101 protein-coding genes and 1 pseudogene (2 of these 102 cut by a window edge) are annotated in these 115343 nt (G+C 35.2%); 54 read left to right on the top strand and 48 right to left on the bottom strand.

Going from position 1 to position 115343, the window contains the following annotated elements:
• Positions 1 to 964 carry the 3' portion of a RagB/SusD family nutrient uptake outer membrane protein gene (locus H8R22_RS01940; protein ID WP_187009203.1) on the top strand. 650 nt of this gene lie to the left of the window's left edge, so only the last 964 of its 1614 coding nucleotides appear in the window; its start codon lies beyond the left edge, outside the window; it ends in the stop codon at positions 962 to 964.
• Between the two features lie 1012 nt (positions 965 to 1976).
• Here H8R22_RS01940 and H8R22_RS01945 read toward each other — a convergent pair.
• From H8R22_RS01945 to H8R22_RS01990, 10 genes are all read right to left on the bottom strand, one after another.
• Positions 1977 to 3338: a RagB/SusD family nutrient uptake outer membrane protein gene (locus H8R22_RS01945; RefSeq protein WP_187009202.1), complete on the bottom strand. Its 1362-nt coding sequence runs from the start codon at positions 3336 to 3338 to the stop codon at positions 1977 to 1979.
• A 10-nt stretch (positions 3339 to 3348) separates the two neighbouring features.
• Positions 3349 to 6561: a SusC/RagA family TonB-linked outer membrane protein gene (locus H8R22_RS01950; RefSeq protein ID WP_225875984.1), complete on the bottom strand. Its 3213-nt coding sequence runs from the start codon at positions 6559 to 6561 to the stop codon at positions 3349 to 3351.
• Between the two features lie 507 nt (positions 6562 to 7068).
• Positions 7069 to 7737 carry a bifunctional 4-hydroxy-2-oxoglutarate aldolase/2-dehydro-3-deoxy-phosphogluconate aldolase gene (locus H8R22_RS01955; protein WP_187009200.1) on the bottom strand — a complete coding sequence of 223 codons (669 nt, stop codon included), beginning with the start codon at positions 7735 to 7737 and terminating at the stop codon, positions 7069 to 7071.
• A gap of 14 nt (positions 7738 to 7751) precedes the next feature.
• Positions 7752 to 8774, bottom strand: a complete 1023-nt coding sequence (locus H8R22_RS01960; protein ID WP_187009199.1) for a sugar kinase — start codon at positions 8772 to 8774, stop codon at positions 7752 to 7754.
• 245 nt (positions 8775 to 9019) lie between these two features.
• Positions 9020 to 9784 (bottom strand): SDR family NAD(P)-dependent oxidoreductase, encoded by a 765-nt coding sequence (locus H8R22_RS01965; protein ID WP_187009198.1) that lies wholly within the window; start codon positions 9782 to 9784, stop codon positions 9020 to 9022.
• A 24-nt stretch (positions 9785 to 9808) separates the two neighbouring features.
• The gene (locus tag H8R22_RS01970) at positions 9809 to 11107 is read right to left on the bottom strand and encodes an MFS transporter (RefSeq protein WP_187009197.1); all 1299 of its coding nucleotides are present in this window, start codon (positions 11105 to 11107) and stop codon (positions 9809 to 9811) included.
• 175 nt (positions 11108 to 11282) lie between these two features.
• Positions 11283 to 11990, bottom strand: a complete 708-nt coding sequence (locus H8R22_RS01975; RefSeq protein ID WP_187009196.1) for a FadR/GntR family transcriptional regulator — start codon at positions 11988 to 11990, stop codon at positions 11283 to 11285.
• 112 nt (positions 11991 to 12102) lie between these two features.
• Positions 12103 to 12966: a polysaccharide lyase family 7 protein gene (locus H8R22_RS01980; protein WP_187009195.1), complete on the bottom strand. Its 864-nt coding sequence runs from the start codon at positions 12964 to 12966 to the stop codon at positions 12103 to 12105.
• A gap of 290 nt (positions 12967 to 13256) precedes the next feature.
• On the bottom strand, positions 13257 to 13607 hold the full coding sequence (locus tag H8R22_RS01985; protein WP_187009194.1) for a cupin domain-containing protein: 351 nt from the start codon (positions 13605 to 13607) through the stop codon (positions 13257 to 13259).
• A 10-nt stretch (positions 13608 to 13617) separates the two neighbouring features.
• Positions 13618 to 15879 carry a heparinase II/III domain-containing protein gene (locus H8R22_RS01990; RefSeq protein ID WP_187009193.1) on the bottom strand — a complete coding sequence of 754 codons (2262 nt, stop codon included), beginning with the start codon at positions 15877 to 15879 and terminating at the stop codon, positions 13618 to 13620.
• Positions 15880 to 16202: 323 nt separating this feature from the next.
• Here H8R22_RS01990 and H8R22_RS01995 point away from each other — a divergent pair, with 323 nt between their 5' ends.
• Complete coding sequence (locus H8R22_RS01995; protein WP_187009192.1) at positions 16203 to 17738, top strand: aldehyde dehydrogenase (NADP(+)); 1536 nt, start codon at positions 16203 to 16205, stop codon at positions 17736 to 17738.
• A 79-nt stretch (positions 17739 to 17817) separates the two neighbouring features.
• Here the strand turns inward: H8R22_RS01995 and H8R22_RS02000 are convergent, their stop codons facing one another.
• From H8R22_RS02000 to H8R22_RS02020, 5 genes are all read right to left on the bottom strand, one after another.
• On the bottom strand, positions 17818 to 18534 hold the full coding sequence (locus H8R22_RS02000; RefSeq protein ID WP_187009191.1) for a ribonuclease activity regulator RraA: 717 nt from the start codon (positions 18532 to 18534) through the stop codon (positions 17818 to 17820).
• Between the two features lie 180 nt (positions 18535 to 18714).
• Positions 18715 to 19254, bottom strand: coding sequence for a DMP19 family protein (locus H8R22_RS02005; RefSeq protein WP_187009190.1), 540 nt, complete (start codon positions 19252 to 19254; stop codon positions 18715 to 18717).
• Between the two features lie 147 nt (positions 19255 to 19401).
• A complete protein-coding gene (locus H8R22_RS02010; RefSeq protein ID WP_187009189.1) occupies positions 19402 to 19557 on the bottom strand; it encodes a hypothetical protein in 156 nt (51 codons plus the stop codon).
• A gap of 43 nt (positions 19558 to 19600) precedes the next feature.
• On the bottom strand, positions 19601 to 19972 hold the full coding sequence (locus tag H8R22_RS02015; RefSeq protein ID WP_317171726.1) for a hypothetical protein: 372 nt from the start codon (positions 19970 to 19972) through the stop codon (positions 19601 to 19603).
• Between the two features lie 63 nt (positions 19973 to 20035).
• Positions 20036 to 20353, bottom strand: coding sequence for a hypothetical protein (locus tag H8R22_RS02020; protein ID WP_187009188.1), 318 nt, complete (start codon positions 20351 to 20353; stop codon positions 20036 to 20038).
• A gap of 747 nt (positions 20354 to 21100) precedes the next feature.
• Here H8R22_RS02020 and metG point away from each other — a divergent pair.
• The 6 genes from metG (at position 21101) to H8R22_RS02050 (ending at position 28037) form a co-directional block, all read left to right on the top strand.
• Complete coding sequence (metG, locus tag H8R22_RS02025; RefSeq protein WP_187009187.1) at positions 21101 to 23173, top strand: methionine--tRNA ligase; 2073 nt, start codon at positions 21101 to 21103, stop codon at positions 23171 to 23173.
• A 95-nt stretch (positions 23174 to 23268) separates the two neighbouring features.
• On the top strand, positions 23269 to 24174 hold the full coding sequence (locus H8R22_RS02030; protein ID WP_187009186.1) for a DMT family transporter: 906 nt from the start codon (positions 23269 to 23271) through the stop codon (positions 24172 to 24174).
• A 1-nt stretch (position 24175) separates the two neighbouring features.
• Positions 24176 to 24865 carry an HAD family hydrolase gene (locus tag H8R22_RS02035; RefSeq protein WP_187009185.1) on the top strand — a complete coding sequence of 230 codons (690 nt, stop codon included), beginning with the start codon at positions 24176 to 24178 and terminating at the stop codon, positions 24863 to 24865.
• Positions 24866 to 24871: 6 nt separating this feature from the next.
• Entirely contained in the window at positions 24872 to 25504 is a 633-nt protein-coding gene (locus H8R22_RS02040; RefSeq protein ID WP_187009184.1) for a CatA-like O-acetyltransferase, read from the top strand.
• A gap of 49 nt (positions 25505 to 25553) precedes the next feature.
• The gene (locus tag H8R22_RS02045; RefSeq protein ID WP_187009183.1) at positions 25554 to 26957 is read left to right on the top strand and encodes a hypothetical protein; all 1404 of its coding nucleotides are present in this window, start codon (positions 25554 to 25556) and stop codon (positions 26955 to 26957) included.
• 180 nt (positions 26958 to 27137) lie between these two features.
• Complete coding sequence (locus H8R22_RS02050) at positions 27138 to 28037, top strand: histone deacetylase family protein (protein ID WP_187009182.1); 900 nt, start codon at positions 27138 to 27140, stop codon at positions 28035 to 28037.
• Positions 28038 to 28099: 62 nt separating this feature from the next.
• Here H8R22_RS02050 and H8R22_RS02055 read toward each other — a convergent pair whose 3' ends face one another.
• Positions 28100 to 28426 (bottom strand): single-stranded DNA-binding protein, encoded by a 327-nt coding sequence (locus H8R22_RS02055; protein WP_187009181.1) that lies wholly within the window; start codon positions 28424 to 28426, stop codon positions 28100 to 28102.
• 216 nt (positions 28427 to 28642) lie between these two features.
• Between H8R22_RS02055 and H8R22_RS02060 the strand changes: the two genes are divergently transcribed.
• The 5 genes from H8R22_RS02060 to H8R22_RS02080 all read left to right on the top strand — a co-directional run bounded on the left by H8R22_RS02060 (position 28643) and on the right by H8R22_RS02080 (position 34734).
• Positions 28643 to 30169, top strand: a complete 1527-nt coding sequence (locus tag H8R22_RS02060) for a carbon-nitrogen hydrolase family protein (RefSeq protein WP_187009180.1) — start codon at positions 28643 to 28645, stop codon at positions 30167 to 30169.
• Complete coding sequence (locus H8R22_RS02065; RefSeq protein ID WP_187009606.1) at positions 30169 to 30516, top strand: hypothetical protein; 348 nt, start codon at positions 30169 to 30171, stop codon at positions 30514 to 30516. Before H8R22_RS02060 ends, H8R22_RS02065 begins: the two co-directional genes overlap by 1 nt.
• Before the next feature lie 110 nt (positions 30517 to 30626).
• Positions 30627 to 32945 carry a M28 family peptidase gene (locus H8R22_RS02070; RefSeq protein WP_187009605.1) on the top strand — a complete coding sequence of 773 codons (2319 nt, stop codon included), beginning with the start codon at positions 30627 to 30629 and terminating at the stop codon, positions 32943 to 32945.
• 39 nt (positions 32946 to 32984) lie between these two features.
• Positions 32985 to 33788 carry an SDR family oxidoreductase gene (locus H8R22_RS02075; protein ID WP_187009179.1) on the top strand — a complete coding sequence of 268 codons (804 nt, stop codon included), beginning with the start codon at positions 32985 to 32987 and terminating at the stop codon, positions 33786 to 33788.
• Position 33789: 1 nt separating this feature from the next.
• Positions 33790 to 34734 carry a DMT family transporter gene (locus tag H8R22_RS02080; RefSeq protein WP_187009178.1) on the top strand — a complete coding sequence of 315 codons (945 nt, stop codon included), beginning with the start codon at positions 33790 to 33792 and terminating at the stop codon, positions 34732 to 34734.
• 590 nt (positions 34735 to 35324) lie between these two features.
• On the opposite strand, the gene H8R22_RS02085 is transcribed toward H8R22_RS02080, so the two are convergent.
• Together H8R22_RS02085 and H8R22_RS02090 are read right to left on the bottom strand one after the other, a co-directional pair.
• A complete protein-coding gene (locus H8R22_RS02085) occupies positions 35325 to 37388 on the bottom strand; it encodes a M13 family metallopeptidase (protein ID WP_187009177.1) in 2064 nt (687 codons plus the stop codon).
• A gap of 173 nt (positions 37389 to 37561) precedes the next feature.
• Positions 37562 to 39625 carry a M13 family metallopeptidase gene (locus tag H8R22_RS02090; RefSeq protein WP_187009176.1) on the bottom strand — a complete coding sequence of 688 codons (2064 nt, stop codon included), beginning with the start codon at positions 39623 to 39625 and terminating at the stop codon, positions 37562 to 37564.
• A gap of 134 nt (positions 39626 to 39759) precedes the next feature.
• Here H8R22_RS02090 and H8R22_RS02095 point away from each other — a divergent pair, with 134 nt between their 5' ends.
• The 5 genes from H8R22_RS02095 to H8R22_RS02115 all read left to right on the top strand — a co-directional run bounded on the left by H8R22_RS02095 (position 39760) and on the right by H8R22_RS02115 (position 45428).
• Positions 39760 to 40425: an SCO family protein gene (locus H8R22_RS02095; RefSeq protein ID WP_187009175.1), complete on the top strand. Its 666-nt coding sequence runs from the start codon at positions 39760 to 39762 to the stop codon at positions 40423 to 40425.
• Positions 40426 to 40547: 122 nt separating this feature from the next.
• A complete protein-coding gene (locus H8R22_RS02100; RefSeq protein WP_187009174.1) occupies positions 40548 to 40787 on the top strand; it encodes a FeoA family protein in 240 nt (79 codons plus the stop codon).
• Positions 40787 to 42886: a ferrous iron transport protein B gene (feoB, locus tag H8R22_RS02105; protein ID WP_187009173.1), complete on the top strand. Its 2100-nt coding sequence runs from the start codon at positions 40787 to 40789 to the stop codon at positions 42884 to 42886. The genes H8R22_RS02100 and feoB overlap by 1 nt, the downstream gene beginning before the upstream one ends.
• Before the next feature lie 120 nt (positions 42887 to 43006).
• Positions 43007 to 45235 (top strand): TonB-dependent receptor family protein, encoded by a 2229-nt coding sequence (locus tag H8R22_RS02110; protein WP_187009172.1) that lies wholly within the window; start codon positions 43007 to 43009, stop codon positions 45233 to 45235.
• Positions 45236 to 45299: 64 nt separating this feature from the next.
• Positions 45300 to 45428, top strand: coding sequence for a FeoB-associated Cys-rich membrane protein (locus H8R22_RS02115; protein ID WP_187009171.1), 129 nt, complete (start codon positions 45300 to 45302; stop codon positions 45426 to 45428).
• 1 nt (position 45429) lies between these two features.
• Here H8R22_RS02115 and H8R22_RS02120 read toward each other — a convergent pair whose 3' ends face one another.
• From H8R22_RS02120 to H8R22_RS02130, 3 genes are all read right to left on the bottom strand, one after another.
• A complete protein-coding gene (locus H8R22_RS02120; protein WP_187009170.1) occupies positions 45430 to 45837 on the bottom strand; it encodes a hypothetical protein in 408 nt (135 codons plus the stop codon).
• A gap of 38 nt (positions 45838 to 45875) precedes the next feature.
• Complete coding sequence (locus H8R22_RS02125) at positions 45876 to 46529, bottom strand: metal-dependent transcriptional regulator (protein ID WP_187009169.1); 654 nt, start codon at positions 46527 to 46529, stop codon at positions 45876 to 45878.
• 101 nt (positions 46530 to 46630) lie between these two features.
• A complete protein-coding gene (locus H8R22_RS02130) occupies positions 46631 to 48502 on the bottom strand; it encodes an Nramp family divalent metal transporter (protein WP_187009168.1) in 1872 nt (623 codons plus the stop codon).
• 110 nt (positions 48503 to 48612) lie between these two features.
• On the opposite strand from H8R22_RS02130, the gene H8R22_RS02135 reads away from it, so the two are divergent.
• The 14 genes from H8R22_RS02135 to H8R22_RS02200 all read left to right on the top strand — a co-directional run bounded on the left by H8R22_RS02135 (position 48613) and on the right by H8R22_RS02200 (position 66287).
• Positions 48613 to 50865, top strand: coding sequence for a TonB-dependent receptor (locus tag H8R22_RS02135; protein WP_187009167.1), 2253 nt, complete (start codon positions 48613 to 48615; stop codon positions 50863 to 50865).
• Between the two features lie 15 nt (positions 50866 to 50880).
• Positions 50881 to 51345: a thioredoxin family protein gene (locus H8R22_RS02140; RefSeq protein ID WP_187009166.1), complete on the top strand. Its 465-nt coding sequence runs from the start codon at positions 50881 to 50883 to the stop codon at positions 51343 to 51345.
• A 35-nt stretch (positions 51346 to 51380) separates the two neighbouring features.
• Positions 51381 to 52556, top strand: a complete 1176-nt coding sequence (locus H8R22_RS02145; protein ID WP_187009165.1) for a lycopene cyclase family protein — start codon at positions 51381 to 51383, stop codon at positions 52554 to 52556.
• Positions 52557 to 52640: 84 nt separating this feature from the next.
• Positions 52641 to 53051 carry a BrxA/BrxB family bacilliredoxin gene (locus tag H8R22_RS02150; protein WP_187009164.1) on the top strand — a complete coding sequence of 137 codons (411 nt, stop codon included), beginning with the start codon at positions 52641 to 52643 and terminating at the stop codon, positions 53049 to 53051.
• A gap of 282 nt (positions 53052 to 53333) precedes the next feature.
• Positions 53334 to 54125 carry a DUF6503 family protein gene (locus H8R22_RS02155; RefSeq protein ID WP_187009163.1) on the top strand — a complete coding sequence of 264 codons (792 nt, stop codon included), beginning with the start codon at positions 53334 to 53336 and terminating at the stop codon, positions 54123 to 54125.
• Between the two features lie 226 nt (positions 54126 to 54351).
• Positions 54352 to 55323, top strand: coding sequence for a YHYH protein (locus H8R22_RS02160; protein ID WP_187009162.1), 972 nt, complete (start codon positions 54352 to 54354; stop codon positions 55321 to 55323).
• Positions 55313 to 55948 carry a hypothetical protein gene (locus H8R22_RS02165; RefSeq protein ID WP_187009161.1) on the top strand — a complete coding sequence of 212 codons (636 nt, stop codon included), beginning with the start codon at positions 55313 to 55315 and terminating at the stop codon, positions 55946 to 55948. Before H8R22_RS02160 ends, H8R22_RS02165 begins: the two co-directional genes overlap by 11 nt.
• 499 nt (positions 55949 to 56447) lie before the next feature.
• Positions 56448 to 58841 carry a phosphoenolpyruvate synthase gene (gene ppsA, locus H8R22_RS02170; RefSeq protein WP_222616887.1) on the top strand — a complete coding sequence of 798 codons (2394 nt, stop codon included), beginning with the start codon at positions 56448 to 56450 and terminating at the stop codon, positions 58839 to 58841.
• Between the two features lie 313 nt (positions 58842 to 59154).
• Positions 59155 to 60531, top strand: a complete 1377-nt coding sequence (gene trhO, locus H8R22_RS02175; protein ID WP_187009160.1) for an oxygen-dependent tRNA uridine(34) hydroxylase TrhO — start codon at positions 59155 to 59157, stop codon at positions 60529 to 60531.
• Between the two features lie 182 nt (positions 60532 to 60713).
• Positions 60714 to 62021 (top strand): PSP1 domain-containing protein, encoded by a 1308-nt coding sequence (gene ricT / locus H8R22_RS02180; protein ID WP_187009159.1) that lies wholly within the window; start codon positions 60714 to 60716, stop codon positions 62019 to 62021.
• The gene (locus H8R22_RS02185; RefSeq protein ID WP_187009158.1) at positions 62005 to 62484 is read left to right on the top strand and encodes a gliding motility lipoprotein GldH; all 480 of its coding nucleotides are present in this window, start codon (positions 62005 to 62007) and stop codon (positions 62482 to 62484) included. Before ricT ends, H8R22_RS02185 begins: the two co-directional genes overlap by 17 nt.
• Before the next feature lie 8 nt (positions 62485 to 62492).
• Positions 62493 to 64799 carry a penicillin-binding protein 1A gene (locus H8R22_RS02190; RefSeq protein ID WP_187009157.1) on the top strand — a complete coding sequence of 769 codons (2307 nt, stop codon included), beginning with the start codon at positions 62493 to 62495 and terminating at the stop codon, positions 64797 to 64799.
• A gap of 124 nt (positions 64800 to 64923) precedes the next feature.
• Positions 64924 to 65625 (top strand): CoA transferase subunit A, encoded by a 702-nt coding sequence (locus tag H8R22_RS02195; protein WP_187009156.1) that lies wholly within the window; start codon positions 64924 to 64926, stop codon positions 65623 to 65625.
• Between the two features lie 2 nt (positions 65626 to 65627).
• Complete coding sequence (locus H8R22_RS02200) at positions 65628 to 66287, top strand: 3-oxoacid CoA-transferase subunit B (protein ID WP_187009155.1); 660 nt, start codon at positions 65628 to 65630, stop codon at positions 66285 to 66287.
• A 133-nt stretch (positions 66288 to 66420) separates the two neighbouring features.
• On the opposite strand, the gene H8R22_RS02205 is transcribed toward H8R22_RS02200, so the two are convergent.
• The 15 genes from H8R22_RS02205 to hemA form a co-directional block, all read right to left on the bottom strand.
• Positions 66421 to 68022: a fumarate hydratase gene (locus H8R22_RS02205; protein ID WP_187009154.1), complete on the bottom strand. Its 1602-nt coding sequence runs from the start codon at positions 68020 to 68022 to the stop codon at positions 66421 to 66423.
• Between the two features lie 351 nt (positions 68023 to 68373).
• Complete coding sequence (locus tag H8R22_RS02210) at positions 68374 to 69813, bottom strand: nucleoside recognition domain-containing protein (protein WP_187009153.1); 1440 nt, start codon at positions 69811 to 69813, stop codon at positions 68374 to 68376.
• A gap of 111 nt (positions 69814 to 69924) precedes the next feature.
• Positions 69925 to 70638, bottom strand: coding sequence for a 3'-5' exonuclease (locus tag H8R22_RS02215; protein WP_187009152.1), 714 nt, complete (start codon positions 70636 to 70638; stop codon positions 69925 to 69927).
• A 106-nt stretch (positions 70639 to 70744) separates the two neighbouring features.
• The gene (locus H8R22_RS02220) at positions 70745 to 71215 is read right to left on the bottom strand and encodes a methylated-DNA--[protein]-cysteine S-methyltransferase (RefSeq protein WP_187009151.1); all 471 of its coding nucleotides are present in this window, start codon (positions 71213 to 71215) and stop codon (positions 70745 to 70747) included.
• A gap of 168 nt (positions 71216 to 71383) precedes the next feature.
• Positions 71384 to 71776 (bottom strand): c-type cytochrome, encoded by a 393-nt coding sequence (locus tag H8R22_RS02225; RefSeq protein WP_187009150.1) that lies wholly within the window; start codon positions 71774 to 71776, stop codon positions 71384 to 71386.
• 89 nt (positions 71777 to 71865) lie between these two features.
• Positions 71866 to 72864 (bottom strand): porphobilinogen synthase, encoded by a 999-nt coding sequence (gene hemB / locus H8R22_RS02230; RefSeq protein ID WP_187009149.1) that lies wholly within the window; start codon positions 72862 to 72864, stop codon positions 71866 to 71868.
• A 93-nt stretch (positions 72865 to 72957) separates the two neighbouring features.
• A complete protein-coding gene (gene tnpA, locus H8R22_RS02235; RefSeq protein ID WP_187009148.1) occupies positions 72958 to 73416 on the bottom strand; it encodes an IS200/IS605 family transposase in 459 nt (152 codons plus the stop codon).
• Positions 73417 to 73589: 173 nt separating this feature from the next.
• Entirely contained in the window at positions 73590 to 74519 is a 930-nt protein-coding gene (gene hemF, locus H8R22_RS02240; protein WP_187009603.1) for an oxygen-dependent coproporphyrinogen oxidase, read from the bottom strand.
• 14 nt (positions 74520 to 74533) lie between these two features.
• Positions 74534 to 75538, bottom strand: a complete 1005-nt coding sequence (locus tag H8R22_RS02245; protein WP_187009147.1) for a carboxypeptidase-like regulatory domain-containing protein — start codon at positions 75536 to 75538, stop codon at positions 74534 to 74536.
• Positions 75539 to 75555: 17 nt separating this feature from the next.
• Positions 75556 to 76602, bottom strand: a complete 1047-nt coding sequence (locus tag H8R22_RS02250) for an OmpA family protein (protein ID WP_187009146.1) — start codon at positions 76600 to 76602, stop codon at positions 75556 to 75558.
• Positions 76603 to 76686: 84 nt separating this feature from the next.
• Positions 76687 to 77067, bottom strand: a complete 381-nt coding sequence (locus H8R22_RS02255; RefSeq protein ID WP_187009145.1) for a hypothetical protein — start codon at positions 77065 to 77067, stop codon at positions 76687 to 76689.
• A gap of 6 nt (positions 77068 to 77073) precedes the next feature.
• Positions 77074 to 78099 carry a uroporphyrinogen decarboxylase gene (gene hemE / locus H8R22_RS02260; RefSeq protein WP_187009144.1) on the bottom strand — a complete coding sequence of 342 codons (1026 nt, stop codon included), beginning with the start codon at positions 78097 to 78099 and terminating at the stop codon, positions 77074 to 77076.
• Positions 78100 to 78161: 62 nt separating this feature from the next.
• The gene (locus H8R22_RS02265) at positions 78162 to 78854 is read right to left on the bottom strand and encodes a uroporphyrinogen-III synthase (protein WP_187009143.1); all 693 of its coding nucleotides are present in this window, start codon (positions 78852 to 78854) and stop codon (positions 78162 to 78164) included.
• Positions 78854 to 79780 carry a hydroxymethylbilane synthase gene (hemC, locus tag H8R22_RS02270; protein WP_187009142.1) on the bottom strand — a complete coding sequence of 309 codons (927 nt, stop codon included), beginning with the start codon at positions 79778 to 79780 and terminating at the stop codon, positions 78854 to 78856. Before hemC ends, H8R22_RS02265 begins: the two co-directional genes overlap by 1 nt.
• Positions 79781 to 79848: 68 nt before the next feature.
• Positions 79849 to 81105: a glutamyl-tRNA reductase gene (gene hemA / locus H8R22_RS02275; protein ID WP_187009141.1), complete on the bottom strand. Its 1257-nt coding sequence runs from the start codon at positions 81103 to 81105 to the stop codon at positions 79849 to 79851.
• A 228-nt stretch (positions 81106 to 81333) separates the two neighbouring features.
• Between hemA and H8R22_RS02280 the strand changes: the two genes are divergently transcribed.
• The 7 genes from H8R22_RS02280 to H8R22_RS02310 all read left to right on the top strand — a co-directional run bounded on the left by H8R22_RS02280 (position 81334) and on the right by H8R22_RS02310 (position 88076).
• Positions 81334 to 82206 (top strand): helix-turn-helix domain-containing protein, encoded by an 873-nt coding sequence (locus H8R22_RS02280; protein ID WP_187009140.1) that lies wholly within the window; start codon positions 81334 to 81336, stop codon positions 82204 to 82206.
• 101 nt (positions 82207 to 82307) lie between these two features.
• Complete coding sequence (gene hemH, locus H8R22_RS02285) at positions 82308 to 83339, top strand: ferrochelatase (protein ID WP_187009139.1); 1032 nt, start codon at positions 82308 to 82310, stop codon at positions 83337 to 83339.
• Positions 83340 to 84674 (top strand): MATE family efflux transporter, encoded by a 1335-nt coding sequence (locus H8R22_RS02290; RefSeq protein WP_187009138.1) that lies wholly within the window; start codon positions 83340 to 83342, stop codon positions 84672 to 84674.
• A 7-nt stretch (positions 84675 to 84681) separates the two neighbouring features.
• Entirely contained in the window at positions 84682 to 85236 is a 555-nt protein-coding gene (locus H8R22_RS02295) for a CopD family protein (RefSeq protein WP_187009137.1), read from the top strand.
• 59 nt (positions 85237 to 85295) lie between these two features.
• Positions 85296 to 86711 (top strand): ATP-binding protein, encoded by a 1416-nt coding sequence (locus H8R22_RS02300; protein WP_187009602.1) that lies wholly within the window; start codon positions 85296 to 85298, stop codon positions 86709 to 86711.
• 9 nt (positions 86712 to 86720) lie between these two features.
• Positions 86721 to 87503, top strand: coding sequence for an enoyl-CoA hydratase/isomerase family protein (locus H8R22_RS02305; RefSeq protein ID WP_187009136.1), 783 nt, complete (start codon positions 86721 to 86723; stop codon positions 87501 to 87503).
• Positions 87504 to 87671: 168 nt separating this feature from the next.
• On the top strand, positions 87672 to 88076 hold the full coding sequence (locus H8R22_RS02310) for a hypothetical protein (protein WP_187009135.1): 405 nt from the start codon (positions 87672 to 87674) through the stop codon (positions 88074 to 88076).
• 52 nt (positions 88077 to 88128) lie between these two features.
• Here H8R22_RS02310 and H8R22_RS02315 read toward each other — a convergent pair whose 3' ends face one another.
• The 3 genes from H8R22_RS02315 to H8R22_RS02325 form a co-directional block, all read right to left on the bottom strand.
• Positions 88129 to 88782: an HD domain-containing protein gene (locus tag H8R22_RS02315; protein WP_187009134.1), complete on the bottom strand. Its 654-nt coding sequence runs from the start codon at positions 88780 to 88782 to the stop codon at positions 88129 to 88131.
• A gap of 83 nt (positions 88783 to 88865) precedes the next feature.
• Entirely contained in the window at positions 88866 to 89852 is a 987-nt protein-coding gene (locus tag H8R22_RS02320; protein WP_187009133.1) for an acyl-ACP desaturase, read from the bottom strand.
• A 10-nt stretch (positions 89853 to 89862) separates the two neighbouring features.
• Entirely contained in the window at positions 89863 to 90597 is a 735-nt protein-coding gene (locus H8R22_RS02325; RefSeq protein ID WP_187009132.1) for a lysophospholipid acyltransferase family protein, read from the bottom strand.
• Between the two features lie 125 nt (positions 90598 to 90722).
• Here H8R22_RS02325 and rnpA point away from each other — a divergent pair, with 125 nt between their 5' ends.
• Genes rnpA through H8R22_RS02345 form a run of 4 tightly spaced genes read left to right on the top strand, consistent with a single transcriptional unit; the run spans position 90723 to position 94399 of the window.
• Positions 90723 to 91103, top strand: a complete 381-nt coding sequence (gene rnpA / locus H8R22_RS02330) for a ribonuclease P protein component (protein WP_187009131.1) — start codon at positions 90723 to 90725, stop codon at positions 91101 to 91103.
• Positions 91104 to 91149: 46 nt separating this feature from the next.
• A complete protein-coding gene (locus tag H8R22_RS02335) occupies positions 91150 to 91956 on the top strand; it encodes a DUF4349 domain-containing protein (protein ID WP_187009130.1) in 807 nt (268 codons plus the stop codon).
• Entirely contained in the window at positions 91956 to 93593 is a 1638-nt protein-coding gene (locus H8R22_RS02340) for a S41 family peptidase (protein ID WP_187009129.1), read from the top strand. The genes H8R22_RS02335 and H8R22_RS02340 overlap by 1 nt, the downstream gene beginning before the upstream one ends.
• The gene (locus H8R22_RS02345) at positions 93593 to 94399 is read left to right on the top strand and encodes an OmpA family protein (RefSeq protein WP_187009128.1); all 807 of its coding nucleotides are present in this window, start codon (positions 93593 to 93595) and stop codon (positions 94397 to 94399) included. Before H8R22_RS02340 ends, H8R22_RS02345 begins: the two co-directional genes overlap by 1 nt.
• Here H8R22_RS02345 and H8R22_RS02350 read toward each other — a convergent pair whose 3' ends face one another.
• The 4 genes from H8R22_RS02350 to H8R22_RS02365 all read right to left on the bottom strand — a co-directional run bounded on the left by H8R22_RS02350 (position 94400) and on the right by H8R22_RS02365 (position 99385).
• Positions 94400 to 94846: a GNAT family N-acetyltransferase gene (locus tag H8R22_RS02350; RefSeq protein ID WP_187009127.1), complete on the bottom strand. Its 447-nt coding sequence runs from the start codon at positions 94844 to 94846 to the stop codon at positions 94400 to 94402. It lies immediately after the preceding gene.
• Positions 94847 to 94887: 41 nt separating this feature from the next.
• A complete protein-coding gene (locus H8R22_RS02355) occupies positions 94888 to 95868 on the bottom strand; it encodes a DUF4837 family protein (protein ID WP_187009126.1) in 981 nt (326 codons plus the stop codon).
• A gap of 200 nt (positions 95869 to 96068) precedes the next feature.
• Positions 96069 to 98090 carry a LysM peptidoglycan-binding domain-containing protein gene (locus H8R22_RS02360; protein WP_187009125.1) on the bottom strand — a complete coding sequence of 674 codons (2022 nt, stop codon included), beginning with the start codon at positions 98088 to 98090 and terminating at the stop codon, positions 96069 to 96071.
• A 107-nt stretch (positions 98091 to 98197) separates the two neighbouring features.
• Positions 98198 to 99385, bottom strand: a complete 1188-nt coding sequence (locus H8R22_RS02365) for a phosphoglycerate kinase (protein WP_187009124.1) — start codon at positions 99383 to 99385, stop codon at positions 98198 to 98200.
• A 283-nt stretch (positions 99386 to 99668) separates the two neighbouring features.
• Between H8R22_RS02365 and H8R22_RS02370 the strand changes: the two genes are divergently transcribed.
• The 4 genes from H8R22_RS02370 to recA all read left to right on the top strand — a co-directional run bounded on the left by H8R22_RS02370 (position 99669) and on the right by recA (position 102930).
• Complete coding sequence (locus tag H8R22_RS02370) at positions 99669 to 100817, top strand: DNA polymerase III subunit (protein ID WP_187009123.1); 1149 nt, start codon at positions 99669 to 99671, stop codon at positions 100815 to 100817.
• Positions 100818 to 100821: 4 nt separating this feature from the next.
• Positions 100822 to 101205 carry a DoxX family membrane protein gene (locus tag H8R22_RS02375; protein WP_187009122.1) on the top strand — a complete coding sequence of 128 codons (384 nt, stop codon included), beginning with the start codon at positions 100822 to 100824 and terminating at the stop codon, positions 101203 to 101205.
• Positions 101206 to 101240: 35 nt separating this feature from the next.
• Positions 101241 to 101750, top strand: a complete 510-nt coding sequence (locus H8R22_RS02380; protein WP_187009121.1) for an acyl-CoA thioesterase — start codon at positions 101241 to 101243, stop codon at positions 101748 to 101750.
• Between the two features lie 172 nt (positions 101751 to 101922).
• A complete protein-coding gene (gene recA / locus H8R22_RS02385; RefSeq protein WP_187009601.1) occupies positions 101923 to 102930 on the top strand; it encodes a recombinase RecA in 1008 nt (335 codons plus the stop codon).
• A gap of 23 nt (positions 102931 to 102953) precedes the next feature.
• Here recA and H8R22_RS02390 read toward each other — a convergent pair whose 3' ends face one another.
• Complete coding sequence (locus H8R22_RS02390) at positions 102954 to 103742, bottom strand: lysophospholipid acyltransferase family protein (protein WP_187009120.1); 789 nt, start codon at positions 103740 to 103742, stop codon at positions 102954 to 102956.
• A 258-nt stretch (positions 103743 to 104000) separates the two neighbouring features.
• Between H8R22_RS02390 and trpS the strand changes: the two genes are divergently transcribed.
• The 5 genes from trpS (at position 104001) to H8R22_RS02415 (ending at position 108984) form a co-directional block, all read left to right on the top strand.
• The gene (gene trpS, locus H8R22_RS02395) at positions 104001 to 104978 is read left to right on the top strand and encodes a tryptophan--tRNA ligase (RefSeq protein WP_187009119.1); all 978 of its coding nucleotides are present in this window, start codon (positions 104001 to 104003) and stop codon (positions 104976 to 104978) included.
• Positions 104979 to 105140: 162 nt separating this feature from the next.
• Positions 105141 to 105815, top strand: a complete 675-nt coding sequence (locus H8R22_RS02400; RefSeq protein WP_187009118.1) for a response regulator transcription factor — start codon at positions 105141 to 105143, stop codon at positions 105813 to 105815.
• Position 105816: 1 nt separating this feature from the next.
• Positions 105817 to 107205: a sensor histidine kinase gene (locus H8R22_RS02405; RefSeq protein WP_187009117.1), complete on the top strand. Its 1389-nt coding sequence runs from the start codon at positions 105817 to 105819 to the stop codon at positions 107203 to 107205.
• Positions 107206 to 107281: 76 nt separating this feature from the next.
• Positions 107282 to 108004 carry an adenine nucleotide alpha hydrolase family protein gene (locus H8R22_RS02410; RefSeq protein ID WP_187009116.1) on the top strand — a complete coding sequence of 241 codons (723 nt, stop codon included), beginning with the start codon at positions 107282 to 107284 and terminating at the stop codon, positions 108002 to 108004.
• Between the two features lie 56 nt (positions 108005 to 108060).
• Positions 108061 to 108984, top strand: a complete 924-nt coding sequence (locus tag H8R22_RS02415) for a bestrophin family protein (protein ID WP_225875982.1) — start codon at positions 108061 to 108063, stop codon at positions 108982 to 108984.
• An 85-nt stretch (positions 108985 to 109069) separates the two neighbouring features.
• Here the strand turns inward: H8R22_RS02415 and H8R22_RS15725 are convergent.
• Positions 109070 to 109165: pseudogene (locus tag H8R22_RS15725) on the bottom strand (DprA-like winged helix domain-containing protein); the annotation flags it as partial.
• A 775-nt stretch (positions 109166 to 109940) separates the two neighbouring features.
• Here H8R22_RS15725 and H8R22_RS02425 point away from each other — a divergent pair.
• Positions 109941 to 110483, top strand: coding sequence for a hypothetical protein (locus H8R22_RS02425; protein ID WP_187009114.1), 543 nt, complete (start codon positions 109941 to 109943; stop codon positions 110481 to 110483).
• Between the two features lie 451 nt (positions 110484 to 110934).
• Here the strand turns inward: H8R22_RS02425 and dprA are convergent, their stop codons facing one another.
• Positions 110935 to 112035: a DNA-processing protein DprA gene (dprA, locus tag H8R22_RS02430; protein ID WP_187009113.1), complete on the bottom strand. Its 1101-nt coding sequence runs from the start codon at positions 112033 to 112035 to the stop codon at positions 110935 to 110937.
• A gap of 103 nt (positions 112036 to 112138) precedes the next feature.
• Here dprA and H8R22_RS02435 point away from each other — a divergent pair, with 103 nt between their 5' ends.
• Positions 112139 to 113080: an HU domain-containing protein gene (locus H8R22_RS02435; RefSeq protein ID WP_187009112.1), complete on the top strand. Its 942-nt coding sequence runs from the start codon at positions 112139 to 112141 to the stop codon at positions 113078 to 113080.
• A 1230-nt stretch (positions 113081 to 114310) separates the two neighbouring features.
• Here H8R22_RS02435 and H8R22_RS02445 read toward each other — a convergent pair.
• Both H8R22_RS02445 and H8R22_RS02450 read right to left on the bottom strand, forming a co-directional pair.
• Entirely contained in the window at positions 114311 to 114619 is a 309-nt protein-coding gene (locus H8R22_RS02445) for an EthD family reductase (RefSeq protein ID WP_187009110.1), read from the bottom strand.
• Between the two features lie 202 nt (positions 114620 to 114821).
• Positions 114822 to 115343 carry the 3' portion of a carboxymuconolactone decarboxylase family protein gene (locus H8R22_RS02450; protein ID WP_187009109.1) on the bottom strand. Its footprint extends 30 nt past the window's final position, so only the last 522 of its 552 coding nucleotides appear in the window; its start codon lies beyond the right edge, outside the window — the gene reads right to left on this strand; its stop codon occupies positions 114822 to 114824.

Raw genomic sequence — 115343 nt, forward strand, 5'->3', positions numbered from 1 at the left:
TACTGTAAGAGGTAATGACGTAACTACAACTGCATTGCCATTAAAAGGCCAAGCAACAAAATGGGCAGCAGAGGCGCTATTAGCAAAGGTATATCTAACTCTAGGTCGTAAAACAGATGCTCTACCTCTTTTAAATGATGTTATCGCAGCAAGCGGTCACAGCTTAATTACATCAGGCACAACTCCTTACAGTGATGTGTTTTCAGCAAGTAATGAATTAAACAGTGAAATTATGTTTGCTATTCGCTTCAAATCAGGAGGACTTGGTTACGGAAGCTCTTTATCTAACTTGTTTTCAAGTACAACAAGTCAAGGAATAACTGGCCTTATATTCCCTAATGGAACAAGAGGAGGATACAACAATCCTACACCAGAACTTTATAACTCATACGCTAGTACAGATAAAAGAAGAGATTTTAATATCAAGACTAAAATAGTAACTCCTGTAACTGCTACAAGCGCAAATAGCCAACTGTTTTGGTCAGGAAAACACAATATTGCTGTTGCCGTTCAAAATGATTCAGAATTAGACTGGCCAGTATTGCGTTACAGTGATGTACTTTTAATGTATTGCGAAGCTGTAGGCACGCCTACAACGCTATCTTTGGGTTATTTAAACCAAGTTCGTTCAAGAGCAGGATTAACACCAGCAATTTCGCCAGCAGCAGGGGCCGCATATGAGTTAGCTGTTGCTAATGAGAGAAGGTGGGAGTTTGCAATGGAAAACCAAAGATGGTTTGACCTATTGCGTTTCACGACTACATTACCAACAGTCAATGCAAAAACAGTTATGAAAAACCACTTTACAGCTATGGCAGTGTACTACACACAATTTGACACACCATTTACTGTTCCGCAATTACATGCAAAAGTAGATAGTCCAAAATTTGATTTATCACCAATTCCAAACTTGGAGATAGTAACAAACACAAAAACTCCGATAACACAAAATAGTGGTTATTAAGAGATAATATTTTTTGAATAGAATTAGTTTTTAGAATTGGTTTTTTTTTATTCCCTAGTAGTACTTGTTTTCCTCGACAAGTATAGCTAGGGAATTTTATTTTAAGTAAAAACTCATAATAAATGTAACATTTGCTAAAACTTGCAACAAATCCTGCATAATGAAATAGGGAATTATAAACAAGAATATTTTGTTTTGTTGCTTACGAACTACCTTCAAAAAGTTTTGCTATCTAAAGAACGCTAGCAATTTTAAAAAGACTTGTTCCTTGATCAAATTATAGTATCGTAAACAAAACCAAGTTATATAAAATTTGAACTTTTTTCCATAGAAAACCATATTTCATAAAAAAAGTTCGACCTAGGTGCTGTACTTTAATACAAAATCATACCGTAAGATCTTTTTCGAGACACCGTTTAGATGTTCTAACTATTTTCACGATAGAACTAGTGCACTAACTAACATTAGACAACAATACAATTACAAAACAACTGTGTTTAAGCCGAAATTAAACGTTGGCTGTTATGTTTTTTGGACTCTATAATAAAAAGCTTTAAAACGCACTATTTACAGCATGAATACAAAACGCGCCATTCATTTCCTTACTAATCATCTTCTAATAGAAAAAGCTAATTTCAATGACTCAAAACTAAAGCAAATAGGAATATAGCAACAGAGCACTGCAGCAAATACCATTTAAGAACCTAATTCAATAAAAACTATAGTTACACAAAATACACATCAGCCATCATCTTGATAAAAACATCACAAAATATAAAATACACAAAGAAATAATTAGTTTCCTTATTTTCTAAAATAGAAAACTTTCGATAAATTTTTATCATAACTTTATTTTAAACATAAAAAAAGCTGCACTTACATGAACATCATGTAAGTACAGCTTATATTAACTTAGAAAAGTATTAAATCAATTTAACTCAAAAGTTTATTTTACGAAATTATCCCAAAACAAACGCATGGGCATATTTATCTCATTTTTTAAGTATTAAAATTAATAACCAGGGTTTTGAGTAATAATACCGAAACTAGCTTTTACTTCAGAATCTGGAAGTGGAAACAAATAATAATTGTTATTAAAAGCAATTCCCATAACAGCTTGCGCAGTGCCTGGTGTCACTACATTATAACGTAATAGATCAAACCATCTTTGTCCTTCAAAGGCCAACTCTAACCTTCTTTCCTTAGCAATAGCTGTTCTAACCTCAGCACGTGTCGCTGGAATTGCAGGAGCACCTACTAAACCAAAATCTTTTAATCCTGCTCTATCTCTAATCTTTTTTAATTCGACCAAAGCAGCGGTTCTAGCTAAGCTACTATCAGCCTCTTCATTAAGTGCCTCTGCATACATTAGAATAACGTCGGCTAGGCGAATCTCAATCCAATCAATATTAGCACCACCCACTTGAGGATATTTATTCCCTTTTGTACCAGTAGTATTAATTGTTACCGCTCTTCTTAAGTCATTAGTCCCTACTGCAGACGCATCACTAGCTGTAAAAGCAGCCACTAACCTTGCATCTACAGGGTTTGGTGATTTTGTATCTAGACCTCTGTACCAAGTCCAAAAATCAGAACCAACATACTCATCAGGAACAGAACCTGATATTTGGGTAGCAAACAAAATCTCTGTATTTAAATCTACCGTAAATACAGTAGCATAATTAGCACCTGTAAGCATTGTAAAAATACCGGAACTAACAACAGTCGCTAGCTCTGTTTTAGCCAAACCAAACTGACCTCTTGTCAAATAAACTTTTCCTAGTAAGGCTTGTGCAGCATATTTTGTGGCTCTACCTGTAGTTGATCTTGGAGCGGCTAATGCAGCTTTAGCATCTATTAAATCAGGAATAATGACATTGTCATATACTGTTGCAACAGACCTTCTAACTAAAATAGAAGTATCAGTAGAACTTGGCGCGGATGATAAGTTGATAGGAACATCACCAAAAACTTGAACTAATTTAAAATAAGATAACGCTCTTAAAAATTTAGCTTCACCTAACTGTGTTGCATTTGTAGATTTATCAATAACGATATTCGCACTTAAAATTGATTTATACAAAGCGGCATAAAAAGGACGCGTAAATTGTACTTCTTGACTCAATAAATTAGCGTTAAAGACATCATAATCCGTATAAGGAGATTCGAACATAAAAGCATTATCGGCTCTAAAATCTCCCATAACTGCCATAGGTGTAACAGATGCTGTTTGATAAAAATAAGCAGCATTCAGTACATTAGTAAAATTTATCAAACCGTCTGCTTGTGGGTCAACAGCAGGAATCTGATCCAAGTCGGAGGAACACGAGGTAATGAATAATAACGATCCAAATAATATAAGTAAATATTTCATTTTTTTAAATTTAAAAGTTAACATTCAAGCCTAAAGTAAAACTTCTTACCACTGGACTAGCTCCATTTTGAACACCATAAGTAGTTGGCCCTAAATAATCTGAACCCGAAGTCTGAACTCCTTCTGGATTGAAAGAAGTATAATCTTTTGCCCAAAGGTATAATAAGTTAGTAGCAGCAGCATAAAGTCGTACAGAGCTAATACCTAATTTATTTATCTTCTCCTGATTTACTGTATATCCTACTGTTAAGTTTCTTAACGCAACGAAACTAGCGCTTTGCACTGTGGCATCTAATTGATTATTAGTATCAATATAAGGCAAGCCATTATCAGCAACTCCATCAGAATTTGCATCAAGTCTTGGAACATCTAATCTTCCACCAAATTGAGACTTATAGTAAATTGGGTCAATATTAAAAACCTTTGCACCATGTGAACCTTGAAATTGCATAGACATGTCTACATTTTTATATCTGAAATTTTGCGACATACCCCAATAGAAATCAGGCGTGTTTTGACCTAACTTAACTAAATCTCCACCTTCTTCTACCGTTCTTGTTTTATCGATCACTCCAAAACCTGGTTCTCCAGGAGACTGCTGATCCTTAACATAGTAAGCTGAACTGTTACTACCAATAGCTAAAGTAGGATCTTTCATGAACTTAGCTTCTACTTCTCCTAGAGTTTGCAAACCCCACATTTCTCCAATTCCTCCACCAACATAGTTTCTAAAAACGGGACCTCTACCACTTTGTCCATAAATAACACGTGGTAATTCCGTTAAACCACCAAGACTTTTAATCTCTGTAGTAACCGTAGATAAATTCCCAGAAACATTCCATGAAAAGTTTGTACTGTTAATTATGCTAGCCGAAAGTTCAAATTCTAAACCTGAACTTCTAACGTCACCCGAATTTAGCTTTACTTGCGGAGTACCTAAAACTTCTGATACTGGTTGCTTAATTAAAATGTCTTTTATATCCGATGTATAATAATCTACACTTAATTTGAAACGGTTATTAATAAAACCAAAATCGACACCATAATTTGTCTCTGTGTTTGTTTGCCATGTTAAATCCTCATTGGCAACATTCTCAGGAATTAGGAACCCTGTCCCTAAAACCGTTGGCTGTACTTTTAATACACTTAAAGCATCATACGCACCTAAGAAAGAAGTAGTACCAAGAGATCCTCTACTAAATCTTAATTTCAATAAACTCAAATCTTCTCTATCCTTTAAAAAAGACTCTTTATGAGCATTCCATCCTACAGAGACTGCTGGAAATGTAGCATACTTACTGTTAGCTCCAAAACGAGAATCACCATCTCTTCTTACAGAAACTGATACTAAATAACGATCATCGTAAGCATAATTAACTCTTCCGAACACACTTTTTCTAACAATTTTTTGATCAATATTGACGTTTCTAATATCTGCCGGCGCAAACAAATTATAATTGATAATATCTCCAAAAGGAACATTCGTACCACTTATTGAAACTCCCTCAATGTTAGTATTTTGAAATTCAACACCTGCAACACCTGCCACATCATGCTTACCAAATTCTTTAGCATAGTTTAAAGTAGTTTCACTTAATACAGATGTTTGTTTTAAGTACGTGTTGTTTAGGTTGGTTTGAGCTGTACGTGCTCTTGAGTCAGACTCTAATCCTCTATAGTAATAATCATGCGTATCATTTAAATCAGCACCTAAAACAGTTTTCACATTTAAACCATCAATAATCTTGAAATCTAGATAGGTATTAACATTTGCAAAATAGGTTTTTTGCCACTGTTTTACATTGTCTAATTTAGTTGCTGGACCTGCATCACCAGTAGTACCAATTCCGTTTCCAGCTCTACCATAATGCCAATCTTGTGCTGTCATTCCAGGCTGTAAAGTATAAATACTTTGATTAAATGGAGCCGTTGCCCCTCCTTGATAACCTGCATTAAATGCTGGCGCCAAAACTGTTAGTGTACCACCTGGAGAACCAATACTTGAATTGTATAAAGCCTGTCTTTGAGCATCTAAATCTTGCACGAATTGAATAGAAGCTGCCGTGTGATATATAGGACTAATGCTATATGCTCTTAATAAATCTCTCATATCCCAAGCCAATATGTCTCTTTTAGCAGTAAAACCGTTGAAACTTAAACCTGTTTTTAGTCTTTCGCCAATTTTAGCATCAACATTTAAACGTGCATTTAAGCGCTCATATCCCTGTGTAAGTGCAATACCTTCCGTGTCCTGATATCCTAAAGAAGCAAAATATTTTACATCGTCTGTACCACCGGTTACACTAAAATCGTGATTCGAACTTTTAGCTGTACGAAACAACCAATCTTCCACATTTACAACATCTGGCGCGTTTTTATACGCGTTAATTCTGTAATCAACCAAACGTGGGTCTACCGCTGAAACGTTTAATGTACCATCAGCAATTTGAGACTCTAAAAGAGCGCCAAATTCATTAGCATTCAAGTTTAAGTTCTTTTTTTGGTATTTATCAGAAACACTCAAATAGCTGTTGTAACTAAAAGTAGCTTTCCCGGATTTTCCTTTTTTAGTTGTAACCAATATTACCCCATTTGCTCCTCTAGAACCATATATAGCAGAAGAAGCAGCATCTTTCAATACTTCAATACTCTCAATATCGTTTGGATTCACAGTAGCTAGATTACCTGAAATTGGAAAACCATCTACTACAATTAGAGGGTCAGAATTACCTGAAATAGAGGAAGCAGCTCTAATTTGAATTTTTGGAGCAGCACCAGGCTCACCACTTTGATTCTGAATCAAAACACCTGACAGCTTACCTGCCAATGCTTCATCTACACGTGTAGATTGTACTGCGGCAACATCATCTCCACTAATTTTAGCGATAGATCCTGTTAGGTGTGATTTTTTACGAGTACCATACCCTACAACAACTACCTCGTCTAATTGACTGTTAGTATCAACCAAAACAATAGCTAAACTTTTCTGGTTAGTTATTGTTACAGATTGTACTTTGTAACCAATATAAGAAAATTGAAGAACATCTCCGCTTTTTACATCAATTTGAAATTTCCCGTCAAAATCAGTCGAAACTCCTTTTGTAGTTCTTGTATTGATGACATTCGCGCCAGGAATAGGCATTTTGTCCGCGTCTAATATGGTACCGGATAACTTGTATCCATCTTGTGCAAATACCGATACTTGAAGTACCAGTAGCAGCATTAAAATAATTTTAGTTTTTAAATTCATGTCTTTAATATCTATGTGATTAAATTGTTAAAATAAAGAGTGACTTACCCTTTATATAATAAAGTTCTTCCTCATCAATTAGTCAAAGTTTTAGTGGTTAGCAGTGTGTTTAGTTAGTGTTTAATTGGAATATCAATTTGGTTAATCAAATTGGTTTACCAAATATATGTCTTATTTTTTTGTTAAAAAAAGGAAATTGCACTTAATTTAAAAAAAAACGGCAAAAAGTATATTTAACACATAAAAAATAACTATTTATTACTGTTCATATAATAAAAAAGATAGAACTCTAATATTTATCAGAAAAAGGATTTTAATAGTATTTATAGAATTGCTTAACAGGAGTATACTACATCAAAATAGTAAAGAAAGTTATGCCTTTTCATAAATATAGAGCACAAAAAAATCCAATTCGTGAAAATCATGAATTGGATTAAAGCTCAATTAGCTCAACTACCTACTAAGCAAGGCTTTGTAAGCCTATTTTCTTAGATTCTTAATTATAGTGACGCACTCTTGTGTTAAAGATTGAATTTTCGCAAAATCAAAATTACCTTGCGAATCGGCACTAATTAACTTCGAGCCTAAACCTACACAAGTCACTCCAGTATCAAACCAAGACTTTAGGCTTTCCAGCGTTGGAGACACACCACCAGTTGGCATAATAGAAGTCCATGGCTGTGGACCTTTAATGCCATTTACAAACTGTGGACCGTATATATCACCAGGAAATAATTTAACAATTTCACATCCTAACTCTTCAGCTCTCGCTATCTCAGTAAGTGTACCGCAACCTGGAGACCACAATACTTTACGACGATTACAAGCAATTGCAATATCTTCTCTTAACACAGGAGTTACAATAAAATTAGCACCCAATTGCATATATAAGGAAGCCGCTGCAGCATCAGTCACTGAACCAACTCCTAAAATCATTCCAGGTAACTCTGCAATAGCATACTTGTTTAAATCAGCAAAGATCTCAAAAGCAAAATCTCCTCGACTTGTAAATTCTAATAAACGTGCGCCGCCATCATAGCAAGCTTTTAAAACTTTTTTACTTACTTCGATATCTTTATGATAAAACAAAGGAACAATCCCAGTTTCTTTCATTACTTGTGCTACTTGTATTCTTGTAAATTGAGCCATATTTATACTAATTTTTATCTTGACACTTTTCCTGAAAAATCACCCGATAGTAATTTTTCGATTTCTGGTTTGGTAACTAAATTATAATCTCCTGAAATGGTATGTTTTAAGCAGCATGCAGCAACAGCAAAGTTTAATGCTCTTTGCTTATCTAATGGCTCCTCATTTAATCCATATATTAATCCACCCATAAAGGCATCTCCACTTCCTACTCTATCCACTACAGGAGTTACCTCTTGAACTGCAGCATTAAAAATAGTAGTTCCATCATACATCACGCCACCAATACGTTGATGTGATGCGCTTACAGAATACCTTAATGTAGTTGCAGCATACTTCATATCTGGACACAATTTAAAAATAGTATCATACAAAGCCGTTAAATTGTCCCCTTTTGAATAGTCGGGATCAACTTTATCTAGACCTAGCATAAAGTAGGCCGTGTCAATATCACCTAAAATCACATGACTGTATTTTAACATCGCAGGCATTATATCTTTTGGTTCTTTTCCGTAGTTCCACAGTTTCGCACGATAATTTAAATCCGTTGAAATAGTTAATCCCATTTCGTGTGCTACTTTGATAGCCTCTAGGCAAGCATCTGCTGCATTTTGTGAAAGCGCTGGAGTGATACCGCTCCAATGAAACCAAGTGGCTCCCGTAAGTACTTCTTTCCAATCAATTTCTCCCGTATGCAAGTTTGCCATCGAGCTGTTTTCACGATCATAAATAACGTTACTTGCGCGTGTACTTGTCCCTGTTTCTAAAAAGTAGATTCCTAAACGATCACCACCAAAAAGAACATGTTCACATCCTACATTTAGTTTTCGCATTTCTTTCAATGCACTAATTCCCAACTCATTATTAGGTATTTTAGTAACATATTCTGCATTCATACCATAATTGACTAGTGATACTGCAACATTAAATTCCCCTCCGCCATACGTAGCTTTAAAAGATTCTGCTTGAGAAAACCTCAAGTGTCTCTCTGTTGACAACCGGAGTAAAATTTCACCGAAAGTGATTACTTTTTTCATCTTATTTAAATATAATTTGATTTGCAATGATAAGTATTCTTACCTAATTATAAAAAAACCTTCTATCATTACAACAGAAGGTTCCAATATTACTTTATAAAATAAATAAGGGACAACCTTTTCCATTGCTACTGTTTCACTTTTTGATCCTCCATAACTTAGAGTATCCTTACTTGAAAACAGCAACAAAAGGCACTGTAACATTGCCGAATTTAATGTTTCAATGTTTATCCCTATAAATAAATTTATATACCTAAAGCTTGTCCTCCACCAATTTGGATTGTTTCTGCCGTAATGAAAGATGCATCAGTGCTAGCTAAAAAAGCAACTACATTAGCAACCTCTTCTGGCTCACCAAGTCTTCCTAACAATACACTGCTTTTCCATGAAGCAAAAACCTCTGGTTTAGTAGCTTTAATTTGTGCATGAAAAGGAGTATCAATTGTACCAGGAGATACCGCATTTACTCTAATTCCGTACTCTGCTAAATCTTTTGCTAAAGCTCTAGTGATCGATTGAACTCCACCTTTAGAAACTGCATAAATTCCAGCTCCAGGTCCTGCACCATTCCATGCTGCGTTTGAAGTATAATTGATAATTGACGCATTCTCTCCTTTTTTCAAGAAAGGAATTGCAGCTCTTGAAGCGTAAAAAACAGAATCAAGATTCAGTGCCATAACGAATTTATATTCTGCAGTAGTCATCTCTTCAAATCTAGCTCTTACTCCAATACCACCAGCATTGTTTACAAGAACATCAATTCTTCCGTATTTTTCACCAATTGCAGTGATATTACTAGTTACCTCTTCATCATTTGTCATATCGAAACCGTAATATTCTGCTTCGATTCCAGCAGCAGTAAGTTCAGCCACTTTTTCAGCACCAACAGAATCTTCAATACCATTTAAAATTACAGTATATCCGTCCTTACCTAGTCTTTTTGCTACTGTGAAACCGATACCTCCTGTAGCTCCTGTTATCACAGCTACTTTTCCATTTGAATTGCCCATTTTATCTTAATTTTAATATTACTTTTAATTATTTTTCTTTTTCAATGCTATAACTTTTGGAATAAATATCCATACACTTGCCAATGTTAATATCGCTAACGCGGCGCCTATTATGAATGCGGGAGTATAATTACCACCGCTTGTTAACCAAGGAACTAGATACGTTAGACCCGCTGCAGTAAGTTTTGCTGCCATCCCTGAAAAACCAGAAAGAGTACCAATTGTTTTACCAGAAAACAAATCACTTGGTAATGTTTGCACATTCCCAATAACCGTTTGAAAACCAAACAAAATCACAGCCATAATAATAACCGCTTGTGTAGGACCTCCTGGATTTGACATCGCTAACAAAGCAGGTAACATAATCAAACAACCTAATGTGATGACCATTTTACGAGTTTTGTTGATATCCCAACCTTTTTTAAGTCGGTTTTGTGCTAAAAGACCTCCAAACCAAGCACCAAACATTGCTCCTACATAAGGAACCCAACCATACAGTCCAATTGATTGAACATCCATTCCGTAAACTTCATTTAAATAAATCGGTATCCAAAACACGAACAACCACCATATCGGATCAATGAATGCAGACGCTAGTATAACTCCCCAACTTTCTCTATGTTGCAGTAACTCTTTAGTACTAGGATTATAATCTTGAGCCTCTACTCCATCAATGCTACTGTTTTTTTGACCCGTCAATATATATTCACGCTCTTCATCCGTAATCCAAGGATGGTTTTTCGGTGGTGATTTTACTAATATCCACCATGGTACAAGCCATAGTAATCCGGTAATACCTATTAATACGAATATCATCTTCCAACTAAAATAAACCGTTAAAAATGCAATTAGCGGTATAGAAACTATCCCTCCTATTGCTGCACCAGAGTTGAATATTCCCTGAGCGAGTGCTCTCTCCTTGGTAGGAAACCACTCTGCATTCCCTTTAGTAGCCCCTGGCCAGTTACCCGCTTCAGATACTCCAAGAATAGCTCTAAAAATTCCAAAACTTAAAACTCCTTGTGCTATTGCGTGTAATGCAGTAGCTACAGACCAAACTCCGATTGATAATACAAAACCCAACCTAGTACCAACCCAATCAAATATTTTTCCAAAAATGGCTTGTCCAAAAGCGTAAGAAAAAACAAAAATAATTGAAATCAATGCGTAAATAGACTTCGTCTCATCCGGTGAATGACCCGGATAAAGTTCTTTTGCAATATCAGGCCACAAGACACTCAATGACTGACGGTCGATATAATTTATAATGGTAGCCAAAGCGATTAACGCTACTACCCACCACCTTAAACCTTGTATTTTCATAGTCTTAGCTTTTATTTTAGAACTTTTATGCCTTAAAAAAAGGCCTAAAACATCCCTAACCTCTTTTTTTTAAAGAAGTCAATTTATAATTTAATCTATATTAAGCGAATTTTATTGCACACTGCGAGACGACTAAATATCACTTAGTCTATCATTAGCACAAGACCTATATGCCCTAGATGTTATAACAATATTCATATAGAGCTTTAAAATGCTCTTTCATCTTTTGTTTTGCTAATTGTGGGTTTTGAGCTACAATTGCATCAAAAACTTCTGTATGCTCTTTTATCACCTTCAAGCCCTCATTTTCAGATTTAGTACAAACGTGGTACTTCTCAAAATTGGTCAAAATCTCTGGTGTAATCAATAACATTAAATTATTGATGGTACTATTCCCACTGGCTTTAGCTATTGCCAAATGAAATATCAAATCTTCCTGAACCGCGTCTTCGCCTTTATAAACCTTTTCAGAATACGCATCCAGCGCTGCCTTAATTTGAGCTATATCTTCTTCGGTCCTTCTCGTTGCAGCAAGCCTTACCGTTTTCAATTCAATAAGAATTCTAGTCTCTACTAATGATTTAAAATCAGACGTTCCCAATCTTAATATGTCATCTATAATTCCGTTGATCGCTATTTTACCAATGTCAGCTACAAATGTTCCGCTTTGCGGTATGGATTTTAATATACCGTAAAACTCTAGTTTTTGGATCGCTTCTCTTACACTACTCCTACTGGCTTCAAACTTCTCTGACAACATTCGTTCAGATGGTAGTTTATCCTGTGGCTCTAAGTTTTTATAATTGATGTAATCTCTAATCTTAGCAATAATTGTATTTACAGACTCTTTATTATCCTTTCTGCTTATAACTTCTAATTTCATACTATCTTCATTAAAATTGATAACTCTGGTTTACCAGATTGGTTGGTAAATTTACAAAAAAAAATATATAGAAATTAAAAAGAATTACTCCTAAAATCTGCATAAAAACCTTTTAGTGAGTTACTTCAAGAGCATAAATTTTAACTGCCCCAAAAGAATTAGGGTTTTTTGATTGAAAGTAATTCCCTGCTTTAAAATAATTCTCAAAAACGTTCCACTTTTTAATATTAATATCATCATAAACGAATGATTCTGAATTATTTAATATCACTTCAAGGCGACCATCTGAAACTTTTACTTCTAAGGTAAAACGATTAAAATCAACTTTCTCCTTAAAATTTCTACCCTCATCATCAATCCAAGCGTCCGCAGGAAGCATTTCTATTAGAGAAGCTTTGGCATTCTTTAGCACTTTAGTTTTTACCCTAATTTTACCATTATCCCAATAAATTTTCAAAATTGGTGCCGCATTATTATCTTTTTGCCCTATCAAGTCACGTTGTTCATTTGAAAGACGACCATGAATTTGAGCGATTATCATTCGACTGTATTTTCCATCTGGCTCTTTAGAAACCTTGTCGATAGCATAGGTAGCTTTCATAGTTCCTCCTTGAGCAAAAGTCCAATTGGCATTTTTGTTACCCACTTCCATAGTTTCTCTCAATTCAGATCTAGAGAAGCTGCTATTAGCAGTCGACGTACCGGAAGGATAAGCATAAAACACTATTGATTTGTCCTTAGCATCTTCGTACATATATTTTTTTACACCCTCATTTGTAGCAAAATCTAGAATTTCAGGATAATCTAAATCAAGTGTCTTACTTGGCTTGTCAGGATCTATCGCAGGTGTAGTAACAGACCAATGCGTTAGGTCAATTTTAGGGCCTTTTTTTTTGCTCTTCGTCTCCTGGCTGTAACCAACAGTTACTAAAGCAACAGATACAAACAATACAATTTTTGAGAATTTGGCACTCATACAAATAATGAATTTTGATTTATATAAAAAACAGCAAACTAAATTTTAAAATTATACCAGTTTGGTAAACCAATTTGGAAAACCAAATATAGAAACTAATTTCTATTAAAAAAAACAAAAGGGTATTTATTTTAACAAACAGAGTTAAAAGCCAATAAAAAAGTATAACTAAAACTTTTGCTATTGCACCAATTTCATATAGAATAGAATTTAAGGAAGCAAAAAAGGTTTGTTACATATTGTTCAAATACCTAACAAACCTTAATTGCTACTAAAACATAGTGTAACTTTTAAACTTTCATGAAGTCCTCACGTATTGGGCTGAAAACATCTATTAAAACTCCATCTGCTAAGCACAATGCACCGTGTAAAACATGAGGAGCGATGTAAAAGCAATCTCCCCCTTTTAATATTTTTTTGTCATCACCAATAGTCACTTCAAATTCGCCACTAACAACATAAGTTACTTGTGCGTGATAGTGTTCGTGTAAAGGTCCTATACTTCCCTTTTTAAAATCTACATTTACTAGCATGATTGTGTCATCGTAACCCATTATTTTACGCTTTACACCATCACCTACAACTTGCCATTCTATCTCATCACCTATTAAAAATGCTGAACTTGCTCCAAAACTTTGCATATCGATATATTTATTTAATTATTGTATTGTATTTTGCTCCTGTCCAAGAATAGTTACTTCCATTAATCTTCAGATTATGTTTCTTCGATGTTGAATTATCCTTCGTTGCCATTATAAAAAAGCAAGTACTACCATTTTTATTAGTTATGGATACCGCTACATAATCTTCATCTTCATAAGTAACCGAAACATTAGTAATAGAACTAGAAGCATTTACTGCATTTTCCGTGACAGGACTATAACTTCCATGAGTCTCTATTACATTAACAAAGGTAGCTTTTTGAACCTTTTTCTTTCTGATGATAATCCCAGCATCTCTTCTTAAATTAAAGTTAGGATCATTTGCACCTAGTCGTACCAATAATACCTCATCCTCAGCTTGCGTTGCTGCTGTTAGCGTGTAAAAATTACCATCAGATAACCACGAAAACTTTGTATTTGTAGTATATGCTTTCCCAACACCTTCTTTCCACAGGTGTTCATAACCAAAACCTTTCCCTAAAGGCTCTAAAGTTTTTGGAGTTTCATATTTGAAACTCGCAGACATCATTTGGCCCATATAATAAAAAGGCAAGTCATATTGATTGGCAGTCTTTGAATTTACTTGGAAAATATCCAGCAACAATGGTTTCTCATAACCGTCCGCTTCTAAAACCACCATCGTTCTATGCATAATAGTTCCGGGATATGCATTTTCATCGATTGTACTAATTACTTGTACTTTTGGATCATTTACATCGTACAAATATTTTTTAGACGCATATAAATTACCTATTTCAAAATCACCATTGAAATGAGATTTTTCGTTTTGTACAATCGTATTGTGCGCTATCGATTGTTTAGCCCAAGTACTATTTTCTTTCAAATAATTCCCGCCACCTTTTTGCTCAATATTTACGAAGCGAGCTAAACCGTAGTCTTGCAGCACCTCAGAACTGTTATTGTAATAGGAGAAAGATAGTTTATCAAAATGACCATGACTCGATCCTTGAGCAGCATACTTCATGACTAATGTCAGTTCAGAATCATCTTTTTTATTTCTTATAATTGCGACACCACCATCCTCGCCCTTAGAACCGTCAGAAAGGTCGATCGATTTTTTAACAAATGGTTTGGCTAATTTATTTTTTACAGCAAGAGCGACAGCCATTCCTGAATTGTCAAGTTGAACTCGTCCTTGTTTCTCAGCAATTGAAAGTAATGAAGCATCTCTACCTCCGTACAAGTAAGCAATATCTACCGCAGATACTAATTCTCGTGAATAGTACGACATCCCTTTTTGACCATCATTTAAAGGAAAAAACTCACCTGCTGAATTCGTTAAATTCAATAAAGCATAAACAGATTTGACAAGGATTCCGTTTTTATATTCGAAAATCTTTAAATCCGGTTTCGTGTTTTGAAGCGCTTCGGCAAAAACCATAAAAGGGTACATGGCATACCTTTGATAATATGGCCCTTCATTATAATAGCCGTCTGGTGAAAAAGGCTCATCTACGTTAGCTAGAAAACCTGTTTTTTGCCCTTCCTTTTTTATCAAACCACCATCATTGTCTTTTAATCCAGCTGCTAAACCATCATCCTTTAATCCGTTTAAGGCACGATCTAGTAATTCGGCATCATCCAACACTAGAGCAATCATACCAACGGCAACATTTCCCCAAGTACTGTGATTGTGTACTCTGTTAAAAAACTGCGGAGAACCCACTGATATAAAATCTGCAAAAGGCTTGAAAAGGTCTTCTTCTAGCATCGCACGATCTTGGATCCCAATAAAATCGTAAACACAATCATAAGCTTGACTAATGTAAACCAACCAATTAGAATCATTAAGTGCTTGCCAAAATAATTTACCTCTTGCATAAGAGCGCTCTTGTGGGTGTAATGGCAAAGTAGGATACAATTTTGCATACGCTATCAACATATCTTTAACGTAGATTGCATACTTTTTGTCACCTAGAATTTGATATAAAACACCTGCTTTCTGAGCGATCAAAAAATTCTTCTTATGACGCTCATGCGTGTAACCTCCAGAAAAATCTTTAGGAATAGGAACTTGAATACCTACAGCTATCTCAGCGTCCACTTCCTTTTTAACTTCTGCAACAGAGGCATCAAAAAGTGGTACTTTCCCTAAACGCGATTTAATTTCTTGAACCCCTTTTTTAGTTAATACAAGACTAGGATGACCTTGCGCTAATCCGTTTTGACAAACTAAAGCTATTGCAATAGCAAGGATAATATTTGTAACACTATTTTTCTTTAAAATCATTTGTACTTTTTTATTGTAAACTAAAATCTGATTACTTTTTCATCAAAAAGACAAAAAAATCTGTCCTCTAAGCAGTTTATATCGCTATGAATTTCCACTACTTTGAATATTAAACTATCCTCCTATTGTGATCCAGTCTTCTCCTGCAATGATAGAAATAACGAGCAATTTGCTTTTTGTAAATATTAACCCTATATTTGGTTTACCAATTTGGTTTGCCAAATATATCTTTTTTTTACACAAATAAAAAACCAAAATAGATTTTTTCGTCTTTTATTTTGACAATAAGCAAAATAAAACAACTTATCTCTAACAAATACATAATGAGCACAATAAAAACATTTCAAGCAGTAAACCCAGCAAATGGAAAGCTTTTAGATGGAATTTTTGCAAATACTTCATCAGAAGAAATTGATGCAGTCTTAAAGAACGCTACAAAAGCTTTTGAGACTTATCGCAAAAAAGATTCTACTGAGATTGCTAATTTCTTAGATGCAATTGCTGATGAAATAATAAACCTAGGCGACGCTCTATTAGAAAGATGTCATCAAGAGACAGCCTTACCTCTAGCACGACTGCAAGGTGAAAGAGGAAGAACAGTAAATCAACTAAAATTGTTTGCCACAACGGTTCGCGAAGGATCATGGGTAGATGCGAGAATAGACACGGCTATAGCTGACCGCTTACCATTACCGAAACCTGATATCAGACAAATGTTAATTCCAATTGGGCCTGTCGCTGTATTTGGCGCAAGTAATTTTCCGCTAGCATTTTCTGTGGCAGGTGGTGACACGGCATCAGCACTAGCAGCCGGTTGTCCCGTGGTTGTAAAAGCACATCCTGCACATCCTGGTACTTCACAAATGATCGCATCGGCAATTGCAAAAGCAATCGAAATCACAAAAATGCCAAAAGGTGTTTTTTCACTTATACAGGGAAACACAAACGAAGTGGGTGCGGCTCTAGTACAACATCCTGATATCAAAGCAGTAGGATTTACAGGCTCATTCAAAGGAGGAAAAGCGTTATTTGATTTGGCAAATGCTAGACCTGAACCTATTCCTGTTTTTGCAGAAATGGGGAGTACAAATCCCGTTTTTATATTACCAAATATACTAGAACAAAAAGCGACAACGATAGCAACTGGTTTAGCAAATTCAATTACCCTAAACGGAGGACAGTTTTGTACCACTCCTGGTCTTACCTTTATCCAAAAATCATCAGTTGCCACGGCATTTACAGCAGATTTAGCTAAAGCTATTGAAGCGATTCCCGCAACCACAATGTTAACGGAAGGAATCAATAAAGCTTTCCATGACAAAATAAATAGTACAACTCAATCACAGAAGATACAGTTTATAGCAAAAGGCCAAGAAAGCACATCACCTAATCAGGCAACTGCTCAATTACTTAGAACAACTGCAGTAGAATTCCTAGCAGAGGTCTCTTTAGAAGAAGAAAATTTTGGGCCATCAAATATTATTATTGAAGCTACTTCTAAATTAGAAACTCTTGACGCAGCAAATAGTTTAAAAGGACACCTGACGGCGACAGTATTTGGAACAGATGCTGATTTTAAAGAATACTCGGATTTACTTGCCATTTTAGAAAAAAAAGTAGGTCGTATTATACTTAATGGCTACCCAACCGGTGTGGAAGTTTGTCCTTCAATAGTGCACGGCGGTCCTTTTCCTGCTACAACTGCATTACAATCTACATCAGTTGGAACAAATGCTATTAAGCGTTTTGCGCGACCAATCTGTTTTCAAGATTACCCAGAAAACTTACTCCCTAAAGCCTTGAAAAACAACAATCCATTAGGAATTTGGAGATTAAAAAACGGCACATTTACTAAATAGTATTATTCTAACATGCAAAAATCACCCTAAAACAGTACGCTTTAGGGTGATTTTCATTTTATAGCTTAAAAGTATTCGCTTATTCTTGCTCTTTTTTCCAAGATTCAAACAGAACAAGATTTTGTTCATCGGTAGCAGGATACAATCCTATAATTGACTTTCCTTTTGTCACTTGCTCTAAAACAAAATCTTCATACATGGTCATTTTGATACATTCATCGGCTACCTCATCAGCAATTGCAGCAGGAATCACCATTACACCATCATCATCACCTACTATGACATCTCCAGGAAAAACAGCTACGTCTCCGCAACCAATAGGAACATTAATATCTATTGCTTGATTTAAAGTTAAATTAGTTGGTGCTGAAGGTCTTTGATGATAAGCAGGCATAGCTAACTTAGCAATACCAGCCGAATCTCTAAAACCACCATCGGTTACAATCCCCGCGCCACCGCGAACCATAAGTCTCGTCACTAAAATATCTCCTGCCGAAGCAGCTCGAGCATCTTTTCGACTATCGATAACTAAAACAGCTCCTACAGGACATTGCTCAATCGCAACACGCTGCGGGTGTTTGGGGTCTCTAAAAACTTCCATAGGATTCAAATCTTCGCGAGCAGGAATGTACCGTAGAGTAAACGCTTCGCCAACCATTGTTGGTTTTCCCAACTGCAATGGTTTTACATCTTGAATGAATTGATTTTTTAGCCCTCTTTTAAAAAGACAACTTGCTATGGTGGGAGTACTAACTTTTTTTAGCTTTTCTCTGGTTGCATCTGATAATTGGCTCATGTCTGTTTTGGCATTTGATGAAATACAAAGATACTACTAAGTGGTTAACCAATTTATACTATTGCTTAATTTTGTCATACTAACGATAGTAATCACCGCTATAATATTTAGAGAGGTGTTTGAATATTCGAATTACACAACTATTCCTAACGTAGTCGCACCTAATCAGTAAAACAAGAATTATGCTCTTTTGATCTCATGGCCTACAAACTCCTCTAAAGCCGCAAACATTTCATCTACTGAAAGTACTTCAGTGTCAGGATGCGATTGTAAAAAAGAGGCATTTAGATGTACTAAATTCTCTTCAATTTCGTAAAAAGTATCATTATTCATAAGGTCTCTGACAGGATTTACACCCTCTAGCTTTCCTTTAAAGAATTTATCGCGTTTAACTGAACTCATTAGAGTCACTTTTTTACACTGCTCTTGAAATAATGCCAAATGCTTTTCGGCACCTAATAATTGCAAACCTTCTTCAATAAGTTCGTTCAGTTCTTTGTTCCACTTAGAATTGTATACAAATTGCGCAAAATTTCCTTCTGTGTATTGCGAAGTATAATAATCAAGATAATAACTCATTATAGCATCTTCGTGAATTAGATCATCGTCTATTTTTTCTTCGCGCATCAAGTTAATGACCGAAATATTAGAGTTGATAATGTCTTGCAGGTTTTCGCTAGCAGCGGCAGTTTCAGAAATAATTATTTTACCAAATTCCATGTGGATCTTATTTTATGAATTGATGACAAATTTCGCTTTTTTTACCACAGATCATGCAGATAAAAACACATTTTTTTGAGCCTACTGTCATTGAGACAAAGGAAGCAATCCCAGCATGTTGCTCTAGTAATGCGGTGATACCTACTATCAATCGCTATTCTTATGCTGATTCATTTTAGTTACTAAAGATTTTAAACGCAAGGCTTTTTCTTTTTTCTCTTCTTGCAGTTTAGCCTTTTTACGATTTAACAGCTTAGTATGTAAAGCCTTGTTTTTAGTGTTCTTTTCGGGTCCTTTTGGCATGATTCAATGATTTAAGAATGAAGTACAGCGGCTTAGATCTTGCCTATAATAGTTTCAGCGTATTTAATTTATTGCTTGTTTTTTGAAACAAGTAAAATAATAAACCTCCAGAAAAGTACAGCAAGACATCAATCCAGTCTGAGGTATATCTAGAATTATTCTTAGGTAAGTAATATTCGAAATATATTGCGTAATAACTAGATAAAACAATTACGAATCCTAGTGAAAATTCGAATTTATCATCCTTTTTAAGCCAGCGAATACTGTAAGTCAGCGCTCCCAAAACTAAAGGAATACAGAGCAAATCATTCCAATAATTATTCACCCACTGAGGTAACGGTCGCTGTGCTTTTTGAAGTATAAAAATACTACAAGCAATCACCAAGAGAATACTATAAATAATTTTAGAACGCACGTCTACTTTTTTTGGGTAATTTTCTAGAAAATTGTTAATAAAAACTATGTTACTTATACTATTTTACCCTGCGGCAGCAGCAATAATTAGTGAAATAATTGCTCCAAAAACAAAAGCAAAAAACAACCAAATGTAATAAAAACTTAGAAAAAACATTCTGATTACAAGGTTAGAATGCTGGGCTCCATTTTTTAAAAATAACTCAATTTTACTGGGCTCTTTTTCTGCCTGTTCTTTTTGCTTACTTTTTTCAAGACTTTTCTTTTCGCCTTCTAGTCTACGTTTTAAAACAAGGTCAAGTAGGGCACCACAATTACTACAAAATTCATTGTTTAAATTGGATGTACCACATTCAACACAAATAATATATGATTTATTCATAAAGATTTCCTTAAAACAAATTGGCATCTAGCTATTAAGAAATTTACTTGCGTATTATCTCTTTTTTCGTGTCTAACCTACTTTTTAGCAGCAAAATTTACTAGAAAAAATGACCCTAGAAAAATAGTATTATTTCATTTGTTATCTTCCAAAGTTATGAAAATTAATTACTGAGTCAAAAAAGTATTTATTAACTCTTTAGTCTAAAATAAATAATATAGAATCGTAATACAAACACCTCTACCTAAGTGAATCTAACCTAATTTGTCTATTAAAATTTCTGGTAACTTAAGACAATCAACCGTAAAACGAACTACTAAAGTCATTTATTCCCCCACCCATACAAATACCTGCTCATATAAAATAGTGAAGATGTTACTATGTATGATCTTGTCATTCTGATGAAGGAGGAATCGTATCAGGTTGCTCACGAAGCGGAGATTCTTCCTTCGTTAGAATGATAAGTTTGGAAAATGACAAGTAGAATTGAATCCAAATCCCCTAGCGCCGATAGTAGTGGAAATCCTTTTGTGCCTCCCGATAGCTAGCGGGAGGCACAAAAGATTAGAACGAATAGTGGGAAATAGCTCCTATTCCTTCGATTTCGCAAAGGTTGACATTAAATAATTGCTTATTTTTGCACTCAATAAAATTGAATCATGAAATGAGCCAAACAAAAAATGGTACTACATTCCTTTGTATTAGGCGAATTACATCTGACAAATAAAAAAACAATACTAGTAACAGATGATACAGAATCCAAAAAGATATACGATTACAGCGGCATTGCCTTATACGAACGGTCCTATTCACATTGGCCATTTGGCTGGTGTTTATGTGCCATCAGACATTTATTCTCGTTACTTGAGATTGCAAGGTAGAGACGTTTTGTTCGTTTGCGGAAGCGATGAGCATGGTGTAGCTATTTCGATGAAAGCAAAGAAAGAGGGAATTAGTCCGCAAGAAGTAATTGATAAATACGATGGTATTATTCGTAAATCATTCTCTGATTTTGGAATCTCTTTTGATAATTATTCGAGAACTTCGGCTAAAATTCACCATGATACAGCTTCTGAATTCTTTACAAAATTATACGAGAAAGGCGATTTTGTTGAACAAGTGACTGAACAACTGTATGATGCGAAAGCGGATCAGTTTTTAGCGGATCGTTTTGTAATTGGTACTTGTCCAAAATGTGGCAACGAAGAAGCATATGGAGATCAATGCGAAAAATGTGGATCGACGCTAAATGCTACCGATTTAATTAATCCAAAATCGACTATCACTGGCGAAACTCCTATTATGAAATCAACGAAGCACTGGTTTTTACCTTTGGATCGTTACGAAGATTTCTTGAAAGAGTGGATCTTAGTAGGGCATAAAAATGACTGGAAACCGAACGTTTACGGACAAGTAAAATCGTGGATTGATGGCGGATTAGAACCTCGTGCAGTTACGCGAGACTTAGATTGGGGAATTGATGTTCCAGTTCCTGGTGCCGAAGGAAAAAAATTATATGTGTGGTTTGATGCACCTATTGGCTACATTTCGGCTTCGAAAGAATGGGCTTTGCGCGAAGGAAAAGAGTGGGAACCCTATTGGAAAGATGAACATACTAAATTAGTTCACTTTATTGGGAAAGATAATATTGTTTTTCACTGTATCATTTTCCCTGCGATGTTAAAAGCCGAAGGAAGTTATATTTTACCAGACAACGTACCCGCAAATGAGTTCTTGAATTTAGAAGGAAATAAATTATCTACGTCTAAAAACTGGGCGGTTTGGTTGCACGAATATTTAGAAGAATTTCCAAATCAGCAAGATGTACTGCGTTACGCTTTAACTTCAAACGCTCCCGAAACTAAAGACAATGACTTTACTTGGAAAGATTTTCAAGCAAGAAACAATAATGAATTGGTTGCTATATACGGGAACTTCATTAACCGTGTGGTGGTTTTAACTAATAAATATTATGAAGGAGTTGTGCCAAGCGCAAACACGCTTTCAGAAGTAGATGAAGCAACTTTAACCGAATTAAAAGCCTACCCTGCTGTAATTTCTAGCTCTATTGAGAGATACCGTTTTAGAGAAGCACTTGGCGAATTAATGAATGTAGCACGTTTAGGAAATAAATATTTGGCAGATGAAGAGCCTTGGAAAATGATAAAGACAGATCCAGGTCGTGTGCAAACGCAAATGTACGTCGCTTTACAAATTTCAGCCGCTTTAAGTGCGCTCTGCGAGCCATTCTTGCCTTTTACAGCCGCTAAATTATCTAGAATATTAAAAATAGAGTCTCCGTTATCTTGGAATACGATTTCAGAAACTTCAGAATTATTGGCAGCTGGTCACCAAATAGGTGAAGCTGAATTATTATTTGCCAAAATTGAAGATGAAGAAATTCAGAAACAAATCGACAAATTAGAAGCTACAAAAACCGCTAATAAAGAAGAGATTGCTTCGTCCCTCGCAATGACTGAACCGCAAAAAGAAGCAATTCAATTTGATGATTTTTCTAAGATGGATATCCGCGTAGGAACCATTCTTGAAGCAGAGAAAATGCCAAAAGCCAACAAACTTTTGATTCTGAAAGTGGATACCGGAATTGATGTTCGCACCATTGTTTCAGGCATTGCAGAGAGTTTTAAACCTGAAGATATTATTGGAAAAAAAGTAACCGTTTTAGTCAACCTTGCGCCAAGAAACCTTCGTGGTGTAGAAAGTCAAGGAATGATTTTAATGTCTACAAATACCGATGGAAAATTAGTTTTTGTAAATCCAGACACGGATGGTGTTGCTAATGGTGAGACTATAAATTAATAAAGAAAAACAGTAATATGAGTTTCACTAATTTGCATCAATTTATTTGTGTACTTTAGTGAAATTCGTGTTTATAATAGATAGCAGCAAAAGTTATGACTAATACCAAACCTAGATTAGCACTTGCTTTTGGAATACTTTGTATTTCGATTTTTCCCATATTGGTTAAGCTGCAACTCACTCCAGGATTGATTTCGGCATTTTACCGAATGGCATTTGCATTTTCACTACTATTGCCATACATGCTTTTCTCTAAAAGATTTAAGATGCCAGAGAAAAAACACCTCCTATTAGCTGTCGTTTGTGGTGTATTATTTGCCTCCGACGTGGCGGTTTGGAACATTGCCATACAAGAGTCAAGTGCCACGCAAGCTTCTTTATTGACTAATTTATCTCCTCTTTGGCTGGGAATTATATCTTATCTTTTTTTAAATATAAAACCAGCTACGAATTTCTGGATAGGAACAACAGTTGCCTTATTTGGGATGGCAATGTTAGTAGGGTTCCAATTTTTCTTAGAGCTCGATTTTGATAACGCCTTTATCTTAGCCGTCTTATCTGGAATCTTCTACTCTATCTACTTATTAGTGAGTAAAAAAGCACTTACTCATATCGATGTACTTTCGTTCATGACCATCAGCCTGCTGGCTTCGTCAATTTTTCTAGCAATAGCTTGTGTTATACTGAATGAACCATTCACAGGGTTTTCTGAAATGGGTTGGTTTGTATTGGTAATTCAAGCTGTAGTTTGTCAATTGATGGCTTGGTTGTCGATCAGTTACGCAACCCAGCACATGCGCGCCACACGAGTATCCTTAAGTTTATTGAGTCAAGCCGTTTTAACTTCTATTCTAGCATGGTTCTTTTTGGATGAAAAAATTACAATTAACATGATTATTGGTGGTTTGATTCTCCTTTTAGGAATCCGAATCACATTTTATACTAATACGCTTGGATTTAAAACACCTAAAGAATCGCCTTCTTTAGATTTAATTAAATAAGATGAAGAATATTAAAGTTATTGCATTTGATGCAGATGATACGCTATTTATCAATGAAACCTACTTTGACGAAACAGAAAAGAAATTTTGTGGTTTAATGCAAGATTACCTTTCCAAACAAGGCATCTCGCAGGAATTATTTAAGGTAGAAATTGACAATTTAAAACTATACGGCTACGGTATTAAAGGATATATCTTGTCGATGATTGAAGCCGCTATGACGATTTCTAACAATACGATTCCGATTGAAATTGTAGAAAAAATAATTCAATTTGGAAAAGAGCTGCTTCAAAAACCTATCGTTTTACTAGACGGTGTCGAAGAAACCTTAGATGGTTTGTTTGGAAAATACAAATTAGTAGTTGCTACTAAAGGAGATTTATTGGACCAAAGACGTAAACTACATAATTCTGGCTTAGGACATTATTTTCACCATATTGAAGTGATGTCAGACAAACAGGAGAAGGATTATGTCGATTTGATTAAAAGGCTAGAAATTAAACCTTCAGAATTTTTCATGATCGGAAATTCTCTAAAATCAGATGTTTTACCTGTTTTAGCCATTGGCGGACACGCCGTTCATATTCCGTTTCACACCACTTGGGCACATGAAAAAATTGATCACAAAGTCGTACATGAGAATTTTAGCACTCACGAAAACATAATCGAAGTATTGAAAAAATTAGTCTAAAAAAGAATGAAACAAAAGTTAGATGTAGCGAATTGGAATCGAAAAGAACATTTTTTATTCTTTAAACAGTTTGAAGAACCGTTTTTTGGTGCAACAGTCACCATCGATTGCACTAAAGCTTATGCTATTGCAAAAGAAAAAAAGACATCATTTTTTATGTATTACTTACACAAAACATTAGTAGCTATCAATCAGATTGAATGTTTTAAATACCGCATTGCAAAAGACAACGTATATATTTACGACCAAATTAATGCCTCAGCCACCATCGGAAGAGCAGATGGCACTTTTGGTTTTTCCTTAATCGAATACGAACTTGATTATGCAGTTTTTGAAAAAAATGCAACATCAGAAACGAAAAGAATTCAAACAACAACAACAGGACTTTTTACACGTACTTTTGAGCACGACAATGTTATTCTTTTCTCGGCAATACCTTGGTTAAATTTTACGTCACTTTCGCACGCAAGAAGTTACACTTTCCCTGATAGTTGTCCTAAAATCTCATTTGGAAAAATGATAACTGCCTCAGACGGAACCAAAACAATGGCGATGTCAATTCATGTACATCATGGATTAATTGACGGATTACAGCTAGGTCAATTTGTTGATTATTTTCAAGAAATTATGAATCAGTAAGTTAAATTTACATTCATTTTTTTGGCTTAATTTTTGTAACTTCTTCCTTATGAAAAAAACAATACTATTTTTACTTTTAATTTATCAATCTGCATCGTTCAGTCAGGTTTTACTAACTTCTTATGACTTTGATTTTAATAATAAGGGTGAGAATGTTCAAATATTTAATGCCGAAAATACTGAAACTCATGATGTTTTCGTGTTCGCAGTAAATGGACAAAACATCACAATTTTAAAATACAACAATGCTTTGTTCTTAATGGATCAATTTACTGTATCATTTGCAAATCCTGAAAATAAAAGAATAATTGGATATAGTTTTAACAACGACGGAAACCCAACCCTATATTGGTCATCTAGCGTTCTGGACGAAATTATAATTACTAAGTATTATTTTGAAAGCAAAACCCTTAAAAATTTAAAGTTTAGAGTGCCTTCTCCAAGCGATTATGTAGTTGCTACTTTTCAGAAAAACAATTCATTCTGTTTGCTTTCAAAGAATGTTTCCGAAGAAATCTTAACATCTTACATCTTTAACGAGGGAATAGCAGAGCAAACAATTTTTGATTTTTCTCCCTATAAATTTCTAAATAAAAGGCTGCAAATCATCCCTTTTTATGATCTAATAAATGAGAATCCTTTGGAGAAAATGGAGTTAAAAAATTATAATCCTCTATACAAAAGTTCCAGTCCAAGTAAATTTTATATTGTAGATGATAAAATTATTTTAACGTTAGATCAAAATTCAAAGCAAACGCAAGTATTTGAACTCAATTTGAAGAATCACACACTGATAGAGAAACTTTTTTCTAAGCCAAAACCTCAAAAAACATCTTACGGATCTAATTCTTTTTTTTCTGACAATAAATTATTCCAAGTTAAAGCCAACACAGAGGAACTCCTATTGGAAGTAAAAAACTATGATTCTGAAGAACTTATTAAAAGTATATCCATTCCAAAAAAAGAAAATATATATTTCAAAAACTCACCATTAACAATAAAAAAAGAGTCTCAAAAATTAAAAACCATTAAAAACACCTCACTGTTTTTAAAATATTTAAACAATTTAAATATTGGAATATCGGTCTACCATAACAATAATAATAACTTTGTCACCATTGGTGGAAGTCCAAATATCCAATACTATGAGGAGCCTACCTTCCATAATATTAATGATGATGAATACACCTTAAAAGAAAATTATCAAAATAATAATGTAGTGCCTATTCATACTGAAACTGTTTTTTTTGAGAGCAGTTGGGACAAAAAACTTGAATTCATTTCTTCTAGACAAGAACCATTTGCTATAGACAATATTTCATATTTTATAAGTCAACAAAAGGAAATTACTTTAGAAAATATTATAAAATTTAAAGACTATTATATTTTAGGCTATTACGACTCAAACAAAAAAAGCTATATTATGCGAAAGTTCACAGATGGTTATAATTAAAAAACAATCACACTAACTAGATATTGTTGATTAAACAGGGAAGTTTACTAAAATATATTACTGCTGATAAAACACTACTCTGATTATTTTTTAATATGTAAAAAAAGTAACTATTTTAAAATTTAAATAATCTCATTCCTTTGTGAACCGCCTAAAGCCTAAAAATTTTCTAAAAAATATATGTTCCCAATAGCTTTTCATCCCATATATCAGCATCCACTACCTGAAGGACATCGTTTTCCTATGTTGAAATACGAATTGCTTCCGCAGCAATTACTGCACGAGGGAACAGCTACTCAAACTGATTTTTTTGAGCCTGAATTATGTGATCTAACTCCGGTTTTGGCCATTCACAACAAGGGGTATGTGAATGATTTATTGCAACTGACCTTAAATGCAAAAGCAGCACGAAAAATTGGTTTTCCTTTATCCAATGAATTAGTGCAACGCGAGTTAATAATTGCACAAGGAACTATCACTGGGGCTCAAAAATCGTTCGATACAAAAGTATCTTTTAATATTGCAGGGGGAACACATCACGCGTACTCAACTCACGGAGAAGCATTTTGTTTACTTAATGACCAAGCCATTGCAGCTCGGTTTCTACTGGATCAAAAATTAGCCAAAAAAATTTTAATTATTGATCTCGACGTACATCAAGGAAATGGAACCGCTCAAATTTTCCAGAATAATAAAGACGTATTTACTTTTTCTACGCATGGAAAAACCAATTACCCTTTCAAGAAAGAAACCTCTGATTTAGACATTGCTTTCGATGACGGCACAACCGATTCTCAATTCCTAAGCACTATTGCAAGTGTAATTCCGCAATTGATTGAAACCCAAAAACCAAATTTTATATTTTATTTAGCCGGAGTCGATATTCTAGCCTCTGATAAATTAGGAAAGTTAGGTTGCACATTAGACGGCTGTAAAAAGAGAGACGAACTAGTCTTTGAACTCTGCTCAAAACACCAAATTCCAGTACAAGTTTCAATGGGCGGCGGGTATTCTCCTAATATTAAAACCATTATCGAAGCCCACGCTAATACCTTTCGAGCAGCTAAAGATATATTCTAAAAAAAAAATGCACGAACTACTGTAATAGTAATTCGTGCAATGATATCCTTTTTAATTGTTCACTACTGTTTGCCTAATAAAAGTAACTCGTTTGCAACGACTTCGGTTATAAATCGTTTCACTCCGTCTTTATCATCGTAGCTGCGATGTGTAAGTTTACCTTCTATGGCGACTTCTTTTCCCTTAGTCACATATTTTTCGATAATTTCGGCTGTTTTACCCCAAGCTGTAACACGATGCCATTCAGTTTTCTCTACCTTATCTCCGTTTTCTTTATAATAAACTTCATTAGTAGCTATTGAAAGATTGGCTAATTTTTTTCCTCCTTCTAATGTTTTTACTTCTGGATCTTGTCCTACATGTCCGATTAATTGTACTGTGTTTTTCATGGCGTATAAATTTAATTGTTATCATCTGAATTCGTATCAGACTTTGTTATGGTATATAATGATGTCGATTTCTAGTTGTTTGATTTCGACATTGCAAAGATTAGACAGAAGCAAGAACTTATTCGGTTAACGTTCAATTACTTTCGGTTGTAAATAATTGTAAACGTTTGTAAACGGCTACTATTTTTTGTATATTGCTGAAAATTAAAATGATTTATGCCAGCAAATATTAAAACAATTGAATTACGCAACTTACAAATTGAAGATTATAAAGAGTTAAAAAAATCCATGGTGGAATCGTATCCAGAAATGGCTGATTCCTTTTGGAAAGAAGATCAAATAGAAGTTTTATTGAAAAAATTCCCTGAAGGACAATTAGTAATTGTCGTTGACGGCATTGTTGTTGGCTCTGCCATGTCCTTATTGGTGACTGAAGATTTTGCTTTCAAAACTAGAACCTATAAAGCGATTACTGGTAATTTTACATTTTCTACTCACAACCCTAATGGAGAGGTGTTATACGGAATTGACGTTTTTATAAACCCGCAATACCGCGGCTTACGTTTAGGGCGTCGTTTGTACGATGTTCGAAAAGAACTGTGTGAGCAGTTAAATTTAAAGTCCATTATTTTTGCTGGGAGAATTCCGAATTACGCAAAATTCAAAGACGAAATTACTCCTAAGGTTTATATTGAAAAAGTAAAGAAGAAGGAAATCTACGATCCTGTTTTATCTTTTCAATTGAGTAATGATTTCCATGAACTGCGTGTATTGAAAAATTATTTACTTGGTGATACGGAGTCTTTAGAATTTGCTGTTTTATTAGAATGGAACAATATTTACTACGATGACAGTCCAAAACTAATCAACACAACTAAAAGTGTTGTGAGGCTAGGATTAATCCAATGGCAAATGCGTTCTTTAGGAAATCTGGATGCTCTTTTTGAACAAGCCGAATTTTTTATCGATGCAGTATCAGGATACGGAAGTGATTTTGCTTTGTTTCCAGAATTTTTCACTGCTCCTTTAATGGCTGATTACAATCATTTATCAGAAGCCGAAGCCATAAGGGAATTAGCACGACATACAGAGGCAGTAAAAATGCGCTTTCAAGAATTTGCTATATCGTACAACATCAATATTATCACTGGTAGTATGCCGTTTATTGAAAATGAGCACGTTTACAATGTAGGGTTTCTATGCAAGCGAGACGGTACGAACGAAATGTATCGCAAAATTCATATTACTCCAAACGAAGTTTTCCATTGGGGAATCACCGGCGGAGATACAATTCAAACTTTTGATACCGACTGTGGGAAAATTGGAATTGTGATTTGTTACGATGTGGAATTCCCAGAACTTTCTAGACTGATGGCTGACGAAGGAATGAATATATTGTTTGTCCCTTTCCTAACCGATACTCAAAACGGGTATACTAGAGTACGCCACTGTGCACAAGCTAGAGCTATCGAAAACGAGTGCTATGTAGCTATTGCTGGTTGTGTAGGTAACTTACCGAAAGTGAACAACATGGATATCCAATATGCACAAGCGGCAGTTTTTACACCATCTGATTTTGCCTTCCCAAGTAACGGAATTAAAGCAGAAGCAACTCCAAACACAGAGATGACACTTATTGTTGACGTCGATATGAACTTACTGAAAGAATTGCACGAGCACGGAAGTGTAAATACAATGAAAGACAGAAGACACGATTTGTATAACTTGACAAGACTAAAATGATAAAAGGCTGTTTAGAATGCGGAGAGAAAATTATAGGTCGCGAGGACAAAAAGTTTTGTAGCGACGGCTGCCGTAATGCCTATAATAACAAAATCAACAAAGACAGTACTAACTTTATGCGCAACGTTAATAATAAGTTGCGCAAAAACTATCGAATACTATCCTCCATAAATACCGAAGGCAAATCAAAAACCACCCGAGCTAAACTATTAAGTAAGGGGTTTGACTTTGAGTTTTTTACAAATATTTTACAAACAAAAACAGGAAACACCTATTACTTTTTATATGATCAAGGTTACCTGCTCTTGGACAACGACTTTTATATGCTTGTAAAAAAGGACATTTAACGATACCATCAACTACCCAAAAAACCATTTATCCCCGAATGAAAAAAGACTACTCTTCCATTTTTGCAGTTTTATTCTTCCTATTAACCACAGGAACTATTTATTTCACAATGATGCCACAGATGACATCAGAAGAAGAAGGACCATTAGCTGAATTCTCTACAGCAAGAGCTTTCAAGCAAGTAGAAAATATTGCTCGACAGCCCCACTATGTTGGATCTGCAAACCATGACCAAGTAGCCAACTATCTGCAAGCTGAACTACAAAAATTGGGATTAGAAACGAGTACGCAAGAAGGGTATACACTTACTGATTGGGGCAACTTGGTTAAATCTAAAAACATTTTGGCCCGGATAAAAGGGACATCAAATTCTAAAGCCTTACTACTACTGTCGCACTATGACAGCGCACCACACTCGTTCTCCCGTGGGGCAAGCGATGCTGGATCAGGAGTTGCGACGATACTAGAAAGTGTTCGTGCTTTTATTTACGACAAGAAGAAGAATAAAAATGATATAATTATCCTTTTCTCGGATGCAGAAGAATTAGGTTTAAACGGTGCCGCCTTATTTGTAACCCAACACCAATGGGCAAAAGATATTGGATTAGTTCTTAATTTTGAAGCCAGAGGTTCCTCGGGACCAAGCTATATGCTGATGGAAACGAACAATGGAAATCAGGCGTTAGTAAGAGAGTTCGCTGCGGCAAAAGCGACTTTCCCTGTTTCCAACTCGTTGATGTATAGTATTTATAAAATGCTTCCTAACGACACTGATTTAACTGTATTTAGAGAAAAAGGAGCTATTCAAGGTTATAACTTTGCTTTCATTGATAGTCATTACAACTACCACACTGCACAAGATGATCCTGCTCACTTAGCAAAAAACACTTTGGAACATCAAGGAAGCTATTTAATACCACTATTAAGTTATTTCTGTAATGCTGATTTAAATAATACCGAAGCAACAGAAGATGATGTTTATTTCACAGCTCCATTTACTTTCATCAACTACCCTTTTAGTTGGGTTATTCCTATGGTAATTATAGCAAGTTTATTGTTTTTACTTATCGTTTTTATCGGGATTGGAAAACGTATTTTAATCTTACCCGAAATCATGAAAGGCTTTGTTCCTTTTCTAGCATCATTGATCACAACTGGATTAGTAAGTTTTCTAGGTTGGAAACTATTGTTACTAATTTATCCACAATACAATGATTTGCTTAATGGATTTACCTATAATGGTCATGCCTACATCGCTGCCTTTGTACTTTTAGGTATTGCTATTAGTTTTGGTTTTTATCAGCTGTTTTCCATCAAAAAGTTAACTATGAACCATTATGTTGCGCCGTTATTTTCATGGATTATCATCAATGCCGTTATAGCAATAAGCTTACCTGGAGCAGGATTTTTAATCCTTCCCGTTTATTGTGGTTTACTCTCATTGGGTGTTTTTGTAATTACTCAAAAATCATTTAAATTCCTCAACCTTTTATTGAGTATTCCTGCCTTTGTAATCATAGCACCTTTCATACAAATGTTTCCTATTGGTTTGGGATTAAAAATACTTTATGGTAGCGCCATACTAACTGTACTAACTTTTGGATTGTTATTACCCACTTTTGGTAGTTTTGCTAAAAAAGGGAAATGGGGATTAGTATTTCTAATAGTTTCGATTGGATTTTTTGCGCTAGCCCATTATGAGTCGGGTTACGAAAAAGGAAAAGCAAAATCTAATAGCCTTCTCTACATTTATGATGCAGAAACCAAGCTAGCCCATTGGGTTACCTATGACAAAAATCTAGACTCGTGGACCAAAACCTATCTGGGTGAAAATCCAGCAGCACCGCAAACCTTAAATGCAACTCCGCTGTTTAGTAAATACAATTCTAAATTTACTTACGCCACACCTACTATTCCGAAGGAAATTGCTTTACCTACTATTCAGTTTTTGCGTGATAGCATCGCTGGAAACCAGCGCTACTTGACAATAAAAATTAGCCCCAACCGAAAAGTGAATCGCTACGACATTTTTGCAAACGAAAAGATGGACATTGCAAATTTTAAAGCAAATGGCGCCATACCTTTAGAACAAAAGGTAGCTGCTTTAAACCGTCATGGTTTAAAAATCTTAAGTTATTATGTTGTAGCTAATGAACCTTTATTGATGGAGTTTAGTATCGATCGCTCGAATGTTTTTGATATGCAACTGCTAGAAAGTTCCTTTGATTTGATGCAAAATCCGTTATTTTCGATGCAAAAAAGAGAAGATTGGATGATGCCAACTCCGTTTATCTTGAACGATGCCGTGGTTATCAAGCAACGAATTAAACCAACACCACCAATCGTTTTGGAGCAACAAGTTATCCCGACTCTACAACCAAAAAAAGCAAGCAGAATTATTAAAATAGATAGCTTAAAAGTCGAATAATTATACCGAAATTTGCAAGCAAATAATTCGATCATTGCAATGACAAAAATAAGCATTCTCGGCTGCGGTTGGCTAGGTTTTCCTTTGGCGAAAGCCTTACTTAAGGACGGCTTTACAGTAAAAGGTTCTACCACTTCAACAGAAAAACTGGCTGTTTTAGAACATGCTGGAATACAAGCTTTACAAGTTATGCTTGACAGCGAAAGTGTTGCGGGACCAATAGAGGAGTTATTAGCAGAAAGCACTATCCTAATTATTGATATTCCACCTAAACTAAGGGGAGATCAATCAGGAAATTTTGTGGGAAAGATAACAACGATACTTCCTTTTATAGAAAAATCGACTGTAGAAAATGTGATTTTTATTAGCTCCACTTCGGTTTATGGAGACGAAAATGATCAGGTTACAGAGGAAACACCGCTCAATCCCGATTCAGAAGGCGGGCGACAACTCCAAATTGTAGAAGCCCTTTTCCAAAATAATACGCAGTTCAAAACTACCATTTTGCGATTTGGTGGCTTGATTGGCGAAGACCGTAATCCGGTGCGTTTCCTAGCTGGAAAAGAAAACCTAGATAATCCTGATGCTCCAATTAACTTGATTCATCAAGCCGATTGTATTGGTGTAATCAAGCAAATAATTGCCAAAAATGCTTGGAATACTGCCTTTAATGCAGCAACACCTTATCACCCATCAAGAGAAACCTATTATACTCAGAAAGCAATCGATTTTGGCTTAACTCCGCCTACTTTTGATCATAGTAAACCCTCAATCGGTAAAACAATACTTGCTGATAAAATAGAAAAAACGCTCGATTATACCTTTCAAATACAATCCTTATAACGTGAAATCAAAAATAGTAGGCGCATTATCTGCTCCAAAGAACGCCAATGGCTTAGCAATAGTAGCGTTATGTTTCGTTTGTTTTTTTTGGGGAACTACTTGGATCGCCTCTAAGGAAGGAGTAAAACACATGCCAGCACTGCAATTAGCAGGTATCCGCCAATTAATAGGCGGACTATTATATGTAGCTTACTTTCTGATGAAAAAAGAACCTCTACCCAAAGGGAAACAGTGGAAAACGATTATTATTTTAAGCATTTTAAATTTTGCCTTGAGCAATGGTCTAAGTACTTGGGGCGTCAAATATATCAGTAGTGGTTTGGGTGCTATTATCAATGCCATTTTCCCAATTTGGATTGTGATTATCACTTTTTTTAGAGGGGAAAAATTAGCCAAGCTAGCCATAGCAGGGTTAGTAATCGCTTTCTCAGGAGTGTGCGTCATTTTTTATGAGCATTTAAATGATTTATTAATTCCTGATTTCCGATTTGGTATCATATTACTTACTCTTTCTACTATCAGCTGGGCTTTTGGTAGTTTATATACTAAGAAAAAGGCGGCAACCTTCAATCCTTATTTTAGTTTAGGAATTCAAATGTTGTTTTCCAGTATTTTATTATTAACTATTACCGAAACCACTGGAATGGCGGTGCCAATAAATACTGTGCCGGCAGCCTCTTGGTGGTCTATTGCATATTTAGTCATTATAGGTTCAATAATCTCTTTTATTGCTTATATCTACATGTTGCAAAAATTACCACCAGAAATTAATAGTATTTATGCTTATGTCAACCCTATCATAGCGGTTTTATTGGGTGCTATTATTTTTGGCGAATCACTCACAGTAGCCATAGGAATTGGCGGACTAATAACATTGAGTGGTTTGTATATGGTCAATCATTCAATCAAGAAAAACAAGCGTATTCTTGCTGGGAATAAAGTGTAGTTTAAATATCCGCACAAAAATAATCCCTTGCCTTAGAGCGTCATGCTGAGGAACGAAGAATCACTATCTATTAAGTAACTTGTTTAGATTTTTCCTGCGTTAGAAGGACAATTTCGAGGCCAATGTTTTGAAAATATTTGTCATTCTGAGGAACGAAGAATCTTTGTTTATTGAGCAACTTATAGAGGTCCTTCCTGCGTCAGAATGACACAGTTAAGGGTAATGTTATATAGCTAGTTTGTCTTCAAGAAAAACAAAAAGTCTTTGTTTATGGAGCAAATTGTTTGGATTCTTCCTTCGTCAGAATGACAGATTTACGGTTAATGATATGTAGCTACTTGGTCTTCAATTAACTAGAATTTTTTAAGGGACCAACTTATGGAGATTCTTCCTGCGTCAGAATGACAAATTTACGGTTAATGTTATTTAGCTACTTTGTCTTTAAGAAAAACAAATAGTCTTTTCTAATTGAGCAACTTATGGAGATTTTTCCTGCGTCAGAATGACAAATCAAGAAACTAGTATTTCTTAATCATAAAAAAATCCCAAGCTTTCACTTGGGATTTTTTATACTATTAATGTTTAATCTACTACCAAATTTTAACTCTGTTTTCTGGCGCGATGTACATTCCGTCTCCTTTTTTAATATCAAACGCTTGGTAGAACGTATCCACATTTTGCAAAGGCACATACGCACGGTACATTCCTGGAGAGTGTGGATCTGTTTTTACTTGGTTCTTGATTGCTGCATCTCTTGCTTTAGACCTCCAAATGGTTGCCCAAGACATAAAAAAGCGTTGCTCTGGCGTATAACCATCAATTAGACCTGGATTACCGTTTTCTTTCAAATACAGTTGCAATCCGTCATAAGCAGCGTTAATACCACCTAAATCACCTATGTTTTCTCCTAAAGTAAATTTACCATCTACAAATGTTCCTGGTAATGGCTCTAATGCACTGTACTGTGCTGCTAAAGCACCTGTAAGAGCTGAGAATTGTTTTAAATCATCAGCAGTCCACCAGTCTACTAAGTTACCATCTGCATTGTAACGTGAACCAGAATCATCAAAACCATGAGAGATTTCGTGACCAATAACTCCACCAATTCCACCATAATTTACGGCTTCATCTGCTTGGTAGTTGTAAAATGGCGGCTGTAAAATAGCAGCTGGGAACACAATCTCATTATAAGATGGGTTGTAATACGCATTTACGGTTTGTGGAGACATTCCCCATCTTGTTTTATCTACTGGTTTTTTCAAATCAGCTAAATCGTCTTGAAAACGCCATTTGGCCATATTCAAGGTGTTCTCAAAATAAGTACCTCCTTCTTCTGGACTCTTAATCACTAAAGCAGAATAGTCTTTCCATTTGTCAGGATATCCAATTTTAATTTGAGATTTATGTAATTTCTCTACTGCACTCACTTTCGTTTCTGCAGACATCCATGGTAAATTATTGATTCTGTTTTCGAAAGCAATAAAGATGTTCTTGATCATTTTCTCCGCTTTCACTTTTGCTTCAGCTGGGAATTTTTTCTCTACATACAATTTGCCTAAAGCTTCTCCGATACGACCATTGATTACTTGCAAAGCACGCTCATCACTTGGACGTTGTTTGATTGCTCCTGTTAATGTTTTTCCGTAGAAATCAAAGTTAGCATTTTCAATATCTGTTGATAATTGACCTGAAGCTCTGTTCAATAAAGACCAACGCATGTATGCTTTCCAATCATCTACTTTATTCTCTTTTAGCATAGTTTCTAAATACGTCATGTATTTAGGCTGCGATACGATCAAAGAATCTACATTAGTGAAACCTACTTTTGTAAAGTAATTTTTCCAGTCAACCGAAGGTGTTAATTTTTGCAAATCAGCCACTGTCATCGGGTTGTATGATTTTCTTCTGTCTCTTCTTTCTACACGGTCAAATCTTGGTTTTGACATTTCGATTTCAAGCGCTAAAATCTTTTCGGCATGCATTTTAGCTTCAGCTGGTTTTTCACCAATAAAACCTAACATTTTTGCTACGTGTGCTACGTACTTCTCTCTTTTTTCCTTAGAATCGGCATCATCAGAAACATAGTAGTCTCTATCCGGCAAACCTACTCCACCTGGACCTACGCTCAACACGTTTCTATTACTGTTCTTAGCATCTGGACCTACATTCGCTCCAAAAAAACCAATTCCGCCTAAAGGCTCCATCTCGATTAACAAGGCCTGTAAGTCTTTCGAAGTTTTTACAGCATCAATTTTTTTCAAGTACGGCTTGATAGGTGCAATTCCTAATTTATTACGACCCACAGTGTCTAAAATAGACTTGTACATATTGATCGCTTTCCCTTGATCCGTATTCGACTTGTACTTAGGATTGTTTACTGCCTCTTTTAAGATAGCCAAAGCATCTGCATCTGTTCTTTGTCTTAATTCATCAAAACTTCCCCAACGGGTTCTGTCTCCAGGAATTTCAGTTGTGTTTAACCATGTTCCGTTTACATAGCGAAAAAAGTCATCGCTAGGTTTTACCGACTTATCCAAATATTGGATATTAATACCTGGCTCTTTGGCCGGTTTAGCGTCTTGCGCCTGAGTTGCTGTCACTGCAAAAAGTGCAGGAAGCACAAAAAGAAGTGGTTTCTTTAAATTCATATTCATTTTTATTTCGGGTTAGTTATTGTTCGAATCTACTTTTGCTCTTACTGTACTTTTTCTAAAAAATAGCAGTGAAAGTAGCAGGTCTAGATTAGTAATTTAATTTTACAATCTGTTACATAATTTAACAACAAAATAGCCCAAGAATTACTTCTTGAACTATTTGTACTACTCTTTTACCAGATTTTTACTCTTTTAGAAGGTTCGATGTACATTCCGTCACCTTTTTTAATCGCAAAGGCATCGTAAAACGCATCTACATTCTGAATTGGCACATAAGCTCTGTACATTCCTGGTGAATGCGGATCGGTTTTTACTTGATTTTTGATAGCTTCATCACGAGATTTAGTTCTCCAAACAGTTGTCCAAGAAATGAAAAAACGTTGCTCAGGGGTAAAACCATCAATTAATGCTGGTCTTGGATTATTTTTTAAATACAATTGTAATCCTTCGTAAGCTGCATTCACCCCACCTAAATCTCCTATGTTTTCACCAAGTGTAAATTTACCGTCGACATGTACTCCAGGCAATGGCTCTAACGCACTGTACTGGTCAGCAAGTGCTGTACCTAAAGTCGAAAATTTTGATAAATCATCAGCTGTCCACCAATCAATTAAATTTCCATCGGCATTGTATCGTGCACCAGAATCATCAAAACCATGTGATATTTCGTGACCTATTACAGCTCCAATTCCACCATAATTCACTGCTTCGTCGGCTTGATAATTGTAAAAAGGCGGTTGCAAGATCGCTGCTGGAAAAACAATCTCGTTGTAAGACGGGTTGTAATACGCATTTACGGTTTGTGGAGACATATACCATTCGGTTTTATCTACTGGTTTCTCTAGCTTATTTATGTCTTTTTGAAAACTCCATCTTGATAGATTTTTTACATTTTCAAAGTAGCTTCCGCCTTCGGCTACACTTTTAATTTCTAGCTTAGAATAATCTTTCCATTGGTCAGGATAGCCAATCTTTATGGTAATTTTATTTAACTTCTCGATGGCTTTCGTTTTTGTCTCTGCCGACATCCAAGTTAAATTTGAAATACGATTTTGGTAAGCCAAAATAATATTATGAATCATCTTCTCTGCTTTTGCTTTTGCTTCAGCAGGGAATTTTTTCTCTACATATAATCTCCCCAAAGCTTCACCGATAGCACCATTGATCGTTTGCAAAGCTCTATCTTCTCTTGGTCTTTGCTTGATTGCACCAGTCAACGTTTTACCATAAAAATCAAAACTTGCCGCCTCGATAGGGGTAGAAAGTAAACTAGTTGCGCTATTTAACAAGTTCCATTTTAGATATTCTTTCCATGCATCGACATCATTTTTGCCAAATATCGTTTGCAAAGCTATCATGTATTTCGGTTGCGAAACAATTACTTCATTTACTTTCGTATAGCCTAAGCCGTCGAAATATGCTCTCCAATTTATTGCTGGTGTGATTTTTTGTAACTCGGCTATTGTCATTGGATTGTATTGCAGCCTTCCATCGCGTTGGTCTACTCTATTCAATCTCGGTTTTGACATCTCGATTTCTAAAGCTACAATTTTACTTGCACTTAGTTTAGCTTGCGCTGGAGCTTCTCCAATAAATTGCAGCATTCTAGCGATATGTTTTTCGTATTGATTTCTTTTTTCTTTAGTATCTTTCTCTTCAGAAATATAGTAATCTTGATCTGGCAATCCTAAACGACCTACTCCCAGGTTTAATGAGTTTTTGGCACTATTTTTATCATCAGCTCCTACACCTACGCCTATAAAACCGACTCCGCCAATTGGCTCCATCTCAATTAATAACTGTTGTAAGTCTTTAACTGATTTTACTTTATCAATTTTAGCCAAGTAAGGAAGCAAAGGTTTGATTCCCATTTTATCCCTAGCGACAGTGTCTAAAATAGTTTTGTACAAGTTAACAGCCTTACCTTGATCAGTGTTTGATTTATAAATAGGGTTTCTAGCCGCTTCTTTTAAAATATCTAAAGCATCCTTGTCGGTTTTCTTAAGTAATTCATTAAAACTCCCCCATGAGGTGCGGTCTGTTGGAATTTGCGTTTGGTCTAACCAAGTTCCGTTTACAAATCTAAAAAAGTCGTCTTGCGGTTTTGTTTTGGTATCAAAAAAAGTAACATTTATTCCAGGTTCTTTTACTTCCGTTGTAGTTTGCGCCTGCATTGCTGTCAAACCCATTATTGCAGGAACTGCAAATAAAATGCGTTTGTTTAGGTTTAATTTCATTATTCTGAGATTTTTGTTAGCTACACAAATTTATCGATAAATTTAATACCATTCACATTTCTAGTTTCCAATAGATTGTTAAAGTTTTTAAGTCTAAATCTTCTTTTTTGTATTTTTGCAAAAATATTTTTCTTATGAAAGCTGTACTATACAAATACCGTGTTTTTATTGGTATTTTTTTACTCTTCTCGAGCATCACTTTGTATCTTTTTTACAACGCACTCAAGCCTACGAAATCACTCCCTATATATAACCCATCTGACGTAAATCCAGAATTAGTGGATAGTACGGTTCAATACATTAGCAAGTACCACACTATTGCTGATTTTTCATTTACCAATCAAAACGGGAAAACGATTACTCAAAAAGATTATGAAGGAAAAATTTATGTAGCCGATTTCTTTTTTACCACTTGTACCTCCATTTGCCCTAAAATGACTAGTAATTTAGTTGAAGTACAAAAAGCAATAAGCAACAACCCTGACGTCATGTTACTTTCTCACACTGTTTTCCCAGAAGTTGATAACGTAGCTGCGCTAAAAGCCTATGCTCTAGAAAAGGGAGTAGATGACAAAAAATGGAACCTGGTTACGGGTGACAAAAAAGAGATTTATGCCATGGCTCGAAAATCGTACCTAGCTGTAAAAATGGGTAAACCCGAAGAATTATATGATATGGTTCACACCGAAAATTTTGTTTTAGTTGATGCTAAAAAAAGAGTGCGCGGTTTTTATGATGGAACAAAGAAAGAAGACATTGCCCGCCTTATCGAGGATATCAATTTTTTGACTAACGAATAATTGATTACAGTTTAAAAAATTGGCGTTCAACTTTCTCTAAAAAACTCATAAAATTGACAATTATCATTCTATTTACTATTTAAATCTGTATTTTTGCAATCTTAATTCAATCTAAATAAGACTTGCGAACCACTATAAATTCACTTAAAAAAGGCGAAAAAGCGATTATCAAAGACTTTGATATCGATATTGTTCCGTTGAAATTGTTGGAAATGGGATGCTTGCCAGGAAACACGGTTGAACTACTGCAAATCGCTCCTTTTGGAGATCCTTTGTATTTAAATGTTAATGGTTCTCACCTCGCAATTCGTGTGGAAACAGCGAAAGAAATTGAAGTGGAATTAATTAAAATTACACTTTAATGATTAATCAAAACATCAACGTCGCTTTAATTGGCAATCCTAATACCGGGAAAACTTCGGTATTCAACCAGTTAACAGGTTTAAACCAGCAGGTTGGGAATTACCCTGGAATCACTGTAGAAAAGAAAATAGGATTTTGTAAACTTCCTAATAATGTGAAAGCTAATATTCTTGATCTTCCTGGAACGTATAGTTTAAACGCGAGCTCGATTGATGAAAATGTAGTTATCGAATTATTACTGAACAAAAACGATAAATTATACCCTGATGTAGCATTAGTTGTAACTGATGTGGAGAACTTGAAAAGAAATTTACTGCTTTTTACACAAATAAAAGATTTAGAAATTCCGACCATTTTAGTCATTAATATGGCCGACAGAATGGAGCACAAAGGAATCTCATTAGATATACCCTACTTAGAAGAACACTTAAAAACAAAAATCGCTTTAATTAGTTCAAGAAAAGGTTTTGGAATCGAAGAGTTGAAAAAACTAATTGTTACCTACAAAACTATTTCGGCTGAACCATGCTTAAATGCATCGAGCATTGATCCAGATTATTTTAATAGTTTGCGAAAAGCATTTCCTAACCAATTGCTTTATAAGTTATGGTTAGTAATAACGCAAGATGTTAATTTTTTGAATCTAGAACGAAATGAAATCTACGGTTCTTTTACAAAATCACATTCTGATTTAAAGCGCTTACAGCAAAAAGAAACCATCAAGCGTTACCAATTTATTAATGACGTTTTAAAAGTAGGATTAAAGGTTGACTCTACTATTGCGAAAGATTTTAGAAGTAAGTTAGATCGTGTATTAACACACAAATTTTGGGGTTACGTTATCTTCTTTGCTATTCTATTTATTATTTTTCAATCGATTTTTAACTGGTCTGAGGTACCTATGGATTTTATCGATAGTAGTTTTGCCTCTTTAAGTTCATTTGCTAGCGAAAATCTTCCTGCTGGGGTTTTAACAGATTTAATATCTCAAGGAATTATTCCTGGAATTGGCGGAATATTAATCTTTATACCTCAAATTGCCTTCTTGTTTCTATTCATTTCTATTTTAGAAGAAAGTGGTTATATGAGTCGTGTGGTTTTCCTAATGGATAAAATCATGCGCAAATTTGGACTATCAGGAAAAAGCGTGGTGCCTTTAATTTCAGGAACGGCTTGTGCTATCCCAGCTATCATGGCAACCCGAAATATAGAAAACTGGAAAGAACGCATTATCACGATTTTAGTAACACCTTTTACCACTTGCTCTGCGCGGTTACCCGTTTATGCGATTATCATTGCGCTTGTTATCCCTGATACTCGAGTGCTGGGAATACTTAATTTACAAGGTCTTACCTTAATGTTATTGTACTTATTAGGATTTGGAATGGCTATATTTTCAGCTTATGTTTTAAACAAAATTTTGAAAATAAAAGGCAAAACATTTTTTGTGGTTGAAATGCCTAACTACAAATTACCGATGTTCAAGAACGTAGCAATTAATGTAATCGAAAAAACAAAAGCCTTCGTGGCTGGCGCAGGAAAAGTAATCCTAGCCATATCTATCGTTTTATGGTTTTTAGCTTCGTATGGTCCAGGAAAGAAATTTAAAAATGCTGACACTATTGTGCGTACAGAAGTAGTTGACACCAATATAACAGAGGCCGAACTAGACTTTAAAATAGCATCGTTTAAGCTAGAGAATTCTTATATCGGGATTATGGGTAAAGCAATCGAACCTGCCATTTCACCACTTGGCTACGATTGGAAAATAGGTATTGCAATTATCAGCTCATTTGCTGCAAGAGAAGTTTTCGTAGGAACACTTGCGACAATTTATAGTGTAGGCGGAAGCGATAACGATAACACCATCAAAAACAAAATGGCTGCCGAAATCAATCCACAAACAGGCGAAAAAGTATTTAATTTTGCCTCAGGAATTTCCTTGCTTCTATTTTATGCATTCGCATTACAATGTGCAAGCACACTCGCCATTACGCGTAAAGAAACGAACACCTGGAAATGGCCCATAGGACAACTAATATTCATGAGTGGCTTTGCTTACATAGTGGCCTTACTTGCCTACCAAATTCTGAAATAATATCCTTTTTGCAATACAATAAACAGTAAACAAGCGTTAAATTCTATAATTTACTATTTTTAATTTGTCTAAATAAGATTTGTGTTTTACTTTTGCAGCGTAGAATCAATCTAAATAAAAATGAAAAATAGTTTTATTGCAGTAACAATTTTAATTACAGCAGCAGTATCAGCACAAAATAAACCACTTACTCAAACAGAGAAAGACAGCCTTAATAATCTTAATGAAATCGTAATTACTACTGACGCCATTGTGGGTAGTAAATTCAAGGCTAAAAACAAAGCAGGCTCTACTTATTTCATTTCTCCAAAAGAATTAAAAGCATTCAACTATGATGACGTTTCTAGAATACTAAGAACCGTTCCAGGTATTACTATTCAAGAAGAAGACGGTTTTGGACTACGACCAAATATTGGAATGCGAGGAACAAGCCCTAACAGAAGTGAAAAAATCACTTTAATGGAAGATGGAGTACTTATCGCTCCAGCTCCTTATTCAGCACCTGCAGCATATTACTTTCCTACAGTAAATCGCATGCAATCATTTGAAATTTTAAAAGGTGGAAGTCAAATACAATATGGTCCTTATACTACAGGAGGAGCTATTAATATGGTATCTACACAAATTCCCAATACATTTTCAGGACGAGTTATTGCAAGCATTGGTAGCTTTAACACTAAAAAAACCTACGTAAATCTTGGAGATGATCATGAAAACTTTGGTTATGTTTTAGAATACAACAATCGAAATTCAGATGGGTTTAAAAAAATAGACAATAGTTCTAAAAATACGGGTTTTGAAGGGAACGATTATGTAGCTAAGTTCAGAGTAAACACAAATGCTGATGCCAAAGTATTTCAATCGCTTATGGCTAAAGTACAATATAGCGAGGATTTAGCTAACGAAACTTATCTTGGTTTAACTGATGCAGATTATGCCAACAATGCGTACAGAAGATACGTGGGTTCAAATGAGGACTACATTGAAAGTGAGCACAAACAAATCATGTTAACGCATTTAATTAAGCCGAGTACTAATTTTAGCATTACCACCAAAGCATACAAAAACGATTTTAGTAGAAACTGGTACAAACTTGACGCTTTAAAATTAGGCGCATCTAAAGTGAGTATAAATAACATCCTTACTAATCCTAGCACATTTAATGCAGAGTACCGTGCTGTAACAGGCCAAGATGACACAGCAGATAATGCTTTATTAGTAAAAGCAAATAATCGTGTATACGAAGCCAAAGGAATACAATCAGTGGCTAATTATCGCTTTGAAACAGGTAATCTAAAACATGACATTGATTTTGGTATTCGCTACCATGAAGATTTTGAAGATCGTTTCCAATGGGTTGACGGCTATAAAATACAAAATGGTGTAATGAACAGAACTAGCAATGGAACTCCGGGCACAGACGCTAATGCTATTGTAAAAGCTCAGGCAGTGGCAGCACATATTTTGTACAACTTACAACTAAACAATTTTACTTTCTCACCAGGGCTTCGTTATGAAGATATAAAGGTATCTTCTTTAAACTACGGTACAAGCGACCTTAATAGATCTGGTGTTAACTTAGTCCAAGCAGTTAATAAAACAAATGTATGGATTCCTGGTATGGGAATATTATATAAGATAAACGACGACTACAACCTATTTACAAGCGTGCATAAAGGATTTTCGCCTCCAGGTGCAAAAGTAGGCGAAGACGCAGAGAATAGTTTGAACACAGAATTAGGTTTCCGTTTTCGTAAAAATGCACTACAAGGAGAAATTATTGGATATTACAATGACTTCTCAAACTTACAAGGTTCGGATTCTATGTCAGGTGGAGGAGCAGGTACGGGAGACTTATTCAATGCCGGAGCAGCTATTGTAAAAGGTATTGAATTACTAGCTACTTATGATGTAATCGACAATAGAGAGAAAGGATTTAAACTACCAGTAACTTTATCTTATACATTAACTGATACCGAATTGAAAAACAACTTCAATAGTAGTATTTGGGGAACGGTAACTAGCGGTGATGAAATACCTTATATCGCAAAAAATCAGTTTGCCATTACTACTGCCTTCGAAACAGAAAAGTTTAGCATGGCGTTAAGCGGAAAATATGTAGATGCATTTAGAACATTAGCTGGAACCGGCACAATCGCTGCAAGCAATAAAGTAAACTCTAATTTTATTGTAGATTTCTCAGCAAGATACCACTTGAACCAACACATTAGCTTAATGGGAAATATTGTTAACCTATTAGATAAGGAATATGCTGTATCTAGAGTTCCAGCGGGTTTAAGACCAGGACAACCTTTTGGGATTAACTTTGGAATAATGGCTCAACTATAAAAATTGTAATTAGATTAACTATAAAAAGCAACCACTAACGGTTGCTTTTTCTTATTTTTACATTATGGACATTCAAGAAATTATTGCCTTCGTAATTCTCGCATTAGCAGTAGCATATCTCCTTAGAAAATACTTTTTTAAGAAGAAAAAATCAGCTGGTAATTGCGGCACAGATGACTGTGGCTGCCATTAATTTATTTCAAATATTCTATTTTTAAATAATAATCAGTTGGCTTGATGATCACGTCCTTTTTAGGATATGGAACTAGGCTTACATTTTGAATATTTTTATATTTCTCTTTCACATATTTAGCAAACCACTCTTTGTTCTCAGCAATCGTCTTTGATGAAAGAGTAATCACAACATCCTCCATTAATTTTCTATTTTTGTACAAGGAAATTATAACTTGCGCCTCTCCCATCCACACGCATGTAAGACCCTGGGGACAGCGAGAATCAGTAGTTACTTCTTTTAAAACCAACGTAATTCCCGATCGCTTTAAACACTCTTTTTGAGTAATCTTAAAAGATCGCAACGCTCTGTTTTGTGAAAAAACGGTAATACTAAAAAGCAAAGCCATTACAACTGTAACTGTTTTCATCTTTCTGTTCTTAAAGGTTAGTATTGAAATGAAGATATTTATGCTAATTTAACAAATAAATTACTTGCAATTTTATTGGAGATCGTCAATTCAAGATCGTTAACCCTAATCTTTAATGACAAATCAAAGCTTTCTTTACTAACAACACTAATGGCTGAACCAAGCGAAATGCCTTGTTTGTCTAAATACTTTAAAAAATCCGAAGAGGTGTCCTTGACGCCTACACATATACCTTGTTGCTTAATTGCTAATTCAGAAAGCAGTTGCTTGTCGATTTTAAATATTTCACCCTTCGCATTTGGTATTGGGTCTCCATGCGGATCTTCGGTTGGGTTTCCTAAAAAATCATCTAGTTTATTAATTAATTTCTCTGATTTAATATGTTCTAGCTGCTCTGCAATATCGTGCACCTCATCCCATGAAAAATCTAATTTTTCGACTAAAAAAACTTCCCATAGTCGGTGTTTTCTAACTATCATTTTAGCCGCAAGCTTTCCTTGGTCCGTTAATGAAACACCTTGGTACTTGATATAATTAACTAAATCCTTTTCAGCCAATTTTCTAAGCATGTCTGTGACTGATGAGGCTTTGGTTTCCATCATTTCGGCGATGGCATTAGTGCTTACATCTGCGTTAGATACTACAGTGAGATGGTAAATGGCTTTTAAATAATTTTCTTCTGAAAGTGTCATTTTCTTATTTTTTTTAGCCCCGATAGTAGCGGCATCCTTTTTATCCTAATTTTTATTAGGATAAAAAGATATAGCAAATAGCGGGAAATAGCTCCTAATTATTATTCTTTAACGATTAATAATGGAATGGAAATTTTGTGTCTTAATTTATCTACTGTAGTACCAAAAATCAAATCTTTGAAACCAGTATGCCCATGTGTACCCATCACTAGGATATCAAAATTTCCTTCGTTAACGAGTTTAGGTATTACTTTATCCGGTGTGCCAAAACCAAGTTGAATGGCGACATGGAAGCCTTTCTCGGTTAGCATTACTTGGTATTCCTTTAATAATTTTTCATCAACCAAGGTTTCGTGATCGTCCACATTCTCCCCATACAGCATCGCTCCTACTGTTTCTACTATGTGGATTAAAGTGTATTTTGCATCAGTCCCTCCAAGTTCAAAAGCACTGTTTAACGCGACCTCATCGGCATTAGAGAAATCGACAGAAACGGCTATGTTTTTCTTAGAATAACTTTCGGCTTGTGAAAAGCGAAGCTTTAAATTATGAGGTGAATGATTGTGAAATGCGTCTCTAGATTTGGTTATAAATGGCTTTACCACGATATAAACTAGCAATATCAAAAAACTAAATGCAAGTGGCACTACAGTCAACCACAGTACTGTAGGGTTGGCTGAATTTTCTAACCAACCTTGAATTTCGTCATAAACTAGTTTTCCATTAAGAATTACAATAACTAAAGCCACAATCCACGAAGCTGTTTGGGTGATTTTACCAATATGAAAACCATTCATTTTAGTCTTGTCACTCACAAAGTGAATCAGTGGAATAATGGCAAACCCCAATTGCAAACTCAAAATTACTTGACTAAATATGAGCAGCTTTCCAGTCACACCTTCACCAAAAATAGTAATCACAATAACCGCTGGTACAATAGCAATTAATCTCGTAATGATGCGACGTACCCATGGCTGAATTCTAAGATTTAAATAGCCTTCCATGATGATTTGTCCTGCTAACGTTCCCGTTATTGTGGAACTTTGCCCAGCAGCAATTAAGGCAACGGCGAATAGTATAGGTGCCCATTTAGTACCTAGCAATGGTTGTAAAAACTTATGGGCATCTTGTATCTCAGCGACCTCGTGCATTCCCACTTTATAAAATGTGGCTGCGGCCAAAATAAGAATCGCGGCATTCACAAAAAAAGCAAGGTTTAAAGCAATTGTAGAGTCGATGAAGTTGTATTTCAAGGCTTGTTTAATTCCTTCTTTGGATCTATCGAATTTTCTGGTTTGTACCAAGGAAGAGTGTAGGTATAAATTGTGTGGCATCACAGTAGCTCCAATGATACCAATGGCTATATAAAGTGCTGATTCACTTGGCATAGTTGGAATCAGTCCTTGCATTACATCCTCTAGCACTGGCTGGGCAAATATCATTTCGAAAATAAAGGAAACACCAATCACCAAGACCAAAGCAATAATGAATGCTTCCATTTTACGGATTCCTTTGTTAATCAAAAACAGCAACAAAAATGTATCCAAAACGGTTATTATAACACCGTCTATTAATGATATACCAAAAAGCAAATTAAGTCCTATTGCCATACCTAATACTTCTGCTAAGTCACAAGCGGCGATAGCAATCTCGGCCAGAAAATATAAAATGTAATTGATAAATGGTGAATACGTCTCTCGTGATGCTTGTGCAAGATCACGTTGCGTTACAATACCCAATCGCGCGCTTAAACTTTGTAAAAGCAACGCCATTAGATTACTCATCAATAATACCCATAAAAGGGAATATCCAAATTGACTACCTCCTGCTAAATCAGTAGCCCAATTTCCTGGATCCATATAACCCACACTAATTAAATAGGCTGGTCCAAAAAAGGCTAATATTTTTTTAAATATCGATTTTTTATTCTCTGTCGAAACCGACTCATGCACTTCTTCTAGTGATTTTCCCATTACGATAAGCTAACTATTTGAGCCAAATATAATTATATTTTTTTGTTATCTAAAATATAATTTTTAGGTTTGTCTAAATTTATGTTTTAATACAATCTAAAATTAGCGCTTTGAAAAAAACAATAATCATTATACTACTATTCATCAATACTTTTTGTGTAGCGCAAGCAACCTTAAAAGGAAACGTATCTGCTGATGGAATGCCCTTAGTTCAAGCAAATGTTTTACTAAAGAAAGCCAATAAATCAATCGTTACCGATACCGATGGAAATTATATCATAAAAGATTTAGCTGCTGGAGATTATGAAATTGCTGTTTCCTACACCGGTTTTCGAACCGAAAAAAGGAACGTCACACTTCTTGACAGCACTACAACTACTATTGATTTCGTATTAAGAGAAAATAACACACTAGACGAAGTGGTGATAACCGGAACCTTGAAACCGGTAAGTCGATTAGAAAGCCCTGTTCCCGTCGAAGTGTACAAACCCTCTTTTTTCAAAAAAAACCCAACGACCAATATATTTGAGGCGCTACAAAATGTCAATGGAGTGCGTCCTCAATTAAATTGTAATGTTTGTAATACCGGAGATATTCACATCAATGGACTCGAAGGTCCTTATACCTTAGTACTTATTGACGGAATGCCAATTGTTAGCGGATTGTCTACCGTTTATGGATTGTCTGGAATACCCAATTCACTCTTAGAACGAATCGAAATTGTCAAAGGACCAGCCTCCTCCTTGTATGGAAGTGAAGCAGTAGGTGGTTTAATAAATATAATTACGAAAAACCCCACTAATGCAGCTCGTTTTTCAGCTGATGCATTTACCACCGATTGGGGGGAACTCAACGTGGATTTAGGTTTTAAAGGAAATGTGGGTAAAGCAGCTTCAGTTTTAACGGGTGTAAACTACTTTAATTACAGCAATCCAATTGACAACAATAACGATAATTTTACTGATGTAACTTTACAAGAACGCATCTCTGTTTTTCAAAAATGGAATTTCAATCGAAAAAGCAATAAGCAATTATCTCTGGCAGGTCGGTTTTTTTACGAAGATCGCTGGGGAGGTGAAATGCAATGGGAGAAAAAATTCCGCGGCGGCGATCAAGTGTATGGCGAAAGTATATACACCAAACGATGGGAATTACTTGGAGCCTATGAATTGCCTACTATAGAAAAAATGCTTTTCTCCTTTTCCTATACAGACCATGACCAAAACTCTGTTTACGGAGACATTCCTTATCTAGCACAACAGCGCATCGGTTTTGGACAATTGACTTGGGATAAAAAAATAAACAACCACGACCTTCTTTTTGGAACTGCCTTGCGCTATCAGTATTACAATGATAATACACCCGCAACACTAAAAGAAGATATAAACTGGATTCCGAGTTTATTTGCTCAAGATGAAATCGCTTTTAATGAGGAACATAAAATTCTTTTAGGTGCTAGATACGATTACAATGACAATCACGGTACTATATTTACTCCTAGATTTGCCTACAAATGGAAAATCAACGACAATAACATCTTGCGCTTCAATACTGGAACAGGATTTAGAATTGTGAATTTATTTACGGAGGAGCACGCAGCACTAACGGGCTCAAGAGATGTAATAGTTCTAGAAGAATTAAAACCAGAGCGCTCTATTAATGCTAATATTAATTACCTGAAAAAGTTTTATACCAACAACGGAAACTTCATCGGCTTCGAAACCTCAGTATGGTACACTCGTTTTAGTAATTCAATTATCCCGGATTATGACACTAATCCTAACCAAATTATCTATCGGAACTTAGATGGCAAAGCAGTAACTAAAGGAATAAGCACCAATCTTGATTTTGTTTTTAATAATGGACTTAAAATGGTATTAGGCGCGACTTATATGGATGTTTCCAAAACAGAAAACAACATTACTACACCCCAAATACTGACAGAGAAATTCTCTGCAACTTGGGCGATTTCATACCGAATCAATAAATTATTTCTTGATATAGATTACACTGGAAACGTGTATGGACCAATGCGCTTGCCATTGTTGGGAGATTTAGATCCAAGGCGAGAATATTCCCCAACTTGGAGTATTCAAAACATTCAATTTACGTTCAATAAATTCAAGAATATTGAAATCTATGGCGGTGTCAAAAATTTATTAAATTGGACACCAAACAAAGGAAATCCTTTTATTATTGCTCGGGCTAATGATCCTTATGATCGAAATGTACAATTTGAAGCTAACGGTAATGTACAACCCACAGCAGACAACCCCTATGCATTAACTTTCGACCCGTCTTATGTGTACGGACCTAATCAAGGAATTCGCAGCTTTTTTGGATTGCGATATACGTTAAAGTAATACCTATTACTAAAAATGAAAAATAAAATACTCTTGTTACTTACTTTATTTTGCGTAATTCCTTCTAATTTTGCACAAATGAAAACACATACTTTTCAGGAAGTAGAGCAGTTGTCAAAAGAAAACCGAAAGCCTATTGTGGTATTTATTCATACTTCTTGGTGTAATTATTGCAAATTAATGGAAAACACGACTTTCAAAAATAAAGCAGTAATAGACCAACTAAATACTAATTTTTACTTTATATCCTTTGATGCAGAGACCAAGGAAACCATTACATACAACAACCACACTTTTTACTTTAAACCCAACGGAACAAATACAGGAATTCATGAATTAGCGACTGCGCTTGCTACTATAGACAATCAGGTTGTGTACCCGACGTTAACAATTTTAGGGACTGATGATTCGATTATTTTTCAGCAACATTCGGTTATTACCGCTAAAGCGATGTTAACCATGCTTCAAAAGGTAAAATAAATGCTTATTTTTGAAATAAATTTCTATTCCCCTTTATGAAACATTACGATTACATTTTTACCGGTTCGGGTTTAGCAGCATTGATGACCGTTTACAAAATGATTACATCTGGTAAATTTGCCGATAAATCCATTTTATTAATCGATTCAGACAGTAAGAAAAAGAATGATCGCACCTGGTGTTTTTGGCAAGACGGACCTTCGACTTGGGAACAATCCGTTACTAAAAAATGGGATTTGGCTTTGTTTGCCAATAGCGATTTTCGTCGGGATTTAGAATTGAAACCTTATACTTACAACCGAATCATAGCTTCTGATTTTTACAGTCAAGTATTTGATTTGATTTCGAAACAAGAAAACATTCGTTTCCTAAATGAGAAAGTTACGGATATCAACGAATTAAAAACGCATGTTTATGTAGCCACCGAAACCCAAAGTTTCACCGGCGACAAATTATTCAATAGTATTTATCGAAAGGGAGAAGCCGAAAGCCAAAATCAATATCCGGTTTTGCAACAGCATTTTATTGGTTGGTTCATTAAGAGCAAACAAGCCGTTTTCAATCCAGAGCAAGCGACTTTTATGGATTTCTCGGTTGCCCAAAAAGGCAATACCCGTTTCATGTACGTTCTACCCACATCAACCAGCGAAGCTTTACTGGAATACACTTTGTTTTCGCATGATTTATTAACAAAAAGCGAGTACGAAAATGAGATTCAGAAATACATTTTAAAACTAGGCATCACTGATTACGAAATCACCGAAAAAGAACAAGGAAGCATCCCAATGACTTGTTATCCTTTTTGGAAAAAAAACACCCAACGCGTCCTTAACATAGGAACAGCTGGCGGATGGACCAAAGCCAGTACGGGTTACACCTTTAAAGGTTCTGATAAAAAATCAACTGCATTAATCGCTTTTTTACAAAAGGAAAATGATTTAACTAAATTTCACAGGAGCACTAAATTTTGGTTTTACGATTTGCTTCTATTGGATATTTTAGATCGAAAAAACGAAGAGGGTTCAGGGATATTTTCTTCGATGTTCAAAAAAGGAAGTCCTGCATTGATTTTTAAGTTTCTGGATGAAGAAACTTCCTTATATGAAGATATCAAAGTCATCTTAAAATGTCCTAAAATGCCTTTCATCTGGTCTTTAATACGATCCGTTCGTTATTTATTCTATAGAAGTAAGACATCTATCAAACAATAACAAAACTTTATAAAGCAAATAATGGAGTTCTTTTTAATCTTCGTAACTTTGCACATTCAAAATTAATATTTAAAATATAACGATATGTATCCACAAGACATGGTAATCCCAATGCAGGCTGAACTAACAACTGCAGGGTTTCAAGATTTACATACTGCTCAAGAAGTAGAAAACGCAATCAAAGCAGAAGGAACAACATTAGTAGTTGTGAATTCAGTTTGTGGCTGTGCAGCTAGAAATGCGCGTCCAGGAGCAAAAATGAGTTTAGACGGAGCAAAAAAGCCAGATCATTTAATCACGGTTTTTGCAGGAGTTGACAAAGAAGCGGTTGATGCAGCTAGACAACAAATGTTTCCTTTTCCTCCATCATCGCCATCTATGGCGTTGTTCAAAAACGGAGAATTGGTTCATATGTTAGAGCGTCACCACATTGAAGGACGTCCAGCTGAAATGATTGCTGAGAACCTACAAGATGCTTACAACGAGCACTGTTAAGACTTTTGATTTAAAGCAAAGAAAGTAAGATTTATTTACCGCAAATTCGCAGATTATTCCTGTGAGTTTGCGGTTTTTATTTTGAGCTATTTTGAACCCTAATTGTCATTCTGACGAAGGAAGAATCCAAACAGCATGAGCAGCACATAGCGGTTCTTCGTTCCTCATAAAGACAAAGTTTTACTATTTAGCTTCTTCTAAAACAAACTTAATCAAAGTTAAAATTTATACAAAAACCACTTTTGTTTTTTAAATGCTTCCAAAAAGTAATAATTTTATAAGATGAAAAAATCGATACTTACGCTTTGTATTCTAGCTTTAACCGTAGTGTCTTGTAACTCTAAAAGAGAAAATCAAGTCGATGCTTTGAAAAATGACTCAACCGAAGTGGCTAAACCGTTATCAAAAGCGGATTCTATTGTCAATGCCGCCATTGAGGCTCACGGTGGAAAACGATATAATACTGCCGACTATTCGTTTGAGTTTAGAGGGAAAAAATATCGTTTTCAAAATAATGAAAATATCTATACGTATACTTCAGAGATCCAAACAGGTGATTCGCTAGTTAAGGATATCCTAACTTCTGATAAATTTGAAAGAGCAATCAACGGTCAAAAGCAAACATTAAGTAAAGAAGATATTGCTAAATACTCTGAAGCTTTAAATTCAGTTATTTACTTCGCTACGCTTCCTTACAAACTCCAAGATGCTTCTGTAAATAAAATGTATATCGAAGAAAAAACCATCAAGGAAAAGAAATACGAGGTCATAAAAATAACTTTTGGCGAAGCCGGAGGTGGAAAAGATTTCGATGATGAATATATGTATTGGATCAATAAAGAAACTCGAAAAATAGACTACTTAGCTTACAGCTATAAAGTTAATGATGGAGGTGTCCGCTTTAGAGCTGCCTTTAATAGCAGAGTTATTGACGGTATTACTTTTCAGGATTATATAAATTATGAAGCACCAGTTACAACCGAATTAAAAAATCTACCCCAATTATACGAACAAGGAAAACTGAAAGAACTGTCTCAAATTCTCACCGAGGGCGTCATGAAAAATAACAAGTAGAAGATTTCTATGTAAAATTAAATTGCCAACTATTTAGCCCGCACTTTTAATTACATACTACTTTCGAAAATTAAAACGGAATAGTTGATTCCCATATATAATTAATTAAAACACAAAACTATAGCAATTCGCTGAATATTAGGGGCAATTCACCGATTAGTATAAAAACCATCTTTATTTACTCATACTTTTGAATATTCAATTTAACGAGTAAATCAAAAATAGTATGAACAAGCCCTTCTTTATTTTATTTTCTACAGTGCTACTTACACTTGTGAACTCCTGTAGTAAAGATGATACAACTACTGAAACGACTACTGAAGAAGCTGTTGTAATTAATGTTGCTTCATCTAACTTTTTGACTGGTGGTTTAGTAGAGCCTATTACAATAGTGTCAAAAACCCTTTCAGATGGATCAACTGCGAATTGTTTTAAAATAGTAGTCAATAGTCTTGCGTCAGATCACACAATGGGACCATGGTGTCCATCTAATATTTCTGATGATGCTACAAAGGGTGGAATCTGGTTAGAAGGAGGTAAAGTATATGATGTAGATGGTGCATTTGTAAAAAACATGGCAACTTTTTATAAAGACAATACTTGGATGATGTATAATGCTACCACTGGAGAAATCACTAAAGCAAGTACTAAAACGGAATGTGAAGAAGCTGCTAATCCCAATGTAGGTGCTCAATATAGAAATTACTGTGTAGAGTGTTTACCCTCTTATGTGGCTAATTTATCTCATACCTACTATATTCCTATAACCCCAAAAGCAGCAAGCTCTGCAACTGCATTTGGAGGTGGACCTATGTCAAGCGGACCTAGCGTAAGAGGTTTGGCTTTCAACGGCGTTGTTTTTGACGCACCTGCACCTACAAGTGTGATATTAGCCGCATATACACTAGCACCATTCGACGACGCTGGAGGCCACATCAATTTGGCAGCAGGATACCATTACCATGCTGCAACAGGGTTAACTACACAAATAGCTCAAGCTGATGGTCATGCTGCTATGATAGGATATGCACTCGACGGATATGGAATGTATCAACACCTTAGCACTAGCGGAACTGAATATACGGATCTTGATGCATCTCTAGGACATTATGATACCACTAGAGGCTATCATTACCATGTAGATGCCGCAGGAAAAAACAACTTTATAAACAGTTTACATGGTGTATATGTCAAATAATAAAATAGTAAAGCAATGCTTATTCTTTATGGCATTGTTCGTGTCTTTTGCTAGCTATGCCCACCAACCAGATTTATCTACGGCTGTGCTTTCAAAAACAGATGACGGTAAATATATATTACAGATAACAAGTTCATTATCGGCATTTGAGGGCGAAATAGATTATCTGTATTCGAAAGGCGCTTACAAAACACCTGAAGATTTCATAAAATTAGTTGTTGATCATTTTAATAAAAATGTCTTTTTTATCGTAAACGAAAAAGACACTTTAAAATTTGGAAAACCATTAGTGCTTTTAGGTCACGAATCCAAATTAGTAGTCGAAGTACTTAATTTTCCTAAGAATACAAATTCGTTTTATTTTCGTAATACCATGTTTAAGGACATGCCACATAATCAAATGGCTGTTATGATGCTTATCGAGGGTTTTCCTAAAGAACAATATATTTTGGCAAACGAAAACGAGCAAACGATTCAGTTAGAATTAAAAGAAGGTGCTTGGGTTACTAATGATAGTGATGAATTAAAGATGAAAAACGTACTGTACATTTCTTTCTTCTTAATTTTGGCCATGCTTCCACTAGTTTACATAAGGTATAGACACCGTAAAAATTACAGAAAATAACAAATAGCTCAGAAACATTTTCTGGGCTTTTTGCATTTAATAAGTGATTAACTACTACTAACTTTATGGACCAATGTTTTTTACTTAACAATCACTTCATACTATTTGTCAGGTAAAATGTTTCAAGAAAGTTGTTCACGTATGTTTAGATACGTTCAGCAGGACAAAGCAAGTGAAATAGTTTGAAAAATAATTAAACGCTATTCCTATTGATTCAAACTATATTCAATATTGGTATAAATAATATAAACCTGAGTTTGTTTTATTATTTGCATGACAACACGCTTTGATCGCTTCTATGCTAAAACTCAATTATTGTTCTAGCTCATAATAAGCAAAAATAAAAGCTTTTCATTTGATAATGAAACAATTAAATCATTTACAACCAACTTCAAATAGATAAATTTGATTAACTTTATGATTCAATAAAAGCACTTAGCCACATAAAAGACAATATGGTAGTTGCGATTATTAAATGGTTATAAAAAATTATTTAATTATGGACTTTATCAAACATTTTTCGGAGGTATCAAATAAGGATGTGCCAACAGTTGGAGGTAAAAACGCTTCATTAGGTGAAATGTACCGATCCCTTTTATCGAAAGGAGTAGTTGTACCAGAAGGCTTTGCGATTACATCAGAAGGATATTGGTTGTTTTTGAATGAAAATGAATTTATTCCACAATTGACCACCATACTATCCAAACTAGATACCACCCATTTTAATAATTTATCTGAGATAGGACTACAGTCTAGAAATTTAATTCTTTCAGGACAAATTCCCGAATTACTTAAAAAAAATATCCTTCAAGCCTATCATAAATTATCCGCCTCTGTAGGTGCCGAAAAAACATTTGCCGTTCGAAGCAGCGCCACAGCCGAAGATCTTCCCACTGCAAGTTTTGCAGGTCAGCAAGAATCCTATTTGAACGTAAAAGGAGAACAAAATCTAATTAAAGCTTGTCAGCGATGCTATGCTTCTTTGTTTACAGACAGAGCTATAAAATATAGAGTAGACAATGGTTTTGACCACATGAAAGTAGCTTTGTCTATTGGTGTTCAAACTATGATACGATCAGACATTGCGAGTTCGGGTGTGATGTTTACCCTTGATCCCGATTCAGGTTTTGAAAATACAGTACTTGTTTCAGGAGCATGGGGATTGGGAGAAAATGTGGTGCAAGGAACGGTAAACACCGATGAATTTCTTGTTTTTAAACCTCTGTTAGATAAAGTTTCTCAACCTATCATTTCTCGAAAATTAGGTAGCAAAATAAAAACAATGGTATATTCTTCAATGGACACTGACGCTATCGTAAAACCAGAAGAAGCAATCATCAACCTAGATACTACCGTTGAAAAAAGAGAGCAATATATATTGAGTGACCAAGAAGTGGTTCAACTTGCAAAGTGGGCCTGCATCATTGAGAAACATTACAATTGCCATATGGATATTGAATGGGCAAAAGATGGAGGTGATGGAAAAATGTATATCGTACAAGCACGACCCGAAACAGTGTACCGTAATAAAAAACAACATGAATTCAAGCAGTATACCTTGCTTGAAAAAGGGAACATAATATGCAGCGGTGCAGGCTTAGGGAACAAAATTGTTTCGGGCAAGGCAAGAATACTCCATTCTCCATCTGAAATATCAAAATTGAGTGCTGGAGAAATTCTAGTAACGGAACGAACCGATCCTGATTGGGATCCTATAATGAAAAAAGCAGTAGCAATCATTACAGATCAAGGAGGGCGCACATCACATGCAGCCATTGTTGCTCGGGAATTGGGTGCTGTTGCAGTAGTGGGTACTGGAAATGGATCAAAGAGTATCGAGGATGGCCAGATAATCACTGTATCTACTGCCAGAGGAAATCTAGGTGTGGTCTATGATGGGATATTAAAATGGGAGGAAAAAACAATAGATATTTCAGCTATTCCAAAAACCAAAACAAAGGTGATGCTTATTTTGGCGCAACCAGATGAAGCTTTTGGATTTTCACTTCTACCAAATGATGGCGTGGGCTTAATGCGCATGGAGTTCATCATTAGCAACACCATCGGCATTCATCCCATGGCGCTAAAACATTTTGACACTATTACAGATTCCGCAATAAAAGAAAAAATTGAAAAAACTACACGGTTGTATAAAAGCAAAGAGGACTTTTTCATACAATCATTGGCGGAAGCAACTGCAAAAATGGCTGCCGCTTTTTACCCAAAAGAAGTCATTGTGAGAATGAGTGATTTTAAGTCGAATGAATATGCCAATTTACTAGGAGGAAAACAATTTGAACCCAATGAAGAGAACCCGATGATTGGTTTTAGAGGTGCTTCACGATATTACCATCCTTTGTACAAAGATGCTTTTGAGATGGAATGCAAAGCGATGAAAATAGTACGTGATGACATGGGTTTAACTAACATAAAATTGATGATTCCTTTTTGTCGTTCTATCACTGAAGCCGAAAAGGTTATCGCTGTAATGGATGGTTGTGGATTGAAAAGAAACGAAAACGGATTAGAGTTGTACGTGATGATTGAAATCCCAAGCAATGCATTACTTGCTGAAGAATTCGCAAAATATTTTGACGGATTCTCTATTGGGTCTAACGACCTAACTCAATTGACATTAGGCGCGGATAGGGATTCGGAATTATTAAGCGAAGTTTTTAATCCTTTTGATCCCGCGGTGATGCAATTAATCGAAATGACATTGACTAAGGCAAAGAAAACAAACACACACACAGGACTATGCGGACAAGCACCAAGCGATTATCCAGAGTATGCGCAGTTTCTAGTTAAAAACGGTATTGATAGCATTTCCTTTAATCCTGATGCTTTGATAAAGGGAATCGAAAATATTGCAGTAGCAGAGAAACAAAAATAAACCCCGTAATTATAATTTAATTAGCGGACGGTTATATTGACAAGAGTAAGAAGAATAGATTATAAAACAAAATTAGCTCAGAAGTACATTCTGGGCTTTTTTCGTCTTATAATGAAATCAGATCTTCAATAACCCCGAATACCCTAGCCCAGATTGCAGCGGCATCCTCTTTTAGTAGCGATAGCGGAGACAAGAGATATAGCGGAAAGCTGGAAATAGCTCCTAGAAACGTAGAACATCTTAACCTTTGCTCCTCTGAACCTTTTTTCATACTTTTGCAAAAATAATTTTTCACACTTAAACCGTTTATAGCATGCAACTGTATAACACTTTAAGCGCAGAAGAAAGAGCCATCATGATTGATGATGCCGGAAAACAAAGACTTACTTTGTCGTTCTATGCTTATGCGCAAATCTCAGATCCAACACAATTTCGTAACGATTTATTCCGTGCTTGGGACCCATTAGTGGTTCTTGGTCGAATATATGTAGCCAAAGAAGGAATAAATGCTCAGTTATCACTTCCTGCAGATAATTTCTATGCTTTTAAAGATTCTATCGAAGCCTACGATTTCATGAAAGGGATGCGATTGAATATTGCCGTAGAGCATGATGATCACTCGTTCTTGAAACTGACGATTAAAGTGCGTGACAAAATTGTTGCCGATGGTTTGAATGATGAAACTTTTGATGTGACAAACATTGGAGTGCATTTGAAAGCCAAGGAATTCAACGAAATTTTGGATGATCCCAATACAATTGTAGTTGATTTTCGAAATCATTACGAAAGTGAAATCGGCTATTTTAAAGGAGCGATTACGCCAGATGTAGATACTTTTCGCGAATCTTTACCGATTATCAACGAGCAACTACAAGATTTTAAAGAAGATAAAAACTTAGTGATGTATTGCACTGGAGGAATTCGTTGTGAGAAAGCTTCGGCTTACTTCAAGCACCAAGGTTTCAAAAATGTATTCCAATTAGAGGGTGGTATTATTAACTACGCAAAACAAATTAAGGAAGAGGAATTAGAGAGTAAATTCATTGGTAAAAACTTTGTATTTGACCACCGCTTAGGCGAAAGAATCACTGACGATATTGTATCTCAATGCCACCAATGCGGAAAACCTTGTGATGTACACACCAATTGTATTAATGAAGGTTGCCATTTGTTGTTTATTCAATGTGAGGAATGTGCACAAGCGATGCAAGGTTGTTGTTCAGCCGAATGTGTAGAGGTAATTCATTTACCAGAAGAAGAGCAAAAAGCGATTCGTCGCGGAGTGAAAAACGGAAATAAGATTTTCAAAAAAGGAAAATCGGATGTATTGACTTTCAAGAATAGAGAAGCAAGTCTCGATCCTTTGGATGTAATTCCAAATCTTGCTGATTTAATAAAATCGAAAGCGTTGGCTAAAAAACAACCAAAAATCAAGAAACAGTACATTGGTAATGGAACGCATTTTTATCCAAAACCGAGTATTGGTCAATTTTCTATCGAAGAAAACGAAATCAATGTTGGCGATACCATCATGATCAAAGGAATGACGACTGGCGAACAACAATTAGTCATTACCGAAATGCAAGTGAATGATGTAAAGGCGGATAAAGCCGTTGCTGGCGATGTTTGTACGATTCAATTGCCATTTCGAATTCGACTATCCGATAAATTATATAAAGTTTTAGCATAAATATAAAAGCTTATAGCACTAAAAATGCCTATTTCAATTGTTTGGAATAGGCATTTTTTACTTAAAAGTCTAATTGTAAGACAATGCTAAGTTTTGCAACTTTCGCTTAAAAAATACTATCTTTACGGATTAAACGTTTTAAGAACATAAGTTGTGCTAGTCACAACACTATATATAAAATTATGGCATGTACAAGTTGTTCAACTTCTGATGGTGGCGCACCTAAGGGTTGTAAAAATAATGGGACTTGCGGCACCGATAGCTGCAATAAATTAACAGTTTTTGATTGGCTTTCTAATATGAGTTTACCTAACGGCGAAGCTCCATTTGATTGCGTCGAGGTGCGTTTTAAAAACGGACGAAAGGAATTTTACCGCAATACGGAAAAGCTTACTTTATCAATGGGAGATATTGTTGCGACTGTAGCTTCACCGGGACATGATATTGGTATTGTGACACTAACGGGAGAGTTGGTTCGCATCCAAATGAAGAAAAAAGGAGTTAGCCCTAGCAGCAATGAGGTAGCAAAAATTTACAGAAAAGCATCTCAAAAAGATATCGATATTTGGTCTACTGCTAGAGAGAAAGAAGAGCCAATGAAAGTTCGTGCTCGTGAACTAGCAATTGCACATAAGCTCGAAATGAAAATATCTGATATTGAATTTCAAGGAGATGGATCAAAAGCAACGTTCTATTACACGGCAAACGATCGTGTCGATTTTAGAATGTTAATTAAAGATTTTGCTAAAGAATTCAGCACTAGAGTAGAAATGAAACAAGTAGGTTTTCGTCAGGAAGCAGCTCGTCTAGGCGGAATTGGATCTTGTGGAAGAGAATTATGTTGTTCAACGTGGTTGACCGATTTTAGAAGTGTCAATACTTCTGCAGCTCGCTACCAACAATTATCTTTAAATCCACAAAAATTAGCAGGACAATGCGGAAAATTAAAGTGTTGCTTGAACTATGAATTAGATACGTATCTAGACGCTTTAAAAGGCTTTCCTGATTTTGAAACTAAATTAGTAACTGAAAAAGGAGATGCTATTTGTCAGAAACAAGATATTTTTAAGGGATTAATGTGGTTTGCTTACACCAATAATTTTGCAAACTGGCATATATTAAAAATTGAAAAGGTTAAAGAGATTATTGCTGAAAATAAGTTAAAAAACAAAGTGTCTTCACTTGAAGATTATGCAATAGAAATCATTCAAGAAGTAGAGAAAGACTTTAACAATGCAATGGGACAAGAGAGCTTAACTCGATTTGACCAACCAAAGAAAAGCAAGAGATCTAATAAGAAACCGAAGAAAGCTGGAGAAAATGCGGTAGCATCAACACCTAAAAAACCGTCAGACAATAAAATTATTGCTAATAATAAAAAACCGGCTCACAAAAAAACAGGAAATCCAAACGAGAAAAAACCGGCTTCGACAGAACCAGCAGCAGTAAGAAAACCAATAATTATTAAAAAAAATGAGACTAAAAAATAGTGTTTTAGTTTTTTTGATAGCGGTTGCTCTTTTTTCATGTGATAAAAAAAGAGTTTTTGACGACTACAAATCGGTTGGCGCTGCTTGGCATAAAGACAGTGTCGTTAGCTTTAATCTACCTGATTTAGATTCGACAAAAAGATACGATCTTTTTCTAAACATTAGAGACAATAATAACTATCCATACAACAATATTTTCTTGATTGTTTCATTAGAAATGCCAAACGGCTATACCAAGGTAGATACCTTAGAGTACCAAATGGCTGATGCTGACGGAACACTTTTAGGAGATGGATTCTCTGACATAAAAGAAAGTAAATTATTTTACAAAGAGAATGTTAGGTTTAGAGGGAAGTACAAAATGAATATCAAACAGGCCGTTAGAGAAAACGGTAAAGTTCCCGGAGTTACTAGCTTAGAAGGAATTACTGATGTGGGTTTACGAATTGAAAAAAAAGACTAGAATAAGTTATGGCTGCTAAAAAAAATAACAATCAGAACAAAACAATCCAAAAAGATTTTAAATATTATACTAAAACCTTTTGGAGATTTTTCTTTTATGGAATTGGAGGTATCATTGTTTTTTTCCTATTTGCTTCTTGGGGAATATTTGGCTCTATGCCCTCCTTTGAAGATTTAGAAAATCCAGATTCTAACTTAGCAACTGAAGTCCTATCTTCTGATCAAGTTGTTATTGGTAAGTTTTTCAGAGAAAATAGATCACAACTTAAATATTCTGACCTTCCTAAAAACTTAGTAGATGCCTTAGTTGCCACTGAAGATGAACGTTTTTACGAGCATTCAGGAATAGATGGTAGAGGAACTTTGAGGGCTATCGCAAGCTTAGGATCTAGTGGGGGAGCGAGTACCTTAACACAACAATTGGCTAAGCAACTTTTTCATGGTGAAGGTTCAAAATTTTTGCCTTTTAGAATTGTTCAAAAAGCAAAAGAATGGATAATCGCTATTCGACTAGAAAGACAATATACTAAAAATGAAATACTTGCCATGTACTGCAATGTATACGATTTTGGAAATTATTCAGTGGGTGTAAGTTCTGCAGCACAAACCTATTTCTCTAAAACTCCTAAGGAATTAACCATTGATGAATCGGCTATATTAGTAGGAATGTTTAAGAACTCGGGCTTATACAATCCAGTAAGAAACCCACAAGGAGTAAAAAACCGTCGAAATGTGGTTTTAGCTCAAATGCAAAAATCTAAAATGATCAGCGAGGAGCAAAAAGTAAAACTTCAAGCTTTACCAATCACCTTAAAATTTAAACTAGAGAGTCATCGTGAGGGAACTGCTACTTACTTTAGAGAGTACTTGCGTGACTATATGAAAAAATGGGTAGAAGAGAACAAAAAACCAGATGGGTCTGATTACGATATTTACAAAGACGGATTAAAGATATATACCACAATTGACTCAAGAATGCAAATGCATGCCGAGGAAGCGGTGAAAGCACATATTGCTAATTTGCAAGAGGAGTTTTTTATACAAGCTAAAACTAATAAAAACGCACCTTTTGTGAACATCTCCGATGTCGAGACGCAACGCATCTTGAAACAAGCCATGAAGTCCTCTAATAGATGGGCAGTAATGAAAGGAATGGACAAAAGCGATGACGAAATAATTGCATCTTTTAACCAAAAAGTCAAAATGACTGTTTTTACTTGGAAAGGCGAAAAAGACACAACAATGACTCCAATTGATTCTATTCGTTACTACAAACACTTTTTGCAGTCTGGATTAATGGCTATGGAGCCGCAAACCGGACATATCAAAGCGTGGGTTGGGGGAATTAACTACAAATACTTTCAATACGATCACGTAGGCCAAGGGGCAAGACAAGTGGGATCTACTTTCAAACCTTTCGTGTATGCTACTGCAATAGAGCAACTAAACATGTCTCCATGTGATTCAATCATTGACGCACCCTTTACAATGCCAGCAGGGCGCCATCATGCAACTGAAGCATGGACACCAAGAAACTCTGACAACCAATACCGCGGAATGGTAACTTTGAAAAAAGCATTAGCTAATTCGATTAATACCGTATCAGCAAAATTAATGGACAAAGTGGGTCCTGAGGCTGTCGTAAAACTTACTAATAAGTTAGGAATCAAGTCTGATATTCCGCTTCAAGCCTCTATTGCTTTAGGAGCCGTAGACATCACTGTCGAAGATATGGTTGCCGCTTACAGCACCTTTGCTAATCAAGGGGTCTATAACAAACCCCAATTTTTAAGTAGAATAGAAGATAAAAGTGGTGTAGTAATATACGAACCTATTCCTGAGTCTCATGACGTGCTTAATAAAGACATTGCTTTTGCTGTAATTAAACTACTTGAAGGAGTTACAGAAGGCGGTTCTGGATCAAGGCTACGAACAGAATATGGCGGAAGTGGTGATAACAGATGGACAGGTTATCCTTACATGTTCAAAAATCCAATAGCGGGTAAAACAGGAACAACGCAAAACCAATCTGATGGATGGTTTATGGGAATGGTTCCTAATCTAGTTACCGGTGTTTGGGTAGGTTGTGAGGATCGTTCAGCACGATTTAAAACCATCACTTACGGACAAGGAGCAACCGCTGCATTACCTATCTGGGGTTATTTTATGAAACTCTGTTATGCTGATTCTGAACTAAAAGTCTCTAAGGAAAATTTCGAGAGGCCCGCAAATTTATCGATAAAAGTCGACTGCTATACAGCACCAAAAGTGAAAGATACAACAGAAGTTCAAAATACAGACGAGTTTGAATTCTAAATAATTTTAGGAGCTTTTTCCAGCACTACGCTATATCTTCATGGCTGAACACCAGCCATAAAGGATGCCGCTTCGGTCTGGGCTAGAACACAACTATTCATCACATCATTTTAGATATAAAATTATGATTAATAAAAAAGTAAATACCGTACAAGAAGCTTTACAGGGAGTTGAAGACAACATGACTATTATGTTAGGTGGCTTTGGCTTATGTGGAATTCCTGAAAATGCAATAGCCGAATTAGTGATTAAAGCAACTACCAATCTTACTTGTATTTCAAATAATGCAGGTGTAGATGATTTTGGATTAGGCTTGCTATTACAAAAACGCCAAATCAAAAAAATGATTTCATCCTACGTAGGAGAAAATGCCGAATTTGAACGTCAGATGTTATCTGGTGAATTAGATGTCGAACTTACTCCTCAAGGAACGTTAGCCGAAAAATGTCGCGCTGCTCAGGCTGGAATTCCTGCTTTCTTTACTCCAGCCGGCTACGGAACAGAAGTCGCTGAAGGAAAAGAAGTACGCGAATTCAACGGAAAAATGCACATCATGGAACTGGCTTACAAAGCCGATTTTGCGATTGTGAAAGCTTGGAAAGGTGACGAAGCCGGAAATCTAATATTTAAAGGAACAGCTCGTAATTTTAATGCATGCATGGCTGGTGCTGCTAAAATCACCATTGCCGAGGTAGAAGAACTTTTACCTGCAGGCTCATTAGACCCTAACGAAATTCATATTCCCGGAATCATGGTGCAACGCATCTTTCAGGGAGAAAAGTTTGAGAAGAGAATAGAGCAAAGAACGGTTAGAAAAAAAAATTAATTATGGCATTAGGAAAAGAAGAAATAGCAAAACGTATAGCCAAGGAAGTAAAAGACGGTTATTATGTAAACTTAGGAATCGGTATTCCAACATTAGTGGCCAATTATGTTCGAACTGATATAGCTGTCGAATTTCAGAGCGAAAATGGTGTATTAGGCATGGGTCCATTCCCTTTTGAAGGAGAAGAAGATGCTGACATCATCAACGCAGGAAAACAAACCATTACTACTTTACCAGGAGCCTCGTTTTTTGACTCGGCATTGAGTTTTGGAATGATTCGTTCTCAAAAGGTAGACCTAACTATTCTTGGCGCTATGGAAGTAGCAGAGAATGGTGATATTGCGAACTGGAAGATACCAGGAAAAATGGTAAAAGGAATGGGAGGCGCGATGGACTTAGTTGCCTCTGCAGAGAACATTATCGTTGCAATGATGCACGTTAATAAAGCAGGAGAGTCAAAAATTTTAAAAAAATGTAGTCTACCCCTAACTGGAGTTGGATGCGTTAAAAAAGTTGTAACTGAACTTGCCGTAATGGAAGTAACTCCTAAAGGATTTAAACTAGTAGAAAGAGCTCCTGGAGTGTCCGTAGAACACATAATAGCTTCAACTGAAGCTACTCTCATCATTGAAGGTGAAATCCCGGAGATGATGATCGATTAAAAAGTCTTATAGAAGAAGATAAACACAAATAAATACTAATACAAAAGACCTTTTGTTTTCACAAACAATAGGTCTTTTATATCGGTAAAACGTTCACCTTATTTGAACACTAATTTATTGTTCTATAAAATTTTTACAAATTCTCAAAGAAGTCATTCCCTTTATCATCAGTAATTATGAAAGCAGGAAAATCTTTGATGGTGATTTTACGAACCGCTTCCATTCCTAATTCTTCGAAATCGACAACCTCAACTTTTAGTATATTATCTTGCGCTAAAATTGCAGCTGGACCACCTATTGATCCTAGGTAAAAACCACCATAGGTTTTACAAGCGTCAACTACTTGTTTGGTTCTGTTTCCTTTGGCAAGCATAATCATACTTCCGCCCTGTTTTTGAAATTCTTCTACATAAACATCCATACGACCAGCGGTAGTTGGTCCAAAACTTCCTGACGGCATACCTTCTGGAGTTTTTGCAGGACCTGCATAATAAACAGGATGGTTTTTGAAATAGTCTGGCATTGGTTTTCCAGCGTCTAGCATTTCCTTAATTTTTGCATGAGCAATATCACGCGCTACGATCAAAGTACCATTTAATTTTAAACGAGTCTTTATTGGATACTTAGACAATTCAACCAAAATATCAGCCATAGGTCGGTTTAAATCAATATCAACAGCTGGCTCCAAATGTGGTGCCGTCTCTGGCAACAAACGCGCAGGATTCACCTCTAATTGCTCTACAAAGATTCCGTCTTTAGTAATTTTACCTTTTATATTTCTATCCGCTGAACAAGAAACTCCTAATCCAACTGGACAAGAAGCAGCGTGACGTGGCAAACGAATCACACGAACATCATGAGTGAAATATTTACCTCCAAATTGTGCTCCAATAGCACTTTCTTGACAAATTAACTGCACTCTTTTCTCCCACTCTAAATCACGAAAAGCCTGACCTGCCATGTTACCCGTAGTAGGCAAGTTGTCAAAATAACCCGCCGATGCTTTTTTAACCGCAGCTAAATTCGCTTCCGCAGAAGTTCCTCCTATTACAAACGCTAAATGGTATGGCGGACAAGCAGATGTTCCCAAATCCATAATTTTAGCACGAACAAAAGCATCCATCGACTTTTCGTTCAACAATGATTTCGTTTGTTGATATAAATAGGTTTTATTAGCAGACCCTCCACCTTTGGCTAAAAACAAAAATTCGTAAGTAGCTCCAGTTTTAGAATAAATATCGATTTGAGCGGGTAAATTAGAACCCGAATTTTTTTCCTCAAACATGCTAATTGGCACAATTTGGGAATAACGAAGGTTACGCTCTTGGTAGGTGTTAAAAATCCCTCTAGAAAGCCATTGGGCATCATCAACACCTGTATATACATTTTCGCCTTTTTTAGCCATTACAATCGCCGTTCCGGTATCTTGACATGAAGGCAACTGTCCTTCGATGGCTACAGCTGCATTTTGCAATAAATTGTATGCTACAAAACGGTCGTTATCCGTAGCTTCAGGATCATCTAGAATCGCTCTTAATTTTTCCAAATGCGAAGTACGTAACATAAACGAAACATCTTTCATCGCCTCTTGTGAAAGCAATTCTAGTCCCTTTGGGTCAACCGTTAGAATTTCGCGGTCACCTAGTTTTTCAACTTTTACGTAATCTGAAGTGATTTTGCGATATTGAGTATCGTCTTTTAAAATTGGATAAGGATCCTGATATATAAAGTCCATTTATTTGTAGTTTTCTACAAAGATAAAAATTATTTATCGTCGTAGAAACCAATAACAACCCTCATTGTTAGAAAAATGAATCAATTTTGATATAAAAAAACAAAAAAGTGTTTTTATTGCTTATGATAGCGAATAAAAACACCTTTGATCCTAAATAATAGGTTGCTTCCTTAGGCTAACAAACTAGTTACCAAAAAAAGAATCACCAATGCGATAGCAATGATTTTTGTGTATTTTGACATTTTAAATTATTTTAAAGTTTATAACTGCTTTGGTTTTGCACTTTTCAAAAGAAAGAAAAATAAATGTATCATCCTAAAATGAGCTACTAAAAAATTCTAATTCTCGTATTTAAAAAAACCAACTTGCCACAAAAATTGCAGTGATCACACAAATTACGTCGACCAAAAGCATTGTCGTTAAAGCGTAACGAGTGTTTTTTATATTAACCGAACCAAAATAAACTGCAATCACATAGAAAGTACTCTCAGCGCTACACTGAAAAATACTACTCAAGCGACCCGTTAAAGAATCGGCACCAAAGGTATTCATCGAATCGATTAAGAAACCGCGTGAACCCGCAGAACTAAACGGTCGCAATAAAGCCACTGGCAAAGCATCAACAATTTCTTTATTTACGCCCATATTCGAAAAAATAAACCCTAGACCATTACTTATAATTTCGAATAAACCACTATTTCTAAATAAGGAAATCGCTACTAACATACCTAAAACATAAGGAAAAATAACAACTCCAGTTTTTACTCCGTTGTTTGCTCCTTTTACAAACGAATCAAAAACAGTAGTGTTAGCCGCACTGAATTTTTTCTCTTTTCTGAAAGAGAAGATTAATGTAAAAGCAACAATTCCAACTAATATTAGTCCCGAAAGGTTATTTGTAAAATAGTTTTTACCAATCAAGTCCAATTGATTCACATACATCAACAAACCAACGATAGCTCCTATTAATCCCATCAAAGCAGCTACTAAAGAAGCACTCTTAAAATTAATTTTTTGCTTGATTCCAACGATTAAAAAAGCGGCAATAGTACCAATAAACGAAGTGATAATACAAGGCAGCATTACATCGGCGGGATTAGCAGCTCCAGCTGCAGCACGATACCCAATAATAGAGGTTGCAATCAACGTTAATCCTGAAGCATGCAAACACATAAACATAATTTGGGCATCACTCGCTCGATCTTTATCTGGATTGAGTTCTTGCAAACTCTCCATCGCTTTTAATCCAAATGGTGTTGCAGCCGAATCTAATCCTAAAAAGTTAGCAGCGAAATTCAATGTCATATACGAGATAGAAGGGTGGTTTTTAGGAATACTTGGAAACACTTTTACAAACACTGGACTTAAAACGGTCGCTAATTTTCCAGACGCTCCAGAGATAATTAACAACTCCATTAGTCCGCAAAAGAATGCCAAATACGCGATAAGCGGCAAAATCAAATCTACCAAAGTACTTTTACAAGTGGGTAATAAACCATCCGACTTTTGGATGCCACTAAAAATTTTTACTGTTTTATTCGAATAAACGTAGGTCGTATCAGCATTAGATAAATCACGGTTCAATACAAATGTTTTTTCTGGTGAGGCGTTTATACTGTCTTTTATAAAAACAGGAAGCTGCTCCAAATATTTTTCAGAAACCAAAACTGGATCTCCTTTTACACCATTCAAAACAAAATCAATGGTATACGTATTGGCGGTGAACAAACTCACGACTATAAAAATGATAGATGAAATAAAAATAACCAACCAAAATCGACTTAAAACCATAATTTATATTTTTTGTAAATGTAAATATTTAACCGCAAAGATCGCAAAGGGTTTTTACAAAGAAAAGAATTGACTCAACCACAACCGGAAACCAACAACCTCAGTTCCTTTTTACACATGAATAATTTCGTCTTCAATCAGTAAATCTTCTCGTCGTAATCGTAAAAATATTTGTGCTACGGCGATCGTATCTTTTTCACAATAGGTTACAATTCGGTCAATGTCTTTGTCAACATAATACACATGACCTACTTGGCTGCCATCGATATCGCCTTTAGGAGAGGGTATTCCAAGCACTTTACACATCAATTTTAGGGAAGTATAATGTTTATAATCGCCAAATTTCCATAATTCTAAAGTATCTAAATGCGGGATTTCCCATGGCTTTTTGCCAAATAAATTGAGTTTGTCTGGAATTGGAATTTGGTTAATAATCATACGGCGCGCTAGAAACGGAATATCGAATTCCTTGGCATTATGTCCGCACAACACATATTGAGGGCCGCTAAAATGATTAGTAAGTAGGTTATTAAAATCTTTGAGCAGTTTAGGCTCTTCGCCAAAGAAAGAAGTCACACGAAAATTACGAACATCCCCTTTAATAACAAAATAGCCAACAGAGATGCAAATTATTTTTCCGAACTCAGCCCAAATACCTGCACGATCGTAAAACTCTGCTGCCGTGAACTCGTCTTTCCGTTGGTATTGCGTTTTTTGCTCGTACAACCCTTGCATATCAGCATCTAATTCTTTGTAATTAGCGGCTTCAGGAACGGTCTCTATATCTAAGAAAAGAATATTATTGAGGTTTATTTTTTCTATCATAAATTTTGGCGCACGGATTTTACGGATTCAACAGATTAAAGCATATTTTTTAAAACTAAATACTTTGATACGAATTTAAAGAATATTAGTGATTTTAGTATCTACTCTAGAATAAACTTTGTTGACTGCTAGGATTTTCGTGTTCCAGCAACCACTTTTTACGCCATAACCCACCAGCATAGCCTGTAAGCGAACCATCAGAACCAATGACTCTATGGCAAGGAACCACTATCCACAGCGGATTTTTACCATTGGCAAAAGCTACGGCTCGAATGGCTTTGACATCACCTAAAGTCTTGGCTTGTTCTAGATAAGTTCTTGTTTTACCAAAAGGGATATCAACTAAAGCAGCCCAAACTCCCTTTTGGAAATCGGTACCTTGAGGATTGAGTTTACAATCAAAACTGGTTCTCGTTCCTTTAAAATAATCATTTAATTGCGAAACAACCTCTTGCAAAGCTTCAGGAATCGAACTCGTTACAATGCCGTCATCACTAACTGTTATGGATGAAACACCATGTTCGTCACCACTAATTGTTGTGAAGCCAAGAGGAGTTTTTATACAAGCAGTTGTCATTATTAAAGATTTAGAGATCGCAAAATACATAAAGTTTTTGGAATCTATTCTAAATACAAAAACCATTCGGGACACGAATGGTTCTACTTTTTTTAGCCCCGACAGTAGCGGCATCCTCTTGTGGTGGTGTTCACCACAAGAGATATAGCGTATGGCGGGAACAGCTCCTTATTTTAAAGTGGAATACGTATAGGCTTCTATTGCTTGCAACTCGGTATCAGTAAAAGTTTTGGTAAGTGCTAAATTAGCCGCCATCACCTCGTACTGTGATGGATCTACAATCGCTTCGCTTTCGCCTTTTAAGAATGATATGATATTTCCGTTTTTCTCTTTGTATATTTTGGCGATATCCTGTAAACTAGGCCCTATTAACTTTGAATCAACGTTATGACAGGAGGTACAATTTCCTTTACCTTCAAAGATAATTTTTCCAACTTCGGCTGGAGAGAAATCAACAGATGCTGCAACTTCTTTCTTTACTTTTTCAGTTGCTTTGTCATCATTATTTTTACACGAACTCAAGGCGCCAATTGCTAAGGCTAAAACTATAAATTTTTTCATTGTTCAGTTGTTTATAAGCTACTCAAATTTACGAAATTTTACAGAGTTAAAAAAGTAAATGGCCTACTAATGCGCAACAACAGCTTGTGTTATTTTGCATTAAGTAAAATCGCAGCTTCTTTGGCAAAGTAAGTCGAAATCAAACTTGCACCTGCTCTTTTAATACACATTAACTGCTCCATCATGATTTTGTCATGGTCTAGCCAGCCTCTTTCGGCAGCGGCTTTGATCATAGCATATTCGCCCGATACATGAAAAACAGTGACAGGAACATTCACTGCATTTTTGACTTCACGGACGATATCTAAATAAGCAATTCCGGGTTTTACCATTACCATATCGGCACCTTCTTCGACATCCCAAAGCGCTTCTTTAATGGCTTCAATGCGATTGGCATAGTCCATTTGGTACGTTTTCTTGTCTTTTGGTACCACAACATCCGATTCCCTTGGTGCGCTGTCTAAAGCATCACGAAACGGACCGTAAAACGCCGATGCGTACTTAGCCGAATAACTCATAATCCCCACATTGTGGAAACCGGCAGCATCCAATCCTTGACGCAAACGCAATACACGCCCGTCCATCATGTCAGACGGCGCTACAAAATCGGCTCCAGCTTCTGCATGCGAAACCGCCATTTTTACTAAAGCATCGTTTGTGGAATCGTTTTCTACATCGCCATTAGCAATAATTCCGTCGTGACCATAAATAGAATAAGGGTCTAAGGCTACATCAGGCATCACGACCATCCCTGGACAAGCAGTTTTTATAGCACGAATGGCGTCTTGCATCAATCCGTTTGGGTTCCAAGCTTCTTTTCCTGTATTGTCTTTTAAGTCTTCGCTTACTTTTACATAAATATTGACTGCGCGAATGCCTAAATCATACAGTTCTGTAACTTCTTTTACCGTTAAATCTATCGAACGACGAAAGATTCCTGGCATCGAAGCAATTTCTACTTGTACGTTTTCTCCCTCTGCAATAAACATGGGAAACATAAAATCTGAAGGACTTAATGTCGTCTCGCGAACTAATGATCGAATTGATTCATTTGTTCTTAATCTTCTACCTCTTTGTAATGGGAACATGTTATATTTGTTTAAAGCTCCATAGGAGCGTAATATTTATAGATTGAATATCAAATCAATATAACCAAACCCTGTAGGGGTGGCATATTAATTTTATACCTCTTCAAAGATAAATTCATTTTTAAAATCCACATCGAATGCTTTTAAAAAATCAACATATTCTTCTTTAAATGTTTTCTTTTTATGATGTTCTTCTTGATTTTGTATATAATTAATAACGTTTGTTAACTGAGAATGACTATACGAAAAAGCACCAAAACCATTTTGCCATTCAAATTTACCATTAATCCATTTTTTCTCATTTATAAAACGAGATGAATTGGCTTTAATATCTCTTACCAAATCAGACAAAGCTTTATTGGGTTTTAATCCAATTAGAATATGAATGTGGTCAGGCATTCCATTAACCGCAATTAATTTCTGACCTTCATTAGTAACAATTCCTGTAATATATTTATATAATTCATCCTTCCAATTTTTAGAGATCAAATTTTGTCTGCCTTTTACGGCAAAAACAACATGAATATAAATTTGAGAATAGGTGTTTGCCATAATTTATTTCAAAAATTAAATCAAAAAACAATATGTCACCCCTACAGGGTTGTAATAAAAAAATCGAATATTTGCTATAAATATGTCGCTTCTACGAAGCTAACCAATCTCTTGGGTTTTCTAATACTTGTACTAATTTTTCTTCTTCGCTTCCAGCTATAAATATGTCGCTTCTACGAAGCTAACCAATCTCTTGGATTTTCTAATACATTTACCAACTTCTCTTCTTCGCTTCCTGCTTCAGGATGATGATCGTACACCCACTGCACGTGTGGCGGCAATGACATCAAAATAGATTCAATTCGACCATTGGTTTTTAAACCAAACAAGGTCCCTTTATCATGCACCAAATTGAACTCTACATATCGACCGCGACGGATCTCTTGCCATGTTTTTTGTTCAGCGGTGTAGGGTAAATATTTTCTTTTTTCTACTATTGGTATATAAGCCTGCAAGAAACTATTCCCCACTTCAGATACAAAGTTGAACCAGTCTTCCATTTTCATTTCCTCAGTTTCTTTGCAATAATCGAAGAACAATCCTCCTATTCCGCGTGCTTCATTACGATGTGCATTCCAGAAATAAGTATCACATTGTTTTTTATATTTTGGATAAAAAGCTGGATTGTGTTTGTCGCAAGCCGTTTTACACGTTTGGTGAAAATGAATGGCATCTTCTTCAAACAAATAATAAGGCGTTAAATCTTGTCCGCCGCCAAACCATTGTTGGATTACTTTTCTTGGACCTGTACTGAGCTCTGTCGAAGTATCGTACATTTCAAAATAACGCCAATTGGCATGAACCGTAGGCACCATAGGGTTCTTTGGATGCAAAACCAAACTTAGTCCGCAGGCAAAGAAATCAGCTTCGCCTACGCCAAACATCTTTTGCATGGCTTCAGGTAATTTTCCGTGTACCGCTGAGATGTTGACACCGCCTTTTTCAAAAACGTTCCCGTTCTCGATTACACGTGTGCGTCCGCCGCCGCCTTCTGGGCGTTCCCATAAGTCTTCTTTAAATTTGGCTTGACCATCGACAGCTTCTAATCCTGCAACGATGGTGTCTTGAAGGTTTTGTATGTATGCGAAAAATTGTTCTTTCATGTCTAAATAAAACATTAATTAATTTTGTAATTGGCTGGAAGCATATTTCCTACCCTTTGTTCTGACAACTTGCCTGAAAAGCTGATGTCCTCGATATTTGAATTGAGACCAAATTGATCAATATAAAACGACTTTGTTTGCAAAATGATTTTTGACTGTCCACCTTTTTTGTGTAATAAACTAAATTCAGCTATAAAATTTTTATTATGCAAACCTCTTTCTTGTTTTAACACGGCAACTCTTTTCAACCCTAATGTATCTGTTACAATAAAACTATCTTTAGGATTAACTTGAAATGATTTTTCAAAAACTAAAAAATTGCTTTTTCCCAAAGTTTCGTTTCTTAAATTTCTAAAAAACTCTAATTGCGAACCAGTGTAGCATTTTTTTCTGTTTTTAATTATTTTAGAACTAACGTTTTTTTCTTCAAAACGAGATAAACCAGAAAAAAAACTCTGCGTCACATCTCTAGAACTGATGCTTAATTTCCAAAACTTAATTTCGAAATTTAATAATTCATAGGTTATTTTATAGCCCAGAGAACTATTAACTATAATTAAAGGGTTTTGCGAAAACGCTTTTAAAGTTCTTTTATCTTTTTCATACATAAAATATATATCACTTTCCTTTTCAATTTTAGAAGCTTTTCCGAACGAAGTTGTACCTAAAAATTGATCTCTAAATAACTCCATTTTTTGCTTTCTAGTAAAAAGATCTTTTTTAATTATGACTTCATTCAAACTTTCAGCTACTTCTTTTAAGACAATACGTAATTCCTTATCCGATTCAGATTTTAAATATTGCGTTTGATACCCTAAAAAACTTGCCACCAAAACAGTATTTAATCTAAACGAATTGTCAATTACGAAATCTCCCTTTTTATCTGTTAATGTACCAATTGTTGTTCCGTCAAAATAAACGTTTGCAGCCACAAGAGGCTTACCATTAACATCAACTACTTTACCTCTAATTTGAGCAAAAGAAACAGTAACAAATAAAAGAAGTAAGAGTGTTTTCATATTTTAAAAAATTAGATTTAAAACCTCATCAATTCGACTCTGCGGTTTTTAGCTTTGTTTTCTTCTGTGTTATTGGTTACCATCGGTTTTTCAGCACCAAATCCGCTTGCTTTTAATCGTTTAATATCAATTCCTTTTCCTGCTAAGGCATACATCACTGTATTTGCTCTATCGATTGACAACTTCTTATTACGCTCCACGCTTCCACTATTGTCCGTATGCCCTACTATTGATAATTTCAAATTTGGATTATTTGTTAATAACGCAAAAATCTCATCAACAATCTTTTGTCCCTCTTTTTGTAAAGTGGCTTTATCAGGATCGAAATTAATATTTAAAACCGCTTTCCCTTTGGTTTCAATATCTTTCTGCATCTCTGAGGCAGTAGGAGCTTTGATTGTTTGCTTAAATCCTTCTATTTCAATAATTCCTATTTCAGAATGAGCAGAATTTGAACTCAACTGAATGAATACTTTTCCGATTTTATGATTCAAAGCATAATTCCGAACTGAATTATCATAAGGACTCCCTGCGCTTTGAATGTATTTATATGCTGCTTTTTCTTCTGTTTGCTGCAGCGCATCCAACTTGTCCGTAGGTATTTTACCGTCGAATAGTAAAACCGCTCCTATATTTTTTAGATAATCATCAACGCTTTTATCGAATTTTAATTGATTAAATTCAGCATCAACATCTTTCATAATCAAATACAAACTAGCTTTTTTCCCTTCAGCTTTAAAAAAAGAATTGCCGTTATAGATATACAATTTACTGAAATCGAAAAAATTTGTCATTCCGTTTTTAGCAACTTCTCTACTTCCCTCTTCTTTAACAATAAAGCCTTCTGGCGCAGATATATAAGGAAAAACGCCTATGTCTGCTGTTGATTCTGGTATTTTTGACCAATCAAATGATTCTAAAAACAGTGTCTCTTTTGATGTTGTCTTTGAATCTGTAACTGTTTTATCAATTGTGTTACTTTCAGCTTCCTGAACAGCTTTATTTTCTTTTTTACAGGAACACAGTCCTAAACCTATACATGCAATAATTAGAATCTTTTTCATTTTAGTTTTCTTAATAGTTATACCTAACTAAATTAGGACCTAAAATTTTAAAAAAGTTACTCTAGCATTAAATATAAGTTACCGCTACATTATTTTTTTTAGATTGTTAATCTTCGTTGCAATCTCAAACGAGAACGTCTTACTATCTAACTGAATACGTTCGTAAATGGATAATGCTTTACTGTAAAAATCATTTGGAAAAACTTTCGAATATTTCACCAAAAAATCAGCAAAGCGCTCTTTATCCTCCCAATCAAAACCATATCCAGAGAGTAGAGTGATTAAATCCTTTTCGGATATTTCACACAAAATAGCCGTATTCAAACTTAAGTCGGTCAGTTGATTATCAATTAAACTCGTATCATCAATATCCCAAAACTTTGGCACAAAAACCAAAGAAAGTAAAGTGGTCAACATAGTGTCAATCTTTACTTTCTTCTCGTCTCTTAGTCCTTTATTTAGCATTTGCTATTATTGATTGTATTCTTTCACTGCATCAATAAACGCTTTGGCGTGATCAACAGGAATATTTGGTAAAATACCGTGACCTAAATTCACGATGTATTTGTCTTTTCCGAATTCGTCAATCATTTCGTGAACCATTTTCTTGATTACCGGAATTGGCGATAACAATCTTGATGGGTCAAAATTACCTTGTAAAGTGATGTTTCCACCAGAAAGGTATCTTGCATTTCTAGGCGAACAAGTCCAGTCTACTCCTAATGCAGAAGCACGGCTTTTTCCCATTTCGCCAAGAGCGAACCAACATCCTTTTCCGAAAACAATTACCGGAGCATCATCAGCTAGTGCTTCAACAATCTGGTTGATGTATTTCCAAGAAAATTCTTGATAGTCTACTGGAGATAACATTCCGCCCCAAGAGTCAAAGATTTGAACGGCATTTACTCCCGCTTTTACTTTTTCTTTTAGGTATAAAATAGTGGTATCTGTAATTTTTTGTAATAAAACGTGTGCTGCTTCTGGGTATTGAAAACAGAATCCTTTGGCTTTATCAAAGCTTTTAGAACCTTGTCCTTCTACGGCATAACACATGATTGTCCATGGTGAACCGGCAAAACCAATTAATGGCACTTCATAGTTCAACATCTCTTTAGTCAATTTAATAGCATCAAAAACGTATCCTAATGTTTCGTGAACATCAGGAACAATTACGTTCTCTACATCTTGAATCGTACGAATAGGATGCGGTAAATACGGACCAAAATTTGGTTTCATCTCTACATCAATTCCCATTGCTTGTGGAATCACTAAGATATCTGAGAACAAAATCGCAGCATCTGGAGCAATTCTACGAATAGGCTGCACGGTAATTTCGGCGGCCAACTCTGGAGTTTGACAACGGGTAAAGAAGTCATATTTATCACGCAATGCGATAAATTCTGGTAAATATCTACCTGCCTGACGCATCATCCATACTGGCGGACGTTGCACTGTTTCTCCTTTTAATGCTCTTAAAAATAAGTCGTTTTTTATCATTTTCTTGCTATTGGCTAGTCGCTCGTGGCTTTTAGCTGATGGTTTATTTTATATTGTTTGTTCTAGTTACCTTCTTCAGGAATTGGCTTATAATGCTGAATTACTTCAATAATCACGTCTTCGATCGTAGGCACTTCAGGTATTACTATGTTTTTAATTTTCTTTGCTTCTAAAGCAGAAGCCGTTGTAGAGCCTATACAAAAGCAGGTTTCTTTTTTGATTTTATTATTCGATATATAACTTTCGACAGCCGATGGACTGAAGAACATTATTCCGTCAAAATTTTCTTGATCTGATATTTTAAAAGGAGCTAGTGTCGTTTGGTACACTTCTATTTCATTAAAAGTGATTCCAGCTTCTTTTAACGCTTGAGGCAAAGTCTCTTTGCGTAAGTTTCCGCTGAAAAAAGTATAGCTCTCTTGATTATAAATTAAGGTAATGATCTCGGCTAATTCTGATGCGTAGTCTAAATAAACATCCACAGTAAAACCATTCGCCTCCAATAATTCTTTGGTTTTGATACCAACGCAAAATACAGATTTAGTTCTTAAAGCTTCCCAACCGTTTTGCTCTATTAAACTTAGAACCGCATTTTGACTACTAAAAATCAGATTATTATTGATTTTACTCAAATCAAAAAGGTTGTTTTTAATTTCGATAAAATCTTGCTCTAACAAGTCAAAATCAGCATCAATGAATACTTGTCTTTGTTCTACAGAAAGCGTTTTGGTTGATAAAATACTTATTTGGCTCATTATTTTTTCAGATTATTTTTAATTTCTGTCATTAGTTTTGTTCCTCCATTATTCAGCACTTCTTGAGCCGAATAAAATCCTAATTTCTTCCATTCTTCGATAGGAACAATTTTATCAACTTCAATTTTTTCTCTTCCGTCAAGCGAAAATAAAACACCTTGAAAATGAATTGTATCTTCGTCTTCATTGTATTTAGCCAAAGCTCCAATTGGTGCCGTACAGCCACCTTCTAGTGTTTTAAGAAATTGACGTTCTATATAAGTAACTATTTCTGTCTCTATATCATTCAAATGCGATAAAGCATCAAGTGTAAAGGCATCGTTTTGCATAGCAACTACTAGCATTGCGCCTTGAGCAGGAGCAGGAATCATCCAATCTAAATTGATATAATTCTCCGGCTTCAAGTTAATGCGTTCTAATCCTGCAGCGGCAAAAACAGCTCCATTCCACTCACCTTCATTGAGTTTTTTCATTCGCAAATTTACATTTCCGCGAAGGTCAACTACTTTATGTGTTGGGTATTTATTTAGCCATTGCGCTTGACGACGCAAACTTCCGGTGGCAATAGTTCCTGATTCGTTAAGAAAATCCAGCTTGCCTTTGTGAACTAAAATATCGAGTGTACTAGCTCTTTCAAGAACGGCAGCTTGCACAATTCCATGCGGCAGAGCGGTAGGAACATCTTTCATGGAATGCACTGCGATATCTACATCACCATTAATCATAGCAACATCTAGTGTTTTTGTAAAAATTCCAGTAATTCCTAATTCGTAAAGTGGCTTATCCAAAATTACGTCACCAGTTGATTTTACAGCTACAATTTTAGTTTTAAATCCTAAATCATTTAACTTCTTCTCTACTGTGTGTGCTTGCCAAAGCGCAAGTTCACTATCTCTAGTACCTATTCGTATTGTTTTTTCAGCCATTTTTATATTTTGATTTCTTAATAAATTAAAACCATTAAGAAATTAAGATTCGATAAGTGTAAAGTTTATTATTTTGCCGCCAACCCAATTTTGAAAACTTTCTCGATCCATTCGATACTTTCATCCACCATAGTGTCATCGTCTTTTAAATGATTGGCAAACTGTGTTGTGATTTTTTGAATGATTCTAGCACTAATAATTTCGGCTTGTTCTTCGTTGAAATCGGCTATTTTTTTACTTTGAAAATTTAATTCTGAAACTTTCATCGCATTCAATTTTTCCTTCAACGCATGTATCGTAGGAGCAAACTTGCGTCCTTTGGTCCACACATTAAATTCTTCTTTGATTTCTTCGATAATAGCCTCGGCAGCTGGAATATGATTTTTTCGGTTTTCTAAAGTTTCGTCTGTTAGTTGTGACAAATAATCCATATGAATAAGTGTCACTCCTTCTAACTCTTCCACATCAGCATGTACGTTTTTTGGAATCGAAAGATCTAAAATCAATAAAGGCTTTTTTAAGTTTAAAATAGCTTTATCAACCGTAGGGTTTTGAGCACCAGTTGCCACGACAACTACATCGGCCTTCTGTAATTCTAAATGCAATTCAGAGTAATCTTTTACGATAAGGTTTAGCTTTCCAGCCAAACGCTCTGCCTTGTCTTTAGTTCTATTGATAAGAGTGATGTGCTCATTTTTGGTATGTTTAACCAAATTTTCGCAGGTATTACGACCAATTTTTCCGGTACCAAACAACAGAATGTTTTTATTACCAACATCTACTACATTCTTCATGATGTACTGAACAGCCGCAAAAGAGACCGATGTCGCTCCTGAACTAATCTCAGTATCGTTTTTGATTTTTTTGCTAGCCTGAATTACTGCGTTTACAAGTCGCTCCATGAAATTATTTGCTAATCCCATCGATTTTGACTGCGTGAAGCTAGAGCGTATTTGAGATATGATTTCAAAATCTCCTAGAATTTGACTGTCTAAACCAGTTCCTACTCTAAAAATATGACTGATCGCCTCTTGATTTTTGTAAACGAAACCTACCTTTTGAAATTCTTCAACACTACCATTACTGTTTTCACAAATCAATTTTATTAATTGAAAAGGGTGTTCAGCAAAACCATATATTTCTGTACGGTTACAAGTAGATGTAACTATTAAACTCTCGATTCCTTCTGTTTTTGCTTGTTCAAGCAAACGTGTTTTTGCTAAAGTATCTAAGCTAAATTTACCTCTCATTTCAGCGTCGGCTTTTTTATAACTTAGTCCTACTGAATAAAAATAGTGATGTTTAGATAGGGTATTATTTTCCATAGTATTACTTTTCAAGAAAGTGAGACAAAATTATTACTATCATATCTATAAAAGTAACGCTAGAAGTACTATTTGTGTCGCTTGATGTTTTTTTATTTCTAAAAGACTGACAATAGGTAAAAAACGCTATTTTTGTGGTGTAATCAAGGTACTTGTACTTAATAAATTAGAACGATTCTAAATTAAAGAGATTATTATATAAACTATTGCTATTATAAAAATATCGCTATGAGTTCACAAGAAATTATAAAGATAGAAGATGATTTTACTTTAATTCGTTTTCAAAATGACAGCACACAGAGCTTCAACGCACAGCGCGAAGTAAGCAGTGGACTGATTCAATTCCATTTTGGATTAAAAGGAAGCGCTAAATTTATTTTTAATCAAGGCAACTACGCTTTGGAACTGAAAGAAGAGAAATCATTGCTTTTATACAACCCACAAAAAGAACTACCCTTAAATTTGGAGTTAGCTCCTAGCTCATGGGTGATATCTGTAATAATTTCGATAAAGAAATTCCATGCTTTATTTTCGAATGAGGCAGATTATATCACTTTTTTAAGTGGGGAAAATAAGGACAAAAAATATTACAACGAAGGAAATATAAGTCCATCGATGGCTATTGTACTAAGTCAGCTTTTTCATTACAACTTGCATCCGTCTATCAAAAATCTATACTATAAAGGAAAAGGGTATGAATTACTAAGTTTGTACTTTAACCGTACCGAAGACCCCAATGCAGAACAATGCCCGTTCTTGATTGACGAGGACAATGTAATGAAAATTAAAAAGGCAAAGGAAATCATTATCGCAAATATGGCCGAGCCGCCTGGACTGCAGGAACTCGCAGATGAAATAGGATTGAATCTTAAGAAACTCAAAATGGGTTTCAAACAAATTTACGGAGATACCGTTTATGGATTCCTATTTGACTATAAAATGGACTTTGCTCGAAAATTACTTGATAGTGGTTCCTATAATGTCAACGAAGTAGGATTAAAGATAGGTTACAGTACCGGAAGTCATTTTATAGCAGCATTCAAAAAGAAATTTGCCACAACTCCAAAAAAGTATTTGATGTCAATTAATCCAAATGCGTAAGCAGTAATTGATTTTACATATTAAACAATAAATAAAAAATAGTTAATCGTACTTAAGAGAAAACGTTCTTTAAGTACTTTTACCAAATAAAAAAAAGCAAGATGAAAGGTGTATTATTAGTTAATTTAGGTTCTCCAGAAAGTCCAACTCCAAAAGATGTAAAACCGTACTTAGACGAATTTTTAATGGATAAATACGTAATTGACGTTCCGTTTTTACTGAGAGCACTGCTTGTACGTGGAATCATTTTACAAACAAGACCAAAAAAATCAGCTGCTGCTTACGCAAAAATATGGTGGGACGAAGGTTCACCACTTGTAGTTATTTCACGAAGAATGCACGAAAAAGTAAAGCAACTTGTTAACGTACCCGTTTCGTTAGCGATGCGTTACGGAAATCCATCGTTATTATCTGGACTACAAGAATTACATGATAAAGGCGTAACCGAGGTAATGCTTTTTCCTTTGTATCCTCAACACGCTATGGCATCTACAACTACAATTTTAGAATTAGCTGAGGAGCACAGACAAAAATATTTTCCGGGAATGAAATTTACTATTGTTCCCGCTTTTTACAATAAACCAGATTACTTACAAAATCTTGCAGATTCTATCAAAGGACATTTAGCAGGTTTTGACTACGATCATTTATTATTCTCTTACCACGGTATCCCAGAACGTCACATTCGTAAAACAGATATCACTAAATCACATTGTAAAATAGATGGATCTTGTTGCAATACGCCATCACCAGCACATGAATTTTGTTACCGTCACCAATGTTACGAAACAACCAAGCAAGTAGTAAAGTTATTAGGCATTCCAGAAGGAAAATACAGCCAAACATTTCAATCTCGATTAGCGGGTGATAAATGGTTAACACCTTACACTGATGTCGAAGTTAACAAAATGCCCGAAAAAGGAATTAAAAAACTAGCCGTAGTAACCCCAGCTTTCGTTTCTGATTGTTTAGAAACTTTGGAGGAAATTGCAATGGAAGCTAATCACGAATTTAAAGAGCACGGTGGTGAAGAGTTCATGGCAATTCCTTGTTTAAACGATAGCGATGCATGGTGCCAAACGGTTGGAAACTGGATCAATGACTGGGCAACTGTAGAAAAAACAATCGCATAAATGGCTGTTTCCTCGGAAGAATTAGGAACACAAGACATCAAAAAGCTTTTGATAAAACAAGCCGTACCTGCGTCGATAGGAATCTTATTCTTATCTGTCAATATCTTAATTGACACCATATTTGTGGGACAATGGATAGGCTCATTAGCTATTGCAGCAGTTACTGTTGTGCTGCCTATTACCTTTTTAATTTCCTCGTTAGGAATGGCAATAGGTGTGGGTGGTGGCTCTGTTTTATCCAGAGCTTTGGGAGCAAAAGATCATGAAAAAGCAAAGAGTACCTTTGCCAATCAAATCATGATGACCTTTGCTTTGTCCTCTATTTTTTGCCTTTTGGGCATCTTTTTTAGCCGCGAAATGCTTCTGCTTTTTGGTGCAAAAGGAGCGATCATTCAACCCGCAACTGAGTTCTTTAAACCCATCATTTTATCCGTTCCCTTTTTAGCGTTGTGCATGATGGGGAACAACATTATAAGAGCCGAAGGGAAACCTAAGTTTGCAATGATCGCAATGATTGTTCCTGCGTTTTTTAATATTGGTTTGGATATTCTTTTTATTAAAGTCATGAATTTAGGAATGACTGGAGCTGCTTATGCCACAGCCATTTCCTATTTTATGTGTTTTGTATTTGTACTTTGGTTCTTTTTATTTAAAAGCGAAATCAAACCAAAAGCAATCCATTTTAAGTTTAACTATCTTATCTTTAAGGAGATTAGCACACTTAGTTTTGTGACTTTTTCTAGACAAGGTGTGATTGCTATATTATCAATTATACTTAATCACACGTTATATACCTATGGTGGTGAGCACTCAATCGCAGTATACGGCATAATTAGTAGGATGCTCATGTTTGCTTTATTTCCTATCTTAGGAATCACACAAGGTTTTTTACCAATTGCAGGTTATAATTATGGTGCACACAATTATACAAGAGTGAAGGAAAGTATAGGTATTTCTATAAAATATGCAGCGCTACTTGCTAGTATTATTTTTGTTGTAATCTTATTTTACGCCACACCAATCGTAACCATTTTTACAGATGACTCAACAGTATTGAGCGAAACACCTAACGCATTACGCTGGGTGTTTGCCGCTTCTCCCATCATAGCCGTCCAACTAATTGGATCAGCCTATTTTCAGGCAGTAGGAAAAGCAAGAAAAGCACTTTTATTGACCTTAAGTAAACAAGGTTTTTTCTTGATTCCGCTCGTACTCATTTTACCTAATTTTTTTGGTATTTTTGGTGTTTGGGTTGCCTTTCCAATCTCGGATGTACTATCGACTTTACTCACGGGTTTTTTTCTGAGGAAAGAAATAAACAAAAATCTAAACTAAATAATAGATGGAATACTATAATTACTTAAAATCACTTCACCTCATCTTTGTAATTACATGGTTTGCAGGATTATTCTATATTGTAAGGCTTTTTGTGTACCAAATTGAAGCAGCCGACAAGCCTTCACCAGAAAAAGAAATATTACAAAAACAGTATAAAATCATGACCTACCGGCTTTGGTATATCATTACTTGGCCATCAGCAATTTTAGCAAGTTTTTTTGCTTTTTGGATGTTATTTTTCACCCCGATGGGAAATGCATGGTTAAAAATGCCTTGGATGCACGTAAAGCTTGGCTTTGTTTTTGTGTTGTATTTATACCATGCAAAATGCCAACAAATCTATAATCAATTACAAAAAGACGAGATAAAATACAGCACTAATTTTATGCGATTGTGGAATGAGGGAGCGACCCTTATTCTTTTTGCTGTAGTATTCCTAGTTGTTCTAAAAAATGCCGTAAATTGGATTTTTGGAGTTGCTGGAATTTTTCTTTTCTCCATTACTATTATGTTAGGGTTTAGATTTTACAAAAAAATAAGAGAAAAAAACCAATCTTAATTATGCTTAAAGGTTTTAAATTATCAATGCTTTCCCTACGAATCCGGATTTTTCTTTCGATGATCGTACTGATAATTGTAGCCTCTATGTTATTAGCTTCGATCTCAATAATACAGTTTAAAAACGAAGCAAAAGAATACCATCAAGAGCGACTGGAACGTAAAGAAAATGCTGTAAAAGAACACATTAACTATGTCCTTTCCACAACTACTTATCCGTTAAACACAGATAATTTAGACCTTATTTTCAAGGACAAGATTCATGAGTTAGCCCAGATTCATAATATCGAAATCAATATTTACGATCTTGATGGAAATCTTTTAAAATCATCTAAGGAATCCTTCTCAGTAGATAAAGTATCTCCTCCAATTCCAAAATACATCTTAAAACTGGTACGTTCCTCCATCGAAAAAAGGTACGTTGATATCAAAACGATTGATGGTGTAAAAAACAGATCATCGTTTACACAAATAAAAGATGAGCGCTTTAAACCATTAGGCGTATTAAACTTACCCTACTTAGAAGACGATGGCTTTTACCAGAAAGAATTGAGTAGTTTTTTAATTCGTTTAGGGCAAGTGTACTCCTTTATGATGCTAGTTGCTTTTGGCTTGGCTTATTTTCTTTCAACCTATATAACGAAATCACTGAAAACAATATCTGACAAACTAAATGAGACGAGCTTACACCAGAAAAACGAAAAAATCATCCTTGAGGCTAACAGTAAAGAGATTAATTTATTGATAAAAGCGTACAATCAAATGGTGGATGAGTTAGAAAAAAGTGCGGTAAAGCTTGCGCGAAGCGAACGGGAAGAGGCTTGGCGTGAAATGGCAAAACAAGTAGCCCACGAGATTAAAAATCCTTTGACGCCCATGCGTTTAACCGTACAGAGTTTTCAGAGAAGGTTTAATCCTGAAGACCCTCAAATTACACAAAAAATGAAGGATTACTCAGAAACCCTAATTCAACAAATTGATACTATGAGCGCTGTAGCATCAGCATTTTCGAATTTTGCTTCTATGCCGGTACAAAAAAACGAAACGTTGAATGTGGTTGAAGTAATCGAATTAGCTTTAGACATTTTTAACGAAAACAATATTATCTTCGAAAAAGAATCGCCTGAAATCATATCAAAAATAGATCGAACGCAGCTAGTGAGAATTATAACTAATTTAGTCAAAAACGCCATTCAATCCATACCAGAACTTCAAGAGGAGAAACAAATTAAAGTGGTGGTCAAAAAGGTGTTGAACAATGTTTTGATTATAGTTGAAGATAATGGGGTTGGTATAAGTCCCGCAGATGTGAAACGAATTTTCCAACCTAAATTCACCACAAAAAATAGTGGAATGGGACTAGGGTTGGGTATTATTAAAAACATTATTGAAAATTACGAAGGAACAATTACCTTTGATACAGAATACGGAATTGGAACTCGTTTTGTAGTTTCACTTCCAATAATTAACTCTTAAACAAGTATTATGAACTACGAAAACATTCTAGTTGCCACAGAAAATAGTATTGCGACAATTACAATAAATCGCCCAACAAAATTAAATGCTTTAAATAGCAAGACAATCGAAGAGCTACACCAAGCCTTTGAAAGTTTAGAAAAAAACTACGATACTCGTGTTATTATTTTGACCGGTAGCGGCGAAAAAGCTTTTGTTGCTGGAGCAGATATTGCTGAATTTGCACAATTTTCAGTAGAAGAAGGCGCACAACTAGCTGCTCAAGGACAAGAAATACTTTTTAATTTTGTAGAGAACTTAAAAATACCTGTAATTGCTGCCGTAAATGGATTTGCATTAGGAGGTGGATTAGAACTAGCCATGTCATGTCATATACGAGTAGCATCTGAAAACGCTAAAATGGGGCTTCCAGAAGTATCATTGGGAGTCATTCCAGGTTATGGAGGAACGCAACGTTTACCTCAATTGATCGGAAAGGGACGTGCTATGGAAATGATTATGACCGCCGGCATGGTAGGAGCTGAAGAAGCTCACAGAACCGGATTAGTAAATCATGTAGTGCCACAAGCAGAAATTTTAGAATTTTGTACCGGTATTGCACAAAAAATAATGAAAAACTCACCTGTCGCGATTAGTAAAGCGATCAAAGCAGTAAATGCTAATTTTAAAGATGGTGAAAACGGCTATGAAACCGAAATAAAATCGTTTGGAAAATGCTTTGGTACTGAAGATTTTAAAGAAGGAACTACAGCTTTTTTAGAAAAAAGAAAAGCGATTTTTCCTGGGAAATAAAGACACAGACGCACTGTTTACCAAAATTAAAAAACCACAGTATCAATATACTTAAATAATTGATATTGTGGTTTTTTTATGTTACTAGGGTAAATTTCCGCTAATTAAATCGCAAATACCGTTCACAAAAGCTAATTTTGCATTTAAATCAACATCAAAAATTAAATCATGTCATACGAACCTATATTTGCTCTTTTTTGGGAAAAAGTAAAACAAAGTATTGTCGATAAAACATATTCCAAATTAACTTTGGCGAAGACCATAGGAGATACCGAAATAAAAAACATTTATGTGCGTCCTGTTTTACTAGAAAATGATGTGTTTATGCTTTCGCTAAGTACAAAATACAAAACAGAGGAAGTAGAAAGTTTTCATACAATTGATGATGCCTATCCTATTTTAGCTTCTTATCTAAACAATCCGTTTTTGACCGCTTTGTTATTTACAACTGAAAATGATATCACTTTCAAACTCAATAAAAAAAGAGTTGGAAGCATAGTTGAACAAGCGCCTACGTTTAAAAGTGCCTCTGATGTGATTATCGAAATGCAAGAAAAAGGCATTTACAACTAATATTTGTTTTAATAGCGCTGGTTTTTGTCTTTAAAAAGTAGCGTTATTATTTTTATTTTTCTCCCTCCCATTCCGCGTAAAATTGAGCAAGAAAACCTTCCATATAACGGTGTCTCTCCTGAGCTATTTTTTTTCCTGAAACGGTATTCATCTTATCTTTTAGCAATAACAGCTTTTCATAGAAATGATTTAGTGTTGGCGCATTATTACTTTTATATTCTTCTTTAGTCATTGTAGTGTTTGGCGCGATATTAGGGTCATACAGCGCTCTATTTTTAAAACCACCATAATTGAACGCACGAGCAATCCCAATAGCACCTATAGCGTCTAAACGATCTGCATCTTGAACTACATCTAACTCGACAGAACTAAAATCACGTGCTACTTTACCACCTTTAAAAGATATATTTTCAATTATTTTAACCACATGATCGATAACTTCCTCTGAAACAGCATTTGTCTCTAAAAAAGCTCTAGCTGTTTTAGGCCCGATAGTTTCGTCTCCGTCATGAAATTTACTATCGGCTATATCGTGAAGTAAAGCAGCTAGTTGCACGGTTGTTAGATCACACTGTTCGTCGCCACCGATTAACATTGCATTCTTGTACACACGTTCAATATGAAACCAATCATGACCTCCCTCTGCTCCTACTAGTTGTTCTTTAACAAATGCAATTGTTTTTACTATAATCTCAGAATGTTCCATTACATATTTATTACAAAAAATGTTGATTCTTAAAGCACTAGCCTTAAAAATCAACATTTTTATTATTTATTATTTTTTAAAAACTACAATCTTGCTGGTTCAACCCATTTGAAGATATGCGTTTCTTGCGGAATAACGATTCTTTCTGAAATCCTAGCCATTCTCGCTGGTAATTTCATTAAGTAATCACGAGCTTTCTCCGCTTCATCAGTTAGACCTGTTATCTTATCTATTTCCCATTTGGTAATTAGTTTTTGCATAATTTCTACATAATCATTAGCAGTGTACACTCCAATACGCTGTGCAGAATCAGAAAACAATTCGAATGCAGAACTAATTTTAGCACCAGATTCTCTTAAGAAATGAGCTGGCATCACAATCTTAGCTTTCATCATGTACTGGAAAGCTAGCATCATTTCGCTAGGGTCAATTTTAAAAATTTGGTTTACAAATTCACTGTAAGCATGGTGATGGCGCATTTCGTCACCAGCAATCATCTTACACATTTTTGCAAGTTTTTTATCTCCGTAACTCTTAGCTAGCTGCGAAACTCTATTATGAGAAACATAGGTTGCTAATTCTTGAAAACTAGTATAAACGAAGTTCTTGTAAGGATCTCTTCCTGTACCTATGTCAAAACCATCATTGATCAGGTGCTGTGTAGTCATTTCGACCTCACGCATATTCACACGACCTGATAAATACAAGTACTTATTTAAAAGATCTCCATGACGATTTTCCTCACCCGTCCACTGGCGAACCCATTGTGCCCAACCATTACGCTCTAAATTATCGACACCCTCAACTTCCATTAACCAGTTTTCATATGTTGGCAATGCTTCCTCAGTAATCATATCTCCTACCATCGCTACCCAAAAATCATAAGGTAAGTCCTTAGAGATCTCGCGTAATTCCTTAACTTCTTCTAAAAAGTTATCACTTTCAGAATTAGGTAAAAAATCAGATGGCTGCCAAATTTCTTCTACAGGTATTAAATACTGATCCACATAGCTCGACACGTTTTTTTCCAAAAACTGCATTACTTCTAAACGAATATTTTTTATTGACATCTTATATATATTAAAATTTTATTCCTTTTACTACAGCCTCTTCGGCCTTTTCTATTAAATCTGCAAAATCAAATTCACTCACCTTTAAAGGCTTATGTATTGCAAAGGTAAGATGATTTCCTAAACCAACTGGAAAAAAACCAAATTTAACCATTTTCCAACTATTGTTAATGCTCACGGGAACAACATAAGCAGATGGTGCTGCCTTGCATAATATTTTTAAACCCGTTTGCGAGAACGCTTTTGGCTGACCTGTTTTGCTTCGGGTTCCCTCTGGAAAAATAACTGCTGAACGGTTATTAGCCTCGATATAATCTCCTAATTTTTTGATCTCAGGAATAGCTTGCTTAGGATCCTTACGGTCTATCAAAGCAGATCCTCCATGACGCAAATTATACGAAACACTAGGTATTCCTTTCCCTAACTCTTTCTTGCTTACAAATTTACAATGAAAATCACGCATGAACCAAATCATAGCAATGATATCATACATACTTTGATGGTTACTAACAAAAATAATAGGTGCATTTTTAGGTATACTTTCTAGATTCGAGAATTTGTAGGTAGTACCTACAATATTCGTACATCTAACTAAAAATAAATTTAAAAAATCCACACTTTTTTTATGGGCTTGGTAGCCAAAAATATTAAAGCACACCCATTGAATAGGATGAAATATAACAAGCGTTAGTCCAAAACACAAATAATAAATTACAGAAATGGGGTACGAAATAAGCTTTTGCATTCATTATATAATTAGCTGCAAAAGTAACAAATAAATTTTTAGTGCTAATTATTTGGCAAATAATAATAGATTTAGTGTTTAATTGTACCTTTGCTCTCCTTAATCACTGTACACTACCACCTCAAATGAATTTCACCTATCCAAAAAACGAAAAACTTAAAAGTAAAATCAGCATTGGATTATTATTCACAGAAGCTAAATCAGTCTCAAAATATCCATTACGTCTCGTTTACCATTGCAGTACAGATAATGAAGGTGAAAAGATTAAAATGGGGGTTTCTGTTTCTAAAAAAAACTTCAAAAAAGCAGTAGACCGCAATTACTTTAAGCGTGTTTTACGCGAAACCTACCGACTCAACAAGCATCTATTGCTTGACTCGATAGACAAACCTTACTGCTTTATGTTTTTCTACCAAACTAAAGATCGTTTGTCCTATGACGAAATCAATACAAAAACGATTCAGCTGTTTGAGAAGTTTATTGCTCAAACAACAAAAAAAGAATAGTAGCAAACCTATTTTTTGTATTTTTAGCATGTAAAAAACCTATTACATGAAGCTAAAAGTAATTCTGATCATTATTTTATGTTCTCTTATTAGCTGTAAGAAAGCCAATGAAGCTCTTGACTCCCAGGTGCAAAATATTGTATTACCTGCAAAAACAGAAACTAATGAAAGTAAATCTAAAGTAAGTGGAAAGCTTAATCAGAAAATAATCAAAGAAGGCAACCTTCGATTTGAAACTTCAGACCTTGATCGTACCTATAATCAAATCATTACAAATACCAAGAAAGCTAATGGCACGGTTCAAAATGATACTGAAGGCAAGGATTACGGCACTGTTTATAGGAAATTAATAGTACGTATTCCTAGCCAGAATTTTGATGTATTTATACAAAATATATCAAAAGGAGTGGCATACTTTGATAATAAAGAAATTACAGCCGAGGATGTAACCGCACAATACATTGATATTAATGCCAGATTAAACGCTAAAAAATCTTTAGAAAATAGGTACATTGAACTCTTGAAAAAAGCAGTCAAGGTCTCCGAAATGTTAGAAATCGAGAAACAACTTTCTGCTATTAGAGAGGACGTTGAAGCAACACAAGGAAAGCTAAATTATTTACAAAATAGAATATCAGAAAGTACAATAACAATTGAATTTTACAAAACCGTAGCAACTGATAACGGCGTGACGATTTCGTATGGGTCTAAAATCGGGAATGCTATAGCATCTGGTTTTAATGCGTTCTCGAGCTTTTTTATATTCTTAGTGTCAATTTGGCCATTTATAATTATCCTAACTGGAATTATTTATTTTATTAGAAAAAAAATAAAACAAAAAAATAAAAACTAATGCATTCTTTTATCAAAAAAAAATACCTAATCCCTGTTGCTGCTTCAGCATTTTTATTTGTTGGTGCCAGTTTTAAAAATGATTTTTTTGAAATAGCCAAACAAATAGAAATCTTCACCACTTTATTTAAAGAGGTCAATAACAACTACGTAGACGAGTCGAATCCAGGAGAACTTATGGATAAAGCGATAAAGGGGATGCTAGCTAGCCTAGATCCTTATACAGTCTATTTTAACGAACAAGATGTACTACGATTCAAAATCAACAATACTGGCGAATACACTGGAATAGGCGCATTAATTTCTCAAAAAGAAGGTCAACTAATTGTTAGAGAAGTTTATAAAAACTTCCCCGCTGACAAAGCGGGACTGAAACCTGGGGATTTAATTATAAAAATAGGTGATGTACCTATTACTGATTTTAAAGATGATGCCTCTCAATTACTTAAGGGTGTTAAAAACACTAAAATAGCGATTCAATTTATTCGACAAGGACAATCAAAAACCACCGAAATTATCCTAGACGAAGTAGGTATAAAATCCGTTCCTTATTACGCTAAAATTGATGACAAAACCGGCTATATAGTTCTAGCCCGTTTCAATCAAAAAGCGTCTAATGAAACAAAACAAGCATTAGAAGATTTAAAAAGACAAGGAGCTGAAAGAATCGTATTAGACCTTAGGGGCAATCCTGGAGGACTATTAAACGAAGCGGTAAACATTTGCAATCTATTTGTTCCAAAAAACGAAATTATCGTAACCACTAAATCTAAAAACGAGAAATACAACAACACCTACAAAACACAAAATGAACCCGTAGATACGCAAATACCTATTGTCATTATTGTTAATGATAAAAGTGCTTCTGCCTCTGAAATTGTCTCGGGAGCCTTGCAAGATTTAGATAGAGCTGTGATCGTAGGAAGCCGAAGTTTTGGGAAAGGTCTTGTTCAAAAACCTATAGATTTAACATACAATACACAACTTAAAGTAACTATTTCGCGCTACTATACACCATCAGGACGGTGTATACAAGCACTAGACTACAATAATAAAGACAAAAATGGTAGTGCAACTAGAACGCAGGAAAAAAATTATAATGCTTACAAAACTAAAAAAGGCAGAACCGTTTATGACGGTGGTGGAATATTGCCAGACGTACAACTGGAAGAAACGAAATCAAGTGTTATCGCGAGCGTACTAGAAAAAAACGACGCTATATTCGACTTTGTAACTAGCTACTATTACAAAAATCAAAACCTAGGCACGCAAATACCCGCTTTCTCTAACGCTGACTACCAAATTTTTAAACAATTTGTAAAAACATCTAAATATTCGTTTGAGACTGAAACTGAATTAGCTCTTAAAAACACTTTGGCTATAGCCAAAAAAGAAAAATTAGACGATAGTATATTAGTAGAATACCAACAATTACTGTCTGCATTGCAAAAAAGTGAAGAATCACAACTTGATAAAAACCAGGAAGAAATCAAAAAGATAATTACCGAGGCGATTATTAAGCGTTTCCAATATGAAGAAGGTTTTTATCAGTATTACATCAAAACGAATTCTGAGATTAAAAAATCAGTAAGCATTCTTAACAATTCCTTAGAATACAAAACGATTTTAAAAATTTAATGTTCCGGTTCTTTTACATATCACCTCTTTTTCTATTTTGTTTCCTCAATGCTCAGGAAAAAAAAATAGAAACCGTTTATTTCGAATTTGACAAATACTCCCTTGAAACATATCAAGAAAAAGACATCTGGGACTTTATAGTACAATCAGATACAGCACGCATTGAATCTATTCAAATATATGGTTATTGCGATGACCGTGGGGATAATGATTATAATTACAAACTATCAGAGAACAGAGTAAATACGGTTAGGAAAATTTTAACAATCAATGGTTTTAACAAAAATAAAATTGTGATTATTGAGGGGAAAGGAAGAGTGCTTTTAACGAGTAATCCATTAGAAAACCTTACTGAGATCCGTTCGAAAAATAGACGCGTCGACATTTTAATCGTCAGAAAAAATAGTTTTGGTAAAGGGATTTATAATTCATTTCAAGACAAACATGAAGTGGGCGACCGTATCTTTCTCGAAAACATTCTCTTCAATTTGGGAAGCAGTGTCCTAACCCCTGCATCTAGAAGAGAACTAGATAGAATTGCAATACTGCTTAATAAAAATAAAAACATTGAATTTGAAATCATTGGCCATGTATGTTGTACCCCAGACTACTATCGAGATGCGATAGATAGGGATACAAACGAACGTAAATTATCTGTGAACAGAGCTAAAGTTGTGTTTAGATATTTAATTAACCGACAAGTGAATGGTATTCGCATGTCCTACAAAGGAGTAGGAAATAAATTCCCTTTAGGGAAAGGAAGTGAGTTTGATCGAAGAGTCGAGTTTCTGATTAAAAAAATATAATTACTCTTTTTTCATGTCTATATGCGGAATATCGTCTTCTAGGTACATTTCACTTATTTGTATAAAACCATGGCTTTCATAAAACTTTTTCAAATACAACTGTGCGCCTATAGTTATTGCTGTTTCGTTGTAATTATTCTTAATACCTGCAATCGCCTCACGCATTAAATCATGTCCCCACTTTTTAGAACGATAATTTTTATCTACAACCACGCGCCCAATAGATGCATTATCAAAGCTAATTCCTGGTTTGAAAAGACGGGCATGAGCCACAGTTTTACCTTCATATTCACCTATTAGATGCAAAGCAACCTTATCTTTACCGTCTAGATCAAGATACACGCAGTTTTGCTCCACTACAAAGATCTCACTCCTTAAGCGCAGTAAATCATATAGTTCATCTACCGTTAATGCATTAAAAGCCTTTATTTTCCATTGTATACTCATAGAGGAATTTTAGAAATATTATTTAAGGCGAATTTAAGTAATTATCCCTTATTTACCACTACTGACCTAATAATTGCCTCCAACTCTAGCATTAAATCTCGCTTTTCTTTAGAAGGAGAATAGCAAAATCCTTCTAATACCAAAACCCTGTTATTTTCTTTATCAATTATTGCGTAATTAATAAAGGGTCCTGACATAAAATCATCCCGAAGTTCCCATGTTCCTCTGGTTTCATACGTAAGTTTGTTATCTAGGTTTACTACAAAAAAGTAAGGAGCATAAGCCTCCTCTGTAATCATATCAGTTCCGGGCTCTTTTCCGTGAATATAAAGATTACCTATAGAATCTCGCATCTTTATAATATTACCAACAATGTTATTTTTATTGTTAACAGTCGATAAAGGAACTTGGTAAATTAAGACGCTTGTGTTACCACTGATGATTTCTTTTTTGAACCAAACAAAATTAGCATCCTGTAGCATTAACTCGTAAGAAGAAGGAATTTGAATAGAAATATTGAACTTCTTATCAAAATATTCTCTTTCTAAAAGTGATTTTCTTGCAATACGCTGACTTTCATCGATCTCGTTTTGATGAATTGTTTTGATGATTTGGGGTGCAGTCTTTTCTAGGAGAGCTAAAATAGAAGTGACTGATTTACCAGTGATATGAAATACATTTTGGGGCGCCGCGTATTCGTCTTTTTTAACGCTAAAATGATCATTATCCCCTTTTTTAATGACGATAACATTTCGGCTATCGGTCATAAAACCTTCCATAAGCTTTATGGGATACTGATTGATATTGAAAAGAGGTTCTTCCTGAGGCAATCCTAAAACAGGGGCTGCAAATTTATTTCTAGCACTGTCTCCAACCTCGCTATTCCACAACAAGTCATCAACAATGATAGCGATATTATTAATTTTCCCATTTGCTATTCTTGGTAGAACAACTTCCTCTTTTTTACAAGAAATAAAAAGATAGGAACCTATGAGTAAAAATAGAAGCAGTTTTTTATTCATTTTATTAAAGTTAAAATAGGCTAATCATATATTGAAATGACCCTAAAGATACAAGTTTTATAAACTAATGTCAATTACATGCTTAGCCACGAATATCATTCCAATTATTGACAAACAAGTAAAAAACATCATTTCGACGCAAAAAAAAGGGTTTTATTCAACAATGAATAAAACCCCATCCTATAAAAACCTTTTTAAAACTAACCGTTAATTTTTAGTTTCATCCCTGGTTTAATATTTTCACCCTTAATACCATTCCACTTTATAATATCTGAAACGGTAATTCCTGGATACTTTTTAGCTATACTAAATAAAGAATCCCCCTTTTTAACGTAATAATTATCTGCTTCTTTAAGTTTCGTAATCGGACTATTTTTTACCTTAAAAGCACTAACGGCTACAGCATTTGTAGCAATTGCAATTTCATCTTTAGCTACTATTAATTCACTTCCTAAAGCAATTGCTGCGCTTGACAGACTATTCCATTCCTTCAAATTTTCAATAGTGGCTCCAAATTTTTTGGCAACATTACTTAAGTTGTCTCCTTTTTGAACGGTATAGTAAATTTCTTTTAGTTCAGGCGATTGCGCCAATTCCATTTTTATCGGTTCTTTTGAATCATATGCTATTTGTAAAGTTGTCCCTTGATGAATTGTAGTATCAGTCAAGTTATTCCATTCTTTAATTTGAGCTACGGTTACTTTATATTTGTCAGCGATAGCATTAATGTTGTCTCCATTTTGAACGACATACATGGATTGTTTACTCTCGACTAAAGTGTCTTTCGAATTCTCTTTATTTACTTTACTTTCCTTTACTACCTTGCTAACTACTGCTATATCGTTTTTTGCCTGGACTACTGTAGTTTTTACAGGACTTTCTTTAGCTAAAATCTTTAAATTTTGACCGTAAGCAATCGTATTACTCTTGAGTCCATTCCATTTTTTCAAGTCTGTTAAGGATACGTCATTTTTACTTGCTATAGTACCTAAATTATCCCCACGTTTTACTTTGTAGTATCGAGTGGTAAACTGACTTTCTTTTTGGTTTGTACTAGTATCTGTAGTGCTTACAATTGCTGTAATGCTAGTGAATAGTCTCTCTTTTTTATCTAATTCATACTGCACATAAGCGTATAGTTTTTCCTCATTAGATGTAAAAAGAGCTATTTTTTCGTTAGGCAGGCGCAAGTAGTGTTTCTCATCTCTGTACGACGGAATAATGTTCAACTTGTAGGAAGGATTTAGTAGCTGTAATTGCGCAACAGGTACCTCTAGTAAATCTGAGATTTGTTTGAAAGACATTTCTCTTTTAATCATCACAGTATCAGTTGCAAAATGCTGCACCACTGCTCTATCAGGAACAATACCATGTTCCTTGCGATATTCGTATAAATACATGGTTGCTAAAAAAGCAGGAACATAGCCTTGCGTTTCTTTAGGTAAATTTTTTCTAATACTCCAATAATTTTGTTGTCCTCCGGAACGTCTTATTGCTTTTGATACGTTTCCAGGCCCTGAATTATAGGACGCTAAAACCAGTTCCCAATCACCAAAAATAGCATACATATTCGACATATATTTTGCCGCTGCAGCTGTAGCTTTTAGGGGATCACTTCGCTCGTCTATATAAGAATCAATTTTTAAATTGTATTGTTTACCCGTTTGATACATAAATTGCCACAGTCCGGTAGCACCCATTTTCGAAACTGCTTTTGGATTTAGGGCCGACTCTACCACTGCTAAGTATTTTATCTCTAAGGGTACGTTCTGTTTGGCAAACTCTTCTTCAAATAGAGGGAAATAGTATTCTGAAATAGCCATTAATCTACCAAAGGATTTTTTTCGGTATTTCAAAAAGGATTTGATGACATTTTCTAAACTTTCATTGTATTCAATCCTAAAAGGAGATTTGGCATTCATTGCCTCGAGTCTTGATTTTAACAAATCTGTAGATAACTCGTAATCCACTTTTACATCGGTATTGATGTTGGTTATATCACTTGTAATGTCATTGTAGAGATCTAAATCAGTTAGTTCCTTCATCCATAAGCTATCTACACATGATGCCATAGCATCTTTCACAAAACTTTTTTTGATAGAATCGAGATAGGATTGGTTGTTTTCCTTAATAAAAACTCCTTTGCTCTCGCTATTCTGTTGCGAAAACAAAGGAATTGATACTAATAATATTGCGGTTACTATGGTATTTTTTACAGTCATTTTTACAGTCAACTTACTTAATTTTAAATGATTAAATGAATCATTATTTTACAAACTTAATAGGTTACAACTGAAAAAAAGTATAAATATTGTTAAATATGCAGAATTTAGTCTAAGATTGCAGCAATTCCAGGTAAATTTTTACCTTCTAACATTTCTAACATTGCACCACCTCCGGTAGATACATAACTCATTTTTTCTTCAAGACCAAATTGTTTTACAGCTGCTACAGAGTCACCTCCACCTACAAGAGAAAAGGCTCCTTGTTCAGTTGAAGCCGCTATAAAGTTACCCAAAGCAATAGTCCCTTTGGCAAAACTTTCCATTTCAAAAACACCTAAAGGTCCGTTCCACAAGATCGTTTTAGACTCCATGATTACTTTTTCAAAATTCTCTAATGATTTTGGACCGGCATCAAGACCTTGCCAACCATCAGGAATTTCATTTACATCAACAATTTTGGTGTTAGCTGTATTAGAAAAAGCGTCAGCAGCAATTACATCCACAGGAATATGAATTTGAACTCCTTTTTCCTTAGCTAATCTTAAAATTTCAAGTGCTAGCTCCTGCTTATCATCTTCACAAATAGAATCTCCAATTTTTCCCCCTAAGGCCTTCACAAACGTAAAGGTCATTCCACCGCCTATGATCATATGGTCCACTTTATCGAGAATGTTTTCGATTACGGTGATTTTAGACGATACTTTAGATCCTCCAAGAACCGCAGTAACTGGTTTTTCACTGTTTTTTAATACTTTATTTAAACTCTCAATTTCTTTTGCTAGTAGGGTTCCAAAACATTTTTCATTAGGAAAAAATTGCGCAATAATTGTAGTTGAAGCATGTGCTCTGTGCGCTGTGCCAAAAGCATCATTTACGTAAATATCTCCTAGTCCAGCTAGTTCTTTTGCAAAAGCAATATCACCGGCCTCTTCTTCTGGATGAAAACGTAAATTCTCTAGCAATAATACTTCGCCTGCCTTCAAATTAGCGGCAGCCGCCTTTGCCTCTTCTCCAATACAATCAGAAGCAAACTGAACCGGAACTCCCAAAATATCAGAAGTTGTTTTTACAATAGGCTTAAGTGAGTATTTCTCTTCTACTCCTTTTGGTCTGCCTAAATGCGACATTAAAATTACACTTCCGCCTTGAGCGATAATAAAATCGATCGTTGGTTTAGCAGCCTCGATACGAGTCGCATCAGTAACATTAAAATTGTCGTCTAACGGCACATTAAAATCAACACGTATTATTGCTTTTTTATTTTTAAAATCAAAGTCGTTTAAAGTCTTCATCTAATCCTTATTTTTAGTTGTTTGTTGTAAAAGAAGAACAAATATAGAACTTTTAGCTTAGTAATAAATTTCAAAAAAGGATTAAAAAAACGAAAAACACAACGAAATCGATGTAATTTAAGAAAGAAACAGTGTATTTAACTTTAATTATCAATAATTCAAAATTAAGTCAAAGATTTAATCTTCGGACCAACTCATTTACAAAAGCGTATTTGCCTGTGAAATTTAGCAAACTTTAGTGTTCAAAATTTTAGACTGATTCATTTTCTTCTATCTTTGCTTTATGCAATTTTCTGAAATTTTAGGGCAAGAACACATTAAGAATCATCTTACTCAAAGCGCCAATCTAGGTAGGATTCCTCATGCGCAACTATTTATTGGGCCAGAAGGTAGTGGCACTTTACCTATGGCTATTGCTTATGCACAGTACATTTTATGTAGCAATACTAACGGGGAAAATAACGGAGAGAATCAGGCGTGTAATTTAAAATTTCAGAAACTTTCCCATCCCGATTTACATTTTGCTTATCCTACGGTTTCAACAGATAGTGTAAAAACCAAGCCAAAAAGCATTGATTTCATCGCAGAATGGCGCACTTTTACGACTCAAAATCCTTATGGTGGTTTGTTTGAATGGTATGCTGTTCTAGGAGTTCAAAACAAGCAGGGAGAAATAAGAGTAGATGATGCTACCGAAATTTTGAAATCACTTTCATTGAAATCCTATGAAGGTGGTCACAAAATTATGATTATCTGGATGGCAGATAAATTAAATATTGCAGCTTCTAACAAACTTTTAAAGCTGCTAGAAGAACCGCCTGAAAAAACAATCTTTATTCTGATTTCAGAGAACGAAGAAGATATTATACAAACCATACGATCTCGTTGCCAAATTTTACACTTTAATGGGTTAAGTGAAACTGTTGTTGCAGATGCACTCGTTTGTCGTGAAAATATTGATTTAAAATTAGCTACCAAAATTGCACACCAAGCACAAGGAAATTACAATGTGGCTTTGCATTTAGTTCATGATAATAGTGATGATTACCCATTTGAAGAGTGGTTCGTAACTTGGGTACGTGCTGCATTTAAAGCAAAAGGAAACGCAGCTGCAATCCAAGATTTAATTCTGTGGAGTGAAAAAATTGCTAGCCTAGGACGAGAAACACAAAAGAAATTTTTACAGTTTTGTATAGAAATGTTTCGTCAAGCCTTATTGCTTAATTATGAAGCGCCAAAGTTGGTTTATTTTGAACCTAAAGTAGAGAAGTTTAAATTAGAGAACTTTGCGCCATTTGTAAATGGGAACAATATACATGATATCTTTAAAGAACTATCTGATGCAATGTATCACATAGAGCGTAACGGAAATGCAAAAATAATTTTAACTGATTTGTCGATCAAACTTACTCGCTTAATCCATAAAAAATAACACTATGAATAACGTTGCATCTATTCTAATTTTGGCTTTTTTAGCTATTTCCTTCATTCAGTCAGGTTATGACAAATTATTTTACTGGAAAGACAACGTAGAATGGCTTAAGGGACATTTTGCAAAAACCCAATTAAAAAATCATGTGCCTATTGCCTTGATGAACATTTTAATACTGGAATTAATCTCAGGTATACTTTGTGTGGTAGGTGCTATCCAGTTAGTTGTAAACAACGGAAGGTTATTTGGCTTTTACGGTGCCGTGTTTTCATGTATCACCTTAATAATGCTACTTTTCGGTCAACGATTAGCTAAGGATTATGATGGTGCTAGAACAATTGTTATCTATTTTATTCCGGCAGTTATGGCGGTATATTGGTTAAATTAAAAATTAAAAAGTATTAAAAATATTCCTCTCATTATATGAAACCAAAACACCCTTCAGAATCCTTAACAACCTTAACTGATTTAGTTTTACCAAGTGAAACAAATCCTTTAAACAACCTTTTTGGCGGTGAATTATTAGCTCGAATGGATCGTGCAGCAAGTATTGCAGCTAGGAGACATTCTCGCAGAATTGTTGTTACTGCATCTGTAAACCACGTGGCTTTTAATCGCGCTATTCCTTTAGGAAGTGTGGTAACAGTTGAAGCTAAAGTTTCAAGATCTTTTAAAAGTTCAATGGAAATCTATATTGACATTTGGGTTGAAGACAGAGAATCTGGGAACAAAACCAAAGCCAATGAAGCCATTTACACTTTTGTAGCAGTCGATGATACGGGAAGACCAGTGGAAGTACCGCAAATCATTCCTGAAACAGAACTAGAGATTCAACGTTACGAAGCTGCATTGCGACGCAAACAATTAAGTTTAGTATTAGCCGGAAAACTAAACCCTCATGACGCTACAGAGCTAAAAGCATTATTTATGTAAAATTATTTTTTTTACGTTATTTTAGTTTAGAATTATGAAAATTAACTCAAAAATAAAGTATTTTTACAAGCATTAAAAATCAACATTAAAAGGAATTAAAAAGATACAATTGATACTTTAAACTCCTGACAGCCATAAAATAATATAAATGAAAGAAAAGGTAAAAGAGAAGATGAGTACAGAGAAAGAAGCCAAATTAAAAGCATTACAGCTTACATTAGATAAGTTAGATAAAACCTACGGTAAAGGAACAGTAATGAAAATGGGGGATAAAGCCATTGTTGAAGTAGAAACTATTTCTTCAGGGTCTTTGGGGATCGATTTAGCATTAGGAGTTGGTGGATATCCACGAGGAAGAATCATCGAAATTTACGGTCCAGAATCATCAGGAAAGACAACCTTAACGTTACACGCTATCGCCGAAGCTCAAAAAGCAGGCGGAATTGCTGCTTTTATAGATGCAGAGCACGCTTTCGACAGAAATTATGCAGAGAAGTTAGGTGTAGATATCGAAAACCTAATCATTTCGCAACCAGACAATGGAGAGCAAGCACTAGAAATTGCTGAGAACTTAATTCGTTCTGGAGCAATTGATATTGTTGTAATTGACTCTGTTGCGGCTTTAACGCCAAAAAGCGAAATCGAGGGTGAAATGGGAGATTCTAAAATGGGTCTTCATGCTCGTTTGATGTCACAAGCACTTAGAAAATTAACAGGAACGATTAGTAAAACAAACTGTACAGTTTTCTTCATCAACCAGTTGAGAGAAAAAATTGGAGTTATGTTTGGAAATCCAGAGACTACAACTGGTGGAAATGCATTGAAGTTTTATGCTTCGGTACGTTTAGATATCCGTCGTTCTACTCAAATTAAAGATGGTGATAACGTAATAGGAAACAGAACCAAAGTAAAAATCGTTAAAAACAAAGTAGCACCACCTTTTAAAGTGGCCGAATTTGATATCATGTACGGCGAAGGAGTTTCTAAAACTGGAGAAGTTTTAGATCTAGCTGTAGAGTTTGAGATTATCAAAAAATCAGGTTCATGGTTTAGTTATGGTGAAACTAAATTAGGTCAAGGTCGTGACGCAGTAAAATCATTGATTAAGGACAATCCTGAATTAGCTGATGAACTAGAAGTTAAGATTAAAGATAGAATTAAAGAACTAGCAGAAGCATAAAACTTAAAAAGAGTTGACTAACGTCAACTCTTTTTTTTATTAAATAAATAAACAAACTGTTTTTTCTTCTTTTTACCTTCAAATTTTATGAGCTGAGAATAAATCACATCTCGTACTTGCTCCCGAATGTTTTTTCTATCCAATAAAGTTACGCCTGTAGTACTAATCTCTGAGTGAATTTTAGCTCGCATTATTCCAGGACTCCCGCTGAAGAAAGTGTATGACAGCCTCTTTTTATTGTCGGCAAAAGTAATCGGTACAATAGGAATTTGATGTTCAATCGCTAATCTAAAAGCACCGTCTTTAAAACTATCTAAAAGGATCGATTCGTCATCAGGAACGCCTCCTTCAGGAAAAATACAGACACTTAGCCCACGATTAATCCTTTTTTGAGCTTCGTTAAAGACTTCCATACGACTTTTAGAATTACCACGATCTACTAATATACAAGTCCGTTTATAGAAAAAACCAAATAACGGAATCTTAGCAAGCTCCTGTTTACCTACAAATACAAATGGATTTTTTATGATGGCGAGCATCAACATAATATCGGCCATAGAGGTATGGTTGGCTACAATCATGTAACTTCTATTATTTTGCAAGCCTTGCTCTCTTTCCACGATATAGTAGAAACCCATCCCATAAAGGATAAATTTAGACCATATACGAGCCATTTTAAAAAAATAAGGGTAACCCTTATCCGAAAGTATAGAAAGCACCAAAAACGGAAACATAATCAATATAGGTACTGCCATTAATACATAGAACCAAACACGCCATACCATCCAAAAAACAAATCTTAATCCTTTCATAGGCTCAAAAATAACGAATCAAACAATAGCATAGGAATAAAATTATAGGTTGTGCTCACTATTTAAATACTTTGCACCACAACTATAAAGGTGTTTAATTTCTAATCACAAGATACATGGCTGCGTTTAATGGTGTTCTCCCTCCTGTCAGATCATGCCTTTGAACTTTTTGAACACCTAATTCTTTACTGAAGTATTTTAAAAATTTAACCATTAAATAAAAAACTTTGCGAACTTTGCGATTCAGAAAAAAATAAAATGGCAAAAATACTTACCGGTGTACAAAGTACAGGAACACCTCATCTCGGGAATCTATTAGGTGCAATTATTCCAGCGATCGCACTATCGAATAAACCAGAAAACGAATCTTTCCTTTTCATTGCTGATTTGCACTCGATTACTCAAATAAAAAATGGAGAAACGCTACGAACTAACACCTACAGTACAGCTGCAGCTTGGCTAGCTTGCGGTTTAGATATAAACAAAGTGGTTTTCTACAGACAATCAGATGTGGCACAAACAGCAGAGTTGTCTTGGTATTTAAGTTGTTTTTTTCCATTTCAGCGCCTTACGCTAGCTCATTCCTTTAAGGACAAAGCAGATCGCTTAGACGACGTCAACGCAGGGTTGTTTTCGTATCCGATGTTAATGGCTGCTGATATTTTGTTGTATGATGCCGAAGTAGTACCAGTAGGGAAAGACCAACTACAGCACTTAGAAATTACTCGTGATGTAGCCTCACGTTTCAACCACCAAATGGGAGAAACCTTTGTGATTCCTGAAGCTAAAATTCAAGAAGACAGCATGCTTATTCCAGGGACTAACGGTGGTAAAATGAGTAAATCAGCCAATAACATCATCAATATATTCCTTGATGACAAAGCCTTGCGCAAGCAAATCATGGGTATTGAAACCGACAGTACGCCACTAGAAGACCCTAAAAATCCTGAAACTTGTAATGCTTTTGCTATTTACTCTTTATTAGCTAATGGCGAGCAACTAGCAAGAATGAGAGCAAATTACCTAGGCGGTAATTATGGTTACGGGCATGCTAAACAAGCCTTGTTTGAGCTCATATGCGAAACTTTTAAGACTGAGAGAGAAAAATACAATTACTATATTAATAACCTGACAGAAGTAGATGCCTTGCTTAAAATAGGTGCGAATAAAGCAACAGCAGTTGCCAATGGCGTATTATCAAGAGTAAGAGAGAAATTAGGATTTGAAGTATTGTAAGATATTTTAAAACCTACCAATTATAAAATCAAAGGCTCTAATTAAATATTAGAGCCTTTGATTTTTATAACTAAACGGTTCATAATTAATTCCTAATTTTATGTCGTTAATCATTTAAACACTAAAGTATTATTATTTTTGTAAATAACGAAATTACCTAGTATGAAACTGCTTATTGTCGAGGACGAACCCAATTTACTGGCGATTTTACGAAAAGGACTCTCTGAGTCTAACCACGAAGTAAGCGTTTCTTTAGACGGAAAAACTGCTCTTGAAATGATCTCTAACTACACCTTTGATGTTGTTGTTTTAGATGTAATGCTACCTGATATAAACGGAATCGAAATATGTAGAAGAGTTCGAGACGCAAAAAATTTTGTTCCTATTTTACTTTTAACAGCCTTAGGAACCTCTGAAAACATTGTAACAGGACTTAACGCAGGAGCAGATGATTACTTGACAAAACCTTTTAAGTTTGGTGAACTCGAAGCTCGCATTCAAGCACTCCATAGAAGAGCTATCCAACAACATGAAAAAGTTGAGGCTCTCGAAATAGGAGATCTAGTTATCAATTCACGAGCTAAAACAGTAGAACGTGAAGGCGTTTCAATTGTTTTGACTGCCAAAGAATTTAAATTACTTCTGTATCTGGCTAGAAATAAAGAAATGATTGTTTCAAGGGAACAAATCCTAGATAATGTGTGGGATATCAATTTTGACATGAATACGAATGTGGTCGATGTTTACATCAATTATTTACGTAAAAAAGTGGACAAACCTTTTGCTCAAAAATTGATTCATACCATAAAAGGATTGGGTTACGTTATAAAATTATAAAATGAATATTAGAAAAAAAGTAACTTTCACGTACGTTGCACTATCCACCTTTAGTACATTGCTATTGTGCGTGCTTGTATTCATAATGTTCCGGAAAAACAATCAATACCATTTCCTAAAGCGACTTGAGGACAGGGCTAAAATTGTTGCCTCTATAAATTTTCAAAACGATCCTGAAAAGAAGAGATATTACAGTAATCTTAAAAAAAATGGGCTTGAAGAACTTATCCAAGAAGAAGAATATGTGCTTAAGGTAAATAGTGAAAATAGCTTTGAGTACAATACTAAACTTGATGTACCTAATGAATTTTACATGCACATATTAGAATCTGGAAAAGACTGGTACGAGATCAACGATAAATACTATTTAGGACAAATATTCACAGAGAACAATCAAAAATATATTGTCATTGTTGGTGCGAGAGACCGTATGGGTAAAAACACTTTGATTTTTATTGTACGTATCATGTTTTTTGGGGGAATTGGCTTCCTTTTACTAGCCTATTTTTTTGGACGTTTATTGGCCAGAAGAGTGTTTTATCCGGTAGCTCGTATAACTAAGGAGGTGAAACGTATTAGTGCCTCTAACCTGCACAATCGATTACCACAGGTTAAAAATTCTCCTGAATTATCTGATTTGACAGACACTTTTAATGGAATGTTAGACCGCTTAGAAACCTCATTCGAAATTCAGGCTAATTTTATCAATAATGCTTCGCACGAATTAAAAACCCCAATAACAACAATTATTGCCGAGGCAGAAATCATGTTGCTAAAAGATCGAGAAACCGAGGAATACAAACAATCTTTAGGAAACATTTACAATCAAGCCGCAAGATTAGGAAACCTCACAGAAAGCCTGCTTAAGCTTACGCAAACGGGTTATGATGGTAAAAAGCAAGTACAAGACATTGCCAGAATTGATGAAATTTTATTAGGTGTGAAATCAGATATTGATAAAATGTATCCTGACAATCGAGTGATCGTAAAACTCAATTTCGCTCCTTCTGATTCTAATTTATTATTAGTTCCCTGTAACAAGCCTTTACTGGAATTAGCTATCAACAACATTATAACAAACGGCGTAAAATATTCAGATAACAATGAAGTGTTTGTCATACTTTCTGCAGATACCGAAAAAATAAAAATCACGATTAATGATATTGGTATCGGAATTCCTCCTGAGGATATTCCACATTTATACGAACCGTTTTTTAGAGGTAAAATTGCAGCTAAATACATTGGCTATGGTTTAGGGCTTCCGCTAGCGATGAAAATCATTCGCATGCATGAGGGAGAATTACAAGTACAGTCCGAAGAAAATAAAGGAACCATCGTGACAATTGTTTTTAAGAAAGCCAACATTAAAAATTTTAATGTTGAATCTTAGAAAATTCTAATTTTAACTTAAGGGCATTCTAAGGTAGGACTAAGTAATTTGTATGTATAAACAAATACTTAGTCTCATGAAAAAAATATTAGTTCCTACGACCTTACAACCTGATACTATTGCTGCGATACATTCTGCTGTCTCTCAATCAAACGTTCACGAATGCGAAATCATCTTATTATTCGTTTCTGAAGCCCCTGATACTTACTCGGCTTCACAGTTTTTGCGAGAAATGAACGTTGGTCATACCGCTAACCAAGAAGAAATACTTGATAAGTGTAAATCAATTATAAATCAAACACCAAACTGCAAAATTAAAATCCATAATCAATGTGGCTTATCTTCATTTATTTTTAAAGGTATTGTTGATTTATATGATGTGAATTTAATTGTATTTCCCAACTCGTACAAACAAGAATCTCGCAAAATCAATCAGTACTTATTGCAATTGGCTACGAACCAAAAATGCCCTATTCTACATCTAGGGCAAGAGCAAAAAGACATCAATTATAGCAAAGCCCTTTATGTTAAAAACAACCAAGACACAATTGGTCTAGAGACAATACAGCATTTTTTGAATAAGTATTTCCCTCTTGAAATAGTAAGTCAAACTACCAATACTACCGAAAATCAAGATGATGTCCTTAGATACATTAATGAAGCTATCTCAAAGCACGACATCGATATGTTAGTTCAAACACGCACTGTTCAAAAAATAAAGTTCAAAAAAACTAAGAGAGAAGACCTACATGAGAAAGTGGGACTTCCTGTTCTATCACTGTATGAAGAATTGGTGTAAATACTAAAAATTGATAATTAAAATTCGAATATATGTTGTTAAAAAAAAGAATTCCAATGCAATACGTACTTGGAAAAATCAAGAATGAGCTTGCTCTTGTGGTATCCTACACCATATTATTTGAAATTTTTCATCACTATTTCATTAACATCGATGTAGAAATCCCAATTGCTATTCCAGCAATAATAGGAACTATCATATCATTATTACTGGCTTTTAAGTCCAACCAGGCCTATGACCGCTGGTGGGAAGCTAGAATTGTTTGGGGATCTATCGTAAATGAATCTAGAACGCTGGTGAGACAAATGATCACTTTTTATAAAGATCCTGAGTTCTCAACTGAAGCTAGTAATTTTAAAGAAAAGTTTGCCAAAAGGCAAATAGCATGGTGTTACAGTCTAGGTCAGTCTTTACGGAACGAGGATGCCATTAAGCCCATCAAAAAGCTATTGTCTGAAGAGGAATTACGCTTTGTAAAGAACCACAAACACATACCTAACGCCTTATTAGTATTGCATGCAAAAGACCTTTACAAAGTATTAAAGGAAAAACGCATTACCACCTATCAACAAGTAGAAATAGATAATACACTAACCCGTTTGTGTGATGCGATGGGAAAATGTGAACGAATTAAAAACACCGTTTTCCCCACAACTTACAGCATTTATATTCGCTTTACGCTGTGCTTGTTTATCATACTCTTGCCGTTTGGACTAATTAGCCTACTAAGCTGGTTTGCTGTGCCACTGATTACAACAATTGCAGCGGCTTTTTTCCTGATCGAAAAAATGGCTATTCATTTGCAAGATCCCTTTGAGAACAAACCTACGGACACACCAGTTACGGCTATTGCACAAACAATTGAACAAAATTTGATTCAAATGGTCAATGAATACCAAAATGAATTTGAAAACCAAGAGATGATTGAACTCAAGAAAGTAATGGTAGCAAGTGAAAATGAAGCTTACTTTGTACTTTAAATAAAACCGTAAGGCATTGAGTAATCTTTAAAATGCTGGTTGTGTACTATTGAATACAAGACTACAGAATCCGTGATTTTTTTGCTTATATCGCCTCAAATAATTTACCTGGCAACGGCCTAACCACTCCTTTGAGCTCCATGTTAAGTAATATTCCTGAAATCCTGTAAATTGGGAAATCTCAAGGTTTATCTACTGATAGCAATTTATTCAGAATCAAATACACTCCACATATGAAATAAATATTAACAAAAAAACAATGTTGAAATACTAAAAAAAGCGGAGGACCTGAAATATCACTAAAAGTGGATATTGAAATTTATTATTAGAAACCATTAATTTGTTGATATCAGTATAAATGAATTTGTATATCTTTAAAACTAATCATAAAACAAAGGTAATTTTAATTCTACAACAATATCTTTTCAAATTAATATAAACAACACCACTGGTAAGATTCAATCCGGAGAAAGACAACCTTAAATTTTTAAATCATGGACAATACTTTTGAATTATCATTGCTTATTTGGCAAATAATATGGGTTTTTTTAACAATATTTATTTTGTATTTAATATATTTACTTTATCGGTTCTTAAAAAAAAATTGAATTTAAGGCGTTTACCACGAGATAATTACTATCGATATGATTCGCCCGCTACCTGACGAATCATATCGTCTGGTATTTTGTTGTAAATACTAATTTTTTACATCCCCGATAACGGATATATGTCTCTTCACATAGCGCGAAATTGGATTCCGTGCAAACACAGTCGAGCAAACAAAACAAGTCAACGAGCTATATTCCTTAAAAAATTATAGTTTTTAGTGAAAAAAAGAACATTCTTTTTTTTAAACTTTAAAGATGTTTTAAGTGAAGTATTGTGGACTTGTATGGATTGCCTTTTAAAGTATGCATGGATTGCAAATTCGCGCGATCAGATGCACACATAGTAGCATGGAAAAATTTAACACCAGCAAATCGAAAAAAGATAGTAGATACAATTATCATATTTCAAAATTAAAATCAGCCATGACAATAATTTCAAGAAAATTACCAATAATTATATGTTTAGGATGGTCCCTTCTATCATTTTCACAACACAGCAATAAATCAGAAAACACTACAGTATTAATTAATTTAAACGATAGCTCAATAGCAAACTTCTGTATAAACAATGAAAAGACAAAAGCACAATTTAGCTTTTATCTAAAGGGTTATGAAACGAAGCAAGCAATAATTGCAGGCGTGAAAAAATCAAAAAACGGACTTTCAACTAGTCTTGGTATTCCTACATTCATCTTCACCCTTTACAGCTCTACTATATTTTCTCCTAAAGCAGTAAAACCTGAAAATATAAAAACATTAAAAGGAATAAAATATATAACATTAAAAGAGTTCCAAAATAATCATTACAAATCTTCTACACCTACTTACATAATTCATAAGATAAATAACGGTACATATCTAAAATGGACAACATATTACATGACCGAATAACAAAAAACAGTCAAATTTTGCAACTGAAGCATTGAATATTGTAGGTTTCTCAACCTCGGGCTACTTCAACACTCCCGATCGCGCAAATATACCTCTACACAAGATAGTGGGGAAATATTCCGAACAAACAAAGTCGAGTAAACAAAACAAGTCAACGAGCTATATTCCTTCAAAAATTACAGTTTTTCGTGAAAGATAGAACATTCGTTTTTTGAAACTTTCAAGATGTTTTAAGCGAAGTATTGTGGATTTGTATGGATTACCTTTTGTAGTGTGCACGGATTGTAAATCCTCGCAATTAGTAGCGGAGAAAGCTGCGGCAGTCGCAAATGATGATCTAAGCAAGTGTTCGATAAAAATTATGCTTTAAGGTTTAATTACTTACTTAATTTAACCACAGATTCACAGATTAAAAATTACCATAATCTACGAGTCTGCGGTACGTTTTCATTCATATCGCCTCAAATAATTTCCCTGGCAATGGTCTCACTACTCCTTTCAGTTCCATGTTGAGTAATAATCCTGAGATCCTATAAATAGGGAAATCACAACGTAAGGCAATAATATCCATCAGTTCCTTCCCTGTTTTTAATAGGTAATCGTATACTTTTTGTTCATCATCGTCGAGCGTGACGAATAATTGTTTCTGCACCGGCTTTGCTTCTTTCTGGATATCCCAATTCAAGATATAAACCAAATCAGCGGCGCTAGTAAGCACATTGGCCTTTTGTGTTTTAATGAGGTTGTTGCAGCCTTGAGAGTATTTATCGGTAACGCGACCGGGAACCGCAAACACATCGCGGTTGTAATCATTGGCCAAGTTTGCCGTTATTAACGAACCACCACGATCTGCTGATTCGATCACGATAGTTGCTTCGGTCATACCAGCTACAATTCTATTGCGGCGTACAAAGTTCTCTTTATCAGGATTGGAGGCGCTCCAAAACTCGGTCATAAAACCACCATTCTCCTCCATCTTGGCCACATACTTTTTATGCGGTTTAGGATAGATTTGGTTCAAACCGTGAGCAACCACCCCTATGGTTTGCAATTTATATTCCATTGCCAGCTGGTGCGCCACAATATCTACACCATAGGCAAAACCGCTTACGATAACGGGATCTAGCGGTGCTAAATCTTCGATTAGCTTACGGCAGAACTCAGTTCCATACGACGTTATTTGTCGTGTACCCACGATACTAATCATTTTGCGGTCTTTCAAATCGATATTGCCAGAGGAGAATAATAAAACTGGTCCATCAATGCAATGTTTCAAGCGTTCTGGATAATCATCACTTTGAAAATGTGCTACCTTAACAGCATTTGCTTTTATAAATTCTAACTCTTTATTGGCTTTGTCAAAAACGGTTTGATCCTTTACATTTTTAAGTAAATTAGCCCCTACTCCGTCAATTGCTGCTAGTTGTTGCGCTTTTGTTTTAAAAACAGCTTCGGCCGAACCGCAATGCGTAAGTAACTTTTTGGCCATAATATCGCCTACACCCTCTACTCTTTGCAAGGCTAGTAAGTAAAATAAATCTTGATCTGTCATGCTAATTATTTGTAAGTGAAATATATGATTTTTTATTTTGAATTGTTAATAAAAATTGTGAATAAAATTTTGATAACTATTTTCATTGTATAACTTTGTCAACATGAACATCGAAAGCTACATCTCGCAATTATTATATCGTTATCAGTGTGTTACCGTTCCAGGTTTTGGTGCTTTTTTGACAGAAATCAAATCAGCTCAATGGATCGAAAGCGCAAACTCCTTTTTTCCTCCCAAAAAACAACTTTCATTCAATGCCCATCTAAAAAACAATGATGGTCTGCTAGCCAATCACATTGCTAGAACCGAAAAAACATCGTACGAATATGCCGTAAGCGCTATTCAGTACGAAGTGGTAAAATGGAAAAAAGGCTTAGAAGAAAATGGTGTTATTAGTTTAAAAAATATTGGCGAGCTAAGTTTAAATAGCGATAGTTACATTGTCTTTAAGCCAAGTGATCAAACAAATTACTTGACAACTTCTTTTGGCTTAGCCTCGTTTGTATCGCCGCTTGTAAAAAGAACTAATCTTGAAGAAAATACGGTTACAAAATTAGAAGCAGAAACGATTACTCTGGACACAGAGCAAAGAGTCACTCCATCTTACTTAAAATATGCAGCGGTAATAGCTCTTGGGTTAGGAATTACGGGCGCTGTAGGGTATCCTGTTTATCAAAACCAGATAGAATCGCAAACTGTTCTTGTTGAAAGTGCTGTTCAGAAAAAAGTGAATGCTAAAATTCAAGAGGCTACCTTTTTTATTAAAAGTCCAATACCCGCCGTTACTCTAGCAGTAAAGGTGAAAGAGAATAAAATGCCTTATCATATCATGGCTGGCGCTTTTAGAGAAGAGGCAAATGCTGATAAAATTTACAACCGGTTATCGACTTTAGGGTATAAAGCAAGGCGCATCGCCATAAACAAACACGGTCTTTACCCTGTTTTGTACGGCAGCTATGCGACTTTTGCCGAGGCAGAAAAAGCTCAAAAAGAAATTCAGAAAAATGATAATCCGCAAGCTTGGATTTTGATTGAATCTTTATAAAATTTTAACTAATTTTAGTTATCAGTACCTCCAAATAGCATCATGCTTCTTGGAGGTATTTTTTTTTGGAGCTCTTTCCAGCTATCCGCTATATCTCATTTCGCCTCGTAAAAACTCAGCTACATGAGGATTCCGCTACTATCTGGGCTAGGCATAGGACATCTAACACGAAAAGTGTCTAATTAACGCTGTTTTTGACTGATTTACGGTCAAAAAACGTTTGCTTGCGCTGCAATATGCTAATAAACTCGATTGTTGCTTAAATGAGGTTTTTAAGTCGTTTTTATTAATAGAACAATATAGGTCACTAAAAACAAAAAAATCTCAGAGGATTAGCATACCTTTTTACGTTTAATGTGTTGTGGGGATTCCTCCTGCGTCGGAAGGACAAAATGAAGAGAAGGACTTAAGAAAAGGAATTGCTATTTTTGACCGGAAATTTGAACATCTATTTTGTCTTGCTGAGGAACGAAGCATCTCTGCTAAACGAGCATCTTGAGGGGATTCCTCCTACGTCGGAAGGACAAAATGAAGGGAAGGACCTAAGAAAAGGAATTGCTGTTATTTACCGGAAATTTGATCGCCTTTTTTGTCTTGCTGAGGAACGAAGCATTACTGCTAAACGAGCAACTTGTGGAGGTCCCTCCTGCGTCGGATTGACAAAATGAAAAGAAGGACTCAAGAAAAGGAATTGCTATTTTGGACCGTAAATATGATCGCTTTTTTTGTCTTGCTGAGGAACGAAGCATCTCTGATAAACGAGCAACTTGAGGGGATTCCTCCTACGTCGGAAGGACAAAATGAAGGGAAGGACTTAAGAAAATAAATTACTATTTATGACCGGAAATTTGATCGCCTATTTTGTCTTGCTGAGGAACGAAGCATCACTGCTAAACGAGCAACTTGTGGCGCAATGACAAATTTTGCGGGAATGATAAAATACTGAGCGTGATTGTCGAGCAACTTGTAGAGATTCCTCCTGCGTCGGAATGACAAATTTTGTGCAATAATAAAATACTGAGCGTGATTATCGAGCAACTTATGGGGATTCATCCTCCGGCGGAAGGACAACTGTGGTGGGTTGACATAATAAAAGGGAAGGACAAAGGTAAAAGAATTACAAATAAAGAAACAAATATAATTACATGAAAAAGCAACCCGTTACAGAGTTGCTTTTTAGTTGTAACCACCTAAAAATTTACATGGTGTCCTTTAATTTACTTTTAGATCTTATAAGATCTCACTTATCTGCAATTCTCCCTCGACATTGGTATAGTTCGGTACATCGGCAGCGAAAGTGGCGGCATGCGGTCCAAACGAGGCTTGGAAGGCAGCAACCGATTCGAATTTTAGGTCAACTATAGCAAAATAGGGAGCTTTTTCTCCTGGCACTCTACCGCCTATTCCTAATACAAATTCCATTCCTTTTAGAGCATCGCTCAAAGCAGCTGCAATCATAGGAAGATGAGTGTTTTTGTAATAATCAATATCAAATTTTATATCCGCTGTATTGGGATACATGACGCTTACTTTTATCATGGTGTTTTTATTTTAAAATTTTACTAAAAGTACAAAACCTTATTGTAATCACTGGACATTCTGGTATTCACATTCCCGCAGCCCGACTTGAGTGGAGCTCTTTTTTGTGAAGCGTAGCGCAACAAAAAAAGCGGGAACGGAAGGCGGAATAGCTGTCCAAAGAATTAAAATAAGGTTTTATATCAATCTATCTAGTGATGGATTATTTTTTTGACCAAGCAAATTTTTGGAAAGCAGCGTCAACAGGCGTATTTGCGATATGGTTTGTATAGTTACTAATCACTTTTTGAGATAAACCAAGGATGATTTCAAGAACTTGTTGTTCCCCGTAACCTGCTGTGTAAAATGCTTGCAATTCTTCTTGAGAAACGTTTCCACGGTTACGAACCATGCTTATAGTAAATGTTCTTAATGACTCTAATTTAGGGTTAGTAAGTGGAGTTTCGTTACGTAAAGATTCGATAATTTCGTTATCAACTTTCATCATGTGAGCAATTCCTGTGTGTGCTGGAACGCAATAGTGACAAGCGTGCTCAACATTGATTGCTTGCCAAACTACTGTCAATTCTTCTTCGTTGAAAGAAGTGTTAACGAATAATTCGTGTAATTTTTGGTATCCTTCAAGAATACTAGGAGCGGCAGCTAATACACCGTGCAATCCAGGAATCATTCCGTATGCTTTTTGAGACGCTTCTAATAATGGTTTACTTGCTTCTGGAGCCGA

This window comes from Flavobacterium kayseriense (genome assembly GCF_014305095.1).
GTDB lineage: Bacteria > Bacteroidota > Bacteroidia > Flavobacteriales > Flavobacteriaceae > Flavobacterium > Flavobacterium kayseriense.

Bases quoted from the DNA above. Each gene is read 5' to 3' on its own strand.
- H8R22_RS01945 (WP_187009202.1), bottom strand. From the start codon at position 3,338: ATGAAATATTTACTTATATTATTTGGATCGTTATTATTCATTACCTCG.
- H8R22_RS01950 (WP_225875984.1), bottom strand. From the start codon at position 6,561: ATGCTGCTACTGGTACTTCAAGTATCGGTATTTGCACAAGATGGATAC.
- H8R22_RS01955 (WP_187009200.1), bottom strand. From the start codon at position 7,737: ATGGCTCAATTTACAAGAATACAAGTAGCACAAGTAATGAAAGAAACT.
- H8R22_RS01960 (WP_187009199.1), bottom strand. From the start codon at position 8,774: ATGAAAAAAGTAATCACTTTCGGTGAAATTTTACTCCGGTTGTCAACA.
- H8R22_RS01965 (WP_187009198.1), bottom strand. From the start codon at position 9,784: ATGGGCAATTCAAATGGAAAAGTAGCTGTGATAACAGGAGCTACAGGA.
- H8R22_RS01970 (WP_187009197.1), bottom strand. From the start codon at position 11,107: ATGAAAATACAAGGTTTAAGGTGGTGGGTAGTAGCGTTAATCGCTTTG.
- H8R22_RS01975 (WP_187009196.1), bottom strand. From the start codon at position 11,990: ATGAAATTAGAAGTTATAAGCAGAAAGGATAATAAAGAGTCTGTAAAT.
- H8R22_RS01980 (WP_187009195.1), bottom strand. From the start codon at position 12,966: ATGAGTGCCAAATTCTCAAAAATTGTATTGTTTGTATCTGTTGCTTTA.
- H8R22_RS01985 (WP_187009194.1), bottom strand. From the start codon at position 13,607: ATGCAAAGTTTTGGAGCAAGTTCAGCATTTTTAATAGGTGATGAGATA.
- H8R22_RS01990 (WP_187009193.1), bottom strand. From the start codon at position 15,879: ATGATTTTAAAGAAAAATAGTGTTACAAATATTATCCTTGCTATTGCA.
- H8R22_RS01995 (WP_187009192.1), top strand. From the start codon at position 16,203: ATGAGCACAATAAAAACATTTCAAGCAGTAAACCCAGCAAATGGAAAG.
- H8R22_RS02000 (WP_187009191.1), bottom strand. From the start codon at position 18,534: ATGAGCCAATTATCAGATGCAACCAGAGAAAAGCTAAAAAAAGTTAGT.
- H8R22_RS02005 (WP_187009190.1), bottom strand. From the start codon at position 19,254: ATGGAATTTGGTAAAATAATTATTTCTGAAACTGCCGCTGCTAGCGAA.
- H8R22_RS02010 (WP_187009189.1), bottom strand. From the start codon at position 19,557: ATGCCAAAAGGACCCGAAAAGAACACTAAAAACAAGGCTTTACATACT.
- H8R22_RS02020 (WP_187009188.1), bottom strand. From the start codon at position 20,353: ATGAATAAATCATATATTATTTGTGTTGAATGTGGTACATCCAATTTA.
- metG (WP_187009187.1), top strand. From the start codon at position 21,101: ATGATACAGAATCCAAAAAGATATACGATTACAGCGGCATTGCCTTAT.
- H8R22_RS02030 (WP_187009186.1), top strand. From the start codon at position 23,269: ATGACTAATACCAAACCTAGATTAGCACTTGCTTTTGGAATACTTTGT.
- H8R22_RS02035 (WP_187009185.1), top strand. From the start codon at position 24,176: ATGAAGAATATTAAAGTTATTGCATTTGATGCAGATGATACGCTATTT.
- H8R22_RS02040 (WP_187009184.1), top strand. From the start codon at position 24,872: ATGAAACAAAAGTTAGATGTAGCGAATTGGAATCGAAAAGAACATTTT.
- H8R22_RS02045 (WP_187009183.1), top strand. From the start codon at position 25,554: ATGAAAAAAACAATACTATTTTTACTTTTAATTTATCAATCTGCATCG.
- H8R22_RS02050 (WP_187009182.1), top strand. From the start codon at position 27,138: ATGTTCCCAATAGCTTTTCATCCCATATATCAGCATCCACTACCTGAA.
- H8R22_RS02055 (WP_187009181.1), bottom strand. From the start codon at position 28,426: ATGAAAAACACAGTACAATTAATCGGACATGTAGGACAAGATCCAGAA.
- H8R22_RS02060 (WP_187009180.1), top strand. From the start codon at position 28,643: ATGCCAGCAAATATTAAAACAATTGAATTACGCAACTTACAAATTGAA.
- H8R22_RS02070 (WP_187009605.1), top strand. From the start codon at position 30,627: ATGATGCCACAGATGACATCAGAAGAAGAAGGACCATTAGCTGAATTC.
- H8R22_RS02075 (WP_187009179.1), top strand. From the start codon at position 32,985: ATGACAAAAATAAGCATTCTCGGCTGCGGTTGGCTAGGTTTTCCTTTG.
- H8R22_RS02085 (WP_187009177.1), bottom strand. From the start codon at position 37,388: ATGAATATGAATTTAAAGAAACCACTTCTTTTTGTGCTTCCTGCACTT.
- H8R22_RS02090 (WP_187009176.1), bottom strand. From the start codon at position 39,625: ATGAAATTAAACCTAAACAAACGCATTTTATTTGCAGTTCCTGCAATA.
- H8R22_RS02095 (WP_187009175.1), top strand. From the start codon at position 39,760: ATGAAAGCTGTACTATACAAATACCGTGTTTTTATTGGTATTTTTTTA.
- feoB (WP_187009173.1), top strand. From the start codon at position 40,787: ATGATTAATCAAAACATCAACGTCGCTTTAATTGGCAATCCTAATACC.
- H8R22_RS02110 (WP_187009172.1), top strand. From the start codon at position 43,007: ATGAAAAATAGTTTTATTGCAGTAACAATTTTAATTACAGCAGCAGTA.
- H8R22_RS02115 (WP_187009171.1), top strand. From the start codon at position 45,300: ATGGACATTCAAGAAATTATTGCCTTCGTAATTCTCGCATTAGCAGTA.
- H8R22_RS02120 (WP_187009170.1), bottom strand. From the start codon at position 45,837: ATGAAAACAGTTACAGTTGTAATGGCTTTGCTTTTTAGTATTACCGTT.
- H8R22_RS02125 (WP_187009169.1), bottom strand. From the start codon at position 46,529: ATGACACTTTCAGAAGAAAATTATTTAAAAGCCATTTACCATCTCACT.
- H8R22_RS02130 (WP_187009168.1), bottom strand. From the start codon at position 48,502: ATGGGAAAATCACTAGAAGAAGTGCATGAGTCGGTTTCGACAGAGAAT.
- H8R22_RS02140 (WP_187009166.1), top strand. From the start codon at position 50,881: ATGAAAAATAAAATACTCTTGTTACTTACTTTATTTTGCGTAATTCCT.
- H8R22_RS02145 (WP_187009165.1), top strand. From the start codon at position 51,381: ATGAAACATTACGATTACATTTTTACCGGTTCGGGTTTAGCAGCATTG.
- H8R22_RS02150 (WP_187009164.1), top strand. From the start codon at position 52,641: ATGTATCCACAAGACATGGTAATCCCAATGCAGGCTGAACTAACAACT.
- H8R22_RS02155 (WP_187009163.1), top strand. From the start codon at position 53,334: ATGAAAAAATCGATACTTACGCTTTGTATTCTAGCTTTAACCGTAGTG.
- H8R22_RS02160 (WP_187009162.1), top strand. From the start codon at position 54,352: ATGAACAAGCCCTTCTTTATTTTATTTTCTACAGTGCTACTTACACTT.
- H8R22_RS02165 (WP_187009161.1), top strand. From the start codon at position 55,313: ATGTCAAATAATAAAATAGTAAAGCAATGCTTATTCTTTATGGCATTG.
- ppsA (WP_222616887.1), top strand. From the start codon at position 56,448: ATGGACTTTATCAAACATTTTTCGGAGGTATCAAATAAGGATGTGCCA.
- trhO (WP_187009160.1), top strand. From the start codon at position 59,155: ATGCAACTGTATAACACTTTAAGCGCAGAAGAAAGAGCCATCATGATT.
- ricT (WP_187009159.1), top strand. From the start codon at position 60,714: ATGGCATGTACAAGTTGTTCAACTTCTGATGGTGGCGCACCTAAGGGT.
- H8R22_RS02185 (WP_187009158.1), top strand. From the start codon at position 62,005: ATGAGACTAAAAAATAGTGTTTTAGTTTTTTTGATAGCGGTTGCTCTT.
- H8R22_RS02190 (WP_187009157.1), top strand. From the start codon at position 62,493: ATGGCTGCTAAAAAAAATAACAATCAGAACAAAACAATCCAAAAAGAT.
- H8R22_RS02195 (WP_187009156.1), top strand. From the start codon at position 64,924: ATGATTAATAAAAAAGTAAATACCGTACAAGAAGCTTTACAGGGAGTT.
- H8R22_RS02200 (WP_187009155.1), top strand. From the start codon at position 65,628: ATGGCATTAGGAAAAGAAGAAATAGCAAAACGTATAGCCAAGGAAGTA.
- H8R22_RS02205 (WP_187009154.1), bottom strand. From the start codon at position 68,022: ATGGACTTTATATATCAGGATCCTTATCCAATTTTAAAAGACGATACT.
- H8R22_RS02210 (WP_187009153.1), bottom strand. From the start codon at position 69,813: ATGGTTTTAAGTCGATTTTGGTTGGTTATTTTTATTTCATCTATCATT.
- H8R22_RS02215 (WP_187009152.1), bottom strand. From the start codon at position 70,638: ATGATAGAAAAAATAAACCTCAATAATATTCTTTTCTTAGATATAGAG.
- H8R22_RS02220 (WP_187009151.1), bottom strand. From the start codon at position 71,215: ATGACAACTGCTTGTATAAAAACTCCTCTTGGCTTCACAACAATTAGT.
- H8R22_RS02225 (WP_187009150.1), bottom strand. From the start codon at position 71,776: ATGAAAAAATTTATAGTTTTAGCCTTAGCAATTGGCGCCTTGAGTTCG.
- hemB (WP_187009149.1), bottom strand. From the start codon at position 72,864: ATGTTCCCATTACAAAGAGGTAGAAGATTAAGAACAAATGAATCAATT.
- tnpA (WP_187009148.1), bottom strand. From the start codon at position 73,416: ATGGCAAACACCTATTCTCAAATTTATATTCATGTTGTTTTTGCCGTA.
- hemF (WP_187009603.1), bottom strand. From the start codon at position 74,519: ATGAAAGAACAATTTTTCGCATACATACAAAACCTTCAAGACACCATC.
- H8R22_RS02245 (WP_187009147.1), bottom strand. From the start codon at position 75,538: ATGAAAACACTCTTACTTCTTTTATTTGTTACTGTTTCTTTTGCTCAA.
- H8R22_RS02250 (WP_187009146.1), bottom strand. From the start codon at position 76,602: ATGAAAAAGATTCTAATTATTGCATGTATAGGTTTAGGACTGTGTTCC.
- H8R22_RS02255 (WP_187009145.1), bottom strand. From the start codon at position 77,067: ATGCTAAATAAAGGACTAAGAGACGAGAAGAAAGTAAAGATTGACACT.
- hemE (WP_187009144.1), bottom strand. From the start codon at position 78,099: ATGATAAAAAACGACTTATTTTTAAGAGCATTAAAAGGAGAAACAGTG.
- H8R22_RS02265 (WP_187009143.1), bottom strand. From the start codon at position 78,854: ATGAGCCAAATAAGTATTTTATCAACCAAAACGCTTTCTGTAGAACAA.
- hemC (WP_187009142.1), bottom strand. From the start codon at position 79,780: ATGGCTGAAAAAACAATACGAATAGGTACTAGAGATAGTGAACTTGCG.
- hemA (WP_187009141.1), bottom strand. From the start codon at position 81,105: ATGGAAAATAATACCCTATCTAAACATCACTATTTTTATTCAGTAGGA.
- H8R22_RS02280 (WP_187009140.1), top strand. From the start codon at position 81,334: ATGAGTTCACAAGAAATTATAAAGATAGAAGATGATTTTACTTTAATT.
- hemH (WP_187009139.1), top strand. From the start codon at position 82,308: ATGAAAGGTGTATTATTAGTTAATTTAGGTTCTCCAGAAAGTCCAACT.
- H8R22_RS02290 (WP_187009138.1), top strand. From the start codon at position 83,340: ATGGCTGTTTCCTCGGAAGAATTAGGAACACAAGACATCAAAAAGCTT.
- H8R22_RS02295 (WP_187009137.1), top strand. From the start codon at position 84,682: ATGGAATACTATAATTACTTAAAATCACTTCACCTCATCTTTGTAATT.
- H8R22_RS02300 (WP_187009602.1), top strand. From the start codon at position 85,296: ATGATCGTACTGATAATTGTAGCCTCTATGTTATTAGCTTCGATCTCA.
- H8R22_RS02305 (WP_187009136.1), top strand. From the start codon at position 86,721: ATGAACTACGAAAACATTCTAGTTGCCACAGAAAATAGTATTGCGACA.
- H8R22_RS02310 (WP_187009135.1), top strand. From the start codon at position 87,672: ATGTCATACGAACCTATATTTGCTCTTTTTTGGGAAAAAGTAAAACAA.
- H8R22_RS02315 (WP_187009134.1), bottom strand. From the start codon at position 88,782: ATGGAACATTCTGAGATTATAGTAAAAACAATTGCATTTGTTAAAGAA.
- H8R22_RS02320 (WP_187009133.1), bottom strand. From the start codon at position 89,852: ATGTCAATAAAAAATATTCGTTTAGAAGTAATGCAGTTTTTGGAAAAA.
- H8R22_RS02325 (WP_187009132.1), bottom strand. From the start codon at position 90,597: ATGCAAAAGCTTATTTCGTACCCCATTTCTGTAATTTATTATTTGTGT.
- rnpA (WP_187009131.1), top strand. From the start codon at position 90,723: ATGAATTTCACCTATCCAAAAAACGAAAAACTTAAAAGTAAAATCAGC.
- H8R22_RS02335 (WP_187009130.1), top strand. From the start codon at position 91,150: ATGAAGCTAAAAGTAATTCTGATCATTATTTTATGTTCTCTTATTAGC.
- H8R22_RS02340 (WP_187009129.1), top strand. From the start codon at position 91,956: ATGCATTCTTTTATCAAAAAAAAATACCTAATCCCTGTTGCTGCTTCA.
- H8R22_RS02345 (WP_187009128.1), top strand. From the start codon at position 93,593: ATGTTCCGGTTCTTTTACATATCACCTCTTTTTCTATTTTGTTTCCTC.
- H8R22_RS02350 (WP_187009127.1), bottom strand. From the start codon at position 94,846: ATGAGTATACAATGGAAAATAAAGGCTTTTAATGCATTAACGGTAGAT.
- H8R22_RS02355 (WP_187009126.1), bottom strand. From the start codon at position 95,868: ATGAATAAAAAACTGCTTCTATTTTTACTCATAGGTTCCTATCTTTTT.
- H8R22_RS02360 (WP_187009125.1), bottom strand. From the start codon at position 98,090: ATGACTGTAAAAAATACCATAGTAACCGCAATATTATTAGTATCAATT.
- H8R22_RS02365 (WP_187009124.1), bottom strand. From the start codon at position 99,385: ATGAAGACTTTAAACGACTTTGATTTTAAAAATAAAAAAGCAATAATA.
- H8R22_RS02370 (WP_187009123.1), top strand. From the start codon at position 99,669: ATGCAATTTTCTGAAATTTTAGGGCAAGAACACATTAAGAATCATCTT.
- H8R22_RS02375 (WP_187009122.1), top strand. From the start codon at position 100,822: ATGAATAACGTTGCATCTATTCTAATTTTGGCTTTTTTAGCTATTTCC.
- H8R22_RS02380 (WP_187009121.1), top strand. From the start codon at position 101,241: ATGAAACCAAAACACCCTTCAGAATCCTTAACAACCTTAACTGATTTA.
- recA (WP_187009601.1), top strand. From the start codon at position 101,923: ATGAGTACAGAGAAAGAAGCCAAATTAAAAGCATTACAGCTTACATTA.
- H8R22_RS02390 (WP_187009120.1), bottom strand. From the start codon at position 103,742: ATGAAAGGATTAAGATTTGTTTTTTGGATGGTATGGCGTGTTTGGTTC.
- trpS (WP_187009119.1), top strand. From the start codon at position 104,001: ATGGCAAAAATACTTACCGGTGTACAAAGTACAGGAACACCTCATCTC.
- H8R22_RS02400 (WP_187009118.1), top strand. From the start codon at position 105,141: ATGAAACTGCTTATTGTCGAGGACGAACCCAATTTACTGGCGATTTTA.
- H8R22_RS02405 (WP_187009117.1), top strand. From the start codon at position 105,817: ATGAATATTAGAAAAAAAGTAACTTTCACGTACGTTGCACTATCCACC.
- H8R22_RS02410 (WP_187009116.1), top strand. From the start codon at position 107,282: ATGAAAAAAATATTAGTTCCTACGACCTTACAACCTGATACTATTGCT.
- H8R22_RS02415 (WP_225875982.1), top strand. From the start codon at position 108,061: ATGCAATACGTACTTGGAAAAATCAAGAATGAGCTTGCTCTTGTGGTA.
- H8R22_RS02425 (WP_187009114.1), top strand. From the start codon at position 109,941: ATGGAAAAATTTAACACCAGCAAATCGAAAAAAGATAGTAGATACAAT.
- dprA (WP_187009113.1), bottom strand. From the start codon at position 112,035: ATGACAGATCAAGATTTATTTTACTTACTAGCCTTGCAAAGAGTAGAG.
- H8R22_RS02435 (WP_187009112.1), top strand. From the start codon at position 112,139: ATGAACATCGAAAGCTACATCTCGCAATTATTATATCGTTATCAGTGT.
- H8R22_RS02445 (WP_187009110.1), bottom strand. From the start codon at position 114,619: ATGATAAAAGTAAGCGTCATGTATCCCAATACAGCGGATATAAAATTT.